This is a genomic window from Mesorhizobium sp. M0894 (genome assembly GCF_040319725.1).
GTDB lineage: Bacteria > Pseudomonadota > Alphaproteobacteria > Rhizobiales > Rhizobiaceae > Mesorhizobium.
Genome location: NZ_JAMYOG010000009.1, coordinates 55,426 through 168,683, shown reverse-complemented (window position 1 = coordinate 168,683; position 113,258 = coordinate 55,426). Strand labels below are relative to the sequence as shown.

At 62.3% G+C, this 113,258-nt stretch carries 107 protein-coding genes and 2 tRNA genes (2 of these 109 only partly in view); 61 read left to right on the top strand and 48 right to left on the bottom strand.

Annotated features, from left to right (window positions below; genetic code table 11):
• The 4 genes from NKH91_RS19195 to NKH91_RS19180 all read left to right on the top strand — a co-directional run.
• Positions 1-7,300, top strand: partial view of a glycoside hydrolase family 94 protein gene (locus NKH91_RS19195; RefSeq protein WP_352884113.1) — the 3' portion only. Its footprint begins 1,277 nt before the window's first position; the window shows 7,300 of its 8,577 coding nt (coding positions 1,278-8,577); its start codon lies beyond the left edge, outside the window; it ends in the stop codon at positions 7,298-7,300.
• 364 nt (positions 7,301-7,664) lie between these two features.
• Positions 7,665-9,434 (top strand): glucan ABC transporter ATP-binding protein/ permease, encoded by a 1,770-nt coding sequence (locus tag NKH91_RS19190; protein WP_023717211.1) that lies wholly within the window; start codon positions 7,665-7,667, stop codon positions 9,432-9,434.
• A 616-nt stretch (positions 9,435-10,050) separates the two neighbouring features.
• A complete protein-coding gene (locus NKH91_RS19185) occupies positions 10,051-10,713 on the top strand; it encodes a glutathione S-transferase family protein (protein WP_352845170.1) in 663 nt (220 codons plus the stop codon).
• 263 nt (positions 10,714-10,976) lie between these two features.
• A complete protein-coding gene (locus tag NKH91_RS19180) occupies positions 10,977-11,741 on the top strand; it encodes a heme ABC transporter permease (RefSeq protein ID WP_352845169.1) in 765 nt (254 codons plus the stop codon).
• Between the two features lie 242 nt (positions 11,742-11,983).
• Here the strand turns inward: NKH91_RS19180 and NKH91_RS19175 are convergent, their stop codons facing one another.
• Positions 11,984-13,042 carry a D-TA family PLP-dependent enzyme gene (locus NKH91_RS19175; RefSeq protein ID WP_352845215.1) on the bottom strand — a complete coding sequence of 353 codons (1,059 nt, stop codon included), beginning with the start codon at positions 13,040-13,042 and terminating at the stop codon, positions 11,984-11,986.
• A 145-nt stretch (positions 13,043-13,187) separates the two neighbouring features.
• On the opposite strand from NKH91_RS19175, the gene NKH91_RS19170 reads away from it, so the two are divergent.
• Positions 13,188-13,874 carry a D-lyxose/D-mannose family sugar isomerase gene (locus NKH91_RS19170; RefSeq protein WP_023674428.1) on the top strand — a complete coding sequence of 229 codons (687 nt, stop codon included), beginning with the start codon at positions 13,188-13,190 and terminating at the stop codon, positions 13,872-13,874.
• Positions 13,875-14,151: 277 nt separating this feature from the next.
• Here NKH91_RS19170 and NKH91_RS19165 read toward each other — a convergent pair whose 3' ends face one another.
• The 7 genes from NKH91_RS19165 to NKH91_RS19135 form a co-directional block, all read right to left on the bottom strand.
• Positions 14,152-14,397, bottom strand: coding sequence for a hypothetical protein (locus NKH91_RS19165; RefSeq protein WP_352845168.1), 246 nt, complete (start codon positions 14,395-14,397; stop codon positions 14,152-14,154).
• 228 nt (positions 14,398-14,625) lie between these two features.
• Positions 14,626-15,492 (bottom strand): RDD family protein, encoded by an 867-nt coding sequence (locus NKH91_RS19160; RefSeq protein ID WP_352845166.1) that lies wholly within the window; start codon positions 15,490-15,492, stop codon positions 14,626-14,628.
• Positions 15,479-16,510, bottom strand: a complete 1,032-nt coding sequence (locus NKH91_RS19155; RefSeq protein WP_352789676.1) for a stage II sporulation protein M — start codon at positions 16,508-16,510, stop codon at positions 15,479-15,481. Before NKH91_RS19155 ends, NKH91_RS19160 begins: the two co-directional genes overlap by 14 nt.
• A complete protein-coding gene (locus NKH91_RS19150) occupies positions 16,507-17,814 on the bottom strand; it encodes a DUF58 domain-containing protein (RefSeq protein ID WP_352845165.1) in 1,308 nt (435 codons plus the stop codon). Before NKH91_RS19150 ends, NKH91_RS19155 begins: the two co-directional genes overlap by 4 nt.
• Positions 17,811-18,767 carry an AAA family ATPase gene (locus NKH91_RS19145; RefSeq protein ID WP_352845164.1) on the bottom strand — a complete coding sequence of 319 codons (957 nt, stop codon included), beginning with the start codon at positions 18,765-18,767 and terminating at the stop codon, positions 17,811-17,813. Before NKH91_RS19145 ends, NKH91_RS19150 begins: the two co-directional genes overlap by 4 nt.
• On the bottom strand, positions 18,754-19,953 hold the full coding sequence (locus NKH91_RS19140; RefSeq protein ID WP_352481257.1) for a DUF4350 domain-containing protein: 1,200 nt from the start codon (positions 19,951-19,953) through the stop codon (positions 18,754-18,756). Before NKH91_RS19140 ends, NKH91_RS19145 begins: the two co-directional genes overlap by 14 nt.
• The gene (locus NKH91_RS19135; RefSeq protein WP_245278514.1) at positions 19,950-20,576 is read right to left on the bottom strand and encodes a DUF4129 domain-containing protein; all 627 of its coding nucleotides are present in this window, start codon (positions 20,574-20,576) and stop codon (positions 19,950-19,952) included. The genes NKH91_RS19140 and NKH91_RS19135 overlap by 4 nt, the downstream gene beginning before the upstream one ends.
• A gap of 218 nt (positions 20,577-20,794) precedes the next feature.
• Here NKH91_RS19135 and NKH91_RS19130 point away from each other — a divergent pair, with 218 nt between their 5' ends.
• Complete coding sequence (locus tag NKH91_RS19130) at positions 20,795-21,508, top strand: hypothetical protein (RefSeq protein ID WP_352884121.1); 714 nt, start codon at positions 20,795-20,797, stop codon at positions 21,506-21,508.
• A 63-nt stretch (positions 21,509-21,571) separates the two neighbouring features.
• On the opposite strand, the gene NKH91_RS19125 is transcribed toward NKH91_RS19130, so the two are convergent.
• Genes NKH91_RS19125 through NKH91_RS19115 form a run of 3 tightly spaced genes read right to left on the bottom strand, consistent with a single transcriptional unit; the run spans position 21,572 to position 24,311 of the window.
• The gene (locus tag NKH91_RS19125) at positions 21,572-22,348 is read right to left on the bottom strand and encodes an N-formylglutamate amidohydrolase (protein WP_352845161.1); all 777 of its coding nucleotides are present in this window, start codon (positions 22,346-22,348) and stop codon (positions 21,572-21,574) included.
• Positions 22,348-23,667, bottom strand: a complete 1,320-nt coding sequence (locus NKH91_RS19120; protein WP_352515775.1) for a type I glutamate--ammonia ligase — start codon at positions 23,665-23,667, stop codon at positions 22,348-22,350. The genes NKH91_RS19125 and NKH91_RS19120 overlap by 1 nt, the downstream gene beginning before the upstream one ends.
• On the bottom strand, positions 23,664-24,311 hold the full coding sequence (locus NKH91_RS19115) for a cysteine hydrolase family protein (RefSeq protein WP_352884125.1): 648 nt from the start codon (positions 24,309-24,311) through the stop codon (positions 23,664-23,666). Before NKH91_RS19115 ends, NKH91_RS19120 begins: the two co-directional genes overlap by 4 nt.
• Positions 24,312-24,462: 151 nt before the next feature.
• Between NKH91_RS19115 and NKH91_RS19110 the strand changes: the two genes are divergently transcribed.
• The 5 genes from NKH91_RS19110 (at position 24,463) to NKH91_RS19090 (ending at position 28,575) form a co-directional block, all read left to right on the top strand.
• Complete coding sequence (locus NKH91_RS19110; RefSeq protein WP_352495285.1) at positions 24,463-25,185, top strand: LuxR family transcriptional regulator; 723 nt, start codon at positions 24,463-24,465, stop codon at positions 25,183-25,185.
• Positions 25,186-25,354: 169 nt separating this feature from the next.
• Positions 25,355-26,011, top strand: a complete 657-nt coding sequence (locus NKH91_RS19105) for an acyl-homoserine-lactone synthase (RefSeq protein ID WP_352495286.1) — start codon at positions 25,355-25,357, stop codon at positions 26,009-26,011.
• Between the two features lie 33 nt (positions 26,012-26,044).
• On the top strand, positions 26,045-26,458 hold the full coding sequence (locus NKH91_RS19100) for a hypothetical protein (RefSeq protein WP_352495287.1): 414 nt from the start codon (positions 26,045-26,047) through the stop codon (positions 26,456-26,458).
• 145 nt (positions 26,459-26,603) lie between these two features.
• The gene (locus NKH91_RS19095) at positions 26,604-27,008 is read left to right on the top strand and encodes a hypothetical protein (RefSeq protein ID WP_352495288.1); all 405 of its coding nucleotides are present in this window, start codon (positions 26,604-26,606) and stop codon (positions 27,006-27,008) included.
• Positions 27,009-27,051: 43 nt separating this feature from the next.
• The gene (locus tag NKH91_RS19090; protein ID WP_352515774.1) at positions 27,052-28,575 is read left to right on the top strand and encodes a tyrosinase family protein; all 1,524 of its coding nucleotides are present in this window, start codon (positions 27,052-27,054) and stop codon (positions 28,573-28,575) included.
• Between the two features lie 90 nt (positions 28,576-28,665).
• Here NKH91_RS19090 and NKH91_RS19085 read toward each other — a convergent pair whose 3' ends face one another.
• From NKH91_RS19085 to NKH91_RS19070, 4 genes are all read right to left on the bottom strand, one after another.
• The gene (locus tag NKH91_RS19085) at positions 28,666-29,313 is read right to left on the bottom strand and encodes a hypothetical protein (RefSeq protein ID WP_352495290.1); all 648 of its coding nucleotides are present in this window, start codon (positions 29,311-29,313) and stop codon (positions 28,666-28,668) included.
• Positions 29,288-31,612 (bottom strand): hypothetical protein, encoded by a 2,325-nt coding sequence (locus NKH91_RS19080; RefSeq protein WP_352495291.1) that lies wholly within the window; start codon positions 31,610-31,612, stop codon positions 29,288-29,290. Before NKH91_RS19080 ends, NKH91_RS19085 begins: the two co-directional genes overlap by 26 nt.
• A 588-nt stretch (positions 31,613-32,200) precedes the next feature.
• Positions 32,201-32,274: transfer RNA gene (locus NKH91_RS19075), tRNA-Gln, on the bottom strand.
• A gap of 104 nt (positions 32,275-32,378) precedes the next feature.
• The gene (locus tag NKH91_RS19070) at positions 32,379-33,311 is read right to left on the bottom strand and encodes a lysylphosphatidylglycerol synthase domain-containing protein (protein ID WP_352495292.1); all 933 of its coding nucleotides are present in this window, start codon (positions 33,309-33,311) and stop codon (positions 32,379-32,381) included.
• Positions 33,312-33,610: 299 nt separating this feature from the next.
• On the opposite strand from NKH91_RS19070, the gene NKH91_RS19065 reads away from it, so the two are divergent.
• Both NKH91_RS19065 and NKH91_RS19060 read left to right on the top strand, forming a co-directional pair.
• Positions 33,611-35,017, top strand: coding sequence for a Ppx/GppA phosphatase family protein (locus tag NKH91_RS19065; RefSeq protein WP_023717235.1), 1,407 nt, complete (start codon positions 33,611-33,613; stop codon positions 35,015-35,017).
• A complete protein-coding gene (locus NKH91_RS19060; protein ID WP_023717236.1) occupies positions 35,014-35,724 on the top strand; it encodes an RlmE family RNA methyltransferase in 711 nt (236 codons plus the stop codon). Before NKH91_RS19065 ends, NKH91_RS19060 begins: the two co-directional genes overlap by 4 nt.
• A gap of 211 nt (positions 35,725-35,935) precedes the next feature.
• Here the strand turns inward: NKH91_RS19060 and NKH91_RS19055 are convergent, their stop codons facing one another.
• Positions 35,936-37,357: an MFS transporter gene (locus NKH91_RS19055; protein WP_352495293.1), complete on the bottom strand. Its 1,422-nt coding sequence runs from the start codon at positions 37,355-37,357 to the stop codon at positions 35,936-35,938.
• Between the two features lie 296 nt (positions 37,358-37,653).
• On the opposite strand from NKH91_RS19055, the gene guaB reads away from it, so the two are divergent.
• From guaB to NKH91_RS19040, 3 genes are read left to right on the top strand one after another with little or no spacing between them, the layout of a single operon-like run.
• Positions 37,654-39,156: an IMP dehydrogenase gene (guaB, locus tag NKH91_RS19050; protein ID WP_352458563.1), complete on the top strand. Its 1,503-nt coding sequence runs from the start codon at positions 37,654-37,656 to the stop codon at positions 39,154-39,156.
• Between the two features lie 31 nt (positions 39,157-39,187).
• Entirely contained in the window at positions 39,188-39,727 is a 540-nt protein-coding gene (locus tag NKH91_RS19045) for a hypothetical protein (RefSeq protein WP_031193481.1), read from the top strand.
• A gap of 28 nt (positions 39,728-39,755) precedes the next feature.
• Positions 39,756-40,175, top strand: coding sequence for an MAPEG family protein (locus NKH91_RS19040; protein WP_023717240.1), 420 nt, complete (start codon positions 39,756-39,758; stop codon positions 40,173-40,175).
• 11 nt (positions 40,176-40,186) lie between these two features.
• On the opposite strand, the gene rnd is transcribed toward NKH91_RS19040, so the two are convergent.
• A complete protein-coding gene (gene rnd, locus NKH91_RS19035; RefSeq protein WP_023717241.1) occupies positions 40,187-41,338 on the bottom strand; it encodes a ribonuclease D in 1,152 nt (383 codons plus the stop codon).
• Between the two features lie 57 nt (positions 41,339-41,395).
• Entirely contained in the window at positions 41,396-42,658 is a 1,263-nt protein-coding gene (locus NKH91_RS19030; RefSeq protein ID WP_352845138.1) for an MFS transporter, read from the bottom strand.
• A gap of 281 nt (positions 42,659-42,939) precedes the next feature.
• Between NKH91_RS19030 and NKH91_RS19025 the strand changes: the two genes are divergently transcribed.
• The 4 genes from NKH91_RS19025 (at position 42,940) to aspS (ending at position 47,996) form a co-directional block, all read left to right on the top strand.
• Entirely contained in the window at positions 42,940-44,208 is a 1,269-nt protein-coding gene (locus tag NKH91_RS19025; protein WP_352845136.1) for an ABC transporter substrate-binding protein, read from the top strand.
• A 68-nt stretch (positions 44,209-44,276) separates the two neighbouring features.
• Positions 44,277-45,149: a carbohydrate ABC transporter permease gene (locus NKH91_RS19020; RefSeq protein ID WP_352845214.1), complete on the top strand. Its 873-nt coding sequence runs from the start codon at positions 44,277-44,279 to the stop codon at positions 45,147-45,149.
• Positions 45,150-45,168: 19 nt separating this feature from the next.
• Positions 45,169-45,993, top strand: a complete 825-nt coding sequence (locus NKH91_RS19015; protein ID WP_352845213.1) for a carbohydrate ABC transporter permease — start codon at positions 45,169-45,171, stop codon at positions 45,991-45,993.
• A 212-nt stretch (positions 45,994-46,205) separates the two neighbouring features.
• Positions 46,206-47,996: an aspartate--tRNA ligase gene (aspS, locus tag NKH91_RS19010; RefSeq protein WP_352845212.1), complete on the top strand. Its 1,791-nt coding sequence runs from the start codon at positions 46,206-46,208 to the stop codon at positions 47,994-47,996.
• An 80-nt stretch (positions 47,997-48,076) separates the two neighbouring features.
• Here the strand turns inward: aspS and NKH91_RS19005 are convergent, their stop codons facing one another.
• Positions 48,077-49,270 carry an aq_1923 C-terminal domain gene (locus NKH91_RS19005; RefSeq protein WP_352587811.1) on the bottom strand — a complete coding sequence of 398 codons (1,194 nt, stop codon included), beginning with the start codon at positions 49,268-49,270 and terminating at the stop codon, positions 48,077-48,079.
• A 367-nt stretch (positions 49,271-49,637) separates the two neighbouring features.
• On the opposite strand from NKH91_RS19005, the gene parC reads away from it, so the two are divergent.
• Both parC and NKH91_RS18995 read left to right on the top strand, forming a co-directional pair.
• The gene (gene parC / locus NKH91_RS19000) at positions 49,638-51,890 is read left to right on the top strand and encodes a DNA topoisomerase IV subunit A (protein ID WP_023717249.1); all 2,253 of its coding nucleotides are present in this window, start codon (positions 49,638-49,640) and stop codon (positions 51,888-51,890) included.
• Positions 51,891-52,193: 303 nt separating this feature from the next.
• The gene (locus NKH91_RS18995; protein WP_352845135.1) at positions 52,194-53,414 is read left to right on the top strand and encodes an AI-2E family transporter; all 1,221 of its coding nucleotides are present in this window, start codon (positions 52,194-52,196) and stop codon (positions 53,412-53,414) included.
• On the opposite strand, the gene NKH91_RS18990 is transcribed toward NKH91_RS18995, so the two are convergent.
• The 3 genes from NKH91_RS18990 to NKH91_RS18980 all read right to left on the bottom strand — a co-directional run bounded on the left by NKH91_RS18990 (position 53,402) and on the right by NKH91_RS18980 (position 55,792).
• On the bottom strand, positions 53,402-54,298 hold the full coding sequence (locus tag NKH91_RS18990) for a DMT family transporter (RefSeq protein WP_352845134.1): 897 nt from the start codon (positions 54,296-54,298) through the stop codon (positions 53,402-53,404). The genes NKH91_RS18995 and NKH91_RS18990 overlap by 13 nt on opposite strands.
• A 122-nt stretch (positions 54,299-54,420) precedes the next feature.
• Entirely contained in the window at positions 54,421-55,185 is a 765-nt protein-coding gene (locus NKH91_RS18985) for an arginyltransferase (RefSeq protein WP_023717252.1), read from the bottom strand.
• 136 nt (positions 55,186-55,321) lie between these two features.
• The gene (locus tag NKH91_RS18980; protein WP_023674465.1) at positions 55,322-55,792 is read right to left on the bottom strand and encodes an RDD family protein; all 471 of its coding nucleotides are present in this window, start codon (positions 55,790-55,792) and stop codon (positions 55,322-55,324) included.
• A gap of 209 nt (positions 55,793-56,001) precedes the next feature.
• Here NKH91_RS18980 and sthA point away from each other — a divergent pair, with 209 nt between their 5' ends.
• Positions 56,002-57,390 (top strand): Si-specific NAD(P)(+) transhydrogenase, encoded by a 1,389-nt coding sequence (gene sthA / locus NKH91_RS18975; protein WP_352845133.1) that lies wholly within the window; start codon positions 56,002-56,004, stop codon positions 57,388-57,390.
• A 9-nt stretch (positions 57,391-57,399) separates the two neighbouring features.
• On the opposite strand, the gene NKH91_RS18970 is transcribed toward sthA, so the two are convergent.
• Complete coding sequence (locus NKH91_RS18970) at positions 57,400-58,251, bottom strand: alpha/beta hydrolase (protein WP_352717557.1); 852 nt, start codon at positions 58,249-58,251, stop codon at positions 57,400-57,402.
• A gap of 28 nt (positions 58,252-58,279) precedes the next feature.
• On the opposite strand from NKH91_RS18970, the gene NKH91_RS18965 reads away from it, so the two are divergent.
• Positions 58,280-59,455 (top strand): OpgC family protein, encoded by a 1,176-nt coding sequence (locus NKH91_RS18965; RefSeq protein WP_352845132.1) that lies wholly within the window; start codon positions 58,280-58,282, stop codon positions 59,453-59,455.
• A gap of 24 nt (positions 59,456-59,479) precedes the next feature.
• Here NKH91_RS18965 and NKH91_RS18960 read toward each other — a convergent pair whose 3' ends face one another.
• Complete coding sequence (locus NKH91_RS18960) at positions 59,480-60,562, bottom strand: LacI family DNA-binding transcriptional regulator (RefSeq protein ID WP_352845131.1); 1,083 nt, start codon at positions 60,560-60,562, stop codon at positions 59,480-59,482.
• Between the two features lie 166 nt (positions 60,563-60,728).
• On the opposite strand from NKH91_RS18960, the gene NKH91_RS18955 reads away from it, so the two are divergent.
• Together NKH91_RS18955 and NKH91_RS18950 are read left to right on the top strand one after the other, a co-directional pair.
• Positions 60,729-60,872: a hypothetical protein gene (locus NKH91_RS18955; RefSeq protein ID WP_352845129.1), complete on the top strand. Its 144-nt coding sequence runs from the start codon at positions 60,729-60,731 to the stop codon at positions 60,870-60,872.
• Positions 60,873-60,935: 63 nt separating this feature from the next.
• Positions 60,936-61,079: a hypothetical protein gene (locus tag NKH91_RS18950; protein WP_352845127.1), complete on the top strand. Its 144-nt coding sequence runs from the start codon at positions 60,936-60,938 to the stop codon at positions 61,077-61,079.
• 51 nt (positions 61,080-61,130) lie between these two features.
• Here NKH91_RS18950 and NKH91_RS18945 read toward each other — a convergent pair whose 3' ends face one another.
• Entirely contained in the window at positions 61,131-61,502 is a 372-nt protein-coding gene (locus NKH91_RS18945; RefSeq protein ID WP_352845125.1) for a DUF423 domain-containing protein, read from the bottom strand.
• A 53-nt stretch (positions 61,503-61,555) separates the two neighbouring features.
• Entirely contained in the window at positions 61,556-62,818 is a 1,263-nt protein-coding gene (locus NKH91_RS18940; protein ID WP_352845124.1) for a multidrug efflux MFS transporter, read from the bottom strand.
• A 180-nt stretch (positions 62,819-62,998) separates the two neighbouring features.
• On the opposite strand from NKH91_RS18940, the gene NKH91_RS18935 reads away from it, so the two are divergent.
• The gene (locus tag NKH91_RS18935; protein ID WP_352845122.1) at positions 62,999-63,661 is read left to right on the top strand and encodes a GntR family transcriptional regulator; all 663 of its coding nucleotides are present in this window, start codon (positions 62,999-63,001) and stop codon (positions 63,659-63,661) included.
• 96 nt (positions 63,662-63,757) lie between these two features.
• Positions 63,758-64,015 carry a DUF982 domain-containing protein gene (locus NKH91_RS18930; RefSeq protein WP_023674477.1) on the top strand — a complete coding sequence of 86 codons (258 nt, stop codon included), beginning with the start codon at positions 63,758-63,760 and terminating at the stop codon, positions 64,013-64,015.
• A gap of 52 nt (positions 64,016-64,067) precedes the next feature.
• On the opposite strand, the gene NKH91_RS18925 is transcribed toward NKH91_RS18930, so the two are convergent.
• Positions 64,068-64,226: a hypothetical protein gene (locus tag NKH91_RS18925; RefSeq protein WP_292656176.1), complete on the bottom strand. Its 159-nt coding sequence runs from the start codon at positions 64,224-64,226 to the stop codon at positions 64,068-64,070.
• A gap of 123 nt (positions 64,227-64,349) precedes the next feature.
• Positions 64,350-65,393 carry an aldo/keto reductase gene (locus tag NKH91_RS18920; RefSeq protein ID WP_023717264.1) on the bottom strand — a complete coding sequence of 348 codons (1,044 nt, stop codon included), beginning with the start codon at positions 65,391-65,393 and terminating at the stop codon, positions 64,350-64,352.
• Between the two features lie 280 nt (positions 65,394-65,673).
• On the opposite strand from NKH91_RS18920, the gene ppk2 reads away from it, so the two are divergent.
• Positions 65,674-66,594: a polyphosphate kinase 2 gene (ppk2, locus tag NKH91_RS18915; RefSeq protein WP_023717265.1), complete on the top strand. Its 921-nt coding sequence runs from the start codon at positions 65,674-65,676 to the stop codon at positions 66,592-66,594.
• A gap of 51 nt (positions 66,595-66,645) precedes the next feature.
• On the opposite strand, the gene NKH91_RS18910 is transcribed toward ppk2, so the two are convergent.
• The 3 genes from NKH91_RS18910 to NKH91_RS18900 form a co-directional block, all read right to left on the bottom strand.
• A complete protein-coding gene (locus NKH91_RS18910) occupies positions 66,646-67,293 on the bottom strand; it encodes a dihydrofolate reductase family protein (protein ID WP_023717266.1) in 648 nt (215 codons plus the stop codon).
• 399 nt (positions 67,294-67,692) lie between these two features.
• Positions 67,693-68,724: a porphobilinogen synthase gene (gene hemB / locus NKH91_RS18905; RefSeq protein WP_023717267.1), complete on the bottom strand. Its 1,032-nt coding sequence runs from the start codon at positions 68,722-68,724 to the stop codon at positions 67,693-67,695.
• An 87-nt stretch (positions 68,725-68,811) separates the two neighbouring features.
• Complete coding sequence (locus tag NKH91_RS18900) at positions 68,812-69,633, bottom strand: DUF2066 domain-containing protein (protein ID WP_023717268.1); 822 nt, start codon at positions 69,631-69,633, stop codon at positions 68,812-68,814.
• A gap of 196 nt (positions 69,634-69,829) precedes the next feature.
• On the opposite strand from NKH91_RS18900, the gene NKH91_RS18895 reads away from it, so the two are divergent.
• The 16 genes from NKH91_RS18895 (at position 69,830) to NKH91_RS18820 (ending at position 84,615) form a co-directional block, all read left to right on the top strand.
• Complete coding sequence (locus NKH91_RS18895; RefSeq protein WP_352717548.1) at positions 69,830-70,873, top strand: enoyl-CoA hydratase/isomerase family protein; 1,044 nt, start codon at positions 69,830-69,832, stop codon at positions 70,871-70,873.
• On the top strand, positions 70,870-71,292 hold the full coding sequence (locus NKH91_RS18890) for a DUF6163 family protein (RefSeq protein ID WP_023717270.1): 423 nt from the start codon (positions 70,870-70,872) through the stop codon (positions 71,290-71,292). The genes NKH91_RS18895 and NKH91_RS18890 overlap by 4 nt, the downstream gene beginning before the upstream one ends.
• Before the next feature lie 202 nt (positions 71,293-71,494).
• The gene (ldtR, locus tag NKH91_RS18885; protein ID WP_023674486.1) at positions 71,495-72,010 is read left to right on the top strand and encodes a transcriptional regulator LdtR; all 516 of its coding nucleotides are present in this window, start codon (positions 71,495-71,497) and stop codon (positions 72,008-72,010) included.
• Between the two features lie 338 nt (positions 72,011-72,348).
• On the top strand, positions 72,349-73,602 hold the full coding sequence (locus NKH91_RS18880) for a L,D-transpeptidase family protein (protein WP_023717271.1): 1,254 nt from the start codon (positions 72,349-72,351) through the stop codon (positions 73,600-73,602).
• Positions 73,603-73,905: 303 nt separating this feature from the next.
• Positions 73,906-75,219, top strand: coding sequence for a serine hydroxymethyltransferase (gene glyA, locus NKH91_RS18875; protein WP_352845118.1), 1,314 nt, complete (start codon positions 73,906-73,908; stop codon positions 75,217-75,219).
• Between the two features lie 68 nt (positions 75,220-75,287).
• On the top strand, positions 75,288-75,866 hold the full coding sequence (locus NKH91_RS18870; protein WP_352481232.1) for an invasion associated locus B family protein: 579 nt from the start codon (positions 75,288-75,290) through the stop codon (positions 75,864-75,866).
• Positions 75,867-76,019: 153 nt separating this feature from the next.
• Positions 76,020-76,529 carry a transcriptional regulator NrdR gene (gene nrdR / locus NKH91_RS18865; protein WP_352481231.1) on the top strand — a complete coding sequence of 170 codons (510 nt, stop codon included), beginning with the start codon at positions 76,020-76,022 and terminating at the stop codon, positions 76,527-76,529.
• Positions 76,530-76,531: 2 nt separating this feature from the next.
• A complete protein-coding gene (gene ribD / locus NKH91_RS18860) occupies positions 76,532-77,662 on the top strand; it encodes a bifunctional diaminohydroxyphosphoribosylaminopyrimidine deaminase/5-amino-6-(5-phosphoribosylamino)uracil reductase RibD (protein ID WP_352845117.1) in 1,131 nt (376 codons plus the stop codon).
• A gap of 30 nt (positions 77,663-77,692) precedes the next feature.
• Positions 77,693-78,310: a riboflavin synthase gene (locus tag NKH91_RS18855; RefSeq protein WP_352845115.1), complete on the top strand. Its 618-nt coding sequence runs from the start codon at positions 77,693-77,695 to the stop codon at positions 78,308-78,310.
• 130 nt (positions 78,311-78,440) lie between these two features.
• The gene (gene ribH, locus NKH91_RS18850) at positions 78,441-78,935 is read left to right on the top strand and encodes a 6,7-dimethyl-8-ribityllumazine synthase (protein WP_023717278.1); all 495 of its coding nucleotides are present in this window, start codon (positions 78,441-78,443) and stop codon (positions 78,933-78,935) included.
• Positions 78,932-79,432: a transcription antitermination factor NusB gene (nusB, locus tag NKH91_RS18845; RefSeq protein ID WP_023717279.1), complete on the top strand. Its 501-nt coding sequence runs from the start codon at positions 78,932-78,934 to the stop codon at positions 79,430-79,432. The genes ribH and nusB overlap by 4 nt, the downstream gene beginning before the upstream one ends.
• Entirely contained in the window at positions 79,429-80,646 is a 1,218-nt protein-coding gene (locus NKH91_RS18840; RefSeq protein WP_352845114.1) for an MFS transporter, read from the top strand. The genes nusB and NKH91_RS18840 overlap by 4 nt, the downstream gene beginning before the upstream one ends.
• Positions 80,647-80,804: 158 nt before the next feature.
• Complete coding sequence (gene osmF, locus NKH91_RS18835) at positions 80,805-81,716, top strand: glycine betaine ABC transporter substrate-binding protein OsmF (RefSeq protein ID WP_352845113.1); 912 nt, start codon at positions 80,805-80,807, stop codon at positions 81,714-81,716.
• A gap of 42 nt (positions 81,717-81,758) precedes the next feature.
• Positions 81,759-82,925 carry an ABC transporter permease gene (locus tag NKH91_RS18830; protein WP_352845112.1) on the top strand — a complete coding sequence of 389 codons (1,167 nt, stop codon included), beginning with the start codon at positions 81,759-81,761 and terminating at the stop codon, positions 82,923-82,925.
• Between the two features lie 5 nt (positions 82,926-82,930).
• Entirely contained in the window at positions 82,931-83,869 is a 939-nt protein-coding gene (locus tag NKH91_RS18825) for an ABC transporter ATP-binding protein (RefSeq protein WP_352481228.1), read from the top strand.
• Positions 83,866-84,615 (top strand): ABC transporter permease, encoded by a 750-nt coding sequence (locus NKH91_RS18820; protein ID WP_023717283.1) that lies wholly within the window; start codon positions 83,866-83,868, stop codon positions 84,613-84,615. Before NKH91_RS18825 ends, NKH91_RS18820 begins: the two co-directional genes overlap by 4 nt.
• A gap of 25 nt (positions 84,616-84,640) precedes the next feature.
• Here the strand turns inward: NKH91_RS18820 and NKH91_RS18815 are convergent, their stop codons facing one another.
• A complete protein-coding gene (locus NKH91_RS18815) occupies positions 84,641-84,874 on the bottom strand; it encodes a hypothetical protein (RefSeq protein WP_023717284.1) in 234 nt (77 codons plus the stop codon).
• A 79-nt stretch (positions 84,875-84,953) separates the two neighbouring features.
• On the opposite strand from NKH91_RS18815, the gene NKH91_RS18810 reads away from it, so the two are divergent.
• Both NKH91_RS18810 and NKH91_RS18805 read left to right on the top strand, forming a co-directional pair.
• On the top strand, positions 84,954-85,454 hold the full coding sequence (locus NKH91_RS18810) for a DUF2165 family protein (protein ID WP_352587782.1): 501 nt from the start codon (positions 84,954-84,956) through the stop codon (positions 85,452-85,454).
• Positions 85,455-85,707: 253 nt separating this feature from the next.
• Positions 85,708-87,849, top strand: a complete 2,142-nt coding sequence (locus NKH91_RS18805; protein WP_352845111.1) for a sodium-translocating pyrophosphatase — start codon at positions 85,708-85,710, stop codon at positions 87,847-87,849.
• 121 nt (positions 87,850-87,970) lie between these two features.
• Here NKH91_RS18805 and NKH91_RS18800 read toward each other — a convergent pair whose 3' ends face one another.
• Positions 87,971-88,504, bottom strand: coding sequence for an outer membrane protein assembly factor BamE (locus NKH91_RS18800; protein ID WP_023717287.1), 534 nt, complete (start codon positions 88,502-88,504; stop codon positions 87,971-87,973).
• Positions 88,505-88,618: 114 nt separating this feature from the next.
• Here NKH91_RS18800 and NKH91_RS18795 point away from each other — a divergent pair, with 114 nt between their 5' ends.
• The 7 genes from NKH91_RS18795 to NKH91_RS18765 all read left to right on the top strand — a co-directional run bounded on the left by NKH91_RS18795 (position 88,619) and on the right by NKH91_RS18765 (position 93,548).
• On the top strand, positions 88,619-89,176 hold the full coding sequence (locus NKH91_RS18795) for a ubiquinol-cytochrome C chaperone family protein (RefSeq protein ID WP_023717288.1): 558 nt from the start codon (positions 88,619-88,621) through the stop codon (positions 89,174-89,176).
• Between the two features lie 22 nt (positions 89,177-89,198).
• Positions 89,199-89,747, top strand: coding sequence for a YceD family protein (locus tag NKH91_RS18790; RefSeq protein WP_023717289.1), 549 nt, complete (start codon positions 89,199-89,201; stop codon positions 89,745-89,747).
• 123 nt (positions 89,748-89,870) lie between these two features.
• Positions 89,871-90,941 carry a phosphate acyltransferase PlsX gene (plsX, locus tag NKH91_RS18785; protein ID WP_352481224.1) on the top strand — a complete coding sequence of 357 codons (1,071 nt, stop codon included), beginning with the start codon at positions 89,871-89,873 and terminating at the stop codon, positions 90,939-90,941.
• Positions 90,942-90,950: 9 nt separating this feature from the next.
• Positions 90,951-91,922: a beta-ketoacyl-ACP synthase III gene (locus NKH91_RS18780; RefSeq protein ID WP_023717291.1), complete on the top strand. Its 972-nt coding sequence runs from the start codon at positions 90,951-90,953 to the stop codon at positions 91,920-91,922.
• 104 nt (positions 91,923-92,026) lie between these two features.
• Positions 92,027-92,350 (top strand): integration host factor subunit alpha, encoded by a 324-nt coding sequence (locus tag NKH91_RS18775; RefSeq protein WP_023717292.1) that lies wholly within the window; start codon positions 92,027-92,029, stop codon positions 92,348-92,350.
• A gap of 247 nt (positions 92,351-92,597) precedes the next feature.
• Entirely contained in the window at positions 92,598-93,140 is a 543-nt protein-coding gene (locus tag NKH91_RS18770; protein ID WP_352481223.1) for a MerR family transcriptional regulator, read from the top strand.
• Positions 93,141-93,215: 75 nt separating this feature from the next.
• On the top strand, positions 93,216-93,548 hold the full coding sequence (locus tag NKH91_RS18765; protein WP_023717294.1) for a hypothetical protein: 333 nt from the start codon (positions 93,216-93,218) through the stop codon (positions 93,546-93,548).
• Positions 93,549-93,670: 122 nt separating this feature from the next.
• On the opposite strand, the gene NKH91_RS18760 is transcribed toward NKH91_RS18765, so the two are convergent.
• Positions 93,671-93,862 (bottom strand): hypothetical protein, encoded by a 192-nt coding sequence (locus NKH91_RS18760; RefSeq protein ID WP_352481222.1) that lies wholly within the window; start codon positions 93,860-93,862, stop codon positions 93,671-93,673.
• A 316-nt stretch (positions 93,863-94,178) separates the two neighbouring features.
• Between NKH91_RS18760 and NKH91_RS18755 the strand changes: the two genes are divergently transcribed.
• Positions 94,179-94,457 (top strand): helix-turn-helix domain-containing protein, encoded by a 279-nt coding sequence (locus NKH91_RS18755; RefSeq protein ID WP_352481221.1) that lies wholly within the window; start codon positions 94,179-94,181, stop codon positions 94,455-94,457.
• Between the two features lie 119 nt (positions 94,458-94,576).
• Positions 94,577-95,035: a YbaK/EbsC family protein gene (locus NKH91_RS18750; protein ID WP_023717299.1), complete on the top strand. Its 459-nt coding sequence runs from the start codon at positions 94,577-94,579 to the stop codon at positions 95,033-95,035.
• A gap of 39 nt (positions 95,036-95,074) precedes the next feature.
• On the opposite strand, the gene NKH91_RS18745 is transcribed toward NKH91_RS18750, so the two are convergent.
• Positions 95,075-95,269, bottom strand: a complete 195-nt coding sequence (locus NKH91_RS18745; RefSeq protein ID WP_352845110.1) for a hypothetical protein — start codon at positions 95,267-95,269, stop codon at positions 95,075-95,077.
• 153 nt (positions 95,270-95,422) lie between these two features.
• The gene (locus NKH91_RS18740; RefSeq protein ID WP_352845109.1) at positions 95,423-95,656 is read right to left on the bottom strand and encodes a hypothetical protein; all 234 of its coding nucleotides are present in this window, start codon (positions 95,654-95,656) and stop codon (positions 95,423-95,425) included.
• A gap of 500 nt (positions 95,657-96,156) precedes the next feature.
• On the opposite strand from NKH91_RS18740, the gene NKH91_RS18735 reads away from it, so the two are divergent.
• Positions 96,157-96,456, top strand: coding sequence for a DUF1236 domain-containing protein (locus NKH91_RS18735; RefSeq protein WP_023717301.1), 300 nt, complete (start codon positions 96,157-96,159; stop codon positions 96,454-96,456).
• Here NKH91_RS18735 and NKH91_RS18730 read toward each other — a convergent pair.
• From NKH91_RS18730 to NKH91_RS18705, 6 genes are all read right to left on the bottom strand, one after another.
• Entirely contained in the window at positions 96,440-96,649 is a 210-nt protein-coding gene (locus tag NKH91_RS18730; RefSeq protein WP_352845107.1) for a hypothetical protein, read from the bottom strand. The two genes, NKH91_RS18735 and NKH91_RS18730, sit on opposite strands and share 17 nt — an antisense overlap.
• A gap of 539 nt (positions 96,650-97,188) precedes the next feature.
• Positions 97,189-97,265 (bottom strand) — tRNA-Pro (locus NKH91_RS18725).
• Positions 97,256-98,590 (bottom strand): O-antigen ligase family protein, encoded by a 1,335-nt coding sequence (locus NKH91_RS18720; RefSeq protein WP_352845106.1) that lies wholly within the window; start codon positions 98,588-98,590, stop codon positions 97,256-97,258. The genes NKH91_RS18725 and NKH91_RS18720 overlap by 10 nt, the downstream gene beginning before the upstream one ends.
• A complete protein-coding gene (locus NKH91_RS18715) occupies positions 98,587-100,122 on the bottom strand; it encodes an undecaprenyl-phosphate glucose phosphotransferase (protein ID WP_352845105.1) in 1,536 nt (511 codons plus the stop codon). Before NKH91_RS18715 ends, NKH91_RS18720 begins: the two co-directional genes overlap by 4 nt.
• 123 nt (positions 100,123-100,245) lie before the next feature.
• Positions 100,246-101,370 (bottom strand): glycosyltransferase family 4 protein, encoded by a 1,125-nt coding sequence (locus tag NKH91_RS18710; protein ID WP_352640066.1) that lies wholly within the window; start codon positions 101,368-101,370, stop codon positions 100,246-100,248.
• A 12-nt stretch (positions 101,371-101,382) separates the two neighbouring features.
• Positions 101,383-101,946 carry a polysaccharide biosynthesis/export family protein gene (locus NKH91_RS18705; protein WP_023717305.1) on the bottom strand — a complete coding sequence of 188 codons (564 nt, stop codon included), beginning with the start codon at positions 101,944-101,946 and terminating at the stop codon, positions 101,383-101,385.
• Positions 101,947-102,201: 255 nt separating this feature from the next.
• Between NKH91_RS18705 and NKH91_RS18700 the strand changes: the two genes are divergently transcribed.
• On the top strand, positions 102,202-104,457 hold the full coding sequence (locus NKH91_RS18700; protein WP_352481217.1) for a GumC family protein: 2,256 nt from the start codon (positions 102,202-102,204) through the stop codon (positions 104,455-104,457).
• A 21-nt stretch (positions 104,458-104,478) separates the two neighbouring features.
• On the opposite strand, the gene NKH91_RS18695 is transcribed toward NKH91_RS18700, so the two are convergent.
• Positions 104,479-105,708, bottom strand: a complete 1,230-nt coding sequence (locus NKH91_RS18695; protein WP_352481216.1) for a GNAT family N-acetyltransferase — start codon at positions 105,706-105,708, stop codon at positions 104,479-104,481.
• A gap of 89 nt (positions 105,709-105,797) precedes the next feature.
• On the opposite strand from NKH91_RS18695, the gene NKH91_RS18690 reads away from it, so the two are divergent.
• Positions 105,798-106,856 (top strand): polysaccharide deacetylase family protein, encoded by a 1,059-nt coding sequence (locus tag NKH91_RS18690; RefSeq protein WP_352845103.1) that lies wholly within the window; start codon positions 105,798-105,800, stop codon positions 106,854-106,856.
• Here NKH91_RS18690 and NKH91_RS18685 read toward each other — a convergent pair.
• On the bottom strand, positions 106,853-107,080 hold the full coding sequence (locus tag NKH91_RS18685; protein WP_352465564.1) for a DUF2842 domain-containing protein: 228 nt from the start codon (positions 107,078-107,080) through the stop codon (positions 106,853-106,855). The two genes, NKH91_RS18690 and NKH91_RS18685, sit on opposite strands and share 4 nt — an antisense overlap.
• 151 nt (positions 107,081-107,231) lie before the next feature.
• Between NKH91_RS18685 and NKH91_RS18680 the strand changes: the two genes are divergently transcribed.
• Entirely contained in the window at positions 107,232-108,326 is a 1,095-nt protein-coding gene (locus tag NKH91_RS18680; RefSeq protein ID WP_352481214.1) for a COX15/CtaA family protein, read from the top strand.
• Here NKH91_RS18680 and NKH91_RS18675 read toward each other — a convergent pair.
• The 3 genes from NKH91_RS18675 to speB are packed head-to-tail and all read right to left on the bottom strand — an operon-like array spanning position 108,316 to position 111,112.
• Entirely contained in the window at positions 108,316-109,155 is an 840-nt protein-coding gene (locus NKH91_RS18675) for an aminoglycoside phosphotransferase family protein (RefSeq protein WP_352845101.1), read from the bottom strand. The genes NKH91_RS18680 and NKH91_RS18675 overlap by 11 nt on opposite strands.
• Entirely contained in the window at positions 109,156-110,082 is a 927-nt protein-coding gene (argC, locus tag NKH91_RS18670; protein ID WP_352845100.1) for an N-acetyl-gamma-glutamyl-phosphate reductase, read from the bottom strand.
• 22 nt (positions 110,083-110,104) lie between these two features.
• On the bottom strand, positions 110,105-111,112 hold the full coding sequence (gene speB / locus NKH91_RS18665; protein WP_352845099.1) for an agmatinase: 1,008 nt from the start codon (positions 111,110-111,112) through the stop codon (positions 110,105-110,107).
• Between the two features lie 303 nt (positions 111,113-111,415).
• Here speB and NKH91_RS18660 point away from each other — a divergent pair, with 303 nt between their 5' ends.
• The gene (locus tag NKH91_RS18660) at positions 111,416-112,465 is read left to right on the top strand and encodes a glycerophosphodiester phosphodiesterase family protein (RefSeq protein ID WP_023717313.1); all 1,050 of its coding nucleotides are present in this window, start codon (positions 111,416-111,418) and stop codon (positions 112,463-112,465) included.
• 108 nt (positions 112,466-112,573) lie between these two features.
• Here NKH91_RS18660 and NKH91_RS18655 read toward each other — a convergent pair whose 3' ends face one another.
• Positions 112,574-113,258: the 3' portion of an aldo/keto reductase family oxidoreductase gene (locus tag NKH91_RS18655; RefSeq protein ID WP_352845098.1), read on the bottom strand. The gene runs 188 nt beyond the window's last position; 685 of the gene's 873 nt are visible here — the last part of the coding sequence; its start codon lies off the right edge, out of view; it ends in the stop codon at positions 112,574-112,576.

Sequence of the window (113,258 nt, the reverse complement as noted above, 5' to 3'; positions counted from 1 at the left end):
TCTGGTCGTCTCCGGCAATGCGCTCGCCAATCTCGGCCTGTCAGTGCCGTCGATCGTCCTGATGCTGGCCCTGTTCGCGGTGCCGGCCAGCGAAGGCGCGCTCGCATTCTTCAACACCGTCGTCTCGCTGTTTTTGAAGCCGACGCGTCTCATCGGCTATGATTTCAGGCATGGTGTACCGCCCGAGGCACGGACGCTGGTGGTGGTGCCGTCGCTGATCGGCTCGCGCGACGACGTCGAGGAGAACATCCGCAACATCGAAGTGCATCACCTCGCCAACACGGCGGGCGAGATCCATTTCGCGCTGCTTTCCGACTGGCCGGACTCGAAGACCGAGATCGATACGGCGGATGTCGAAATCCTCGAATTCGCCCGCGCCGAAATCGCCCGATTGAACGCCCGCTATCCCTCGGATGGCGCGCCGCGCTTTTATCTGCTGCATCGGCGCCGGCTCTACAACGCCTCGCAAGGCGTCTGGATGGGCTGGGAGCGCAAGCGCGGCAAGCTGCACGAATTGAACCTCTTGCTGCGCGGCGACAGCGACACCACCTTCCTGCCGTTGGAAGTGCCCTTGCCGGAGAGCGTCGTCCACGTCATGACGCTGGACGCCGACACCCGCACAACCCGCGACGCCGTCGCCGCGCTGGCCGGCAAGCTTTGCCACCCGCTCAACCGTCCGCATTTCGACGCGGCCCGGCGCGAAGTCACGGCAGGCTATTCTATCCTGCAGCCGCGCATCACCGCGTCGCTGACCAGTGGCGACGAGGCGTCGTTCTTCCAGCGTGTCTTTTCCGCCAATCGCGGGCTCGACCCGTACGTCTTTGCCGTGTCGGACCTCTACCAGGACATCTTCGGCGACGGTTCCTTCACCGGCAAGGGTCTCTACCATGTCGACGCCTTCGAGGCGGCGCTGAAGGGCCGCATCGAGGAAAACACCATCCTCAGCCACGATCTGCTCGAAGGCGCGCTGGCGCGATCGGCCTTGGTCACCGACGTCGAACTGGTCGAGGATTATCCGACCCGCTATTCGGTCGACGCATCGCGCCACCATCGCTGGGCACGCGGCGACTGGCAGCTTCTGGGCTTCATCCTCGGCCCGCGCTCAAACGTGCCGGCGCTGTCGCGTTGGAAGATGGTGGACAATCTGCGCCGCTCGGTGACGCCGATCTTCTGGGTGATGGCCGCGATCGCCGGCTGGACGCTGCTGCCATTCACGCAGGCGGCGCAATGGCAGGCGCTGCTGATCCTCACGCTGTTCATGGCGCCCACTTTCGACATCGTCAACGCCATCCTGCCGAAGAGCGGCGACCAGACGCCGCGCGGCCATTTCTCGGCATTGGCGCGCGACGTTGCCTTCGGTACCGCCTTGGTGGCGCTGAAGATCGTGCTGATGGCGCATCTTGCCTGGATGATGGGCGACGCGATCATCCGCACGCTCTACCGCCTGTTCGTCAGCCGCCAGAACCTGCTCGAATGGCGCACCGCCTCGCAGGCACACAAGGGCGGCGACAACGATCTCGGCTCCTATTACAGCATCATGTACGGTGCGGTGATCATCGGCGTCGTCGGCCTCGCTGTGCCGGTACTGGCCGATTCCACCGGCGCCTTCGTCGCCTTCTTCTTCGCCTTGTTCTGGATCGGCTCGCCCGCCATCGCCTGCTGGATCAGCCGTTCGGCCGAAACCGAGGACCGCCTGCGCATATCGGCCGCCGATATCCACGCGCTGCGCACGGTGGCGCGGCGTACATGGCACTATTTCGAGACCTTCGTGACGGCCGAGCATCACCATCTGCCGCCGGACAATTTCCAGGAAAGCCCGGCCCCCGTGGTGGCGCCCCGCACCTCGCCGACCAATATCGGCGTCTACCTGCTGTCCGTGATTTCGGCACGCGATTTCGGCTGGATCAGCCTCTCCGACGCCGTCAACCGCATCGACGCGACCATGTCGACCATCGAGAGCATGCCGCGCGATCGCGGCCATCTCTTCAACTGGTACGACACCACGACGTTGAAGCCGCTCTATCCGCTGTACATTTCTGCCGTCGACAGCGGCAATCTCGCCGGCCATCTGGTGGCCGTGGCCGCTGCCTGCGCCGAATGGGCGGAAGCGCCGTCGGTGCATGTGCAGGGCGACTTCGAAGGCATCCTCGACACCGTCACCATCCTCGACGAAAGCCTTGAGGAGTTGCCCGACGACCGCCGTCAATTGCGGCCCTTGCGCCAGCGGCTCGCCGACCGTCTCGACGGCATGCGGCGGGCGGTGGAATTGATCAAGGCGCAGCCGGAGATGGCGTCGATCCGCACTATCAACCTGGCCGTCCTGGCCGGCGAGATACGCAAGCTCGCGACAGCCATCCACACCGAGGCCGCATCGACCCAGAGCGACACCATCGCCGATTGGGCGGCCAGGCTCGAAGCCACCTGCGAGGCGCATGTCCACGACGCGCACAGCGACGAAAACGCCGTCGCGGCATTGCGGGCCAAGCTTCTGACCTTGCGCGAGCGCACGCGCCGTTTCGCCTTCGAGATGGATTTCTCGTTCCTGATGCGGCCCGAACGCAAGCTCTTGTCGATCGGTTACCGGGTCGAAGAGCATCAGCTCGACGAAAGCTGCTACGACCTTTTGGCCTCCGAAGCGCGGCTGACCAGCCTGTTCGCCATCGCCAAGGGCGATTTGCCGACCGAGCACTGGTTCCGGCTCGGCCGGCCGATCGTCGAGATCGGCTTCCAGGGCGCGCTGATGTCCTGGTCCGGCTCGATGTTCGAGTATCTGATGCCGCCGCTGGTGATGAAGGAGCCGCAAGGCAGCATTCTCAACCAGACCAGCAAGCTCATCATCAAGCGCCAGATCCAGTATGGCCGGTCGAAGAACGTTCCCTGGGGGATTTCGGAAGCGGCCTATAACGCCCGCGACCGCGAACTGACCTATCAGTACACCAATTTCGGCGTGCCCGGGCTCGGGCTGAAGCGCGGCCTTGGCCAAAACACGGTGATCGCGCCCTACGCGACCGTGCTGGCAGCGCAGTTCACGCCGCATGAATCCGTGCAGAACTTGGCCAGGCTGAGGCGGCTGGGCGCACTGGGCCGGCATGGCTTTTACGACGCGGTGGATTTCACGCCGCAACGCGTCCCCGAGGGTACCGACCACGCCGTCGTGCTGAACTACATGGCCCACCACTCGGGCATGTCGATCGCCGCCGTTGCCGATGCGATCTTCGAAGGGCGCCTGCGCGACCGCTTCCACAGCGATCCGGTGATCGAGTCGGCCGAATTGCTCTTGCAGGAAAGGGCGCCGCGCGACATCCCGACGGCGACCGTCAGGACCGAGGCCGACGAGCGCTCCAAGGACGAGACCGAGCTCGAGAGCCCGGATACACGCATCGTGCTCGATCCGCTCAGGGCGCTGCGCTCGACCAGTGTCATGTCCAACGGCCGCTACTCGGTCATGGCTACCGCCACTGGCTCGGGCTACAGCCGCTGGGGCGAACTTGCCGTCACGCGCTGGCAGCCGGATCCGACCGAGGACCGCCTTGGTTCCTACATTTTCCTGCGCGACGCCAGCAATGGCGACTGGTGGTCGGCCACCGCCGAGCCGAAGCGCGCCACCGACGAGCGTGTGCAGACGCTGTTTTCCGACGACAAGGCGAGCTTCGTCAAATCGATTGGGTCGCTGCGTTCGGAGGTCGAGTGCATCGTCATCTCGGAAGGCAATGGCGAGGGCCGGCGGGTAACGCTCTACAATGACGGCGCCGCCGACCGGCACATCGAAGTGACTTCGTATGCCGAACTGGTGCTGGGCTCCGAGCCCTCGGACAATGCGCATCCGGCCTTTTCGAAGATGTTCGTGGAAACCGAGATTGCACCGAACAACGGCGCGATTTTCGCCACCAGGCGCAAGCGCGAAAAGGACGAACCCGATGTCACCATGGTGCATTTCGTCACCGATCCGTCTGGATCGGCGCGTGATGCCGAGGCGGAAACCGACAGGCGCTCCTTCATCGGCCGCGGCCGCACCATCACGGACGCGGCTGCCTTTGATCCCGGCGCCAAGCTTGGCGGCCATTCCGGCTTCACCCTGGATCCGATCGCCTCGCTTCGCCGGCAGGTGCGCGTGCCGGCCAACAAGAAGATTTCGCTGACGTTCTGGACCGTCGTCGGCGCCGATCGCGCCGAATTGGATGCCGCTATCGCACGGCTCGACCATCCCGAAAGCTTCTCCCGCCAGGCGATGCTCGCCTGGACGCGCTCGCAGGTGCAAACCCGTCACCTCGGCCTCAGCCTGTCCGACGCCGCCAATGTGCAGAAGCTGGCGCGCTACCTGATATATCCCGATCCGTTCCTGCGCCTTCCCGGCGAATCCATCGCCTCCGGGCTCGGCAGGCAGTCCAGCCTGTGGCCGACCAGCATATCTGGCGATTTTCCGATTTTCCTGGTCAGGATCGCCGATGTCGCCGATCTGGAGATCGTCGCCCAGGCGCTTCGCTTCCAGGAATACATGCGCGCCCGCGGCATGATGATCGATTTTGTCGTCGTCAACGAGCAGGCTTCGTCATACGTGCAGGACTTGCAGCGCGCGGTCGAGACGCTGTGCGAAAACAGCCGGTTGCGCGGCAAGGAGCTCGGACCTCGCCAGCACATCTTCGCGGTGCGCCGCGACCTGATGGAGGAAACGACCTACAGGACCTTGCTCGCCGTCGCCCGGGTGGTGCTGCATACGCGTAACGGCACCATCTTCGACCAGATCGAGCGCGCCGAGGCCGCGGCACTGCAGGCGCGAGACGCCGCCCTCCAGCCGGCGGACCTTGCAGCGCTTCGCGAGCCGTCCTTGCCGGTGCCGACGGCGCAAGCGTTTGCCGCCCAGGCACTGATCGAGGCCCGCGTCGACGGCAGCGGGCTCGACCAATGGAACGGTTTCGGCGGCTTCGACGGCGGCGGACGCCACTACGTCGTGCGTCTTGCCGGCCGGCGCACGACGCCGCAACCGTGGATCAACGTCATCTCCAACCCATCGTTCGGTTTCCACATATCGGCTGAAGGCGCTGCCTTCACCTGGAGCCGCAACAGCCGCGACTATCAGTTGACGCCATGGTCGAATGATCCGGTCACCAACCGGCCGGGCGAGGCTATCTATATCTACGATCATGCCAGTGGCAAAGCGTTCTCGCCAATGGCTGCCGTGGTGCGTGACCCGACAATGACCTACGAAACCTGGCACGGGCAGGGTTTTTCGACGTTCCGTTCAAAGCGCGGGCCGCTGTCGATGGACCTGACCCATGTCGTCGATCCCGTCGATCCGGTGAAGATATCGCGGCTGCGCATCCAGAATTCGGGTTCGGCGCCGATGCGGCTACGCGTCTACGCCTATGCCGAATGGGTTCTTGGCGGCCATCGTTCGCGCACCGCGGCAAGCATCGTTCCGTCCCGGGATGCCGCGACCGGCGCTCTGCTGGCGCAAAATCCCTATGGGCTCGATTTTGGCGAACGGATCGCCTTTCTGGCCGCCGACGGTGCCGTGCATTCGGTCACCGCCGACCGCGGCGAGTTCATCGGCAGGCAAGGCACCAGCGAATTTCCGCATGCCGTGCTGAGCGGCGCCGGCCTGTCGGGCCGTGTCGAGGCCGGCGACGATCCCTGCGCGGCCATCGCACGCGACATCGACATCGCTGCCGGCGGCGACGTCACGCTGCTCTGGCTGCTCGGCGACGCGGCCTCGCCGAAGGAGGCCAGCGCGCTGGTGCAGACCCATCGCTCCAGGGACTTCGATCAGCGGCTGGCCGACAACGAGCGCACGTGGCGCGGCTTTCTCGACACCATCCAGGTCGAGACGCCGGACAAGGCACTCGATGCCATGGTCAATCACTGGCTGCCCTATCAAAGCCTGGCCTGCCGCATCCGTGCCCGCTCTGCGTTCTATCAGGCAAGCGGTGCCTTCGGCTTCCGCGATCAGCTGCAGGACACTTTGGCCTTGCTGGCGCATGACCCCAAGCTGGCGCGTGATCAGATCCTCAATGCGGCGCGGCGGCAATTTCCCGAAGGCGACGTGCAGCATTGGTGGCTGCCGCGCACAGAGGCAGGCGTTCGCACCATGATCTCGGACGACGTGGTCTGGCTGGCCCACGCCACGGCGCGCTACCTGCTGGTGACGGGCGATACCGCGATCCTGAAGGAGCAATTGCCCTTCATCGAGGGGCAGGCGCTGGGCGAAGGCGAGCACGATGCTTTCTTCATCCCGGAAATCTCGAAGAAGACAGCCTCGCTCTATGACCATTGCGCGCGGGCGCTCGATCTTGCCGTCAAGCGCAGCAGCCCAGCCGGGCTGCCGCTGATCCTCGGCGGCGACTGGAACGACGGCATGAACCGCGTCGGCGAGCACGGCAAGGGCGAGAGCGTGTGGCTGGGCTGGTTCCTGCTGAAGACGCTGGGCGACTTTGCTGCTGTCGCTAAGGCGGAGCGAGATGCCAAGCGCGCGCAGGCCTGGACAAAGCACGCCGAGGTGCTGAAGCGGGCGCTGGAAAGCACCGCCTGGGATGGCGAGTGGTATCGGCGCGGCAGCTTCGACGACGGCACGCCGCTCGGCTCGCGCAAATCGGACGAGTGCAAGATCGACTCGATCGCCCAGTCCTGGAGCGTGCTTTCGGGCGAGGGCGAGGGCGACCCGGCGCGGTCGACGACGGCAATGGGACAGGCGCTGAAAACGCTCGTCGACGACGAGCTCAAGATCGTCAAGCTGTTCACCCCGCCATTCTCGAGGACGGAGAAGGACCCGGGCTACATCAAGAGTTATCCGCCGGGGGTCCGTGAAAACGGCGGCCAATACACGCACGCGGCGACATGGTTCGTCATTGCGCTCGCCGAGATGGGGCGCACCGACGATGCCTACCGTTGCCTTTCGATGCTCAATCCGGTCAACCATGCGCTCGATGAAGCCGCGGCAGAGCGCTACCGGGTGGAACCTTACGTCGTCGCGGCCGATGTTTATTCCGGGCAGGACAAGGGCGGCCGCGGCGGCTGGACCTGGTATACCGGGTCGGCGGGCTGGCTTTATCGCGCGGCGGTCGAGAGCATTCTCGGCATCGAGCGTCGCGGACAGCGCATTCAATTCACGCCGAGACTTCCCAGCCATTGGGACGGTTATTCGGCGACCCTGAAGATGCTGGGCGCCGAGATCAAGGTACGCGTCGTCCGCGACAAAAAGGCCCGGGCCATCTCACTTGAAGTGAATGGCACGAAGACCAAATCTTCGTCCTTCGAGCCAAAAGCCGGAGACAATGCCGAGGTGATCGTCAGAATACCGGCCTAGATTCAAGGGCTTGGAGCGTCCCTTGCGCTTCCCCAGGGAACGCACGGGCGCTCCAAGTGCCTCTACCGGTTATATTTGCGTTTGACCTTGCTGAATGCCTGCACACGACTTTAGACGTCGTGCCCGGGGTCTTGCTGATTAAAATTGTGGCAGTGCTTTCCAGCTGCCATGATTTTGCCGCAACGCTGACATTTCACCTTTTATCTCAAACTGTTAGACGATCACGGCAAATTTCGAAGCGTCGTCATCTTTTGTTCGCGGAATGGGAACGGAAGAGGTAGACGAGCATTGTTTTGCGACGCGTCAACCGATACGAGTCAAAAAATGACGCACTGCACCATAAATAATTGGCGGAGTAGCTGAAGTGTCACTTCTGCAAATCTACTGGCGAGCCCTTGGTTATCTCGCTGCCGACAGGAAACGCGTTGCGTTTATCTGCGGGGCGAATGTCGCGCTTGCCATTATCGCCATTCTCGAGCCGATCATGTTCGGCCGGGTGATCGATGCCATTTCGGACCGCGGCTCGGTATTTTCGACGCTGGCAATGTGGGCCGGCCTCGGCGCGTTCAACATCATCGCCTTCGTGCTGGTGGCGCGCGGCGCCGACCGCTTTGCCCACCAGCGGCGCAGCGAGGTTCTTTGCCAGTCGTTCGAGCGCGTGATCACCATGCCGCTAGCCTGGCATCATCAGCGCGGCACCTCCAATTCCCTGCACACGCTCCTGCGCGCGGTCGAGACCCTGTTCAGCCTCTGGCTCGAATTCATGCGGCAGCATCTGTCGACCGCGGTCGCGCTGGTTTTGCTGGTGCCGACGGCGCTCAGCATGGATATCCGCATGTCGATGGTGCTGCTGGCGCTTGGCGCACTCTATGTCGGCATCGGACGGCTGGTGATGCGGCGCACCAAGGAAGGCCAGGCGGCCGTAGAGCGGCATTACCACAAGGTGTTTGCGCATGTGACCGACTCGGTCAGCAACGTCGCCGTCCTGCAGAGCTACAACCGCATCGGCCACGAGACCGAGGCGCTCAAGCGCTACGTCAAGAACCTGCTCGACGCGCAGAACCCGGTGCTCGACTGGTGGGCGATGGCCAACGCGCTGCACCGGCTGTCGTCGACGATTTCGATGATGGTGGTGCTCTTGATTGGCGCCTATCTGGTGACGCACGGCCAGTTGCGCATCGGCGACGTCATCGCCTTTACCGGCTTTGCCACGCTGCTGATTGCCCGGCTCGACCAGATGTCGGCTTTCGCCAACCAGATTTCCGAGGCACGCGCCAAGCTCGAGGAATTCTATCATCTCGAGGACTCCGCTTCCGATGCCGCCGAGCCCGACGGGCTGCGCGACCTCGTCAACGTCACGGGTCATGTGCGTTTCGAGAATGTCTGCTTCGAGTTCGGCAATTCCGGGCAGGGCGTCGACGACGCGTCGTTCGAGGTCCAGGCCGGCCAGACCGTCGCCATCGTCGGCCCGACGGGCGCCGGCAAGACGACGCTCATCAACCTCCTGCAGCGCGTCTTCACGCCGTCCGGCGGCCGTATCCTGATCGATGGCATCGACACCCGCACGGTGACCCGCAAGTCGCTGCGCCATTCGATCGCCACCGTGTTCCAGGATGCCGGCCTGCTCAACCGCTCGATCGAGGACAACATCCGCGTCGGCCGTGCGGAGGCGACCTATGACGAGGTCCATGCCGCTGCCAACGCCGCCGCCGCGCAGGATTTCATCCTGTCGAAGAGCGAAGGCTACGACACGGTCGTCGGCGAACGCGGCGGACAGCTGTCCGGTGGCGAGCGCCAGCGCATCGCGATTGCCCGCGCCGTGCTGAAGGACGCGCCCATCCTGGTTCTCGACGAGGCGACCAGCGCGCTCGACGTCGAGACGGAAGACCGCGTCAAGGACGCCATCGACGAATTGCGGCGCGGCCGCACCACCTTCATCATCGCCCACCGCCTGACCACCGTTCGCGATGCCGATCTGGTCGTGTTCATGGACAAGGGCCGGGTGGTCGAGATGGGCGGGTTCACCGAACTGTCGCTGCGCAACGGCCGCTTCGCCAGCCTGCTGCGTGCCGGCGGCCTGCTCAACGACGAGGAGGTTCGCCGCCTCAGCCATCCGGTGAACGAAGCCGCCTGAGTGGCACGGGCCTCCTTCTCCCGTTGTTGTGGGAGAAGGTGTCACCGTAGGCGACGGATGAGGTGCGCTCCAGCTTGGCGCACACCTTCATCCAAAATCCAGACTGCGGCGCACCGAGTAGCGCCTCACTCCGTCCAACACCCCTCATCCGGCTCGGCGCTACGCGCCGATCCACCTTCTCCCCAGGGGAGAAGGGGAGACCGCGTCACCGCCACGGCTGCAAGCTCTCATCGCGGACATAGGCGAATTGTGTCGCAGACGGCGTCCAGATCCCGCATCTCCAGCTTGGCGCAAAATCTTCATCCAAAAATGGAGATGTAAGCGCACTGCAGATCAGGATGTGAACCCGTAAATCGGGATTGACCGGAAGGGCCTCGGTCTGCGTTCAGGGCGCAAGCTCGCAAAAGCGGACAATGTAACAAGGCAGCCCCTACGCGCGGCCTCGCGGAGTTGGCCATCGCGCAGCCTCGCCGAATTGGCCATCGCGCTATCACGACCTCTGATCGGGAGCGGCGCCCAGCAATGAAATAGTTCAAGACCGATGTCGATTCGGGGAGGCTCATTCGTCTCACGATAGGAAGCCGAAGAAATTCGCCCAAGCAAAGAAACGGATGCGATGACAATCACTATTACAGCATTTGAACGATCGCCCGATGGCGGCAAGGGACTGGCGCGCGATACGCGCGTTCGCTGGGCGCTCGAAGAAGTGGGTCAGCCTTATGAGGTTCGTCTTGTTTCCTTCGCAGGGATGAAGGCGCCTGACCATCTGGCAATCCATCCTTTCGGCCAGATCCCCACCTATGAGGAAGGTTCTCTCTCGCTGTTCGAGACCGGCTCGATCGTCTTTCATCTTGCCGAGCAGCATGCGGGCCTGCTGCCGAAGGGTCGCGATGCCCGCGCACGCGCAATCACGTGGATGTTTGCCGCACTTAACACCGTCGAGCCGCCGATCCTGGAATTAACGACGGCAAGAATATTCGAAGGTGACAAGCCTTGGAGCGAGGAGCGCTTGCCGTTGGTGAAGGACCGTGTTCGCGCTCGGCTGGACAAACTCTCGGCTCACTTAGGCGTCGCCGACTGGCTCGATGATGCGTTCAGCGCGGGCGATCTATTGATGGTATCGGTGCTGCTGCGACTAAGAATGTCAGGCATTTTGGACGAATATCAAAACGTGGCTGCCTATGTTGCGCGCGGGGAAGCACGGCCCGCCTATATCCGGGCTTTCGCCTCGCAATTTGCGATCAACGCCCCATCAACCAACAGCCCACAGCAGCTTTGAAGTCTGCCGCCGAGCGTTTGACCAATCCTCGACGCTTCCAGCTTGACCGCTTTTGGCGTCAACTTCGGCGCGATCAAACACCCCGATCGGGTTGTTTACCGACTGGCGGCTTTCATATTGCGATGAGTACTGATTCAGGCTCGACATGAGCCGTCATCCGACTCGGAGCCACGCGCCGATCCACCTTCTCCCACAAAGGGAAGAAGGAGAGACCGCCGGCGCCGTGGTTGCCGCAACTCCGCCGGCGGTCTATGTAAAGCCGCATGAGCGACACGACTTCACGCCTCTCCGGCTGGATGGACCTTGCCAACCCGACGCGGTTCGTCGGGCTGGTCGACAAGGTAGTGCCGTGGTTGGCGAGCGTGGCCGCCATCATCCTCACTGTCGGTCTCTATATGAGCTTCACGGCGCCTGAGGATTTCCAGCAAGGCATCACCGTGCGCATCATGTATATCCACGTGCCTTTCGCCTGGCTTGCCATGATGTGCTACACGCTGATGGCGATCTCGGCGTTGGGCACGCTGGTCTGGCGCCATCCGCTGGCCGACGTGGCGCTGAAATCGGCGGCGCCCATCGGTGCCGTCTTCACCGCCCTTGCGCTGATCACCGGTTCAATCTGGGGCAAGCCGATGTGGGGCACCTGGTGGGTGTGGGACGCGCGGCTGACCTCGGTCTTCATCCTGTTCCTGATGTATCTCGGCATCATCGCGCTGACCCGCGCGCTCGACGATGCCGGGCGCGCCGCCTGGGCCGCGGCCATCATAACGCTGGTAGGCTTCATCAACATCCCGATCATCAAATTCTCGGTCGACTGGTGGAACACGCTGCATCAGCCGGCTTCGGTGTTCCGGCTCGGCGGCCCGACCATCGATCCAAGCCTGTTGTGGCCGTTGCTGGTGATGGCGCTCGGCTTCACAGTGCTGTTCTTCGCGCTGCACCTAACGGCGATGCGCACCGAGATCTGGCGCCGCCGCGTCATTTCGATGCGCCGGGTCGCGGCAAGGCAAGCTGAACGGCAACCCGGCTGATCTTATCCGTCGAGTTTCTTCCCACCCCCCTCTGTCCTGCCGGACATCTCCCCCGCAAGGGGGGAGATCGGATGTTGCTTCTGCTTTCGCCAATTACCAACGTATCAAAGTGGGTGCGGGCGGCGGAGCTGCCAATCTCCCCCCTTGCGGGGGAGATGTCCGGCAGGACAGAGGGGGGTGCTGTCCCTCCGGCGTCCGGAAAATTCTATACATTAAAGCCTCCGCACGCGCTCCGGCCTGGTTCATCCCATCCGTCCTCGCGCCTTGACCGGCAAAGTCTCGATCACCTTGTCGCCTTCGATCAGATGCACCTCGTCGAACAGATTGGTGACGACGCAGCAATGGTCGGGCACGACGCGCACGCGCTCGCCGATGCCAAGCTCGGCGCCGCCCGAAAGCGTGACATTGCCGTGCTCTTCGCTGAGGCTGGTCACCCTTGCGCCTGAAATGCCCAGCAGCTCGCCGAAATCGGCGAGCCCCAGCGTGTCGCTGGACAGCGCCTTGCTGCCGGCGTCGAGGATGGCGCGTGTCGGCGTTGGACGGCTGACCACCGTCGACAGCACCGTCAGCGCGCAATCGTCGAGGCTGCCGACGCCTTTGGCGACTTGGTAGCGGTCGAGATAGATGTAGGTGCCAGGCCGGTATTCGGTAACGACGGAATGCTCGCCCGAGCGCCACATGTCGGGCGTGCCGCCGCTGGAGATACGCTCGCAGGCAAGGCCGGATGCGGCAAGTGCTTGCTGCGCATCGGCGAGCCACGCCTCGGTCTCTGCGGCGCGGCCCGCCCCCGGATAGGTCATCAAGCCGCCGAAGACGAGCCCCCGGACCTTGTCGATCTCTTTGGCCAGCGCGACTGCCTCGCCGGCCGACTGCACACCGCAGCGGCCCATGCCGGTGTCGCATTCGACCAGCACCGGCAGGCAGTGGCCGGGATCGGTAAAGGTGGCGGCAAGTCCCATCAGCGTGTCCATGCTGTCCGTTGTCACCGACAGGGTTACGCGGCCGTGCAGCGCCTTGAGGCGTTCCAGCTTGGCCCGCCCGAGGATATTGTAGGGCAGAAAGATGTCGGTCAGGCCGGCGTCGGCCATGATTTCGGCCTCGCCGATCTTCTGGCAGGTGATGCCGACGGCGCCGGCCGCGATCTGCTTTTTTGCCCAGTAGGGCAGTTTGTGGGTCTTGATGTGCGGCCGGAGTTTCAGCCCGTGCCGGTCGGCATGGGCCTGCGCCCGCGCGATGTTGGCTTCGGCGCGGCCGGCATCGATCAGGATCGCCGGCGTATCGAGGTCGTCTATGCTGCGCATGGTCTCACCATCGGAAAATTGGTTGACCTTATGGCCCTGATCGGACCGCATGTCATGGGGCCAGCGACAGCAGTTTGCATCGACACCGAATTGACGTTCGGCTATTGCGTTAGCGCTCGCAAAGCGACGGGAAGGAACCACGATCATGAAACGCTCCGCCATCAACGACATCATCCGCGACGCCGACGCCTTCATCCGCTCGTTCGGCTACATCATGCCGCCCTTCGCCTACTGGAGCCCCGAAGAGATGAAGGCGCGCCGGCAGGATTCGTCGGCGATCTTCTCCTCCCGGCTCGGCTGGGACATCACCGATTATGGCCAGGAGAAGTTCGACGAGCTCGGCCTGTTCCTGTTCACCGTCCGCAACGGCCGCTACGAGGACATGAAGAAGGGCATGGGCATGCTCTATGCCGAGAAGATCATGATCTCGCGCAAGGACCAGCTGTCGCCGATGCACCGCCACAACATCAAGGCCGAGGACATCATCAACCGTGGTGGCGGCAAGCTGGTGCTAGAGCTGTTCATGCATGATCGCGATGGCGGCATCGATCCGAAGGCCGAAGTATCGGTGCCTGTCGACGGAACCATCCACAGGCTGCCTGCGGGTGGGCTGCTGAAGCTCGACCCAGGCCAGAGCGTGACGCTGCTGCCGGGCGTCTGGCACGCCTTCTGGGCGGAAGGCAAGGACGTGCTGATCGGCGAGGTTTCGACGGTCAACGACGATCTCACCGACAATGTCTTTCGCGAACCAATCGGCCGCTTCGCAGACATCGACGAGGACACAGCACCGCTGCACCTGTTGGTGTCCGACTACGAGAAGTGGGTGGGATAGGGCAGGGTGGCGAGGAACACTTACGCTCGAGAGTGAAGGTCCCCGGCAATCAGCCGCTTCTGTCGCAAGTCGACCCGAGTCGTTGTGCACAGCTGATCCAGCGGCATTTTGACGTGGGCCTCGTCAAGCGGGATTAGCGCGTAGTAATTGCCTTCGCCGGGCTGTGGGATTGGCGCCGGGGCCGACTTGTCATCGTCAGGATCGACTCGTGAGGCGGCAATGATGACGCCTCGGGAATCGTATACCGCGTGAAGCACTGTTGGCATGTCTTGGCTCCTCAGGGAGAACTTATCGCCGCGAATCTTATTTGCATATCGTCTGATACGTTCGTCTGTATCACCTCGGTCTGGCCTGTCTCATCGATGTAGGTATACAGGCTTTCCCAGCGCAAAGTGGCCGTGCGAAGGACGACCGCCGCACGTACCGAGTACCCCCAGTAGGCATCGCCTGTTCCGAGTTTCCAAAACCACACCATTTGGCTGCCAGCTCGTTGGAAAGTGGATTGAGTGACGAAAGTGGTCAAGGAAGTCTCCTTGCAGCTTGATTTCCGTAGAACCTGGAACTCTCGAGGAGTTTTCTTGCAACATCCGCTTGCGACCTCCAGAGGATAGGGAACACGAGCACCCTCGGACGGATAGGCATTTCAACCCCGCGAGACTGAATTTGCGGGAGAAGATGGCACCGGTCAAGCGTCAATCTTCGGTGGCAATGGGCTGCTGCGCACGCTTTTCGTGCATTTCCACTCCTGAGTCTAACGCTGATGCTTGTCGGCCCTGCGGTTGCCCAGCAGCAGCTTGCGTTCGAGATGCGCCCGCAGCTCTCCGTAATACGCCGTCAGGAACGCGCGTGCGTCATGGGCTTGTGGTGCTGCGCCGATCTTGCGTCCGATCGTTTCGGCCACCGTCCGCAACGCGAAATAGTCGTCGCGGCGCAGCACTTCCTCCAGCTTGTGGAGTTCGGCAATTCCGTAGGCGTCGAGCTGGGCGTGGCTGAATCGGAACGCGCCAGTGCCGGCATCCTGCCGGGCCGACAGATCTTCCAGCAAGGCGCGCTTCGGTGCCTCGACCACCCAGGTCCCCGCCAACAGGTCGCCGATCCGCATGCGGTCTCGATTGAAGAGCGGAAACAAGGCAAACAGCAGCGTCCACACCAGTCCGAACACCGTCGTCAGCGTGTCGGCAAGGTCGGTGCCGCTGCGTCCGACGATGATCGACAGCGGCAGGAACACTTCGATCTCGCGCATCAGGTTGCGGGCGATGACCTGGTCGATCGACAGGCCGTCTCCGCTGCGCGATGCGACCCGGATGCCGACGATCCGCTTGCCGGGCGTAGCCGCGCGCCGGCCCGCTTCGAAGACGATGAAGTAGGCGTTGCGCAGAAAGAAGATCAGGATGATCCAGACGACGAAGAGCGGCTGAAACCCCTCGCTGCCAAGGCCTCCCACCCCGAACAGTGCGACGATCGTGATCACGATTGCAGCCACCGCGATGAACACGAAGTCGAGGAGGAAGGCGGCAGCCCGCGTGCCGGCGTCGGCCAGCTTTATCCGAAGATCGACGCTCTCGGGCGTGATCAGCGGCCGTATAGCCGCAAAGGCGGCGCGTCTACCGATCGCCATGCCGCACCATCCGGAACAGGTAGAAGTAACCGATCCACAGCGCCAGCATGCCACCGCCAATGGCGTAGCGCGTGACGTCGCTGGTGATGGTCTGCCTGCCAATGCCCTCGAGCAGCCCGGCAAACAGCAGCATGACCGAGACCCCGACCATAGCATTCGCCGCGATGCGTCCGGCACGAGCCGCTGCCGCCATGCGTGTCAATTCGCCGGGAAAAGCGATGCTGGTGCCGATGCGCATGCCGGCCGCGCCGGCCAAAGCGATTGCGAACAATTCGGTGGTGCCGTGGATGGCCAGCCAGCCGCCGAGCTCCATGCCGAGCCCCTTGGACCAATAGACTTGGAACAACGCGCCGATCATGCAGCCGTTGAACAGCATCAGCAGTACCGTCGGCACGGCGAAGGCAAAGCCGAGGGCGAAGGCCAGGATCGCGACCTGGACGTTGTGCGTGAACAGATAGGCGGCAAAGCCTGAGAGAAAGCCATTGTCGCCATCATAAAGCATGCTGCGCAGCAGTTCGGCCGAAGCATCTGGACCGCGGCCCCCTGCCAGGCTGGACGGGATGATCGCGTCGAACCAGCTCTTGTCGGATGCCACCAGCCAGGCGCCTGCACCAATGCCGATCACCATCAGCGCGACCGAAACCAATGTCTCGCGCCACAGGTCGCGAATGGCTTCGGGCCAGTCGTGCAGGAAGAAATCGGCGAGGCGCTGCCGCAGCCCGCGGCGTGCGCCATAGAGATAGAAATAACCGCGCAGCGACAGCGCTTCGAGATAGGCGACCAGCGCGTTGTCGAGCGAGGTCGCCCGCGCCACCGAAAGGGAAGACAGCGCCGATCGATAGAGTAGGGGCAGCGACAGCAGCTCCTCTTCGGAAAGCGTGCGCGGCGCACGCTTCTCGACACGCGCGAGAAGCGCCTCGAATGCTTTCCAGTCGGCCTCGCGCTCGCGGCGGAAGCTGGCCAGCGACTGGCGTACCGCGTCGCCACGTACCGCACTGCCGGGTACTGGCGCCGTCACAACAGATCCTCCTGCTTGAACTGCAGATAACGCTCGACCAGCGCGGGACCCAGCCGATTGTGGTTGGCTTCGATGACATGCGCCCCGAGCAGCCGCAGCCGGCCGATGACGACCTGCCTTTCGCGCAAGAGCCCGCCGGCAACGACCGCGCGGGCAACGTCCTCGCCGGAGCGTGGCGGCATGTCGGCCAGGCCCTCCAGTTCGGTGTCCTTCATCAGCATGAACAGCACGAGATGCCGTTCGGTGAGCCGGCCCACGGTGCGCAGCATCAATTCGGCACTGATCGGGTCGACGAAATCGGTGAAGATGATGACCAGCGAACGGCGGTCGAGCCGCGCCGCCAGCGTCGTCAGCGCCAAGGTGAAGTTTGTCTCCTCGCTGGAATAGTCGATCTCGGCGGCCCGTTTCTGGATCATCGCAAAGCTGGCGGGGCCGCGTACCGCGCCGCTCGAAACGCGCGGCCTTGCATCGAAGCCGAACAGGCTGACCATGTCGCCGCCCTTCAGCGCGATGAATGCCGACAGCAGGGCGGCCGTCACCGCCCGGTCCACCTTCGGCACCCCGTCGACCGGTTCGCACATCAGGCGTCCGCTGTCGATGGCCAGCACGATGTTGTTGTTTTCCTCGATGCGGAACTCGCGCGCCAACAGCTTGCCGTGGCGGGCGCTGCGCTTCCAGTCGATCATCCGCCGGCCCATGCCCGGCTGGTAGTCCTTGAGCGCGTCGAACTCGCGGCCTTGACCGGCGCGGCGCTGCGCATGGCCTTCGGCAAGCGCCGCATGTTGCAGCAGCGTGATCGCCTCGCCGCGGGCGCTGCTGACGTCGGGCAGCACCGCAACCTTGCTTTCCACCGGCAGCACGACCTGGTTCCAGACCAGCCCGAACGGCCCGCGCCAGCGCACCCAAAGACGGTCGAAGCTGGCGATCCCACGCCGCAGCGCCTGGAAGCGAAGGTCGAGCGACCCGCCTCCGGGGGTTGGCAGCAATGTCCCACCGCTGTCGCTCACCGGCGCCAGACGCGCATCGTGGCCGACGCGAGCCTCCGCGGCGCGCGGCCCCGAGTGACGGGCGGCGATTTGCACGCTGAACTCGCCGCCGACACCGACCTGCTGCGGCGCATCGATGCTGGCATTCAGCGATGCCCGCCCGCGTCCGGCCGCGGCATCCACCGCCAGGAAGGCAAGCAGCAGGCAGCTCCACAGCAATCCCAGATACCAGAACGACGGCAGTGCCAGCGCGACCAGGAAGGCCGGCACCGCGCCGGCCGCTGCTGCCCACACTGCTCGGCCGCTGGGATAGATCAACGTGGTGCTTCCGTCTGGTCGACCAGGTCGGAGACGATCTGCTCGACCAGGCGGCCGTCGATCTGGGCGGCAGGCGAAAGGATGACGCGATGGCGCAGCGCCGGCACTGCCAGCGCCTTGACGTCGTCGGGGATCACATAGGCGCGTCCGTCCAGCGCCGCCCGGGCACGCGCCGCCCGCGCCAGCATGGCGCCCGCGCGTGGACTGGCCCCCACTTCCAGATCGGCATTTTCGCGCGTAGCCCGAACCAGCGCCGCGATGTAGCCGATGACATCGTCGACGAGGGTGACGGAGCCGACGGTTGCAAGTGCCTCCTGCAGCGTCTCGCGGTCCGTCTGCGCCTCGATGCCATATTGCGCGATGTCGTGCGAGGCGGAGCCGCCGCCGTGATGGACGATGATGGCTCGTTCTTCCTCGGGGCCGGGATAGCTGACGCGGTGCTTGAACAGGAAGCGGTCGAGCTGCGCCTCGGGCAGGGGGTAGACGCCCTGGTGCTCGATCGGATTCTGGGTCGCGACGACCATGAAGTTGCGGCCGAGCGAATGCGTGGTGCCGTCGAACGTGACCGCATGTTCCTGCATCGCCTCGAGCAGTGCGGCTTGCGTCTTGGGTGGCGTGCGGTTGATTTCGTCGGCAAGCAGGAGATCGCAGAAGATCGGGCCGCGCGTCAGCGTGAACTGCCCGGTCTGGAAGTTGTAGATGTTCGACCCGACGATGTCGCCGGGCATCAGGTCCGGTGTGAACTGGATCCGCCCGTAGGCGACCCCAAGCGCTTGGGCGAAGCAGCGCGCGGTCATTGTCTTGGCCGTGCCGGGAGGGCCTTCGAGCAGGACATGCCCGCCTGCAAACAAGGCGGTCAGCATCAGGTCGACCGTATCGTGCTGCCCGGTAATCGCCTTGGCCACTTCTTCCCTGATCCGTGTCGCCAGGGCCTTCACATCATCGACGTTCACCGAGCCTCCTTGCTGTCCAGTCGTGCAGCCGCTCAGCTGCCTGTTGCATCTGCGCCAAGTTCTTGGCCTCGCCGGCGGCTTGCGAGCGCATCGTGAAGCCGCCAGCTTGCTCCTTATCGCGAGAGTCGAGCCAGTGGTCGAGCGCTGTGCCTTGCAACCCTTGCGGTGCCCCGAGCAGCGCGCCGGCGCGCACCCGCATCAAGGCCGCATAGCGGCTTCCCAGCTCGTCCAGCCGGCCGGCACGCCGCATGAGCATCGCCGTCGTATCGACCAGCGCACGCTTGCCGAAAGCAATTGCACGCTGGTCGGCACGCGGCGGGCCGAATCGGCCGAGGCCATGCAGGAACGCCAGCGCCGCAGCGACCAGGATCGTCAGTGTCAGCGCCAGGAAGGGCGGCTCGACCAGAAGCTTGGCCAGATCATACTTCCGCCCCGCGCCGTGCAGCGTCAGATCGAACATCACCGGCCCGTCGTCCGGCTGGAGCAAGGCGATCAGCCCGAGCGCGGCTGCCGCCTTGTCGGGATCCTTGAGGGCGGCGTTGTTGATCAGGTCGGGGTCGGTCAGGATATAGAACGGCTTGTTCTCCACTTGCGTCAGGACGGCCTGGCCTTTGCCGGCTGCAATGACCGGGTGTTCGTCCGCTACCCACTGCAATTCGTCCGGGGTGTTGACGAGCTGGCCCTCGATGTCGAGTTGCTTTGGCGTACTCTGGCCAGCACCGATCTTTGCATCGGCGATCCGGCCAAGCCATTCGTTCACCACCGAACCGGGCAATCGCCCGAATTTCATATTCCAGCCTTCGTGCTCCTGCAGCGGCAGGATCTGCCACTTGGGCAGCACGAAGAGCGTGTTCTGGTCCTGACGAAGGTTGAGGATGTGGTCGAGAGCCTCCGGATCGCTGTCGGGCGAGATGGTGACGATCAGCAGCATGTCGGTGCCGAGATCGTCCTCGGTCCGCGCCATGAAGGGCGGTTCGCCGGTCAGCTTCAGCCATTCCGCCAGACCGGCGTAGCCGACGCCGCTTTTCGACAACGGCGTGGCGCCGCCATTGCCGGGTTGCCGGAAATCGGGAGCATAGGTGGACAGCAGGAAGAAACCGGCTGCCGCAAGCAGGCTGGCGAAAATCCCCCAAAACAGTGTCTTTCGATTGAACGGCTCCTGCGCCTCGACCGCCGGTGCGCTCACGTCCAGGCATCCCGGAAGGCGAAACGTTCATAGGCGCCGCGTGCTTGCCGCCAGCCTTCCGCGCCGACCGGCCGGCGCGCGAACAGCGCCGTCTCGACAATGCGGGCGATCTCGGTAAACGCATGGCGTGCCCTTCCCGGCAGGGAAGGAGCATTGGCGATGTCGCGCGCGGTGAGCGACGGGCGCAGGAAGTCCGGCAGCCGGCTGGCAATATCGGCGACGCTGCGCCGAAGCAGCAAGTGAACCGCCTCGTCATAGTCGCCGCGTGCGGCCAGCGCATCCGCTTCCGACAGCAGGATCTGCGCGGCGCCCGCGTCGGGACGCCAGGTCTCTTCGGCCTCGGCCTCGGGCCGCGCGCGCTGCCACGGCAGGTGCCAGGCGATGCCTTTCACCTCGAAGAAGACCAAAAGCAGGATGATTGCGGCGCCCGATATCACCGCCCCCCAGAACAGATAGATCATGTAGGGACCGAGCGATGACAAAAGATCGAGCAGCGGCTTCAGCCAGTCGGGCGGCTGGGGCGGCACATAGGCCGGCAGGTCGAACTGGATCGACTCATCGGCGATCAGCTGCTTGTGCAGATTGGTCAGCCATTCGGCTTCCGCTGTGCCTGGCTGTGCCACCGTCACCCGCTCCCCTGCAACCTGCAGTTCCCAGCCGACACTGACAATGCAGCACAAGAATTGCAAGTGGGCTGGACGCCCACGGTTAATCTTGGCAGAATTGCTATTAGGGCGCCGTGATACTGTTACGGCGAAACACGGGGGGAATCATGGCTTCAACGACACTGGAACGGCCTGAGAAATTCGAGATCGGCAGAGTGTTCAACAACAGCTTCGCCGTGATCGGCCGCAACATCGGCTTATGCCTTGGGCTCGCGCTGCTGTTTTCAGGCTTGCCGGCGATTATTCTTCGGCTGTGGAGCCAACCGCAACTAGATGCGGTTCTGCAGGGCGACCCCGGCGCCGCGGCCGATCCCTCGATGATGTTTCAGAATTCATGGATTACGGTTATTGCGGGATTGCTGTCCTTCGTTTTCGCGCTGCTGCTCCAGTCGGCGCTGGTGCGGGCGACGATCGAGGACTTGAACGGCAAGCGGCCGACCTTTGGCGACTGCATTCAGATAGCCATCCGCAATTTGCTGCCGACCCTTGGTATTGGCCTGCTCGTCGGCCTGGGTGCGGGCCTGGCGTCGATAGCCTTGCTGGTTCCCGGCATCATCTTATGGCTCGGATGGTGCGTGGCGGTGCCGGTTCTGATCCAGGAGCGGCTTGGCGTGTTTGGCTCCATGTCGCGCAGCCGTGTCCTGACCAAGGGCAGCCGCTGGCCGCTATTTGGCCTCTTCCTGATCCTGATGATCATCGCGATGGTCATCCAGTGGGTGATGCTGGCAGTCATCGTCATGTTGGGTGGGATCATTGCCGATGTGGCGGCAGCCTTGGTGTCGACCGTACTGTCGATGGTGCTGTCGGTGGCCACGGCGGTCAGCTATGTCGAGCTGCGTCAGGTCAAGGAAGGCACCAGCGTCGAAGAACTGTCGCAAATCTTCTCCTGAGGACGGGTGGAGGCTTTTCACCGACGGCTCGGCTCTCGCATTGCGCTACTGAGCCGAGCTTGTTCACAAAGCCTTTGTCTGCGCCGGTAACGCTGTGGCCAGCCGCTTCGCCCATTCCTCGATGCCGGAGCGGCCCGCCAGCAAATCCTGCCTGATCTCGATGAGGATTGCGGGAATGCCGCGATCGTCGCCATGGACCGGTATGGCATAGTCGCCGTCGCGGCTGATCACATAGGGCTCGTTTGCCGCGGCGTTGAGCGCACTGTCGGCGCGCAGGCCGGCAAGCACTGCCTGGCCGAAATCGACTGCCCGATCGTAAAGCACGCCGGCGTGCCAGGGCCTTCCAACACTGAGGTAGACCGGCGTGAAGGAGTGAATCGCCGCGATCCGCGTCGCTCTGCCCTGCCTCGCCCGGTCGTCGAGATGGGCGGCCACGCGGTTATGAAACGGCGTGAACATGATTTCGGCACGCCGGCTTCGTTCCTCCGGATCGAGGCCGACATTGCCGGGGATTTCAGTGTCCTCCGATAGCACCGGAATGCTGCCGCTGGAACCAAGCGGCCGGTTGAGATCGATCAAAAGCCGCGAATAGGAGCTGAGGAAGGCCGGAGCATCGAGCAGCTTCGACAGAAGGCGGGTCACTTCGGCGGCGCCGATATCCCAGGCGATATGGCGCTGCAAATGGCTGCTGTCGAGACCAAGCCGCGCATACTCGGCCGGGATGTGATTTGACGCGTGCTCGCATATCAGAACGATATCGGAACGCCCCGTTTCGTTGATTGCGTCGACCGCGGGTGGCCAACCTTCCGGTAGGATGGCGTTGGCAAGCGGCTCAGCCATCAATACAGCGTCCGGTAAAGGTCGCAGACTGCCACTGGATCAAGCCCGGCAAGGCGCTCGGTCTCATGCCGCTTGAGGCCGACAAAGGTCTCGACGAACACCGGCGCGAACCATCCTGTCACGGTCTTGTCGGCAACGAGCGCGTCGAGTGCCGCCGGCAGCGTTTCCGGCAGCCGTACGAGGCCAAGCTTCTTGCGTTCGGCGGCGCTCATCTGCGTCGGGTCGCCGGTGACCAGCGGCGGCGCCGGCAGCTTGGCCTTCAGCCCTTCCAGCCCGGCGCGCACGATCGCCGCCAGCGACAGATAGGGATTGCCGGTGGCGTCGGCTGCCCGGTATTCGATGTTGTACTGCCGCGCCGGATCGCGCCCGCCGATTGTCACCGTCGGGCAGATGCGCAGGCTCGCCTCGCGGTCGCGATCGGCAAGCCAGGTGTAGGACGAACTCCAGCTATGCGGCTTCAGCCGGTAGTAGGACGACACACTTGCCGCCGTCATGGCGGTGATTGCGGGCAGGTGGCGCAGCACGCCGGCGCAGAACGAAGCGGTCCGGCTGGAAAGACCGCCCGGCTGGGCCGGATCGTAGGTCGCCGGCTTGCCGGCCTCGTCGACGAAACTGAAATGGATGTGGACGCCGTTGCCGACGGCATCCGGCGCGATCTTGGGCGCGAAGCTCGCCCGCCAGCCGGCACATCGCGCGACTTCGCGCGTGATCTCACGGATGGCGACCGCGCGATCGGCCGCGGCGAGCGCATCGGCTGGCTCGCATGTCACCTCGAATTGGTCGGTGCCGAATTCGGCGATCACCACTTCGGGCGCGACGCCGGCTTCCGCTAGCGCCGCTATCAGATTGGCGGCAAACGGATCGGCGCGGCGCAATGCGGCCAACGACATCGAATGAGCCGGCCCAAAGTCGCCCTCGATATGGAATTCATGCTCGAACGCGGCGATGACGGAAAGCCCGGTCGCCGCCTTCAACTCCGCCAGCGCATCGCTCAGCATGGTCCGCGTACAGCCGACCCACGGGCTGCCGTCCAGTTCGACGATGTTGCCGGCGACCATGTCGAACGGTGTCGGCGATCCGGTCAGCGCCGTGCGAAACCGCGCGTTGAGATCGGGAATGAGCCGCACATCGCCGGACGAGCCCCAGGGATTGGGGTCGACGATGGAATTGAAGGGCGTCAGCGACAGATTGGCCTGCAGCCAGCCGACGCCGGTCGCGGCGATCTTCTGCAGCTTGCTTTCGACGACGGAGCGGCCGCGCGTGATCGCCGAAAGGTCGGTGGTGACGACGGCAACGAGCGGTTCGACGGTCGATGTCATGTAGCTTTTCCCAAGGCTTCGAAACGGGCAGTAATGATGGCGGTGTCGGCGATCCAGCAATAGCCGCCGAAAGCCTCGAGCGCGCCATCATGGCGCTCCTGCGAGGCAGCGGCGCAAGCGTCTGATACGCAGGTGACGAGGTAGCCGCGATCGGCGGCATCGCGCACCGCCATGTCGACGCACTGGTCGGTCATGATGCCGGCGACGATCAGGTAACGCACGCCGAGGTTTTTCAGGACATAATCGATGTTGGTCGAATTGAAGACTCCCGACGACGTCTTCGGCAGCATGATCTCGTCGCCGACCGGTGCCAGCGACGGCACCGGCAGGCCTTCCGGCCGGCTCGGCGCGATATGAATCGGCGTCAGCTTGTGGTCGAGCGAGCAGTCGCGGCCATCCTCGGTCAGGCTTTGGATGATGGTATGGAGCACCTCGACGCCGTTGGCCCGCGCCGCCGCCAGCAGGCGTTCCTGGTTGGGGATCGTTCGCGACGCCGTCTGCCGGTAGAAATAGTGGTCGGGACCGCGCTCCGGATGCGCCGGATCGGCGCCGGGCTCCAGCCAGACCCGTTGCATGTCGACCAGCAGCAGCGCGGTTTCGCCGGCCCGGAACGGCTCGTTTCGTTTCGGCAATGATGGCGTCATGCTTGGGGGTCCTGCTTCGCTGATCACGTCTGGCTGATTTAGCTGATTTTGGTCCACGCGTCCTGCGTGGCGGACACACTTATTGGGAGTATTCGAAGTTGCTAATTTGAGTTAAAGTTTGTTTTCGGGCGTGGAGACGGGGGTCTCTGTGATGATCGATTCAGACGTGTTCGACTTTGTCGAACGCTGCAGGAAACACACAGCCACCGGGCCGCTGCTGAGCGACCTTCTCGATACCGTGAGGAACCTCGGCTTCGAGCACCTTATCCTGAGCGGAGTGCCGCTCAGCGGTCAGAAGCTTGCGCCGATGGTTGAACTGAATGGCTGGCCGGCCGGCTGGTTCGAACGCTATGTCGAGGCCGAGCATGCCGCGGTGGATGGTGTTTGCATCTACTCGGCAAAGACCCTGAAGCCGTTCCTCTGGTCCGAAGTCCCGGCAAAGTGGTCGGATACGGAAGGTTCACGACGCGTCGCCGGCGAGGCGACGGAGTTCGGCATCTGTAGCGGCTTCGCTGTGCCGATGCTCAGCATTCACCATTGGCAATCCGTGCTGTCGTTTGCCTCTTCCGCGAAGTCCTGCACCCTTTCGCCGCGCCATCAAGTGCAACTGGTGACGATGGCGGTCTATGCCGGCATGTCGATCCAGGCCTTGGCGGATGATAATGATGACGATGAGGGCGTGCTGACCGACCGCGAAAAAGAAGTGCTGCTCTGGGCCGCGGCCGGCAAGACCTCGTCGGAGACATCCCAGATCCTTGGTCTGACCGAGCGCACCGTCAAATGGCACTCAACGCGGGCCCGCGAGGCTTTTGGCGTCGCAACGACCACGCAGGCGGTCGTCGAGGCAGTGCGCCGGCGCCTGATCCACCCCTAGAGCATGATCCCGAAAAGTTGCAGACTTTTCGGATAAGATCATGCGAAGAAACAAAGAGCTAGAGCAGGACGACCGTCCTGCTCTAGCCGCGTCAACTGTCCTATCGGACAGGTGACGTACATTAGCGAGGCTGCAAATATCCCTGCGAGAACGATCGGGGGATCGCGCCATGATAACGGCCCATGTAGTCAACGCGCATAACAAGCATCTCTACGAAAACGAATTCGACGAGTTTCTGCGCCGCCGGCACGATTTCTTCGTGCATCAAAAACGCTGGCGCCCTCCGAGCCCGGATGGTCGCGAGCTGGATCAATTCGATACGGATGCGGCGACATACCTGCTGGGCATTGAAGACGATCGCGTAGTGACTTCGGCTCGATTGATCCCAACGAGCGAGCCGCACATGGTCTCGGAGGTCTTTTCTCACATGTGCGAAAAATCGGGCGTCCCAAGACGTCCCGACTGGGCCGAATGGACCCGCACATTTGTCGTTCCCGACAAGCGAACTGCTGGACTGAGGGGAACGCTGACGCAGCTGTGCTGCGCGGTAATGGAATACTCTCTCGACGAGGGCCTCAGCGCCGTCGGCGGCGTCCAGGAGACGTACTTCATGCCGCACCACGGCGCCCTCAAATGGCGCGCCGAGCCGATGGGCATGGCGAGGGAAGAAAACGGCGAGTGGTACATCGTCGCGTATATCGAGGTGAACGAGGCGGCGCTAGCGAGCGTGCGGAAGATACTTGGGATTGAGCATTCGTTGCTGGTTCGGCGGGGACGACAGGTACCTTTTGTGGACAACAGAAGGACGGAGCTCGTTCTGTACTAAACGCGAACAACCAGGGCTGTAAGGGAGGAAGCTATGCAATCGCGTGTTTATTCTGTCGAGGACGTGCATATTGAGAGCCTGATCGTAATTCCCGAGAATCCGCCAGCCATCGCAGTATCGGCCAAGGGATCGGTTCCAACAACCGGATGGACGCATCCCGATCTTGCGCCATGGATATATATAACTCCCCCGAAGGACGGTATTCTTGATCTCGACTTTGTGGCGACACAGCCAACTGGCTTCGTACTGCAAGTCTTCACGACCATAGGCGTCGTCAAGGCGTTCCCCGTTCCTGCGTGGGTAATTGGTGTCAGGATTCACAGTTCGACGAACAAAATGGAAGCCAAGATCGAAGGCGCCAGTGAGCCGACCAAAGCCTTGATGAGTGGGGAAGGCTTGCCGGTTCCCTGGCCATTCCCTTGGTGGGCACCGAAGAGCATTCGATAATCCGGGCGTTGGCGAACTCCGAACGCGCGGGTTGGACGGGCGATTTCTTATGGCGGACCAGTGCAGCGAAATTGTCTCTGCCCTGAATAACCATTGTTGGCCGGAGTGAAGCTGAGACCATGTTTCTCTAATGAGGAGTACAGAAATGAGATACTCGACGCTGCATATCGTGACTGGGATCGTCGCATCCCTAATGTCGCCGGCTGCTTTGGCCGCAGATGATGTCGGGCTGGTATCGGGATCGTTCTCCGCGACCTATGTGCCTACGGACACGGGCTGTTCGGCGCTCCTGGTAACGGGGCAATTTCTCGCTCCAACTCCAGATTATAAACTGAGCCTTGCGAAAGCGAGCCCTCAGGATAATCCGCTCATCCTCCAACTAGAACTTTCCGCACTTCCACCGGTGGGGCAGGTAACGCAGGTGTTGACCCTGACGCCTGTTGAGTATGCCGATCCCAACTATCAAGATTGTCACTATGGTGTGGCGGTTAGTTACAACAAGCAGAGGGTCGTTGTTGGCCTAATACCTGCGAGCGTCAAAGGTCGATGAAGCAGTTCCATCCAGGACATGATGTCTAGACACCGAACGCAACATGAGGATCAACATGGTTACGCGAAGAGATGTAATTGTTGGAGGCTCTGCATTCGTCGGTCTAGCGGGAACGGTCTTCAAGGCACAAACCGCCACTTCACGCATTCGCTCGGAGGTCAGCACTCCAGAGGGACGAGGGATGCTGTCGCGCTATCGCGAGGCGGTAAAGCTTATGAGAGACGAAACCAAGTTCCCTCGACACGACCCAAGATCATGGAAATTCCAGGCAAATATCCACTGGGTTCATCCAGAAGACAATTCGGAGGAGGCATTTGATGCCATATTCTCAACCAGCGGCATGTCAAATGAACAAGCAGACGCTGTCAAAAGGCATCGTATTCTGGCGATTGGCACCTCTTCTGCAGTGAGAACATGGGCAACCTGCCAGCATACGGACAATGTAGAGTACTTTTTCTTAGGATGGCACCGACTTTATCTGTGGCACTTCGAGAGAATCGTTGCCTCACTTGTAGGGGATGACTTCGCATTGCCGTATTGGGACTACTCCCAGAAAAACTCTTCCTTCGGTCGCGCCCTGCCTCCTGAGTTTCGAGTTGCCATAAACGGATCACAAGCAGGGAACCTGCTATGGTATGAACACAGAGACGCTAAAATGAACAAGGAAAGCAACCCTGCGGAACTTGAAGAGTCGGATGTCACGTCAACGGTCGCATTTAAGGCCGATGGGCTTTACAAACCAGGTGATATGAGTGGTTTTAGTCGAAGTCTTAACAACGCTCCCCACGGCAATGTCCACGGCGCTATTGGAGGTTCCGGAATTGATGCCGGGATGGGTAGCGTCCCTACGGCCGCGCGTGACCCAATATTCTGGATCCACCATTGCAGTATAGATCGCCTATGGGAAATGTGGCGGAGATCGTCCAAAGGCAAGTCAGACGAGGGGTCTTTCCGCAGCGACTGGGAAAACGTGTCGTTTGCTTTCGCTGATCGTAATGGTGAACGTACGGAAATGGCAGTGCTTAAATCTTTAGACCTGCCGTACTTGGAGTATGATTATGATACCGTTCCCCTCGTGGAGGAGGTGATCACTACATTGGATATTCAATCGTCGCGAAAGGTGATGATCGCCGAAATGGGGAAAGGTGAATCAATCACCGTGGTTGGAACAGGGGCTGTAGTTGACCTCGCTACTACGCCCGATCTGATGACAGTAGGTGCTGTGGAGATTTCTGACGCATCAATTGAATTGGAAATTCGTGCTACCGAAGAGCCGAGTACATCGTTCAATGTATTCGTGAAATTTCCTGCCCAAGCTGCGCTCGAACAAAAAGAGGTAGCCGTGGGTCGGTTCAACGTGTTTGGTGCGTCAACAAAAAATCAACCCGGCGGCGCTCAGTTCTTGGTAACCCTTGATGCAGCGAGTGTTTTACCTGAGCTTAAAATTAGAGGCATTGAAAAGCTTGAACTTCGCGTTTCGCCAGTGAAAGGTGAAACGACAATCCCTATCAAGATCGATTCGGTTCGAATTCTTGTGAAGCAGCGACAAAAAGGCGAACTTAAATAGTATCACAAAATCATGGCTGGGGAACCTGGATTCGAACCAGGACTAACGGAGTCAGAGTCCGTGTTGGGATATTGGTTACTGAGGGCGCGATCAATTGTCCGCATTGGCATCGAGCACCATGGCGACGAATGAGGTCCGCTGAAAGAAGCGTAGCACCCAAATGGATTGCGTATAGGACGGTTCCGACAATAGAAGATAGCGATAGTCAAAAATATCTGGCTCCGCCGATTCAAAATGCATCGCGCCAAGAATCTCACCAGGAATCGCAAAACGCATGACATCTGCGAAGACCTGATGATCTTTGATAGGTGAGGGGAGTCCATGGTGCTTGGACAATCCGCGCACGACCTTGCGAACGATTCGTAAGATCCGCTCATCGTCGGCTGGATAAATCCTATATCGGTCGGGACCGGCATCTGGTGCTGGTTTCATCAGGGCAAAAAGGTCTTTGAGGCGGCGCTTGCCATCGACTTCTGCGAAGGCCCGTCGGGCGGCTCCATGCCAGATTTCATTCACAGCGTCGGTTGCGTCGCCGGCCACGAGGATCACGTTTCTAAAATGCGCGTCGTCGTCGGCCGTTCCGTTGTTGCATTCGGAGCAAGCCGCAATGATGATCCGCTGAAATTTGCTGGTGGCCTTCGACGGCGGATAGAGGCACTTGGGTACGACGTGTTCCCGCGTGGTGATTTTGAATTCTCCGCAAAGACCGCAGTTATCCCACCGTTTTCGTTTGCTCACTGTTCCCGTCTTTCATTTGGCTAGGAGCCTCGCCTTTGAGCGCGCTTTTCCTCTTCTGATGCTTACGTTCCCAATGCTTCCGGCGTTCCTCGTCAAATGTTGGTATGTCTAAATAGATCGACTGGGTGGCATTCGCGATGGCGTCAAGGTCATGGGTGTCCTCATAGCTGGCGAACTTGGCGTGCGTACCGCCCAACTTCTTCCAAGCGTCAGTCAAATGAAACTCGAAAAGTAGCTCGTTCCCGGTGAAGAGGATCACGGGATTTGTTGGACGGAAATCGTTATTCAGTCGTCGGCCCCATTTGACCAAACGCGTCAGCAATTGCTTTTCTTTTACCGTGAAGCTGTTTCTCAGCACTGACACAACAAGGTAAGAACCGGGGAGTCGAGAGCCAATATCAATCATCCGGTCGATGTCGGCCTTTTTCAGAAGCTCACCATCACCAAGCGATTTCGCCTCACCGATGATGAGGTCTGGCGGCCGGTTCGTATCCATGTCCGATGCAGCCTTGAAAATCACATAGTCAGCTTCCCGCTCAATACCATCAAATCTTAACTTCAGCGCAGTCGAGAACGTCATTGCATCAGAGCCGCCTCCAGACAGCCTGTCGAAGACACGCGCGACCAATATTGCGCCGTATGCGCCACGGGCATAGTCCGGCACAGCAAACGGTCCTATCGCCCGGAATGCCCAATTACCGTTATTCTTTTTGAGTCCCGACTGGGGAAACGGGTAAACCTTCAGACACCGTTCACATGTTAGTTCGTATTGGGTCTCCGCTAGGCTATGCCAGTTCTCGAATTGACAGTGTGGGCAGCCTGTTTCGATGCCAAGTCGAATGATGTTTCTGCGCGTGAAGTCCTCAAGCTTAACCTTGCTAAACAATCCCTTGCTATTTCGCTTCTCGATATGAGTGTGCCAAACGTTTAGGGATCTGGACTTGCCGCCCAAATGCTCCTCCGCAGCATCATCCCCAAGCTGGCGTTTTCGAAGACTGCCTGCCATGCTGTTCAAAAGCGCCAACGTATCGAGATTGGCGAGGAGGTGCACGCCCCAGAATCCTTCTAGGTGGTTGAGTACCTGCCCTGCGACCAATCCAGCATCGGAAGCTATAGCTTCAATTCCAAACACTTTGAGGGAGCCGATCACCGCATTCTCGTGGCTGATTGCCCTGAAGGACTCGACGGAATCCTTATATTTCTGAACGAATGACCAACCCTCGGCACCAACCAGAACTTCGTTGCCCATAGTGTCGAGGCTCGGCCAGTGTCGGTCGAAGGTGTTGAATGGGAACACTGTCGCCACGGCAATATTGTTGCCGTAAGTTCCGATCCGGGCAGTGTTGACCCAGCGGGCGTTTTGGCCGCCATAGCGCTCTGCAAAATCCGGGGCCAATGCATCGAACTGGATCATGCACTTATCATCCGTTGTCAGCGCAAATCGCTTGTCGCGCGCGGTGATTTCTGCCCTTAAATATCGCGGGTGCAGTGTGTTCTGAGGCACCCATATCTCATTGCGCCATCTCTTCACCGAAGGTGTGAAGTCGCCGGCTGCTGCAATGATTTTTTCCACGGTTGAGTTTTGGACGTCATCAGAGATCGACCGCGCAAACTCAATCGTTGGATGGTGCATGGCCCCGTTCGGATTGCCTTGGAGCGGGCGAGTTTCATCTTGTAGAATGTGTGCAATGTCATCGGCTAGAACATCAGCCCAATCGATTGGCACTGGCAGTACCGGGCTAGGCTCCGAACGCATGTTCCACAGATCGATAACGTCAATCGAGCGGCGAGGGTCGAAAATAAATACCACCAGATCATGTTGCCAGGAACGCTGAACTTCGAGTCCGTACTGGGTAGTGCGTAGCGGAGTCTGTGCTCCATCTAAGAACACGTTTCGCCAAAGCGCGTGGTCAGCTTTCATCACTTCTGGTTTGAAGACATTGGCATAGCTTTTAGCGAAATAGTCAGAGGCCTCATCGGCCGGATAGTCTCCGAAGACAGCTTCAACTAAAGCGCTCGTTGGATCGACTGGTACAGCCACAGCAGGGCGTGCATCGCGAAGCCGAAAGCGCCGCTCGGTTTCGTAAATCTCAGCGAGTGGGTCTACTATGCTCAGTCCCATGCTGAGTTCGGACCAGTTGCGGTCCTCCCGCTTTCTGAGGAGAGCGTCCAATCCAATAACCGACGTCCGGGCGAGGCGATCATTACGCAATGCCGCTAATCCGATGGCTTCGGCAAGTCCTTCTTGAGCTTCGACGAAAACTTCCGGCTCGAAAAACTGAACGTATCCACGGGCCACATTGTAACCCTTAACTCTGTCTCGCGTGCGCGACATCCAAGCCGTAGGCGGCTTCTGAAAGACAGGGATAATAGGATTATAGGCACCTCCCCAAAGGCACGTGCAAACCTGCATGAACCGACGGATCGATCCCATATCGGTTGGCTTTACAAGTAACGCAATCCGGGTTGGGCGAAGCCTCACTGTTGCGGAAATATCGACCATCGTTCAGGCCCCCCGGGCATTTAGTGCGACAATAGACCGGACAAACCAATAGTCCGTGCAAATTTATTGGAAAAAAGAGAGCAGAAGCTGGATAATCTGCATAGGTCATTATATCTGGGATAGGAGTAACACGCTCCTATTTCGTGACCGCGCATTGGGGTTACCCGGCTTACACTGGTCGGCGCAACCGAGGCGGAGATAGCCACATTGACCGGCCATAGCCTTCGTGACGTACGCTCAATTTTGATGTGCACTACCTTGTGCGAGATACGGCGCTGGCGAAAAAGCCATCGCAAAGCTTGAGGGGAAAAAAATTCCCAACCAAGTGCCCAACTGACACTAGCGGGTCGGGTCTGAGCAGCCGGAAATGTGAGTGAAATCAAGTGGCTGGGGAACCTGGATTCGAACCAGGACTAACGGAGTCAGAGTCCGTGGGTCTACCGTTAACCTATTCCCCAGCAGGCGCGGCTGTCGAAAACCGATGTCGCCGCGCGTGCCTTGTAGCCGCCGCCGGAAAATAGTCAACCCTGTGTCTGGGTTCAATCGTCGGCTTCTGGCGCATTCAATTCTCGCTGCGGCTGAATTGCGAGCGCTCGAAATAGAGCACGACGCCGAGTGCGATCAGCAGCGGGATGATCAGGTAGAACAGCCGGAACACCAGCAGCGCCGCCAGCACGCCGACCTGGTCCATATGTGACAAGCCGGCGAGGAACACCACCTCGAAGACGCCGAGCCCGCCCGGCGCATGCGAGATCTGCGCGATCGAGAACGACACCAAGAAGACGCCGAGCACGACGAAATAGCCGGGATTGCCGGCGGCGGGCAGGGCGAAGAAGATGATCGCCGCCGCCGCCAGCAGCTCGATCGGGCCGACCAGCAATTGCCGCGCCACGATCGGCAGCGCCGGGTAGTGCAGCTGAAAGCTGCCGATTCTCAGCGGCCTCAGATGCAGCCAGCTGCCGAAGACATAGGCCGCCACCACGAGCAGCATGGCGAGTCCTGCCGCTTGCGACAGCTTGTGGTGCGGCGTGCCGGAAAACCGGTCGATCACCTCAGGCTCGAGCAGCAGGACGAGGCCTGAGACGAACAGCGTCGACAGCACGAAGGTGATCCAGCAGATCGCCACCAGAACGCCGACATCCTGCCCGGTCAGGCCCCTGGTGCCATAGGCGCGGTAACGGATCACCGCACCGGAAAACACCGAGCCGCCGATATTGTGCGACAGCGCGTAGGTGGTGAACGAGCAGAAGGTGACGAACAGCCACGAGACTTTTTTGCCGATGTGCAGAAGCGCGATGTGGTCGTAACCGGCGAGCGAGGCATAGGCAATGACCGAGCTCAGCGCCGCCAGCACCCAGCCGCGCGCCGGGATGGCGACGATGCCGTCCCAGACATCGTCGAGCGATATGCCGCGCAATTCGTGCAGCAGCAGCCACAGCGAGAACACCACGGCGGCGATGCCGATCACGGGCCAGAAATAGCGCCTCCAGTTCATGGCGTGAGGATCATGCGTTGCAGCCCGTACCCTTTTTCCGGTTCGCAGCAGGAAAACCGCCCGCGGTCCCGAATGGTTTCGCCCTCCATTTCAGAAATGCCTCATTGAAGCCGGCTATTCAACCGGGAAGGCGCGCCATCATCGGGCCGAGGGCACGGGCGAGACAATGCCGCCGGCAAAATTCGCCGCGAGCACTCTTGGTGATCCGGCCCGGCGCTGATAGTCTGGCGGCAACTTGAACATGTAAATGCGCCTGCTGCGTCCGGTCTCCGGTTCGCGCGGCGCCGGAAGGAACCACAGTGGAAGACCACGAAGCCGGCGCTGGTGCGCCGGAAGTGGGCGTGTCCAGGGGTTCGCCGACGCCGTCCGGCCAGGCAAGCCCATCCACCGGACGCTACGGCCGTCAGGTGCAGCCCCGGTCCGGCAACGGACAGACTGGCGACACGTCCCAGCACCAAAAGGGCCAAGACCAAAAAGGCCCGCATCAGAACGGCAAACCCAAGAAGCGGCGCAAGCGCCGGCGCGGGCGCAAGGTTTTCGCGCGCGACGAGGCTCGTCCGCTGGCGGCCGGCGCTTCGGTGCCCGCCGCCAACGAGACCCCGGCCGCGCCTCCGCCCCAGCCAGCGGCTTACGTGCCTCCGCCCTCAGCCCCGGCAACGTCGCCAAGGCCGGGGCAAGGTGCCCGCACGCCGCCACCGCTGCAGGAGTTGCCGGTGTTTGCCGCGCTCGATCTCGGCACCAACAATTGCCGTCTGCTGGTCGCGGTGCCGACGCGTCATGGCCAGTTCCGCGTCATCGATGCCTTCTCGCGCATCGTCAGGCTGGGCGAAGGCCTTACCGCCAACGGCCGGCTCGGCGAGGCTGCAATGGACCGCGCGGTCGAGGCGCTGAAGATCTGCGGTGACAAATTGCGCAACCGCAAGGTCAGGAAGGCCAGGCTGATCGCCACCGAGGCCTGCCGCACCGCCGCCAACGGCGTCGAGTTCCTCGAGCGCGTCGAACGCGAGGCCGGCCTGAAGCTCGAGATCATCGACCGCCAGACCGAGGCGCGGCTGGCGGTGTCGGGCTGCGGCTCGCTGGTCGAGCGCGACACGCAAGGCGTCGTGCTGTTCGATATCGGCGGCGGCTCGTCCGAAATCGCGCTGATCGACCTCACCGGCCATCGCTCGCCAAGGCTTGCCAACCATATCGTCTCGTGGACCTCGCTGCCGGTCGGTGTCGTCTCGCTGGCCGAGCGTTTTGGCGGCCGCACGGTAACGCGCGAGATCTTTGGCGCCATGGTCGAGGATGTTGCAATGCGGCTGCGCGCCTTCGACGGGCGCGACCGGCTGAGCCACCTCCTGTCCAGCCCGAAATTCCATTTGCTAGGCACCTCGGGCACGGTGACGACGCTGGCCGGCGTCCATCTCGATCTCGAACGCTACGATCGCCGCCGCGTCGACGGGCTGTGGATGGATCGCGACAGCGTCGACCGCATGGTCGAAAAGCTGGTCGGCTGGGATTTCCAGCAGCGCGTCGCCAATCCTTGCATCGGCGCCGACCGCGCCGACCTGGTTCTGGCCGGCTGCGCCATATTGGAGGCGATACGTGCCGTCTGGCCGTCGGAGCGGCTGCGTGTCGCCGACCGCGGCCTGCGCGAGGGCATATTGAGCGAATTGATGGCCGATGACGGCGTCTGGCGAAACAGTGGGCGTGGCCGGCAATGACGAAGAAACCGGAAAAGCCGAGTTCGGCCAGCATTCGCGTGCTGAAGACGAAGATCAAGAAGAAAAGCGGCTTGAAGGAATCGTCGCGCCGCTGGTTGCAGCGCCATATCAACGATCCGTATGTCCAGCGCTCGAAGGCCGACGGCTATCGCTCGCGCGCGGCCTACAAGCTGATCGAGATCGACGACAAGCACCATTTGCTCAAGCCAGGCATGAAGGTGATCGACCTTGGTGCGGCACCCGGCGGCTGGTGCCAGGTCGCCGCCGCACGTACGAAATCTACCGCGGAACACCCGAACGTCGTCGGCATCGACTATTTGGAGATGGACGCGGTGCCGGGCGCGCCGGTGCTGCTGATGGATTTCCTCGATCCTCAGGCGCCGCAGAAGCTGGCCGAGGCGCTGGGCGGCCAGCCCGACATCGTGCTCTCCGACATGGCCGCACCCACCACCGGCCACAAGCGGACCGACCACATCCGCACCATGCATCTTTGCGAGGTGGCGGCCGATTTCGCGCTGTCGGTACTGAAGCCGGGCGGCCACTTCCTCGCCAAGACCTTTCAGGGCGGCGCCGAAAACGAATTGCTGGCGAGGCTGAAGCGGAATTTCCGCTCGGTCCATCACGTCAAGCCGCCGGCCTCGCGCGATGAGTCGGTGGAGCTGTATTTGTTGGCGAAGGATTTTAAAGGCGGAAACGGCGCGGCGTGAAAATCGCTCTGTAGCGATCCTTCGCGCCCCCCTCTGTCCTGCCGGACATCTCCCCCACGAGGGGGGAGATTGGCAGCTTCGGCGCGCTGTCTAATCCTGCAACGTTGAATATTGGCGAAAGCCGATGTCACGTCCGATCTCCCCCCACGTGGGGGAGATGTCCGGCAGGACAGAGGGGGGCGCCTCCGGCGTCCGTAAGTACGAGCAAAGGTCAACTCCCCGGCGGGCTCACCGGCTCCAGCGTCTTCGGCGGTGTCAGTCGGCCATGTCCCGACACGGCATTGCCGGCGTCCGGCGCCAGCCGCATGAACGACAGCGAGGCTGCCGCCGACATCGCCGCTACGATGAAGAAGGCGGTGTGGAAGTCGCTCAGCGTCAGTGGGCCGCCATGGATCTTGGTCGACACTTCCAGGATGCCGCCGGCCAGCGCCACACCGAGCGCGATTGCCAACTGCTGGAACACCGCGGTGATCGGCGTCGCCTTGCTGGTGTCGGCGGCTGAAATCTCGGCATAGGCAAGCGCGTTGATGCCGGTGAAGAACATCGAACGGATGAAGCCCCCGGCGAGCAGCATGGCGAGGATCAGCCCATAGGGCGTGTCGGGTGTGAACAGGCCGTTGATGGCAATCGACGCGGCAGCGATGAGCGAGCCTGAAATCAGCACACGGCGGAAGCCCGCGACCCTGAAGATCAGGGCGGTGACGAATTTCATGCCTATGGCGCCGATTGCCGAGACGAAGGTGATCATGCCGGACTGGAACGGCGTCAACCCGAAACCGATCTGGAACATCAGCGGCAAAAGAAAAGGTACGGCACCAATGCCGATGCGGAACAGTCCGCCGCCGAGCACTGACGAGCGGAACACCCGATTGCGAAACAGCTCGAGCGCCAGCAGCGGATTCTTGGCGTGGCGCGCGTGCAGCAGATAAAGCACCGCCGATGCCAGCCCGACGGCAACGGTGATAAAGCCGGCAGCCGGCGGCAGGGCCGGCAGGCTGACCACCGACAGGCCGAACACAATGCCCGATGCCGCCAGCCCGCTCAGCACGAAACCGATGAAATCGAGCGGCGGCGTCTGCGCGGCGTCGGTCTTCGGCAGGAAACGCGTGGCCAGCCAGATCCCGATCAGCCCGATCGGTACATTGATCAGAAAAATCCAGTGCCAGGTGAAATAGGTTGTGATGAAGCCGCCGACCGGTGGACCGACCAGGGGGCCGACCAGAGCCGGGACGGTCAGCCACGACATGGCGGCGACGAGCTCGCTTTTCGGCGTGGCGCGTACCAGCACCAGGCGTCCGACCGGCGTCATCATGGCGCCGCCAATGCCTTGCAGGAAGCGTGAGACCACGAAAGCCGGCAACGAATTGGACATGGCGCAGGCGACCGAACCGATGATGAACACGGCGATCGCGGCGCGGAAGACATTCTTGGCGCCGAAGCGGTCGGCCATCCAGCCGCTGATCGGAATGAAGATCGCCAGGGATACCAGATAGGCGGTCAGCGCCAGCTTGAGCGCGATCGGGCTGGTGTGGATGTCGATGGCGATCGCCGGCAACGATGTCGCAATGACGGTCGAATCCATGTTTTCCATGAATAGAGCGACCGCCAGAATAAGCGGAATGGTGCGGTTCACGATGGATCCGGCCTTGAAATGTGCGTCGCTATTGCTTGCCGGCCTTGGGGCCAAACCGACACGTAGGGCGGTTATCACGCCTTGGCCCGGATGTCGCATTAATTTGCTGTCACGTTTGTGCGACCGCAAGTCGTGCGCAGCACCTGGGGCAAAATGCATCGTCGCCACTATACAACCATCGGCTTTTCAACGGCGACGGGACGTGTTACGAGCCAGCGCCAATCCTGAAAGGGAAGAAGACGAGTCGGCGCTGTCCATCCAGGGCGAGCGCCTTTCCTGCATTCCGAGGGCTGGCCATGGCAAAAATCATCGAGACGTCCACCGGCGCATTGGCGCTGACCTTTGACGACGTGCTGCTGCAGCCCGGTCATTCCGAGGTCATGCCTGGCGAGACCGACATCCGCACCCGCATCGCCGGCGACATCGACCTCAACGTGCCGATCCTGTCGGCCGCCATGGACACGGTCACCGAGGCGCGGCTTGCCATCGCCATGGCCCAGGCCGGCGGCATCGGCGTCATCCACCGCAATTTCTCGCCGGCCGAACAGGCCGAGCAGGTGCGGCAGGTAAAGAAATTCGAATCCGGCATGGTGGTCAACCCCGTCACCATCGGTCCCGAGGCGACGCTGGCCGATGCGCTGGGTCTGATGCGCACCTACAGCATTTCGGGCATTCCGGTGGTCGAGAACGGCGGCACCGGCGGCCACACCGTCGGCCGGCTCGTCGGCATCCTGACCAACCGCGACGTCCGCTTCGCCTCCGACCCGGCGCAGAAGGTCTATGAGCTGATGACCCGCGAGAACCTGATCACCGTCAAGGAGAACGTCGATCAGGACGAGGCCAAGCGGCTGCTCCATCAGCACCGCATCGAGAAGCTGGTTGTGGTCGATCGGGACGGCAATTGCGTCGGGCTGATCACGGTCAAGGACATCGAGAAGTCGCAGCTCAACCCGCACGCCACCAAGGATGCGCAGGGACGCTTGCGCGCCGCCGCCGCCACCAGCGTCGGCGATGACGGTTTCGAGCGGGCCGAGCGCCTCATCGACGCCGGCGTCGACCTTCTGGTGATCGACACCGCGCACGGTCATTCGCAGCGCGTCCTGGATGCGGTGACGCGGGCCAAGAAGCTTTCCAACTCGGTTCGCATCCTGGCCGGCAACGTCGCCACAGCGGAAGGCACGCTGGCGCTGATCGATGCTGGCGCCGACGCGGTCAAGGTCGGCATCGGGCCGGGCTCCATCTGCACCACCCGCATCGTCGCCGGCGTCGGCGTGCCGCAGCTCTCGGCAATCATGTCGGCGGTCGAGACGGCGCAAAAATCGGGTGTCTCGGTCATTGCAGATGGCGGCATCAAATATTCGGGCGATCTGGCCAAGGCGCTGGCCGCCGGCGCCAGCGCGGCGATGATCGGTTCGTTGCTGGCCGGCACCGACGAGAGCCCGGGCGAGGTCTATCTGCACCAGGGCCGCTCCTTCAAAGCCTATCGCGGCATGGGCTCGGTCGGCGCGATGGCGCGCGGCTCCGCCGATCGCTACTTCCAGGCCGAGGTGCGCGACACGCTGAAACTGGTCCCGGAAGGCATCGAAGGGCAGGTGCCGTACAAAGGACCTGTGTCTGGCGTGCTGCACCAGCTTGCGGGCGGCCTGAAAGCCGCTATGGGTTATGTCGGTGGCCGCGACCTTGCCGATTTCCGCGAGCGCGCCACTTTTGTGCGGATATCCAATGCCGGACTTCGTGAAAGCCACGCCCATGACGTCACGATTACCCGCGAAAGCCCGAATTATCCTGGCGGAGCCTGATCGCCATGCGCATTGGCGCAATCTGGCGGCGATGATCCTGCGGCTGTCGCGCCACGCCGCCGCACTCTGTTTCGCCACCGTGGCGATTTTCATCATCATGACGGCGATGGAGTTCCTCTATTTTCGCCAATTGAGCGGCGGTCTGCCCTCGCTCGACATGCGCTATGCCGGTTTCACTCCGGATGAGGGCATGGCCTGGCTGACGGCGCTCGGCCGGCGTGGCAGCGAGATCATTCTCGTCTGGCATTACCTGACCTTCGACCTGCTGTTTCCGGCGCTGCTGTCGCTGACGATGGTCAGCCTGATCCTGGCAACGGGCCGGCGGCTGAAGAATTTCCATTCGCTGCCTGCGCAAACCCAGTCGATATTCGCAGCTGTGCTGGTGCTGCCCTACACGCTCGCCGACTATGCCCAGAACATCGCCGTGGCTCGTCTTTTGTCCGATTTCCTGTCTGCCAATCCGGATTCGCTATCCTTTGCCTCGGCGCTGATCGTCACCAAATTCGCGCTTCTGGCGGTGCCGGTGACCGTCATTGCGGCTTTCACTCTGATGGCTCAGAAACGGCCTTGAAGGCTGGGTGACAACGACAGAGGGCGTCTTGAACCAGACCGCGATCTTCTGGCCGATGCTGGCGCAGGTGCTGCTGGTCTATATCGTCTATGTCGTAATGGGCCGGCGCCGCTATGGTGCGGTCAGGTCGGGCGAAGCCAAGACCGGCCAGTTCAAGACGCGCTCGACGGAGCCTGGTTCCAGCATCACCGTCGCCAACAATCTGAGCAACCAGTTCGAACTGCCGGTGCTTTTCTACGTCTTATGCCTGACGCTGCACGTGACCAATGGCGTCAATTATCTGACCTTGGCGCTGATGTGGATCTTTGTGGTCTCCCGCTATCTTCACGCATCGGTCCACTTGACCAGCAATCGGCTAATCCTGCGCAGCAGGGCATTCTACGTGGGCGCGGTAGTTCTCGCACTTGGCTGGATATGGCTGGCGCTGCATCTGCTCGGCTTGGTCTGAGCAAGCTCAAGCTACAAATCGAACACCGCGATCTTGCGCTTGTCGAACCTGATCGCGAGTTCACCGCGCACCAGCCTGAGCGCGGCCTCGCCAAAGACGGCGCGCCGCCAGCCTTGCAATGCCGGCACATCGGCGTCCTCGCCCTCTGCAGCGATGCGATCGATGTCGTCACTGGAGGCGAGTACCTTCGATGCGACACCTTCCTTTTCGGCAACGATCCGCAGCAGCACCTTCAGCAACTCCGCCGCGGCGCTCGACCCCTCCGGCGGCTGGAAGCTCTTCGGCAGCTTCGGCATCTCTTCCCTGGGCAGCGCCAGGGCAGCGTTGACTGCGCCAAGCAGTGCCGTCGCCGTCGACGAGCGCTCCCAGCCCTTCGGCGTGGTACGCAGCTTGCTCAGCGCCGCCGTATCGCGCGGCGCCTGCTGCGCTACTTCGTAGATCGCATCGTCCTTGAGCACCCGGCCGCGGGGCACGTCGCGCTCGCGCGCTTCGCGTTCGCGCCAGGCGGCCACCGCCTGCACGATCGCCAGTTCCTGTGGCTTGCGCAGCCGCATCTTGAGCCGCTTCCAGGCATCCTCGGGATGCGGATCGTAGGTCTCGCGCGAGGTCAGCACGTCCATCTCCTCGTTCAGCCAGTGGGCGCGGTTTTCCCGCACCAACTCGGCGCTGAGGTGCTTGTAGACTTCGATCAGATGGGTGACGTCGGCGAGCGCGTAGTCGAGCTGCTTTTCGGACAGCGGACGATGGCGCCAGTCGGTGAAACGCGACGACTTGTCGAGCCGCGCGCCGGTGATGCGCTGCACCAGCTGGTCGTAGGAGACGCTGTCGCCGAAGCCGCAGACCATCGCCGCGACCTGGGTGTCGAACACCGGATGCGGCACCAGATCGCCGAGATGCACAATGATTTCAATGTCCTGCCGCGCCGCATGGAAGACTTTGACGATCGCCTCGTTGGCCATCAGCCTGAAGAACGGTTTCAGGTCGATGTCGGGCGACAGCGGATCGATCAGCGCCGTCACCCCGGGCGCTGCCATCTGGATCAGGCACAGGATCGGCCAGAAGGTCGTTTCGCGAATGAATTCGGTATCGACGGTGACGAATTCCGCCTTTTCGAAAGCGGCAATAACGGTCTCGAGTTCGTTCTGGGTGGTGATGACGTGCATCAAATCGCTTTTGGCAAGGGATAGGGTCTCTTTCAATTTCAGCCGCGCGCGCTTTCGTCAAGCGCAAGCACCTTTATCGGGCTTTGCGGGTTCATCGGGATCGGCATTCCGCTTCGCCAACCGGGCAAAAACCGTCGATGTGCGCAACAGCGCCGTAAAACGGCTGCGATGGCTCGCCGGCACAGCAGAGCGCGCCCGCATCCGGAAAAGGATGACCGCCACGAAGATCGCATAGACGGTGGCGCTGAACACGAACAGCGCGCTCGGCCCGAAATATTGCATCACCGTCGAGGCTGCGAAGGGGCCGCCAATGGCGCCGAAGGAATAAAACAGCATCAAGGCTGCGTTGATCAGCACAAACTCGCCCTTGTCGGCGCGGTCGTTGGAATGCGCCGCCGACAACGAATAGAGCGGCATGGCAAAGCAGCCGAAGATAAAGACGAGCAGGAAGTTGAGGAACGGGCTGCCGCCTGCCACGAACGCCAGCGCCAGTGCCGCCACCATCGCACAGCACGTCGTCATCAGCAGCACCGAGCGCCGGTCCCAGCGGTCGGAGAGATAGCCAAGCGGATATTGGATGATGGCGCCGCCGAAAATGCCGACGCTGACGAAGGTGACGACGTCGGCGACCGACATGCCGATCTGCTCGGCATAGACCGGCGACAGGGTGCGGAAGGCGCTGTTGGTCACGCCGACGGCGATGCAGCCGAAGCAGCCAAGCGGCGAGATGCGCCAGACGCGTGCTAAATCGAGTTTGACGTCTTCCGGCGGCGTCGGGTTGGAGCGGTCGCCGAGCGAAACCGGCACCAGCGACACGGTGATCATCATCGACATGATGGCGAAGATGGCAAAGCCGCCAGCGCCGAAGATCGGGATCAGGAATTGGGCGCCCGTCACCGAACCGATGTCGACCATGCGGTAAATGGCAAGCACCCGCGCCCGGTCGGTGTTGGTGACGCCGGAATTCAGCCAGGCTTCCATGATGGTGAACAGGCCGGCAAAGCAGAACCCGCCGGCAAAGCGCACGGCGCACCACATCACCGGATCGATGACCAGCACCAGCAGCAGCGTTCCCGCCGAGGCGATCGCCGCCAGCGCGGAAAAGGCGCGCACATGGCCGACGGACTTCATGATGCGGGTGACGGCAAGGCAGCCGAGCAAAAAGCCGGCGAAATAGAACGTGCCCATCAGGCCGATAAAGGAAGCGGGAAAACCCTCCTGCGCACCACGCAGCGCAATCAAAGTGCTCTGCAGGCCGTTGCCGCCGAGCAGGATGCCGGCGGCGATCAGGAGCGGGATCAGCGGGCGGATGGAGGACATGAAGGAAAGCCTGTCGTTGATCCTTCTTGAACCATCGCCTTCGCCAATGCCAGCGGCAATTCCCGGAGGCGTTGGGGCCAGGCAGGGCCATAGGTTGCCTTGGGAACTTGCGCTACCGCGTCGCGCCGGATGCTCCGTGTTGGGAACCCAAGGCGTATCTTTGTAGTTCAGTGCTGGTGGGCGAATGCGCGTCTTGTGAGCTGCCGGTGTGCTGAGGACGGTGTCGGGCATCGACGTCCGTTTCTGCTGCTGCCTGAAGCTCCAAAGGGAGATCCGTCATCATGAAGTTTCATCCCGCATTTGCTGGATTTGCCGTGGCCGCAGTTCTGGCGGCCGGGCCGGCGCGGGCTGTCGACCTCGCCATGGTGTCGGGCGATACCGGCAACGGCCAGAGAATCCTTCGCGAGATACTCGATCAATACGAGAAGAAGACCGGCAACAAGGTTAGCGTGGTTCCGGTGCCGCCCTCGGGGACCGATCAGTTTAGTCAATACAGGCTCTGGCTTGCGGCTGGAAACAGCGACGTCGACGTCTATCAGACGGACGTCATCTGGGCTCCCCAGCTTGCAAAGCAGCTCGTCGACCTGACCGCGGCGACCAAGGATGTCGTCGGCGCTCATTTCCCATCGATCATCAAATCGCAGACCGTCGACGGCAAGCTCGTCGCCTTGCCGATATTCACCGACGCTCCGGCGCTCTATTACCGCAAGGATCTCCTCGACAAATACGGCGCCAAGGTCCCGACCAGCTGGGCCGAGCTTGCCGATACTGCCAAGCTTGTCATGGACAAGGAACGCGAGGGCGGCAACAAGGACATGTGGGGCTTCGTTTTCCAGGGCAACGCCTATGAGGGACTGACCTGCGATGCACTCGAATGGGTGAAGTCGAACGGCGGTGGTCAGATCATCGAGCCGGACGGCACGATCTCCATCAATAACCCGCAAGCAGCCGCGGCGCTGGAAATGGCGAGGAGCTGGGTGGGAACCATCTCGCCTCCCGGCATTCTGGCCTATCAGGAAGAAGAGTCGCGCGGTGTCTGGCAGACCGGCAACGCCGTCTTCATGCGCAACTGGCCCTACGCCTATGCGCTTGGCAACAGCGAAAGCTCCCCCATCAAGGGCAAGTTCGAGGTGACGACGCTGCCGTCCGGGTCGGGTGAGGGCGCCCGCCCGGCAGCAACGCTTGGCGGCTGGAATCTTGCGGTTTCCAAATATTCGAAGAACCCGGCCGCAGCCGTCGAGCTGGTCAAATGGATCGCTTCGCCTCAGATGCAGAAGTACCGCGCCTTGAAGGGGGCATATCTGCCGACCATTCAGGCGCTCTATGACGATGCCGACATCGCCAGCGCCCAGCCGGTTATCCCGCGCTGGAAGGAAGTCGTCCTCAACGCGGTGCCGCGTCCCTCGGCTCAGGCCAAGACCAGGTACAATGAGGCATCGAGCGAGTTCTGGACCGCCGTCCACAACACCATGTCCGGCGAGGGCACGGCCGCCGACAACCTCGCCGATCTGGAGTTCTCCTTGATCAGGCTCAAGGGCACCGCCTGGTGACCTCGCCGTGCTCAGGCTCGCTGCTGGCGCGTCAGCGTGTGCGCTCGGCATGGCTGCTGCTTGCCCCGATGCTCATCGTGCTCGCCGCCGTTGCCGGCTGGCCGTTGATGCGCACGATCTATTTCGGCTTCACCGATGCCTCGCTCGCCGACCTGGAAGCCCGTCACTGGGTTGGCTTCGCCAATTATTTCTCCGTCCTGCAAATGCCGAGCGGCCGCGTCATCTATGACGGGCTGCTCGCCGATCCGGTCTGGTGGCGCGCCGTCTGGAATACGGTGCGCTTCGCGGTGATTTCGGTAACCTGCGAGACGGTGCTCGGCATGATCGTCGCGCTGGTGCTCAACACCAAGTTTCGCGGCCGCGGCATCGTGCGCGCCGCGATTCTAATCCCTTGGGCCATCCCGACGATAGTCTCGGCGAAAATGTGGCAGTGGATGCTCAACGACCAGTTCGGCATCATCAACGACGTCCTTCTCAAGCTCGGCCTGATCGGCACCAAGATCGCCTGGACGGCTAGCGCCGACACGGCCATGGTCGCCATCCTCATTGTCGACATCTGGAAGGCGACCCCGTTCATGGCGCTTCTCATTCTCGCCGGCCTCCAGATGCTTCCACAAGAAATCTACGAGGTCGCCAAGCTCGACGGCGTCGGCGCGTGGAAAGTTTTCTGGAAGATCACCTTGCCGCTCATCCAGCCGGCGTTGATGGTGGCCATGATCTTCCGCGGTCTCGATGCGCTGCGCATCTTCGACCTGATCTACGTGCTCACGCCAAACAACATCCACACCAAGTCGATGTCGGTGTTTGCCCGCGAGAGCCTGTTTGAGTTCGACAAGTTTGCCTACGGCTCCGCCGCCTCGACGCTGCTCTTCCTCATCCTCGCTCTGCTGACCATGCTCGTTCTGTGGCTCGGCCGGATAAGACTGGACAAGGACTATTGATCATGTGGGGCTGCTGACCATGTGGATCGTCAAGCGCACGGCTTTCTACCTCCTCGTCGCCGTTATTGTCGTCGTCGCGGTATTCCCGTTTTACTACGCCATCGTCACCAGCCTGAAATCAGCGACGGCGCTCTTCCAGATCGACTATTGGCCGAAGACGATCACCTTCAGCAATTACCAGACCGTTTTCACCGAGGGGACCTTCCTGCGTAACCTCGTGAACTCGCTGGTCATCTCGATCGCCGTTGTCGTCATTTCGCTGTTCCTCGGCGTCACCGCCGCCTATGCCCTGGCGCGCATCCGCTTCCGCGGCCGCTCGGTTCTGCTCCTCATTATCCTGTCCGTCTCTATGTTCCCGCAATTGGCGGTGCTTGCCGGGCTTTTCGAGCTGATCCGGGCCTTCGGCCTCTACAATTCGCCGTTCGCGCTGATCTTGTCCTACATGATCTTCACCTTGCCGTTCACCGTCTGGGTGCTCACCGCCTTCGTTCGCGACCTGCCGATCGAGCTGGAGGAAGCGGCGATCCTCGACGGCGCCACGCCCTGGATCATCATCAGCCGCGTTTTCCTGCCGCTGATGTGGCCGGCGCTGGCGACCACCGGGCTTCTCGCCTTCATCGGTGCGTGGAACGAATTTCTGTTCGCGCTTACGTTTACCTCCAATAACGAGCAGCGAACCGTGCCGGTCGCCATCGCGCTGCTCTCCGGCAGCTCGCAGTTCGAGATCCCGTGGGGCAACATCATGGCCGCATCGGTGATCGTCACCGTGCCGCTCGTCATCCTCGTCCTGATCTTCCAGCGCAAGATCATCTCCGGCCTCACCGCAGGCGGGGTCAAGGGATGAGGTGCATAATTGAACTGCTGGACAGAGCAGCGAACTCGGATTAACGCCTCTGGCATAAATTGATGCCGGTGGGACAGGGGCGGGAAGAACGCGAACTCGTCCCGGGCGCCGCTTGCCTTGACAAATGCACACTCTCATGTGCTTTTCGCGCAAATTTTCAGGCCGGGCCATCGTGCTTTGGCCGCAACCAACATCCGGACCTAGCAATGACAATGCATCGTTACCGCAGCCATACCTGTGCCCAGTTGAGAAAGAGCGACGTCGGCTCCGCCGTTCGCCTGTCGGGCTGGGTGCATCGCGTGCGCGACCATGGCGGCCTGCTGTTCATCGATTTGCGCGACCATTACGGCCTGACCCAGATCGTCGCCGATCCGGATTCGCCGGCCTTCAAGATCGCCGAGACCCTGCGCGGCGAATGGGTCGTCCGCGTCGATGGCGAGGTCAAGGCGCGCCTCGCCGACACCGTGAACCCTAATTTGCCGACCGGCGAGATCGAGATTTTCGCGCGCGAGATCGAGGTGCTGTCGGCGGCCAGGGAATTGCCGCTGCCGGTCTTCGGCGAGCCGGATTATCCGGAGGACATCCGCCTCAAATACCGCTTCCTCGACCTGCGCCGCGACACGCTGCACAAGAATATCGTCGCGCGGACGAAAATCATCGCCGAGATGCGCAAGCTGATGGGCGAGGTCGGCTTCACCGAATTCTCGACGCCGATCCTGACCGCCTCGTCGCCGGAAGGGGCGCGCGACTTTCTGGTGCCGTCGCGCATCCACCCCGGCACTTTCTACGCGCTGCCGCAGGCACCGCAGCAGTATAAGCAGCTGATCATGGTGTCCGGATTCGACCGCTACTTCCAGATTGCGCCGTGCTTCCGCGACGAGGACCCGCGCGCCGACCGTCTGCCGGGTGAATTCTACCAGCTCGACGTTGAGATGAGCTTCGTCGAGCAGGAGGACGTGTTCACCGCCATGGAGCCGGTGATGCGGGGCGTGTTCGAGACCTTTGCCGCCGGCAAGCCGGTGACGCAGAAGTTTCCGCGCATCGCCTATGATGTCGCGATGCGCAAATACGGCACCGACAAGCCGGACCTGCGCAACCCGATCGAGATGCAAGCCGTCTCCGATCATTTTCGCGATTCCGGCTTCAAGGTATTTGCCAACATCCTTGCCGACGATCCGAAGGCCGAGGTCTGGGCCATTCCGGCCAAGACCGGCGGTTCGCGCGCCTTCTGCGACCGCATGAACTCATGGGCGCAAGGCGAGGGCCAGCCCGGCCTCGGCTACATCTTCTGGCGCAAGGAGGGCGAGAAGCTTGAAGGCGCCGGGCCGCTGGCCAAGAACATCGGCGAGGAGCGCACCGAGGCGATTCGCCTCCAGCTCGGCCTTGCCGATGGCGATGCCGCTTTCTTCGTCGCCGGCGACCCGAAGAAATTCGTCTCCTTCGCGGGTGCGGCGCGCACCCGCGCCGGCGAGGAGCTCAACCTTGTCGACCGTGATCGCTTCGAATTGTGCTGGATTGTCGACTTCCCGTTCTTCGAATGGAACGAGGAGGAGAAGAAGATCGACTTCGCGCACAATCCGTTCTCGATGCCGCAAGGTGGCATCGATGCGCTTAACGGCGAAGATCTGCTCGGCATCAAGGCGTTCCAGTACGACATGGTCTGCAACGGTTTCGAGATCGCCTCAGGCGGCATTCGCAATCATCTGCCCGAAACCATGGTCAAGGCGTTCGAAACGGTCGGGCTGGACCGCGCAACCGTCGAGGAACGCTTCGGCGGCCTTTACCGTGCCTTCCAGTATGGCGCGCCGCCGCATGGCGGCATGGCGGCCGGCATCGACCGCGTCGTCATGCTTCTGGTCGGTGCCAGGAACCTGCGCGAAGTGACCATGTTCCCGATGAACCAGCAGGCCTATGACCTGTTGATGAACGCCCCGTCGGAAGCCAGTCCGCAGCAGCTTCGCGAATTGTCGCTGCGCGTCGTGGCAACGAAGAAAGAGGTTTAGGAAACGCTCCGAACCGGTCCTGTGGATTCATAAAAAAGCCCGGCATCGCTGCCGGGCTTTTTGCTTGAAGGCTGTCTCGGTCAGTCTTCGTTCGCCGTAACCGTCACGCCAAGCGTTTTCGGCAGGTCGAGCGGGTTGGACATGGCGCCCGCCATGATCAGCGCGAACGGCACCGCTGCCGGCGGCTCGGCCGAGACCTCGATGCTCTGCGGATCGTCGAGGAACTTGTTGACCGCGGCCGAAACCTGCGCCGTCAGTTCCGGATTGTTGAGCTGCGCCATGCCGAAGGGCACGATCGCCTTGGCCTGGTTGGCGATGTCCTTGCCGGACATGCCTTGCTGCTTGCCGGCATAATCGAGCACCTTCTTGGTCAGCGAATCGTCGTCGAAGCGGATCGAGGCGCTGTTGAACGATAGCTGCTGCAGCAGCCCGAGCATGGCCATGCCTTGCGCCGAATTGTCGGCGCCTTCGGGCTGCGCTGCCATCTTCTTCTGCATGTCCTGCATCGATTTGATGACATCCAGCGTGTAGCCGCCGAGATTGAAGGTCATGCCGAGCGTGCCGGCATTGTCGACCGAAATTTCGTATTTCGACAAATCCATCTTGCCGTCGGTAGGCTGCCAGGTGCCTTCCATCTCAAGATTGCCCGATATGTTTTGGTAGCCGAGCGCGTTGATGACTTCCTTGGACTTCGGATCTTCGACCAGCGTCAGGTCGGCAGTGAACTTTTCCGTGGTGCCGGAGAACGCCATGGCCTTGCCGTCGGCCGGCGGCGTGATTGCGATGGCAAGCCCGTCCATCGAGAAGGCAGTCTTGTCGGCGACCTTGACGGTCATGTTGTCGAGCTCGGCCGATTTGTAGATCATCAGCGAGCCCAGCGGGCCGCTTGCGCCTTCGGCCGGAACCGTCATGTCGTGGATGACGAAGGGGCTGAGATTGAGCGTGACGCCATCTTCGCTGTGTTCGAACGGCGAAGTCGATACGGTCGCGATTTGATAGCCGCCATTGGCTTCGGTCACGCCTTCGAGCTTGACGTCGCCGATCTTGAGCGCCTCCTTTTCGGCCGCCGGTTTGACCGCTACGCCTTGCAGAACCATGCTGGAGGTGTCGCCGGTTACTCCGGTCCAGGAGAGGTCGACGCCCTGGGCGGCGAGGGCAGCCTTCAGCCGGTCGGCAACCGCGGTATCCTGCGCGAACGCCGCATTCAGCGGCAGCGTCAGCAAAAAGGTCGAAAAAGCCAGTCTTTTAATAAGTGTCGAGTGTCTGATCGTCATCGAGAGCTCCCCTGAGAGTGTCCTGAAATTCTTTTCAAATCGTCGCGTCGTCACCATTCAGCGACGAACTGGACCGGAAAAAGGCGGGCCTCGGCACAATGGTCGAAAATCGCGGCCAAAGGCAAACCCGATCCATCAGGCTTGCGATAGAAGCCGGATGTAACGGATTGATGTTGGCCGGCGTCGCGACGCTTCCAATTCCTGTTGCACAATGCAGGTCGCGCAAAAGTGTGCAGCGGTTTTGCGCGACATGGATCAAAACAAGGACCTAAAGCGCGCGCATAAGGCCGGTCGAACGCGACGCGCTTTAGGAGGACGTATGCCGGCGCCTCTTGCCGCGAATCACCCGCTCGGCTAGTGCCAGCCCATGGGAAAAAGGCTTTTGCCGCCTGAAACTGGCGGCGGCGACAATATCGAGCCGGTCGATCTGAAGAAGGCGCTGGAAGAGCGCTATCTCGCCTACGCGCTGTCGACCATCATGCACCGGGCGCTGCCGGACGTGCGCGACGGGTTGAAGCCGGTGCATCGCCGCATAATGCATGCCATGCGCTTGTTGCGGCTCAACCCCGACCAGGGCTTTGCCAAATGCGCCCGCATCGTCGGCGAGGTGATGGGCAAGTTCCATCCACATGGCGACCAGTCGATCTACGACGCATTGGTGCGGTTGGCGCAGGATTTTTCGATGCGCTACCCGCTGGTCGACGGGCAGGGCAATTTCGGCAATATCGACGGCGATAACGCCGCCGCCATGCGCTACACCGAAGCGCGCATGACCGACGTGTCGACGCTGCTGCTGGAAGGCATCACCGAGGACGCGGTCGATTTCCGCCCGACCTACAACGAGGAAGACGAGGAGCCGGCCGTGCTGCCCGGCGCCTTCCCGAACCTGCTTGCCAACGGCTCGTCCGGCATCGCCGTCGGCATGGCGACCTCGATCCCGCCGCACAATGCGGCCGAGCTTTGCGACGCCGCGCTTCACCTGATCGATCATCCGGATGCGCCCGTCACCAAGCTGATGGACTTCGTGCAAGGTCCGGATTTCCCGACCGGCGGCATCATCGTCGACAGCCGAGCCTCGATCCTCGAAGCCTACGAAACGGGTCGCGGCGGCTTTCGCGTCAGGGCGAAATGGAGCCAGGAGGACCAGGGCAGGGGCACCTGGAACATAGTCGTCACCGAGATCCCCTACGGCGTCCAGAAGGCCAGGCTGATCGAAAAGATCGCCGAGCTCTTGATTGCGCGCAAGCTTCCGTTGCTCGAGGATATCCGCGACGAGAGCGCCGAGGACATCCGCGTCGTGCTGGTGCCGAAGAGCCGCTCGGTCGATCCCGGCATCATGATGGAATCGCTGTTCAAGCTGACCGAGCTCGAAAGCCGCTTTCCGCTCAACATGAACGTGTTGTCGCGCGGCAAGGTGCCGAACGTGCTGTCGCTGAAAGGCGTGCTCAAGGAGTGGCTTGAGCACCGCCGCGACGTCTTGATCCGCCGCTCCAAGCACCGTCTCGGCGAGATCGAGAGGCGGCTGGAGATCCTCGCCGGCTATCTGATCGCCTACCTCAACATCGACGAGGTGATCAGGATCATCCGCGAGGAGGACGAGCCCAAGCAGGTGATGATGGCCCGCTGGTCACTCACCGACACCCAGGCCGAAGCCATCCTCAACATGCGGCTGAGGGCGCTGCGCAAGCTCGAGGAATTCGAGATTCGTGAGGAATTCAACGGCCTGACCGGCGAGAAGAAGCAGATCGAGGCGCTACTTGCGTCCGACGCCAAGCAGTGGGCGACGATCAAGTGGGAAGTCGCCAATGTTCGCCAGAAATATGGGCCCGAGACCGAGATCGGCAAGCGCCGGACCGAGTTCGCAGATGCACCCGAACATGACCTGACCGATATCGCCCACGCCATGATCGAGCGCGAGCCGGTCACCGTCGTCGTATCGGAAAAGGGCTGGCTGAGGGCCATGAAAGGTCATCTGACCGATCACTCGGCCCTGACCTTCAAGGAAGGCGACAGCCTCAAGCTCGCCTTCCATGCCCAGACGACCGACAAGGTGCTGGTCTTCACCACCGGCGGCAAGTTCTACACGATCGGCGCCGACCGGCTGCCGGGTGGGCGTGGCCATGGTGAGCCGATCCGCATCATCGTCGACATGGACAACGACCAGGATATCGTCACCGCCTTCGTCCATGATCCCAAGCGCAAGCTGCTGCTGGTTTCGCATGACGGCAACGGTTTCATCGTGCAGGAAGAGGAGGTCGTCGCCAACACCCGCAAGGGCAAGCAGGTGATGAATGTCAAGGCGCCCGACGAGGCCCAGCGCTGCGTGACTGTCGCCGGCGACCATCTCGCCATTGTCGGCGAGAACCGCAAGATGCTGGTGTTCCCGTTGGCCGAGATCCCGGAGATGGGACGCGGCAAGGGCGTGCGCCTGCAGAAATACAAGGATGGCGGTGTCCTCGACCTCAAGACCTTCACGCTCGCAAGCGGCCTGTCCTGGCAGGATTCGGCAGATCGCACCTTCACCAAATCGCGTGACGAGCTTGCCGAATGGATCGGCGCCCGCGCCTCGGCCGGCCGCATGGTGCCAAAGGGCTTTCCGCGCACGGGCAAGTTCGGGTAGGCGCGCGAAGGAGCATGACCTTTCGGGGGGCGGTCAGGCGAGGTGGTGAAAGGGAATTCGTGTTTTCCTGCCCGGCGGCGCATTTTGTTCTTGCTTTGTGCCGGCAGCTATGCCACTAATTTCGCTATGGTGCTGATTCGCACCGACGACCCGCCTGCCAAGGCGGGTTTTTTGTTTCGGGCTCCTTTCGACCAAATTGGAATGCCGTCACGATTGCTGCACTATATCAGTGCATAAGCTTCGCCATGGGAAATCGCGGGGATAACGCATCTGGACGACACGGGGCGTTGGGGAGGTAGTCGCTTGAAGGAAGTCAGGATACAGAAGCCGGAGCGGCAGCAGCGCCTGTTTGGCCTGTCGACGCCGCTCAGGGCCGCTGTCATTCCGCCGCTGTCGGCGGCGCGCTGGCTCCTGGTGCTGATCGTCGCCGCCGGCGTTTATTTCTTCCACGGCTTCCTGTTCCCGGTCCTTGCCGCCCTGGTGATCGCTTTCGCCAGCTGGCCGCTCTATCGGCGGCTGCTCGCCGGCGTCGGCGGCAACCGCACGATCGCCGCGACGCTTGCGATCCTGTTCATCCTGACCTTCCTGGTGGTGCCGATCGCGCTTGCCGGCACCTACGCCATCAACGAGGTGCGCGAATGGGTCGGCTGGGCGATCGAGACCAACCGCTATGGCGCGCCGACGCCGCACTGGATCGCCACGCTGCCTGTGGTAGGCGAATGGTTCAATGAACAATGGACGGTCAACGTTGGCCATCCAGGCGGTATCGGCGAACTGATCCAACTGATCAGCGGCGCCAATATCGGCAGCATCTATCGCGGCGTGCTTGCCGCCGGCGGCAGCGCCTTCGGCCTTTTGCTGACGCTGCTGTTCATGATGATCGCGCTGTTCTTCGCCTATCGCGACGGCGAGCATTTCGCCGGGCAGGTCGATCGCCTCGGCGAACGCATCCTGCCGGCCAGATGGGAACGGATCTCACGCGTGGTGCCGGCGACGATCTCCTCGACCGTCACCGGCATGACGGTTATCGCCATCGGCGAAGGGCTGGTGCTGGGCATCGCTTACTGGTTGGCCGGCGTGCCGTCGCCGGTGACGCTCGGCGCACTGACCGGCATCATGGCGCTGATCCCCGGCGGCGCGCCGCTGTCGTTCACGCTGGTCTCGATTTATCTCGCCGCCAGCGGCTCGCCGATGGCCGGCCTGGCGCTGTTCATCTGGGGCGCCGTCGAACTCTTCGTCGTCGACAAGACATTGCGCCCGAAGCTGGTTGGCGGGCCGATAAAGCTGCCCTTCCTGCCGACTTTCTTCGGCCTGATCGGCGGTGTCAAGACAATGGGCTTTCTCGGCCTGTTCATCGGCCCGGTGCTGATGGCCCTGCTGGTCGCGATCTGGCGCGAATGGCTGCGCGAGGTGGAGCTGACCGATGAACTCGCTGCCGCCGAACCGGCGGAGCAGGAAGATGCACCGCCGCAGATCGAAATTGTCGCCGAACGCGCCGCCGCGAAAAAGAATCAGGCCGGGTGACTGACGGCGAGCGTGGCGCGGCGCTTACGCCCCTCGTGCAACTGCCAGAGCGAATGGCCGATCAAGGTGACGATGAGGATCGTGCCGCCGATCAGGCTGTTGCGCGACGGGGTCTCGGCGAAGATCATCCACACCCAGACCGGCGCCAGCACGGTTTCTAACAGGTAGAACATCGCCACTTCCGGCCCGGAAATGTATTTCGGACCGTTGGCGAGGCAGAAGAACGAGATCGGCATGATGACGGCGCCGTTGAAGACGATCCACCACGGTGCGTTGACGTGAAAACCCACCTTGGAAACCATCAGGGCGGCGATGGCCAGTGGCAGCACGACTCCGATCAGCGCGGTGAAGCCCATATCCTTGCCGCTGGCGCGCGAGATGGTGATGGCCGCGGCGATCATGAAGGCGGAGCATAGTGCCATCAGGTCGCCGAAGAGATGCCCGGTTCCGACGGAATCACCGACAATCATCACGACGCCGGCGATCATCAATGCCAGCGCTGCGACCGTCAGGGGCTGTGGCCTCTCCTTCAGGAATAGCCACGACAAAAGGGCCGCGAACATGGTGGTGAAGGCCAGGATGAAAACGAGGTTGGCGGTCGAGGTGTTGTAGACGCCAGTGATGAAGGCGATCGAGCCGAGTCCGTAGAGGGCGGCAACGATGAGCCCTGACCAGCCCGGGATAAGCTGCGGTGCCTTTGCGCTCAGCGAGCGCCAAATGGCCCAGATGACGAGCGTGGCGACGAAGGTCGTGCCGGTGCGCAAGAGCAGGATCGTCCATGCCTCGCCGTCGGCGAGCCGGATCAGCGGAATGTCGACGGTCAGCGTCAACCCGCCGATGGTGGTGATCAGAAGGCCTCTCTGGTGGTCGTTGTGGGAAGACATGCAGCAATTCTCGCGATAGGCTTGGAGGCGCAAAATTGACCCGCCCGGTCTTCCGCCGATCGGCCGGAAGCCCAGCGGCATCCTCCTCGAAACAATTTAAGGGTGAATACCGAAAGCGGAAATCAGCGCGAAACCGCTTCGTGATTGTAGCGTTCCCAGCCTTTCGGGCCGAGATGCTCCTGCGGCTGGAAGCGCATCTTATAATTCATCTTGCGCGAGCCGTTGACCCAGTAGCCCAGGTAGACATGGGGCAGCCCCATCGCCCTGGCGCGGGCGATGTGGTCGAGGATCATGAAGGTGCCGAGGGAACGGTCCTCGAAGTCCGGGTTGAAGTAGGAATAGACCATCGACAGGCCATCGGCCATCTTGTCGGTGAGGGCCACGGCGATCAGTTCGCCCTGGCCCTTGCCGGTGATGAAGCTATCAGGTCCGCGGCGACGGTATTCGATGACCTTGGTGTCGACATGGGTATCCTCGACCATCATGGCGTAGTCGAGCACGGTCATGTCGGACATGCCGCCACGGCGGTGGCGGGCGTCGAGATAGCTGCGGAACAGCGAATACTGCTCGGTGGAGGGTTCGGCGTCGTGCATGGCGCCGACCAGATCCGAATTATGCTGTATGACGCGTTTCATGTTGCGGCTGGCGGTGAATTCCTGCGCCAGGATGCGCACCGACACGCAGGCGCGGCAGGTCTCGCAGGCCGGCCTGTAGGCGATGTTCTGCGACCGCCTGAAACCGCCCTGCGTCAACAGATCGTTCATCTCGGGGGCCTTGTCGCCGACCAGGTGAGTGAACACCTTGCGCTCGAACTGCCCCTCGAGATAGGGACACGGCGAGGGCGCGGTCAGAAAGAACTGTGGCGACTGGGTCGGGTGCTGCGTCATCGAGCCTTGGAAACACTCCTGCGAATCGCTCTACCTTTGGCGCGGACGCCGAAAAATTCAACAGGATTGTGAAAGCCTGGGTGATTGGACGTCTTCACTTTTGCGCGCAAAGGCCGCGGCTGCGCTTCAAAGCCGCTCAGCGGCCGCTGCGGCTGACGACCGTGCCGAGCAGCAGGTCGTGCAGCGTGCGCTTGCGGTCGGAAAACAGGCTCACCAGCAGGACCAGCGGCGAGAGGATGACATTGCCGGCCCAAAACAACACCGAATGGACGACGGCGGTCAGCCCGTCGATGCGGCTGCCGTCGAGCCGGTCGAGCCGGATGCCCATCATCTTCATGCCGGTGGTGGCCTGATCTTTACTGCCGAGCGTGTTCCAGATGTAGAGGATGGCGACGGCCGGCACGAGAATGGAAAACAGCATCCATCCGAGGCCGAGCGTCAACAGCCCAAACAAGAACACCAGGATCGCGAAAGGAATGGTGAGCAGCGCGACGATGAAATAATCGATGACGAAGGCGAGAATGCGCCGCGTGCGCACGCCCTCATAGGCGCGGACGTCTTCGAGCCTGCTGGTGATGATTTCGCCGTCGAGAACGCGAGCGTTCATGTCATTTCCTCGTAATCGAACCCGGGTTAATGCACGGGCCGCGTATTGATGAAATGGTGAAGGTTCGCGGTGGAATCAAGATCGAACCATTCGCCACCGTAGATGGTGACGGAGTGCCCGGCGCCGTCTGACTTGTTGAATTCATGGCGCGGATAGCGTTAGCTTGCTGCGGCGCAACAAAAGGTGCCGAGCCGAGGGAACGGGGCGACATGGACTACGACATGCTGGTCATCGGCAGCGGCCCATCCGGGCGCCGCGCCGCGGTGCAGTCGGCCAAGCTCGGCAAGTCGGTGCTGGTGGTCGACAGAGGTCGTCGTCTTGGCGGCGTGTCGGTACACACTGGCACCATACCGTCGAAGACGTTGCGCGAGACGGTGCTCAACCTCTCGGGCTGGCGTGAGCGCGGCTTTTATGGACGCGGCTACCGGGTCAAGCAGGACATTTCGGTCGGCGATCTGGTCGAGCGCCTGCACAAGACGCTCGACCACGAGGTCGAGGTGCTGCAGCACCAGTTCATGCGCAACACGGTCAAGAGCGCTCGCGCCGCGGTAAAATTCCTTGGCCCCAACAAGGTCAGCCTGACCACCGACACCGGCGACTACAGCGAGGTTGGCTTCGCCCATGCGCTGATCGCGGTCGGCACACGGCCGCACCGGCCGCGCGACGTGCCGTTCGACAAGACACGGATATTCGACAGTGACGAGATGCTGGAGCTCGACCGGCTGCCGCGCACGCTGACGGTGATCGGCGCCGGCGTCATCGGCGTCGAATATGCGACGATCTTTTCGGCGCTCGACGTTCCGGTGACGCTGGTCGAGCCGCGCAATACCATATTGGATTTCGTCGACCGCGAGATCGTCGACGACTTCATCCATCAGATGCGCGACCGCGGCATGACCATCCGCTTAGGCAGCGCCGTCAAGGAGATCGCCTCCAAACCCGATTATGCCGAGGTGATGCTGGCAGACGGCCGCACCATACGTTCCGAGATGGTGCTTTATGCTGCCGGGCGTACCGGCAATGTCGGCAGCCTGGGCTTGGAAGCGGTCGGCATCGAGTCCGATTCCAGAGGCCGCATCAAGGTCGATCCGCAGACCTTCCAGACCAGCGCGTCCAACATCTATGCCGCCGGCGACGTCATCGGTTTTCCGAGCCTGGCCTCGACCTCGATGGAGCAGGGCAGGGTGGCCGCTTGCCACGCGTTTGGCGTGCCGTTGCCGCCGCCGCCCGAAACCTTTCCCTACGGCATCTACGCCGTGCCGGAAATCTCCACCGTCGGCCAGTCGGAGGAGCAGGTGCGCGAGAGTGGTGCTGCCTACGAGGTCGGCGTGGCGCGGTTTCGCGAGACATCGCGCGGCCACATCATGGGCGTCAATACCGGCTTCCTGAAGCTTCTGTTCTCGATCGAAACACGCCGTCTGCTCGGCGCCCATATCGTCGGCGAGGGCGCGACCGAACTCATCCACATTGGCCAGGCGGTCATCAATCTCGGCGGCACCGTCGACTTCTTCGTCAACAACACCTTCAACTATCCGACGCTGGCCGAAGCCTACAAGATCGCCGGGCTGGACGCCTGGAACCGCATGGGGCGAGGATAGCTTCGAGGCTCATCGATCTGACGTTGCAACGGCGACCGCAGGATCCGCCAGCCATTGCCTGACGATCTCGGCGTCCGGATCGCCGATTTCATGGCCGGAGGCAATGGTGTGGGTCTCGACCTTGGCGCCATGCGAACTCAGCAGGGCGGCCAACACCGGCGCGAATGGCGCATAGGTCAGGTCGGCGGCGCCGGCGATGATCAACGCCCGCGCCTTCGACAGGTCGGCCGGCGGCACCTCGTCAAGCACCGGCATCGGACGCAGCAATGCGGCGCGCTCGATCAGGCCCGGATGCAGCAGCATGACGCTTGAGACCAGATTCGCGCCGTTCGAATAACCGACAAAGGTCGCGCGGCTGAGATCGAAGCGGTGGCGCTTCGCGATGCCGTCGACGAAGCCCGCGAATGCGTCCGCCTCCGCACGGATGCTCGTCTGTTCGAAACGCGTCGGGGTGATTCGTGTGAACCAGCGGAACCCGCCCTCCTGAGGGATGCGGCCACGGACCGCAACCAGCGCCGCATGCGGCGCGATTTGCCGACCAAGCGGCAGCAAGGTCGTCTCATCGACTCCCGATCCATGCTGCAGGAACAGCCAGTCACCGGGTAAATTGGCGGGTCGATGGAGCCGGTAGAAAAAGCCTGAATTTTCCTGCAAAATACCGTCTTCGAGGCTCTCCTCGGCCATAGTCACATCCTTTTGATTTCGCGTTACTTTCGTTAATTTGCCGGCTTCAAAACGAAATATTTTCAAGCTCCGCGAAAGTTGATTGAACCGGGCGCATTTCAGTCCGTTTCTTTGCCGATATAATCCCCCCGCGGGAGGGATCGAAGCAGTGTGCGCCGGGTGGTCGCATGCCGGCATGAACAACCAGCTTTAAGGCCTTTTATCGATGACCATGCCAGTTTCGCCGGAACGCGATACGCGTATTGACGTGTTCCGGGCTCTCGCCCTCCTGACCATATTCATCGACCATGTGCCGGGCACCGTTTTCGAAACCCTGACCTACAAGAATTTCGGGTTTTCGGATGCGGCCGAGGCCTTCGTGCTGATCTCCGGCATGTCCGTCGCTCTCGCCTACGGCACCAAATTCCAGCCGGGAAACCGGCTGATTGCAACGCTGAAAATGTGGCGCCGCGCCGGCGTGCTCTATATCACCCACATCGTCACGACGATGGTGGTCATGGCTATCTTCTGCGCGGCGGCGGTGTTTGCGAAACGGCCGGACCTTCTGACGCTGATCAACATCGAGCCGCTCGTCAGAAACCCGCCACAAGTCCTGGTCGGCATCGTCACGCTCGGCCATCAGCTCGGTTACAACAACATACTGCCGGTCTATGCAGCGCTGCTGTTGATGGCGCCGGCCTTCCTGCTGTTCATCAGCTATCGGCCACTGGCGGCGCTTGCCGTATCCGCAGCCCTTTGGCTGCTTGCCGGAATCTACCAGATCGCGCCACCGAACTACCCGGAGCCCGGGTTCTGGTTCCTCAATCCGCTGTCATGGCAATTGCTGTTCAATATCGGCATGGCCAGCGTGTTGCATGTGCGGCGCGGCGGCACCATCCCGGTCAATCGCTGGCTGGTCGGCGCCGCCGCCGCCTATGTGCTCACGGCGCTCGTCTGGGTGCACAGCCCGCTGTGGGGGCATGTGTCATGGCTCGACCTGCCGGTGGTGCTGACCGGTTTCGACAAGACATTCCTGTCGTTGCCGCGACTGCTGCACATCCTGGCGATGAGCTACCTGGTCGTCGCCTTGCCTTCCGTCTCGAACCTGTTCCGCACCGGTCGTGACAATCCGCTCGCCATATTGGGCAAACGCTCGTTGCCGGTTTTCATTGCCGGAACGGTGATTGCCATGGCGGCGCAAGTGATGAAGCTGATCAACCCGGGCGGCATTGCCTATGACAGTCTGCTGCTCGCCGCCGGCATCGCCATGCAGTTCGCGCTCGCCTTCTATCTGGAGTGGCTGTCTGCCATCGGCTGGTCCGGAAAGGGCAAGCCGGTCCGCAACGAGGCGGCCCGCTCGTCCTTTGAAATTGGGCCGATGGCCGCGCAAGCGAACCGATAAACCTGGACGCTCGATCTGCCGGCCTCAAGCTATGCTCGGCGGCGGTCCGGACGATGCCCTGACGACAAGTTCGACGTCGAGCGTTTCTCGCCGCACCGTGCCGTCGAAGTCGAGGATTCTTCGCGCTGCCCGGCGGCCGATCTCGGCGATCGGCTGGGCGATGGTGGTGAGCGGAGGCTCGCAAATTGCGGCTTCAGGCACGCCGTCGAAGCCGACGACGGAAACATCGCGGGGAACCGTGATACCCCGTGCGCTGAGCCATTCCAATGCCACCATTGCGATCCGGTCCGACATCGCCAGGATGGCGGTCGGCGGTTCCGCCGAGGCGAAGATGGTTTCGAGACCAGCCCTTGTGCTCGCCTTGTCGTTTTCGGTCTCGTAGACCGGCACCTTGGCGGTGTCGACACCAAATTGGGAAAGCTCTTCGAAATAGCCGAGGAGGCGGTCACGGGTTCCGGTATACGACGCTGTCCGGACCTGCTCGGGCGAGACAAGACCGGTGCTGTCGTCGGCGAAGGCCAGCGACAACACGGCGAAGCGGCGATGTCCAAGTACCGCCAGATGGTGCGCCGCGAGCCGGCCGCCGGCAACATTGTCGATACTGATCGCCGAGACCGTGTCGTCCTGCGAGCTGAACTCGAGCGCAACGAAGGGCAGCTTTCGTTCGCGCGTCAGCTCGACGAGACGCGGACCGCCCTCGATGCAGAACAGGATGAAGCCGTCGACCAAGGCGCTCTGGATGTTCCAGGCAAGTTTTTCCTCGTTGCCAGCCGACACCAGAGCAATTCCCGCGCCGGTGGCGTCGCAGGCCTCCGAAATGCCGGCCATCATCACGCGGGCAAAGGGGTCGTCAAAGAAATAGGACAGCGGCTCGGTGGTGGCGACGCCGATCGCATTGACCTTGCCGGCACGCAGCAGGCGGCCCTTGGGATCGGGGCCGGCATAGCCCAGCGCCTCGGCCGCCGCCTTGACCCGCTCGCGGACTTCCTCGCGCACGATTTCGGGACGGCTGAAGACATTGGAGGCAGTGCCGTGTGATACGCCCGCGGCTTTGGCGATGTCGGCCAGCCGGATGGGCCTCCTGCTGCCTTCGGTGAGTGATGCCATGTGTTTGTCTCCGGGATTCCGGTCCAACAGTATCGCCGATTACCTAACACCTTCCTTGGATCGATTCAAATTTTTGCTTGACATTTATGGTGCGGCGCGTATTCTTTGAATCGATCCAAGAGCGTTTTTCGTTCTACCGATTGGATCGATACAAGAGGAGAGTGCCATGCACCCCGTCAATTATCTGTTCGAGGACATTTACCGGAACGACTGGAGCATCCGCGCGAGCGCGGAGGCCCGGAAGCGGCGCGACAGGACCGGTCCGTGGATTCGCGACCTGCGTTTCCTGAAGCGACGCGAGTGGAGCTGATTGGCAGCGCATTTTTTCGCCTGCTGATTGGATCGATTCAAATAAGCTAGAGGAGATTAAGCCATGCACCCGGTCAAGCATCTGTTCGAAGACATCTATCGCAATTATTGGGGCATCTCGCCGGCAACCGAACGGCCGGAGCGACGGCGTGTGGTCAAGACGACCAGGCGCGACGGGCAAGTCCGGCTCGAACGTCCGCGAGACTGAGCTGGCAAGACAGAGCTCGTGGATCGAGGGCGGCCGCCATTGGTTGCCGCATCAATGGCGGCGCGGACGCACCAGCGCCGAGGCGGCCATCACCAGCCAGCCGCCGATCAGCAAGGTGCCGCCGATCGGCGCCGACATCGGGAACAGCCGCGAGCCAAGGAAGTCGCGAGCGAGGAGATCTCCCGAGAACAGCAGAAGCCCGACGAGGAGGATGAGGCTTCCGCTTCGCAGGATGATATTTCCTCCGAGCAGCCCGACGACAAGGAAGACCGGCGCATGCATGAGCAGGAAGGACGCGGCCGTGCCGACGAAAGCGCCGCCGAGATGTGCCGACGCCGCCGAAAGCACCACGCCGGTTGCGCCGCATAGGCCGCCGGCAAATATCAGAATGCGGCCGCCTGCCGCGTGTTCATCCGTGCTCATTTCCACGCCTCCGTAATTGCTGGCGACCGCCTGAGATAGCGCTGCGAACCGTGTCAGGATTTGCCGGCTTCCGCCAGCATGTCGCGTTCGCGGCGCGACTGGACCAGCCAGTTATAGGCTGCTCCGCCTGCCATCAGCACGGATGTGCCGAGAAACACCGCGCGCATGCCGAAATGGCCACCAACGAAGCCGCCGAGCAGCGGTCCGGCGACCTGACCGACATATTGCGCCGAGATCGACAAGCCCAGCACATTACCGCCGACGCCGTCGGGCACATTGTGGCGGATGACGCTGGTGATGCAGGGCAAAAGACCGCCAAGCGCCACGCCCATCAGGAAACGCAGGCCGACGAGCTGCCAGCCTTGCGTGACGAAGGCCTGCGGGATCAGGAGCAGCGCCGAGACTGCGAGCGCGGCAACGATGACGTTCCAGTGGTGGCCGATACGGTCGGCGAGCTTGCCGAGCCGCGACGCCGACAGGATGGCGCCGAGCGCTGCCGCCGACATGACGATGCCGGAGACCAGCGTGACCTGGCTCTGATCTTGGATGAGCTGCTGGACATAGACGGTGATGATCGGCTCGATCGACATGGTGGCGAAACTCAACAGCATGCCGGTCGCCAGCATGGCGACGACGGGGCGCTTGTCGGGAATTTGCGACCAGCCGCCTTTCGCCTTTTCTTCTGACGCGGCCTTGGCGGCAACCGGGCGAGGGGCCTCCTTGATCAGCAAGGTGGTTGCCAGAAAGGCCAGGAAAATGACGCCGCCGGCGAGCAGGAATGTGGCGCGGATGCCAATCAGCGGCGGCAGCGCGCCGCCGAGCAGCGGACCGACCAGGGCACCGGCCGTGATTCCGGCCGACAGCACGCCCAGCGCCCAGCCGGAGCGATCCTTCGGCGTCTGCATGGCAACCAGGATGGTCGAGCCCGAAGAATAGCCGCCGGCAAAGCCGATCAGCAGGCGCAAGAACACCAATTGCCAGACAGTCTGCACCATGCCGGTCAGCGACATGCACAGCGCCATGCCGAAACTGGCGCGCACCAGCATCAGTTTGCGGCCGTAGCGGTCGCCTAACCGCCCCCACAGGGGTGCGACCAGCGCGGCAGCAAGGAAGGTGGCGCCGTAGGCGATGCCCGACCACTGCACGATCGCCGCATGGCCCTCGGCGCCCAGCTGCTCGACGTAGAGCGGCAGGAAGGGCAACAGCAGCGTCATCGCCGCGAGCGTGCTGAACGAGCCGGCAAAACACACGGCGAGATTGCGACGCCAGTGGACGTTGTGCGTGCCTTGCACGGCGAGGGTGGCGTCTTGCGGCATGTCCTGTCCTGTCCGGCCAGCTCGTATGGGACCTTGCTGTGGATACCATTTTGGGATACCAAACTGGTATCCGTCCTGGACGCAAGGCTGGTCGCTGTCAATGCGGTCCCTGCAAAGTGATCGCCAGTAATGGCCGGTGAGCAGAGGGCCAATGAACCGGCTCCAACAAACGGAACGCCAATGTCGCAGATGCAGAACGTCGAAAAGCAGGTTCGCGAGATGATCCTCGGGCTCGAGATCGGTCCCGGCGAGCGGCTGACGGAGCGCTGGGTCGAAAGCCGCTTCGGCGCCTCGCGCACGCCGGTCAGGGCGGCGTTACTGCGGCTCGAGACCGAAGGCCTGATCTGCCGCGACGGCCGCGGCTGGACGGTCTCGCCCATCAATCTTGCCGAGCTGGAGCAGATCGCCGTCTATCGCGAGGCGGTCGAGGTCGCGGCAGTCAGGCTGACTTGTGCCTTGCAGGACAGGGGTGCCGTCGAAATCATCGAGGCGATGCTCGATTCCTGCGACGACCAGACGCCGCGCGAGGAATGGCATCGCGTCGGCATGGATTTTCATATCGAGCTGGCACGCCTGTCAGGCAACGGGTTCCTGTTCAGAGCGGTTCGCGACGCGATGACGCGCCTGTCGCGCGCCCGATGGCTCGAGGTTCGCGACGAGGCGGCACTTGGCCGTGCCTGGGCCGAACACCATGCCATTCTGTCGGCGGTGCGGGCCGGCGATGCCGATGGGGCCGCCTGCCTGCTTTCATCTCATATCGACGGTAGCCGCGACCGGCTGGTGACGTCGTTGCGCAACGACCGGCGCGGCCTGCGCGCCAGGGGATTTGCCGTCGTCGCTTGAGTGAGGATCGGCGGCCATTGATCACGAAAAAGGCAGATGAGCGAAGAAAGCTACTTTCGGTCTCGCTTCGCAAATGCCGATGGCGTAAGAGCGGCGATGGAAAACAACCGATTTGACACACCCGTGACCGTCAAGGGCGCGGCGGGAAGCAATCAGCTCTTGCGTACGGCCCGCGAGGCTTCCGACTACCTCCTCAACAATTGGCCCGGCAAGCGCAGCCCCAAGCACCGCGAAGCGCTGCAAGCCTGTCATGATGCGCTGGCCGGCGACAAGCCGGCCATGAACGCAAGACGGGCCTTCATTGCCGCCGCCCGCGAAGTGAACGTCTTCGTCAGCGACAAGGCGCCGGCCTGAGGCATAGCGGGGACTTGATCGAGACCCGGGCCGCCTGACAGGCCTGATATCATCACTCGGCCGTTTCGGTGTTGGTTTGGGACTCGCTTTCGCCCTCGGGCTTCGAGCGCTCCTTGGCCGCGACCTTGGCAGCCTGCTTTTCCGCCTTCTTGGCAGCCTTCTGCCGGTCGCGTTCCTTGCGTTCCTGACCGTAGTTCGGTGCTCGTGCCATATCGTTTCCTTTCATTGTGCTTGGCCTTTGCCTAGGAGCATTGGGCCACAAACACAACACCGCAAGGCACGATCGGCTCCATATCTCGTCGCAGTCCGGGGAGCCCCGCTTCAGGGCGTTTTTTCAGGCGCCGTCCCGGTCGAGGACGAGATCGGCGGGCCCGAACCGGTCCTTTGCCGTGAATTGCTGGTGCCAGTAGGGATAGAGCACGGGCGGCCTGCTGACCACGTCGAGGCGTGTGCGCTCCTCATCGCCGAGCACCAGGCTTGCAGCAGCGATATTGTCCTTGAAATGCGCTTCGGTTCGTCCGCCGATCACCAGCGAACTGACGGCGGGCCGGCCAAGCAACCAGGCAAGCGCCACCTGCGCTGCCGACACGCCGTGGTTCTTGCCGATATCGATCAGCACGTCGACGATCCGCCACAGCCGGTCCTCGTCGCGGATCGGCGGTTCCGACCAGCCGCTGAGCTGGCGGGCGGTCGGCTGGTCACGGTGATATTTGCCGGACAGCAATCCGCCGGCGAGCGGGCTCCAGACCAGCACGCCGAGCCCCTGGTCGACCGAGATCGGCAACAATTCATACTCGGCCTCGCGGGCTTCCAGAGTGTAGTGGATCTGCTGGGTGACGAAGCGCGGCTGGTGATGACGGTCACTGATACCGAGCCCCTTCATCACCTGCCAGCCGGAATAATTGGAACAGCCGACATAGCGGACCTTGCCCTGCGCGACCAGCGTGTCGAGCGCGGCGATGGTTTCCTCGAGCGGTGTCAGGCCATCCCACTCGTGCAGGAAATAGATGTCGATGACATCGGTCCTGAGGCGCTTCAGGCTCCTCTCGCATTCGCGGATCAGATGATAGCGCGACAGGCCTTCATCATTGGGGCCTTTGCCGATCCGCATGCGCGCCTTGGAGGCGATCAACACGTCGCCCTTGCGCTTGCCGCCGAGCGCCTCGCCGATGATCTCCTCTGACACCCCGTTCGAATAAACGTTGGCGGTGTCGATGACGTTGATGCCGGCATCGATGCAAAGGTCGATCATCCGGCGCGCCTCGTCGAGATCGGTCTTGCCGACCGCCGAAAACGCGCCGCCGCCGCCGAACGTCATGGTGCCCATGGTCAGCGTCGAAACCTTCAGCCCGGAACGGCCGAGAGTGCGGTATTCCATGTCGTATCCTCATGATTTTATCGGGAAAGGGCGTTTCAAACGACAGCCCTGAATGAACCGGGCATTTGTAGGATAATTCGTTCCGCTTGTCGCCCGTGTTGCAGGGCAACATCGATCACATCTTACGGATTGGACGCGCAGCCAGCGCAACAGCGGCTGCAATAAAACCGTCATTGCTGGCCTATACTAACATCGGTTCAGCGCTTCGATTTCCGGCCGCCGGGCCGGGCGGCAGAGCGCCTGACAGCGGCCGACACGGCCTGTAAGCGGAGCAGCGCAAATGACCGAGATAAAACAGAATTCCCCGGCCAGGGACTGGCTGGAAGCGGAACTCGCCGACACGCTCGACGAAGATTATGAGCTGGAAATCTCTGAGCCGGCGCTGTCGATGGAGATCGCCAAGATCTATAAGAATGCGCATCCGCCATCGATCGACCGCCTGCAATATTTTCGGGATCTAATCACGCTGCAATCCGAATTGATCAAGCTGCAGTCCTGGGTCGCCTATCACAAGAAGAAGCTCGTCGTGGTATTCGAGGGCCGCGACTCGGCGGGCAAGGGTGGCGTCATAAAGCGCATCACCCAGCGGCTCAATCCGCGCATCTGCCGCGTCGTAGCACTACCGGCGCCGACCGAGCGGGAGAAGTCGCAATGGTATTTCCAGCGCTACGTTCCGCATCTGCCGGCCGGCGGTGAGATCGTGCTGTTCGACCGCTCCTGGTACAACCGCTCCGGCGTCGAGCGGGTGATGGGCTTTGCCCAGCCGGATCAGGTCGAGGAGTTCTTTCGCGACGTGCCGGATTTCGAACGCATGCTCCTCCGCTCAGGCATTACGCTTGTCAAATACTGGTTTTCGATCACCGATGAGGAGCAGCAGATGCGCTTTTTGATGCGCATCCACGACCCGATGAAGCAATGGAAATTGTCGCCGATGGACCTCCAGTCGCGCGTGCGCTGGGAGCAGTACACCAAGGCCAAGGAAGAAACCTTCGCCCGCACCAACATCCCGGAAGCTCCCTGGTTCATCGTCGAGGGCAACGACAAGAAGCGGGCGCGGCTGAATTGCATCGACCATCTCCTCAAGCAAATGCCCTATGAGGAGGTGCCGCACGAGGAGATCACACTACCGGAGCGCGTCTTCAATCCCGAATACGAACGTCAGGTGCTGCCGCGCGAACTGTATGTGCCGGAGAAATACTGACTAAAGCAGCGAGGAGGGGCGCTGCCTCCGTGGGCAGCGCCCTGCAACAAGCTAGGCGCGCTCGATGATGACATGCGTGGCCTTCGGCGTCGCGACCTGCTCGCTGCAGCGGTAGCCGAGCTTGGGCATGTCGATGCCGGCAAAAAGGCTCTCGCCTGCGCCGAGCAGGACAGGTGAGATCGCCAGATGCATCTCGTCGATGAGCTTTTCTTTGAGATACTGCCGGATCGTAGAAACGCCACCGCCCAGCCGTACATCCTTGCCGTCAGCCGCTGCTTTCGCCTTCTCCAGCGCTGAGTGGATGCCGTCGGTCACGAAATAGAAGGTCGTGCCGCCCTCCATGACAATGGGATCCCGCTGATGGTGCGTCAGCACGAAGACCGGCACGTGGTATGGCGGATTGTCTCCCCACCAGCCTTTCCAGCTCTCGTCAGGCCACTCGCCGCGGATCGGCCCGAACATGTTGCGGCCGAGGATCCAGGCGCCGACATTCTCGAAGCTGCGCGCGGCGAACGCCTCGTCAGTGTCCGTGGTCCCGCCATCCTTGCCGAGAACCATCTTGCGGAAGGTGCGGGTGCCGAACATCCATTCGTGCAGGGCTTCCCCGCCAACACCCAGCGGGTTCTTCAGGTCTTGGTCGGGACCGGCGCCGAAGCCGTCGATCGACAAGGTGAAAGCGCTGACGCGAAGTTTGGACATGAGAGCCTCCTTGATAACCAATTGTGAGATGCAAGCAGTTATCGGGTAGCTTAACTGATTGCATTTTGCAAGCGGTTTTTTGAATCGCCGGGGCCAATCGCTTCCAAATCATGTTGGAATGACCAATCTCAATGTTGGCGCCGCCCCTCATCCGCCTGCCGGCACCTTCTCCCCGTATAGTGACGGGGCGAAGGGGCTGGCCGCAACCTCGGCGATGTTTTTGCAACGCTGGAGATTGGCGAAATCTTTTGCGAACGCGTCTTTCTCCCCGTCACTATACGGGGAGAAATGCCCGGCAGGGCAATGAGGGGCAGCGCAAACCTGAAGCGATTGCCTGCGGTGGCCATGTCGCGCTTTGGACGAAGGAACGTTACTCGATGTGGGCGCTACGGAGGCGCATCACCCCTTCAGCATCTCAGCCACTTCCGGCGCGAAATAGGTCAGGATGCCGTCGCAGCCGGCGCGCTTGAAGGCCAGCAGCGATTCAAGCATCGCCTTTTCCCCGTCGATCCAGCCATTGGCGGCGGCGGCCTTGATCATCGAATATTCGCCCGACACTTGATAGGCGAAGGTCGGCATCTGCAACTCGTCCTTCAGCCGGCGGATGATGTCGAGATAGGGCAGGCCGGGCTTGACCATCAGCATGTCGGCGCCCTCGGCGAGATCCTGCTCGGCCTCGCGCACCGCTTCGTCGGAATTGGCGTGATCGATGTAATAGGTCTTCTTGTCGCCCTTGAGCAGGCCGGCGGTGCCGACCGCCTCGCGGTAGGGGCCGTAAAAGGCGGATGCGAACTTGGTCGCATAGGACATGATCGCTACATCCTGAAACCCATTGGCGTCCAGCGCATCGCGGATGGCACCGATCCGGCCGTCCATCATGTCCGAGGGGGCGATGATGTCGGCCCCTGCCGCCGCCTGGATGACGGCTGCTGCCGTCACCTGCTCCACCGTTTCATCATTGACGATAATGCCGTCGCGCAAGATGCCGTCATGGCCATGCGAGGTGAACGGGTCCAGCGCCGCGTCGGTGATGATGCCGATCTCCGGCACCGCGCGCTTGATGGCGCGGGTGGCGCGGTTGATGATGTTTTCCGGATCGAGGATGTGCGAACCGGTCTGATCGCGCAGGCCGAGCTCGACATTGGGGAAAGTGGCGATCGCCGGAATGCCAAGCTTAGCCGCGCGCTCAGCCTCCTTGACGGCGAGGTCGAGCGACAGGCGGAAGACGCCGGGCATGGCGGCGATCGGTTCGCGCACTTGTCTGCCGTCGACGACAAAGATCGGCCAGATCAGATCGTCGACCGAGAGCCGGTTCTCCTGGACAAGGCGGCGCGACCAATCGGCCTTGCGCATGCGCCGCAGCCGCCGGCTGCCGGTGATCTCGTCGACGCTGCGCGCGCCGGCAGGCTTTGCAGGGGTGAATTTGTTCATCGCCAAAACTCCGGATCGGGCGACTTTTACCACGAGCCTCCGCTGCTGACCAATGCGACACGATTGTGCCAGCGGTCCTGTCGGGCGCTATTCTGGTTGGCCATTGCCTGACAGGATCTGCGCAGCACCCCGCATGGCGACGCGGAATGCCTCGTCGAAGTTGACGCCGCGCACTTGCCACTTGTAGGTCTTGCCGGCCATGGCAAGCCGCCAATCGGCGATCCAGCCCAACTCCTTGTCGCTCCAGACCAGGCTGCCGGCCAAGAGCTCTTGGTTGCCGACAGTTCTCGCCAGCAATTCGGGTGAGAGCGCACGCACCTGTTCGAAAATCGCCCCGGCTTTTACGAGAGCGGCCTTGCTTGGAATGACGATCTTCATCGCCAACGGTCCGGCTGCCGATTGAAAGGACTCTGCCATATAGGGGCTTTCGTCTCCGTCGCTCGCCAAGACAAAATGCTGGCGTGCATCTTGCACAGCCAGCAGTACCGAGATGATCGGCCGCTCGCCGAGCCACGGCTTGCTGCCGAGCTCAGCAAGCACTTTATCGATCACCGGCGGCGTGTACTGGCAAGTGAGATCGTGCGGCCGGTCGTACGTGCCTTGATCATCATGATTGGGGATACCTTCCATGCGATCGCGATAGCGGAAGCTGCTGACGAAGCTGCCGGCCTTGTCGCGCAGTGCTGTCATCTGAGGTTTCGCCGGCAGGCGCTGGTCGCCGGATACCCGCACCAGCACTTTGTCGAGGCAGACCTTGAAGCCGGCCTGACGATGTTCTTCTCCCTGGCCATTGACGATGGTTTGCGACTGGTAGAGTTCTGCGAGGCTTGTCGCCAAGGCTGGATGGCCAGCCAGGCAGGTGCAGACTAACCCGATTGCCACCAGTGCAAGGCGCGAAAATCGAATCATAGACGACGTCCCCGTCGGTGCCGCGTTGCAACGCGCCTGCCATGACTTTTTCGTCATTACTGCCTGTAGCCGTCGATTGTTAGCACCGGCTTCCGGTCCGGGCCAGAGGCTGCGCTGGCGTGCCCGCCATTGACGCGGCCATGCGCCACGCTTTAGCACTTCCCTCCCGGCGGGCGCGGGGAGGGATTCTCTGGCGATGGATTTTGGCGGAGGCGACGAGATTCGCTTCGAAAGATTGGGCAGGGCCGGCGTCGTCACGCTGACGCGGCCGCAGGCGCTCAATGCCGTGACCCACCGCATGGTCAAAGCGCTGGACAAGGCGCTGCGCAGCTGGGAGCGTGACGACGGCGTTGACGTCGTTGTCGTCAAGGCCGAGGGCAGGGCGTTTTCGGCAGGCGGCGACATCCTTCATATCTACGAGGCCGGCCGGGCAGGAAAGCCTCCGGTCGATTTCTTCGCCGACGAATACCGGCTGAACGCCCGTATCGCCCGTTTCAAAAAACCCTATGTCGCGCTGATCGACGGCATCGTCATGGGCGGCGGCGTCGGCATCTCCTTCCATGGCTCGCAGCGGGTGCTGACCGAGAACGCCCAGTTCGCCATGCCCGAGGTCGGCATTGGCTTTTTCCCGGATGTCGGCGCCAGCCATCTGTTGCCGGATCTCGGCGGCAGCTTCGGCATGTATCTGGCGCTGACCGGCAACCGCATCCGCCATGGCGATGCTTTGTGGTCGGGCCTGGCCACGCATACGATCAGGGCGGAGGATCAAGCTGGCTTTCTCGACCGGCTGGCGGCAAGCGGCGACCCGGAATCGGTGCTGCGCGGCTGCTTCGTCCCGGCCAAACGCGAGACCGACAGGCCGACGCTCGAAGTCATCGCCAGGCATTTCGCGCAGCCGTCGCTGGCCGATATCGTCGCCAGCCTGGAGCGGGCAGCCACTGCCGACGAGTTCGCGGCAAAGACGCTGGCCACCATCCGCACCCGGTCGCCGACCAGCCTGCATGTCGCCTGGCGCCAGATCAGAGCCGGGCAGACGTTGTCGATGGACGAGTGCATGAAAATGGAGTTCCGTATCCTCAACCGCATGCTTGCCGGGCACGACTTCTATGAAGGCATCCGTGCTGCCATCATCGACAAGGGCTCGACGCCGCAATGGCGGCCGACAGGCATCGATAAGGTCAGCGCCGTCGACGTCGATGCCTATTTCGCACCGCTCGGCGAACGGGAACTGAAGTTGTGAGCGAGGCCGCCTCGAGACGCGTGGTGCTGCAGCCCTCGACGGTCGAGGTCATCTTCGCCTGGTTCCAGCGCGTCATCGCCGGCTACTGCCTGCTGTTCGGCATCTTGTACTGGATTCGGCTGATCGGCTTTTACCCCGGCCCCTTATGGCGCTTCGACCTGATGCCGGTGCACTGGCAGGTGGCGGCGGTGGTGCTGGCGGTGTTTTTTCCATTCGCCGCCGCCGGCCTGTGGATGCTGGCGTCCTGGGGGCCGGTGATCTGGTTCATCTGCGCGGTGACCGAGACGGTCATGTATGCCGGCTTCCCAGAGCTGTTCGGCCACCGGCTGCTGATCGTCGCCTCGCACCTTGCGGTGGCGCTGCTCTACATCGTGTTCCGCGTGGTGATCTGGATCCAGAAGCGGCAGGCCCGGCGATAGCAATTCCGGCCAGGACCGGTGGCTAAATCTTTAGGTTAATTATCCTTGCTCGGGTGACCGTCCGTTAAGCCTCTTTCGAAACCCCTTACCGGTAAGCTCTTGTTAGCCTTGGCGTTTAAGTCGAATTTTATGAGTATTCGATAGTGTCGCGATCAAGGTGAAGAACAAAAAATCACCGGGCGACAAACGAGAGGCAAAGACAATGATCAATTCGCGTCCGGCGGCGAAGACCGCCAACGTATCCGATGACCGCCGCGAGGCGATCCGTTCGCTGTACATGGAATCGCTGCAGCTGGTCGAGCGGCTACACCGCCGTCTGCTTGACGTGATCAAGGACGAATTCGACCGCAACGGCCGCTCCGATATCAACGCCATCCAGGCGCTGCTCCTGTTCAACATCGGCAATTCGGAGTTGACGGCCGGCGAGCTGCGCTCGCGCGGCTATTATCTCGGCTCGAATGTCTCCTACAATCTGAAGAAGCTGGTCGATCTCGGCTTCATCAACCACCAGCGCTCGCGCATCGACCGCCGTTCGGTGCGGGTTTCGCTGACGCCGAAGGGCAATGAGGTGGCGGAGGTCGTCGCCGGCCTATATGAGCGCCATGTCGGCTCGATCGAGCAGGTCGGCGGCATCAACACCGAAGAGTTCAAGCAGATGAATCGCGCCCTCCAGCGGCTGGACCGGTTCTGGAACGATACCATCGCTTACCGGATGTAGTCGCACCCGCCGCATAAAAATCCGAAGCTGGACCACGGGAGCGCTGCCGCGGAGCGGACCAAAGGCCGGTGCCGAAAAGCACCGGTCTTTCCGTTTCGTCAGGCCGGCCGATCCAAATTCGAGCAACAGCCACGTTGCCGCCATATTCCAGTGGAACCGAAGATGCGGGTGATGCTGGGGCCAAAGCCGTGCATTTGTCCTGTGCTCAAATCACTTCCCATGTGTTTTTACACCGAAGTGATGCGGGCCATGGTTGGCTAATTGTTAAGAAGCCAACTCTAGAGTGCGGGCGAGACCGCCCGGTAGGTTGAGTTGTAGCAAGAATGTCTGGACCGTCCATGAGAACCAGCCGCCGTTTCTTCCTTTCAGGAGCCTCCGCGCTCGCAGCCGCTATGGTCGCCGGCCGTGCCAGTGCGCAGGATGTGATCGGAGATATCCTGAAATCCTCGGCCCGCGGCAATTGGGACGACCAGTTCGACGCCCGCCCCAGCCAGGGCGGCAAGGTGGCCTCGACGCTGCCGATCTTCAGCCTGCAGACCGTTTCGTTTACCGAGCAGGCGGTCGCGCAATACCAGAACATTGTCGCCCAGGGCGGCTGGGAGCCGGTTCCCGACACCAAGAAATTGCAGCTCGGCGTCGACGATCCCGACGTGGTCCCGCTGCGCAAGCGTCTGATGATTGCGGGCGATCTGGCGCAGAGCGCCGGCATTTCGACAGCCTTCGATTCCTACGTCGACTCCGCGGTCAAGCGCTTCCAGGCGCGCCATGGCCTGCCTGCCGACGGGACGCTGGGCCAATATTCTTATGCCGCGATGAATGTTTCGGCGCCAATTCGGCTCGGCCAGTTGCAGACCAATCTGCAGCGGCTGCGCGAGCGCGCCGGCACGCTGGGCAACCGTTACGTGCTGGTCGACATCCCGGGCGCCCAGATCGAAGCCGTTGAGAACGATCGCGTCGTGCTGCGCCATACCGCAATCGTCGGCAAAATCGACCGGCAGACGCCGATCGTCAATTCCAAGATCAACGAGATCATCGTCAATCCCTACTGGAACGCGCCGGTCTCGATCGTGCGCAAGGACATCATTCCGCTGATGCGGAAGGACCCCAACTATCTCAAGGACAGCCACATCCGTCTGTTCGCGCCGGATGGCAGCGAGGTTGATCCGCTGACCGTCGACTGGTCGACCGACGACGCCGAGAAGTACCGCTTCCGCCAGGATCCGGGCGCTGGCAACGCCATGGCCTCGGTCAAGATCAATTTCCCCAGCCCGGACGGCGTCTACATGCACGACACGCCGCAGCAGAGCCTGTTTGGCAAGATGATGCGCTTCGATTCCTCGGGCTGCGTGCGCGTCCAGAACGTGCGCGACCTCGTCACCTGGATTCTGCGCGATACGCCGGGCTGGAATCGCCAGCACTTCGAGGCGGCGATCAAGAGCGGCGAGAACGTCCCGGTGCAGGTCACCAATCCGGTGGCGGTCTATTTCCTCTACATCTCGGCCTGGTCGACGGGGCCGGGCGTGGTGCAGTTCCGCGACGACATTTACGGCCTCGACGGGGCCAACGAGCTGCAGATCACATCCGCGCTCTAAGCAGCTGAGTTCATTTGCAAAAGGCCGCCGGAAGGGGCGGCCTTTTTTGTTGTCGCCGTCGCGCTCTGAGCTTTGCGCATGATTCCGAAAATCGGTTCGCCACGGACCATATGCAAACCACGCGGCGCTGTTCACCGAGATCACGCTCACCGAGGCCCTGCTGAAGGGTCGGCAGGCAAGGAAATAGAGGCCGCCAGTCTCTCTGGCGCAATCCGGCCAGCAAATTTCGCGCAGCAAACGTGGCGGGCCGAAAGCAACTGTGTTAATGGCGCGACAGACCCCGAACCTTGAGGATTTCAGCCCATGGCAACAGCAGCGGCAGTGTCGAACAAATTCGAATCCTTTTTCGAAACCACGCTTGCCGATGCCGACCCCGAGATTTTCGGGGCCATCCGCAACGAACTCGGCCGCCAGCGCCATGAGATCGAGCTGATTGCCTCGGAAAACATCGTCTCGCGCGCCGTGCTCGAGGCGCAAGGGTCGATCATGACCAACAAATATGCCGAGGGCTATCCGGGCAAGCGCTACTATGGCGGCTGCCAATTCGTCGATGTCGCCGAGGAACTGGCCATCGAACGCGCGAAAAAGCTGTTCGGCTGCAACTTCGCCAACGTCCAGCCGAATTCCGGCAGCCAGATGAACCAGGCGGTGTTCCTGGCGTTGCTGCAGCCCGGCGACACCTTCATGGGCCTCGACCTCAATTCCGGCGGCCACCTGACGCATGGCTCGCCTGTCAATATGAGCGGCAAATGGTTCAAGGTTGTCTCCTATGGCGTGCGCAGGGAAGATCATCTGCTCGACATGGATGCGATCGAGAAGACCGCCCATGAGACCAAGCCGAAATTGATCCTGGCCGGCGGCACCGCCTATTCACGCGTCTGGGACTGGGAGCGTTTTCGCGAGATCGCCGACTCAATCGGTGCCTATCTGATGGTCGACATGGCCCACATCGCCGGCCTGGTCGCCGGCGGCATGCATCCGTCGCCGCTGCCGCACGCCCACGTGGTCACCACCACGACGCACAAATCGCTGCGCGGCCCGCGCGGCGGCATGATCCTTTGCAATGACGAGGACATTGCCAAGAAGATGAACTCGGCCGTCTTCCCCGGCCTGCAGGGCGGACCGCTGATGCATGTCATCGCCGCCAAGGCGGTGGCTCTGGGCGAAGCGCTGAAGCCGAGCTTCAAGATCTACGCGGAGAGCGTCGTTGCCAATGCCAAGGCGCTGGCCTCCAGCCTGCAGGAAACCGGTCTCGACATTGTCTCCGGCGGCACCGACAATCATCTGATGCTGGTCGATCTGCGTCCCAAGAACGCCACCGGCAAGCGCGCCGAAGCTGCCCTTGGCCGCGCCAACATCACCTGCAACAAGAACGGCATCCCCTTCGATCCGGAAAAGCCTTTCGTCACCTCGGGCGTTCGGCTCGGCACGCCGGCCGGCACCACACGCGGCTTCGGCCAGGCCGAGTTCCGTGAGATCGGCAAGCTGATCACCGAAGTGCTGGATGGACTGAAGGTCGCCAATTCCGATGAGGGCAATGCGGCCGTCGAGGCAGCCGTGAAGGCCAAGGTGGCGGCATTGACGGATCGTTTTCCGCTTTATCCGTATCTTGGTTGACCGACGCTAGTGACCTCCATGTGCGGGACAATCCCGGTGCGACAGCAAGGCACCTGCGGAGAAGCTCAATGATGCCAACTTTCCGTTTCGCCGGCTTTGGTGCCTTGCTGGCATCGGCTATCTTGCAGCTGTCCGGCCTCGCCTTGGCACAGACCGAGCCGACCCCGGCAGCACCCAAGACAGAGACCTTCGGCAGGTGGTCCACCACGGTGGACGAGGTCAACACCGGTGAGGATGTGCGCAAGACCTGCGCCGCCTCGACGGTCTTTTTCGACGCAAACGGCACCAGCGGCACTCTTACGCTAGCCATCTCGAATGGCGACGTACTGCCGCCCGAGGGCTATCCGAGCCTCATCATCGCCGTGAGAAACGGTGACTTGCCTAAGGGCGACAACATCCCGGCGGTGTTCCGCGACGTCAACGACAAGATCAAGGCTGGTTTTCATCTTATCGCCGACGGCCAGTGGATAGTGAACAACAAGCCCGAGACAACCCTCGCCATACTGCGTGCCATGCGCCGTACCAGCGCCCTCGATGTCAGCTTCGCCGACAAGCCGGTCGCGACCATATCGATGGACGGCTTCACCAAGGCCTATCGCTATCTCGGCACGTCCTGCGGCTTCCCGACCGGCGACGTCGCTCCCTGATTGGCGGATTGCCGTCCAACTGATTGCCGCTCTCGCAATTTTCCTCGTGCCTCGCTATCTCTGAGACGCGATCGGTCATCGGCCATACTTTGCCATCGTGGCAAAAACCTCTAAGCCTTTCGCTCCACGAGAATCGCGAACCGAAGGCTCTCCATGCGCTGTCCCTACTGCCAGTCCGAAGATACGCAGGTGAAGGATTCGCGCCCCGCCGAAGACGGCGCGGCGATCCGCAGGCGGCGCGTCTGCCCGGATTGCGGCGGCCGCTTCACCACTTTCGAGCGCGTCCAATTGCGCGATCTCGTCGTGGTGAAGAAGTCGGGACGCAAGGTGCCGTTCGACCGCGACAAGCTGCTGCGCTCGGTCGAGATTGCGGTACGCAAGCGTAACGTCGACCCGGAGCGCATCGACCGCGCGGTGACCGGCATAGTGCGCCAGCTGGAAAGCTCGGGCGAGACCGAGGTCGCCTCCGGCGAAGTCGGCCGGCTGGTCATGGAGGCGCTTAAGTCGCTCGACGATGTCGCCTATGTGCGCTTTGCCTCCGTCTACCGCAATTTCCGCGAGGCCAAGGATTTCCACGACGTGTTGGGCGAGCTCAAAGGCGACGAGCTCAAAAGTGACGAGCCCAGGGGCGGAGAGCTGAAGAGCGAAGAGGACGCCGGCTGAGCATGGCAGGGTCCGAGCGCAGCACGGCGAAGCAAGAGGTCCTCGATCGCCGCTATATGGCGGCAGCCCTCAGGCTGTCGCGCAAAAATGCCGGCCGGACGTCGACCAATCCTTCCGTCGGCACGCTCATCGTACGCGATGACGGCGACGGGCCAATGATCGTCGGCAGCGGCGTCACGGCCGTCGGCGGCCGGCCGCATGCCGAAACCGAGGCGCTGGCCGAGGCCGGTGAGCTGGCGCAAGGCGCCACCGCCTATGTAACGCTGGAGCCTTGCGCCCATCACGGCCGCACGCCGCCTTGCGCCAATGCGCTGGTCAGCGCCGGCGTGGCGCGGGTGGTTGGCGCTGCCAGCGATCCGGACCCGCGTGTTTCCGGCAAGGGCTACGCCATCTTGCGTGCCGCGGGCGTCGAGGTGATGGGAAAAGTGCTGGCGGCCAAGGCCGCGGAGCAGATGGCCGGCTATTTGATTCGATCTCTGAAAAAACGCCCGGAAGTGATTCTGAAGCTTGCGCTTTCGAGCGACAATAAGATCGGCGTGAAAGGCGAGGGGCAGGTCTCCATTACCGGCGATATCGCGCGGCGCGAAGTCTATCTGATGCGCGCCGAAGCGGACGGCATATTGATCGGCATCGGCACCGCGCTGGAGGACGATCCGGCGCTGACGGTGCGGCTGCCGGGACTTGAGAACCGTTCGCCGGCGCGCATCGTGCTCGACCGCCAGATCAGGCTGCCGGAGACCTCGAAGCTGGTTTCCGGCGTCGACCGGGTCCCGCTCTATGTCGCCGCGTGTGCCGAGGCCGATCCACGTCGGCGGGCCGCGCTCGAACGCACCGGAGTGCGCTTCATCGGCACTGAGACGTATGAAGGCGATATTGCGCTGCCGGAACTGCTCGAGGATCTGGCGGCGCTGGGCATGGCGAGCGTGCTGGTCGAGGGCGGCGCCAAGGTGGCCAAGGCGTTCCTCGACGAACAACTCGTCGATCGCATCGTGCTGTTTCAGGGGCCGGATGCGATCGGCGGGGACGGCATTGCATCGCCGATAGATGCCAACCATATCCCGCCGGGATTTCGCAAATTGCGCGACATGCGTTTCGGCGAAGACACATACGCCGAATGGACAAGAGACATTTAGGACCGAACTGATGTTCACTGGGCCAAAGTAATGTTCACTGGAATCGTCACCGATGTCGGCACCGTCGCCGCCGTGAAGCCGCTCAGGGAAGGCGTCGGTTTGCGCATCGACACCGCCTACGATCCGCAGACCATTGCCATTGGCGCTTCAATTTCGTGCGGCGGCGTCTGCCTGACGGTAACGGGATTGCCGGAAGACGGCGCGAACGCAAGCTGGTTCGAAGTCGAGGCCTGGGAAGAAGCACTCAGGCTGACGACCGCGATGGGCTGGAAATCCGGCACGCGCATCAACCTGGAGCGGGCGCTGAAGATCGGCGACGAGCTTGGCGGCCATATCGTGTCAGGCCATGTCGACGGAATGGCCGAGATCGTGGCCCGCAAGGAAGAGGGTGACGCCGTTCGCTTTACTCTGGAAGCACCGCGCGAGCTTGCCAAATTCATCGCCCCCAAGGGTTCCGTCGCGCTCGACGGCACTTCGCTCACCGTCAACAAGGTCGAAGGCACCCGCTTCGACGTGCTATTGATCCACCACTCGCTGACGGTCACCACCTGGGGCGAACGCCAGGTCGGCGACCGCGTCAACCTCGAGATCGACACCATGGCCCGCTACGCGGCGCGACTGGTGGAGGCGGCCAAAGAGGGACTTTGAGGCGATCGCCCATAAAGTCCATTCCCTGATGCGGCCGCCACCGGGTTGGCCTTGAACGTTCCTTCAGCAATCTTCCGCTTGCGATCAAACCGGCTTCGGCCTAAGTCACCGGCGATCCCCGGAGACATCTATGGCTGGCACATCCCAACACGGCAAAGCGTTCATCCGTCCGAAGAAGAAGGCCCACCTTCTTGTCATCGAGGCGCGCTTTCACGACGACCTTGCGGACGCGTTGCTCGAAGGCGCGACCAGCGCGCTCGACGAAGCGGGCGCGACATACGATGTCGTCACCGTTCCGGGCTCGCTCGAAATCCCGGCGGTGATTTCCTTCGCGCTCGACGGTGCTTCCGAAGGCGGGACGAGCTATGACGGTTTCGTCGCCCTCGGCACGGTGGTCCGCGGCGACACCTATCATTTCGATATCGTCGCCAATGAATCCAGCCGTGCCCTGATGGACCTGTCCGTGCAGGATTCAGTCTGCATCGGCAATGGCATCCTGACCACCGAAAACGACGAACAGGCCTGGACACGGGCCAGGCGCTCCGAAGGCGACAAGGGCGGCTTTGCGGCGCGTGCGGCGCTGACCATGATCGCCCTAAAGGAACAACTGGGAGAGCGAACGTGAGCGAACCCGCTTCGCCCGGCCAGCCTGCGGTTCGCCATGCCAACAAGCGCGGTGCTGCCCGCCTGGCGGCTGTGCAGGCGCTCTACCAGATGGATGTCGCCGGCAGCGGCGTGTTTGAGATCACCGCCGAATACGAGGCGTTCAGGCTCGGCAAGGAAGTCGACGGCGCGCTCTATCGCGAGGCCGATGCGCAATGGTTTCGCGCCATTCTTGCCGGCGTTGTCGAGCACCAGAAGACCATCGATCCGATTATCCGCCAGGCGCTGACCGAGGACTGGCCGCTGTCGAGGCTCGATTCGACGTTGCGCGCCATATTGCGTGCCGGCGTCTACGAATTGATGAAACGCGAGGACGTGCCGGTGGCGGTCATCGTCTCCGAATATGTCGACATCGCCAAGGCATTTTACGAAGAAGACGAGCCGAAACTGGTCAATGCGGTGCTTGATCGCGTGTCGCGCCGCGTGCGTGGCGAGGGCCGCGGCAAGGACGCCTCATGACTGCTATCGGCGTCGTTGAGGCCGGCAAGGAAGCGCGTCGCACCGCTTTCATCCTCGCAGCCTCGCAGGCGATCATCGGTTCGGCGGCACCCATCGCCATTTCCATGGGCGGACTGGCCGGGCAGTACCTCCTCGAAGCCGACAAGTCGCTGGCAACCGCGCCGATCACCGGCTTCAATGTCGGCGTGGCGCTCGGTTCCCTGCCGGCCGCGGCGATCATCCGCCGGCTCGGCCAGCGCGACGGCTTCATGACCGGCACTGCGGTCACAGCGCTTGGCGGGCTGGTCGCTACGTTGGCGCTGTTTCATGCCAGCTTCTGGCTGTTCGCTTTCGGCCTTGCCGTGATCGGGATCGGCGGTGCCTTTGTCCAGCAATTCCGCTTTGCCGCCGCCGACAATGCTCCGCCTGAATTCAAGGCGCGCGCCATCTCCTTCGTGCTGGCCGGCGGCATCGTCACCGCCATACTTGGGCCGCAGATCGTCATTTTCACCGGCGACCTGTTCTCGCCGGTGAAGTTTGCCGGCTCGTTTGCGTCCATCCTGGTGCTGGCGGCGGTTGGCGCCGCCATCCTCTCTTTATTGCGCATCCCAGCCAAGGCCACCGAGAAGGTGGAAATCGCCGACAGCGACGCCCGGCCGCTCTTAGAAATCGTCACCAGGCCGCGCTTCGTCGCGGCGCTGTTTTGCGCCATCGGCAGCTACGCGCTGATGAGCTTCGTCATGACCGGCGCGCCGCTGGCCATGGTCGGCTGCGGCCTTTCGACCGACGACGCCACGCTCGGCATTTCCTGGCATGTGATGGCGATGTTCGCGCCGAGCTTCTTCACGGGGTCGCTGATTTATCGTTTTGGCGCGGAGCGGATCGTGGCCATCGGCCTGGTGCTGCTCATTGGCTGCGGTATAGTCGCGCTGTCGGGGTTGGCAGTGTGGCAGTTCTGGACAACGCTGATCCTGCTCGGCCTCGGCTGGAACTTCAGCTTCATCGGCGCCACCGCCATGGTGGCTGACAGCTACCAGCCATCCGAAAAAGGCAAGGTCCAGGGGTTCCACGATTTCGTCCTGTTCGGCTCCGTCGCCTTCGCCTCGCTGATGTCGGGCGCGGTCTACAATGCCTGGGGCTGGGAGATGCTGAACTGGATGATTTTTCCGGTCGTCGCGCTGTGCTTCGTGGCACTGGGCGTGTTGAAGATGACGGGCTTGCGTGCGGCCAGCTGACGCCACGCTGTCGGACGAGACAACAGCGGATTCACCCAAATCCGAACAAAATTATTGCGTCCATCACCCTTCTTATGAAACCGTGTACCCCGACGGGGCATCGAAGCCATGCTCATATGCGGCAGCCATATTCCGGTTCACAGCAAGGGATTTGTGAGATGTTTTCAATCAAGGTTCTGGCCGGCACCGTGCTGGCGCTCGGCATCACGGTGGCCTCGGCGAGTGCCCAGGTGGTGGTGTCGTCGAAGATCGACACCGAGGGCGGCGTGCTCGGCAACATCATCCAGCTGGTGCTGAACGCCAATAATATCCAGACCACCGACCGCATCCAACTCGGCGGCACGCCTGTGGTACGCAAGGCAATTACGGCCGGCGAGATCGACATCTATCCGGAATACACCGGCAACGCCGCATTCTTCTTCGAGAAGGCCGACGATCCGGTGTGGAAGGATGCCGCTAAGGCCTACGAGACTGCCAAGAAGCTCGATTACGACGCCAACAAGATCGTCTGGCTGTCCCCGTCACCGGCTAACAACACCTGGGCGATCGCCCTGGGTAAGGAGGTCGCCGATACCAACAAGCTCGTCACCCTTTCCGACTTCGGCAAATATGTCTCGGGCGGCGGCAAGGTGGTGCTGGCGGCGTCCGCCGAGTTCGTCAATTCGGCGGCCGCGCTGCCCGCTTTCCAGAAGACCTATGGCTTTACGCTGAAGCCGGACCAGTTGATCACGCTGTCGGGCGGCGATACGGCGGCGACCATTGCCGCTGCGGCCAACCAGACCAACGGCGCCAACGCGGCCATGGTCTACGGCACCGACGGCGGCATCGCGCCCTCCGGCCTCGTCGTGCTTGAGGACGACAAGGGTGTGCAGCCGGTCTACCAGCCGGCGCCGATCATCCGTGAGGCGGTGCTGAAGGAGCACCCGGAAATCGAGACGCTGCTGAAGCCGGTCTTCGCCAAGCTCGATCTCGTCACGCTGCAGGAGTTGAATGGCCGCGTCCAGGTTGGCGGCGAACCGGTCAAGGGCGTCGCCGAAGACTTTTTGAAAAAGAACGGCTTCCTCAAGTAAGGCGATTCCGGCGCGCCGCTTTCGAGGTGCGCGGATCGGCCGATGGGGGAGGGCGTGCGCATCCGGTTTGACAAGCTCGGCGTGGTTATCGCGGCGATATCGGCCTATGCGGCTTTTGCGGCACCATTCGCCACGTTCCGCGCCAATCGCATCGTACCCGGCGAGGCGCGCTCGATCCTCGAATCTTTGCCTGCGGCGGTCGGTCCGCTATTGATGGCGATTGTTGTCGCAGCGGCGCTCATTGCATTGCTGAAAACGCCGCTTGCTCTGCGCCTCGCCGCCAGTGTGGTTGCACTTGCGGCGCTGGCGCTGCTGATCGGCGTTGCCGGCAGCTTCCTGACGCCCGCCGGCAACACCTTCGCCCGTATCTCGCCGGCTTCGGGCTTCTGGCTGTTTATCTTCGCCTTCACGCTTCTGCTCGCCGACGTGCTTACAAGGCTGAACCTGTCGCCGCAGGCACGGGTCGGCGTGCTTGTTGTCGCCGCAGCGGCGATCGGCCTGCTGCTGGTCTCGGGGAGCTGGAACAGCCTGTCGATCCTCAAGGAATATTTCAATCGCGCCGATAGTTTTTGGGCGGAAGGCTCCAAGCACGTGACGCTGGCGCTGGGTTCGCTGGCGGCAGCAGTGATTATCGGCCTGCCGCTCGGCATCCTCTGCCACCGCGTCGAGAAATTGCGGGCCGGCGTGCTCAACGTGCTGAACATCATTCAGACCATTCCTTCGATCGCGCTGTTCGGCCTCTTGATAGCACCGCTCGGCTGGGTCGCTTCGCATGTGCCGGGTGCTGCCGCGCTCGGCATTCGCGGCATCGGCACGGCGCCGGCTTTCGTCGCCCTGTTCCTCTATTCACTGCTGCCGGTGGTGGCCAACACCGTGGTCGGCCTTGCCGGTGTGCCGCGTGCCGCCAACGACGCAGCGCGCGGCATGGGCATGACCGACCGCCAGCGGCTGTTCGGCGTCGAGTTTCCGCTGGCTTTCCCGGTGATCCTCACCGGCATTCGCATCGTGCTGGTGCAGAATATCGGCCTCGCCACCATTGCCGCGCTGATCGGCGGCGGCGGCTTTGGCGTATTCGTATTCCAGGGAGTCGGCCAGACGGCGATGGACCTGGTGCTGCTCGGTGCCGTGCCGACGGTGGCGCTGGCCTTCGCCGCCGCCATCATCCTCGATGCAGTGATCGAAATGAGCGCCAGCAAGCGCAGGATTTAAACGGCATGATCGAGATCGAAGGCATCACCAAGCGCTACGGCGAGACGACAGTGGTCGACGACGTGTCGATAGTAATCGAGCCGCGCAGCATCGCCGTCATCGTCGGCACCTCCGGCTCCGGCAAGACGACGCTGCTTCGCATGATCAACCGGCTGGTCGAGCCGACATCGGGCGTGATCAAGCTCGACGGCGTCGACAACCGCTCGGTGCCTGATTATGAGCTGCGTCGCAGCATCGGCTATGCCATCCAGGGCCACGGTCTGTTTCCGCATCGCACGGTGGCACAGAACATCGCCACTGTGCCGGTATTGCTCGGCTGGGACGCCAACCGCATCAAAGCCCGCGTCGACGAGCTGATGACGCTATATCAGCTCGACCCGCAAGCCTACGGGCCACGCTATCCGCATGAGCTTTCCGGCGGCCAGCAGCAGCGCGTCGGCGTCGCCCGGGCGCTTGCCGCGGAACCCAACGTGCTGTTGATGGATGAGCCGTTCGGCGCGCTCGATCCAATCATCCGCAACAAGGCGCAGGAGGATCTGCTGGCGATCCAGAAGCGCTTCGGCACCACCATCATCCTAGTCACCCATGACATGGAAGAGGCCGTTCACATGGGCGACAAGATCGCGGTGATGGACGGCGGCAAAGTAGTGCAATATGCCGCGCCGGCCGAGATACTGGCGAAACCGGCCAGCGCGTTTGTCGAGACCCTGGTTGGCGCCAGCGAAAAACCGTTCCGGCTGTTATCGCTTGGCCGGGTGCGCGACGCGGTGGAAAAAGGCACGGCCGAAGGCGAGGCGATCCCCGGTGATGCCAGCCAACGCGACGCGTTGGCCGAACTCCTGTGGTCGGGCCGCCCGGCACTGCCGGTGAAAGATACTGATGGCAAATCGCTTGGCCGCGTCACTGTGGATGGACTGGTTAAACGCGCGGCGAGGCCGGCATGAAAGCCTGGCTTCCATCACTGCTCAGGCTTGCCCTGGTGGTGCTGCTTATTGCCTTCGTCACCAATCCCGGCTGGTTCGAACCGCTGCTGAAGCCGCTGACAGAGAACAACGCGCCGGTAATCTACAATCAGGGCAGCCTTTTGACGTTGACGCTGCTGCATCTGCGGACCGTCCTGATCGCAACGGTTGCCGCGACGATCGTTGCGGTCGCGCTCGCCATTCTGGTCACCAGGCCAGCCGGCGCCGAATTCCTGCCGCTGTCGCGCAGCCTGGTCAATATCGGCCAGACCTTTCCGCCGGTGGCGGTGCTGGCGCTTGCCGTGCCGGCCGTCGGCTTCGGCGAAAAGCCGACGCTGATTGCGTTGTTTCTCTATGGCCTGCTGCCGATCTTCGAGAACGCGCTGACCGGCCTGACGACGCTGCCGGCCAATGTCGTCGAGGCGGCGCGTGGCGCCGGCATGACCGGCTGGCAAAGGCTGGTCAAGGTCGAACTGCCGCTCAGCGCGCCGATCATCCTCGGCGGTATCCGGCTGTCGGTGGTGATCAGCCTCGCCACCGCGACCATCGGCTCGACAGTGGCGGCGAGGACATTGGGCGAGGTGATCATCGCCGGCCTGCTGTCGAACAACCTCGCCTTCATCCTGCAGGGCGGCCTGATCGTCGCCGCCCTTGCCGTGCTGATCTATGACGGGCTGTCGGCGATCGAGCGCTACACGGGCCGGCGCATGGGGCGCGAGGTGGAGTAGCCCCTCGGGGCAAAGTTCGCTTCTTTCAACGGCCACTCGAACGCGCCGGATGATCGAGCGTCAGTTCGAGCGTGGTGCCCGTCTCGCTGGCGATCCAGCGGCGGCGGATGATTGCGAAATCGTGCTGTGTGCCGGCTCTAACCACAGAGACTAAGTCGCCCACCGCGCAATAGCTGTCGAGATCGAGGGTTTCGAGAATCGCGGCAATGTCTTGCTTCCCGGCATAATGTCTCGCGACAGTCGTGAGCACTATGATCACTGGTCCCCCCGTTGCGCGATCTTCGGGACTCGGCGATTGATGAGTGCGATGCCCCAATCTTTCAGCAGGAGTTCTTGCCATGACCGCGCGTTTCTCCAAGATCGTCATGTGTTTGTGTCTGGCGGCTTTCGCCTTCCTTGTCGCCTTCGGCAACATCACCGATTACGGCTCAAACTTCGCCTTTGTCCAGCATGTGCTGAGCATGGACACGACCTTTCCCGGCAACGCCCTGATGTACCGCTCGATCACCAACCCGTCGCTGTGGACGGCGGGCTACTGGCTGATCATCATTGGCGAGGCGCTGACCTGCCTGCTCTACCTAGTCGCCGCCTGGCGACTCTGGCAAGCGCGCAACGCCAGCGGACAGGCATTCAACGATGCCAAGAAGTTCGCCATCATAGCCGCCACCATGGGTTTCCTCGTTTGGTATTTCGGCTTCATGGTCGTTGGCGGCGAGTGGTTTGCCATGTGGCAGTCTTCGACATGGAATGGTCAGGAGGCGGCGTTCAAATTCTACATGACAATGCTGGTGGTGCTGATCTTCGTCGTCCAGCCGGACGGCGACCCGCGCAAAGTTTGACGGCCGTTCGCCGATTTCAATCGATCTAATCGGATGGCAGTGTCGACAGGCGCGCTGCCGTCCAGCCTTTTGGATGAAACCCGGGATCTTTTGAGCGAAAACCGGACAAAAACCGAACAATATCTTGACGTTCCGAGCCCTGTTTCGCATAAGCCGCTGCGAAGGGACGGATTCCGGTTGCGGAAAATTCGTCCCCTGTCTCAACGGCCCGGGGAGTGGTTCTTTTGGGCCACCAATCGAGGAAAATTCGGCAATGACCATACTTTCAGCTGTCATCGCCTGCGGTCTGCTTTCAGTCCTTTACGCCATCTGGGCGACACGTTCGGTCCTCGCGGCCGATCAGGGCAATGCACGCATGCAGGAAATTTCCGCGGCCATCCGCGAAGGCGCGCAAGCCTATCTGGCGCGCCAGTACACCACCATCGCCATCGTCGGCGTCGTGGTCCTGCTGCTCGCCTGGTGGCTGCTTTCGATCACCGCCGCCATCGGCTTCCTGATCGGCGCCGTTCTATCGGGCGCCGCTGGCTTCATCGGTATGCACGTCTCGGTGCGCGCCAATGTGCGCACCGCGCAGGCGGCGTCCAACAGCCTCGCTGCCGGCCTCGAGATCGCCTTCAAGTCGGGCGCCATCACTGGCATGCTGGTTGCTGGCCTGGCCCTGCTTGGCGTATCGATCTATTACCTGATCCTCACCCAGTTCATGGGCCTTCAGCCCGATGACCGTGTCGTCATCGACTCGTTGGTTTCGCTTGGCTTCGGCGCCTCGCTGATTTCGATCTTCGCTCGTCTCGGCGGCGGCATCTTCACCAAGGGCGCCGACGTCGGCGGCGATCTCGTCGGCAAGGTTGAAGCCGGCATTCCCGAAGACGATCCACGCAATCCGGCCACCATCGCCGACAATGTCGGCGACAATGTCGGCGATTGCGCCGGCATGGCCGCCGATCTGTTCGAGACCTATGCGGTGACCGTGGTCGCCACCATGGTCCTTGCCGCCATCTTTTTCGGTGGCACCGCCGTTCTCGGCGCGACCATGCTCTATCCGCTGGCCATCTGCGGCGCCTGCATTCTCACCTCGATCGCCGGCACCTTCTTCGTCAAGCTCGGTTCCAGCGGCTCGATCATGGGCGCTCTCTACAAGGGCCTGATCGTCACCGGCCTGCTGTCAATTGTCGGCCTTGCCGTCGCCACTTCGGCATGCATCGGCTGGGGTGAGATCGGCACCGTCGCCGGCATGGCCATCACCGGCACGAACCTGTTCATCTGCGGCCTGGTCGGCCTTGTGGTGACAGGCCTCATCGTGGTGATCACCGAATATTATACCGGCACCAACAAGCGTCCGGTGAACTCCATCGCCCAGGCCTCGGTCACCGGTCACGGCACCAACGTCATCCAGGGCCTGGCGGTCTCGCTCGAAGCGACGGCGTTGCCGGCGATCGTCATCGTCGGCGGCATCATCTCGACGTACCAGCTCGCCGGCCTCTACGGCACGGCGATCGCGGTGACGACGATGCTTGGCCTCGCCGGCATGATCGTCGCGCTCGATGCCTTCGGCCCAGTCACCGACAATGCCGGCGGCATTGCCGAAATGGCCGGCCTGCCCAAGGAAGTGCGCCAGTCCACCGACGCGCTCGACGCTGTCGGCAACACCACCAAAGCGGTAACCAAGGGCTACGCCATCGGGTCGGCCGGCCTCGGGGCGCTGGTGCTGTTTGCGGCCTACTCTAACGACCTGAAGTTCTTTGCCGCCAATAGCGACAAATACCCCTACTTCCAGGGCATGGGCGACGTCTCCTTCGACCTCTCCAATCCTTATGTCGTCGCCGGCCTGATCTTCGGCGGCCTGATCCCGTATCTGTTCGGCGGCATCGCCATGACCGCCGTCGGCCGCGCCGCCGGTGCTATCGTCGAGGAGGTGCGCAAGCAGTTCCGCGAGGATCCGGGCATCATGGCCGGCACCTCGAAGCCGAACTATGCGCGCGCCGTCGACCTTCTGACCAAGGCAGCGATCCGGGAGATGATCGTTCCATCACTGCTGCCGGTGCTGGCGCCGCTGGTGGTCTATTTCGGTGTCCTCCTGATCTCCGGTTCGAAGGCATCCGCCTTTGCCGCGCTCGGCGCCTCGCTGCTCGGCGTCATCGTCAACGGCCTTTTCGTTGCCATCTCGATGACCTCCGGCGGCGGTGCCTGGGACAACGCCAAGAAGTCGTTCGAAGATGGTTTCGTCGACAAGGACGGCCTCAAGCACCTCAAGGGCTCCGAAGCACACAAGGCCTCTGTGACCGGCGACACGGTCGGCGATCCCTATAAGGATACTGCTGGGCCGGCGGTCAACCCGGCGATCAAGATCACGAACATCGTCGCGCTGCTGCTATTGGCCGTGCTCGCGCAAGGCTAAGCTCGGTCGCCACGGCTCAAGACAAAAACCCGCGGGATCGCTCCCGCGGGTTTTCATTGCCTGAGATGTGCCGCCGCTTACAGGGAAGCGAAAAGAAAAGAAGCCGACACCGTCGAGTGGATCAGGTGCCGCCGAGCGTACTGCCGCCGCTGGCGCCCGGAACACCAGGCGTCAGCTTGCTGGCGCCACTGATGATCTGGCTGAGGAAGTTCTGGTCCTTGCCGCCGGTCGGCGTGGTGCGCGAGATGAAGTCGAACACCTTGCCGTCCTTCAGGCCGTAATTGGCGATCTGGGTGACGCGCCCGTCATCGCCAAAATAGACCGCCAGCACATGCTGGTCGACTAGCCGCGGCTTGTCGAAGGCGACATAGCGCTTGCGCGTCTGCGAAATGTAATAAAAGGCCTCGTTGTCGAAGGTCGCCTTCGTCGAGGGAGTGCCGAGCGCCAGCAGCACCTGTTCGCGGCTCGAGCCGACCGGCACCAGGTCGATCGCCTGCTGGTCGATGACGTAGCCCTGCGTCAGCGTCTCGCTCGGATTGAGATCGCCGATCATCTTGGACGAATTGCAGGCGGAAAGCGCCGCAGCGATCACCAGCAGCGAAACCGCACCGGCGGGCCTAGGCAGGAAAGTCGACTTGAATTTCAGCGCGCGCAACTACAACTCCATAAGCTGGCCGCAACTTGCGCTGGGCCGCAAAACCGGTAAACCAGCTTGCTTGCCGATGCAACAAGGCCACTTCAACAAACGGTCCCGGGAGACCACCCTCAAATGTTCCAGCGCCTCTTTGGCCGCGAACGTCACGCCAACCGCGCCATCACCGAGGCGCTTTACGCACAAATCGTGGCGGCGGCGCGGCAACCGGTGTTTTATTCCGCCTGGAACGTGCCGGACACGCCGCTCGGCCGCTTCGAGATGCTGTCGTTGCACATGTTCCTGTTCCAGCACCGGTTGCGCGGCGAGGGCGGTGCTGCGGCAGAGGTTGCGCAGGTGCTGATCGACGAGTTCTTCATGGATGTCGAACATTCGTTGCGGGAATTGGGCATTGGCGACGTCGGCGTGCCGAAGCGAATGCGGAAACTGGCGAAGATGTTCTATGGCCGTACCGCCGCCTATGACGATGCGCTGAAACGAAATGACCATGATGCGCTTGCCGCCGCCCTTTCCCGCAATGTCAGGCCGGATGCCGGCGCCTGGCCGCAAGCGTCGCAACTGGCACTCTATGCCGCCGATGCATCAAGGCAACTCACGCAACAGCCGACCGAATCGATCGTTTCCGGCACGGTGGCATTTCCAGTGGCCAACTCTGAGCGAAGGCAGGCCGAATGAAGGCGGCGAAGTGGAGGCGAAGATGAAACATCCTGATACCCACAGCCCAGTGTCATTCCTGGCAAATGTCGCCCGGATGCCGCAAAAAGGGCTGCCGGTGGTGATCGATGCCGACGCCGGGCAGCGCGCCATACTGGCCGTCGAGCATGAGCTGCTTTCGGTCGAGAACTATCGCGCCGAACTTCTGATCGAGCCGTGGAAGCGCAATGGGGTGAAAGTCAGCGGCCATGTCGAGGCCGATATAACGCAGGCCTGCATCGTCACTCTCGACCCGGTCGAGGCGCATATCGACGAGCCGGTCGAGGCGCTGTTCCTGCCGGAACAATCCAAGCTCGGGCGGCAAGGTTTCGACGGTGGCGGTGAGATCCTGCTCGACGCCGAAGGGCCGGACAGCCCGGAAACCTTTTCCGGCGACGCGATCGACGTCGGGGCGCTTGCCGAACAGTTCTTTGGCTTGGCGATCGATCCCTATCCGCGCAAGCCGGGTGTGTCGCTGGAGGCCGCCGGCGATGCCGAGCCTGTGGAGAATGAATTCCAGCAAAAGCTCAGATCACTGCTGGGAAAATCCTGATGGCTGACCCAATTTGAGAAAAGTTGGTTGTGCGGCAGCCCAAAACCGTTATTTTCGCCGAACCTTCGCGAGCCCCGTACCTTGGCAAGCCCGCTGGCCAAGCAACCGTGAGATGAACACCGCGTGATCAGGATTTCCATCGATGCCATGGGCGGCGATCACGGGCCAAGCGTGGTCATCCCGGCGCTCATGACTGTCGCCACCCGTCGTCCGGACATACGCTTCGTCATCTATGGGCGCGAAGAAGCGGTAAGGCCTGAACTCGCCAAATTCCCCAAGCTAGCGGAGGTGAGCGAGTTCATCCACTGCGAGATCGCAGTCCGGATGGACGACAAGCCGAGCCAGGCACTGCGCCATGGCCGCTGGAAGTCATCGATGTGGAAAGCCGTCGAAGCGGTCAAGGCAGGCACGGCGGACGCCTGCATCTCGGCTGGCAATACCGGCGCACTGATGGCGATGTCCAGATTCTGCCTTCGCACCATGGCGACCATCGACCGCCCGGCGATTGCGGCGCTCTGGCCGACATTGCGCGGCGAAAGCGTGGTGCTGGACGTCGGCGCAACCATCGGTGCGGATGCGCATCAACTGGTTGATTTTGCCATTCTGGGTACCGGCATGGCGCGCTCGGTTTTCGGCATCGAACGGCCGAGCGTCGGCCTGCTCAATGTCGGCGTCGAGGAGATCAAGGGTCAGGAGGAGGTCAAGGAAGCAGGCCGTATGCTGCGCGAGGCCAACATGGCCTCGATGAACTACCATGGCTTTGTCGAGGGTGACGACATCGGCAAGGGCAGTGTCGACGTCGTCGTTACCGAAGGATTTGCCGGCAATATCGCGCTCAAGACGGCGGAAGGCACGGTCAGGCAGATCGCCGGCTACCTGCGCGCCGCGATGAACCGGACACTGATGGCCAGGATCGGCTATATCTTCGCCAAGACCGCCTTCGATCGCCTGCGCGAGAAGATGGATGTCGGCCGCTCCAATGGCGGCGTCTTCCTGGGATTGAACGGCATCGTGGTGAAAAGCCATGGCGGGGCTGATTCGGATGGCTTCGCTGCGGCGATCGAGCTCGGCTACGACATGGTGCGCAACAATCTGCTTGACCGCATCGAGGCCGATCTCGACCTGTTCCATGCCCGCAATCCGAATGCCCAGACAATCCGGAAATCCGACGTCGTCATCGACGCAAAGGAATAGGAAAGAGCATTGATCAGATCAGTCGTGCGCGGCACGGGCGCCGCGCTGCCCCGCCGCATTATGAAGAATGCCGATTTTGAAGGCATGGTCGAGACCTCGGACGAATGGATCGTCCAGCGTACCGGTATTCGCCAGCGCCACATTGCGGCCGACGACGAGACGACGGCCTCTCTGGGTGAGGCGGCAGCGCGCGCAGCCCTCGACAGCGCCGGCCTGACGGCTGACGACATCGACCTGATCGTGCTGGCGACCTCGACGCCCAACAACACCTTTCCCGCGACCGCAGTCGAGATCCAGAACCGGCTCGGCATGCACCACGGTTTTGCCTTCGACCTGCAGGCGGTCTGCTCGGGTTTTGTCTATGCGGTGACGACCGCCGACCTCTATATCCGCGGCGGCTTGGCCAGACGGGTGCTGGTGATCGGCTCGGAAACGTTTTCGCGCATTCTCGACTGGAACGACCGCTCGACCTGCGTTTTGTTCGGCGACGGCGCCGGCGCGATAGTGCTGGAAGCAGGCACGGGGGCAGGCGGCATCGCCGACCGAGGCGTTCTGGCGGCCAGCCTGCGCTCCGACGGCATCCACAAGGACAAGCTTTTTGTCGACGGTGGGCCGTCGACTACCGGAACGGTCGGGCACCTCAGGATGGAAGGCCGCGAAGTGTTCAAGCATGCGGTCGGCATGATCACCGACGTCATCGAGGCGACGTTCGCACAGGCCGGCATCAGCGCCGCTGATCTCGACTGGTTCGTGCCGCATCAAGCCAATAAACGAATTATTGATGCTTCGGCCAAAAAGCTCGGGATAGAGGAGCGGAAGGTGGTGGTGACCGTCGATTTGCACGGTAACACATCGGCTGCTTCCGTGCCGCTGGCACTATCCGCGGCCGTCGCCGACGGCCGCATCAAAAAGGGTGACCTGGTGCTGCTTGAGGCGATGGGCGGCGGCTTCACCTGGGGCGCCGTCCTGCTGCGTTGGTAAGTGCCGAACTAACGGGTTCGGGTCCTTGACCTTGACGGATCAATTACTTAGGTTCTGCCGTTGCTTGTATCGATTTTATTTTTTGAGCTGATGGGACGGTTCGTATGGGGGGAAAGACACTTACGCGCGCCGACCTCGCCGAAGCCGTTTACCGCAAGGTTGGGCTGTCGCGTACTGAATCGGCCGAGCTTGTCGAGGCGGTGCTGAATGAGATCTGCGAGGCGATCGTTCGCGGTGAGACGGTGAAACTGTCGTCCTTCGCGACCTTCCATGTCCGTTCCAAGAACGAACGCATCGGGCGCAATCCCAAGACCGGTGAGGAAGTGCCGATCCTGCCGCGCCGGGTGATGACCTTCAAGTCATCGAACGTGCTGAAGAACCGCATCCTGCGCTCCCATCAAAACAGCAAGGCCAAGGGCAGCAAGTAGATTCCCGATCTCCCTTGCCGAGAATCCATGCTTCAGGCTTCGGTTGAAAAACGAAGCCTGCTTTTACGCCGGGCTTGAATATTGTTTCATAAACCGCTGAAATAAGATGCGATTCGGCAGGCCGGATCGGTATTTGGGTGTGATCCGCCCCGGTGGACGGAAAAGCTGCTCTCTTTGTTTTACCGTGATGTTGCCCAAAAACCGGTCCCCGCCTTTCGCGATCATGCTCTAGCGTGAGGATTCGCCCATGGACAAGAGCCCCGATGCTTTCCGCACCATCAGCGAGGTCGCGGAGGATCTGGATTTGCCGCAGCACGTGCTGCGCTTCTGGGAGACGCGTTTCAACCAGATCAAGCCGATGAAGCGCGGCGGCGGCCGCCGCTACTACCGGCCGCAGGACGTCGAGCTGATCAAGGGCATTCGCCACATGCTCTACGATCAGGGCTATACGATCAAGGGCGTACAAAAGCTGTTGCGCGAGAACGGCAACCAGTTTTTGATCGCCGTCGGCAATGGCGACATGGCGGCGGTCGAGGCGATCTCGCAGCGCCGGCAGGCTGACGCGGTACCGCTGACGCCAGCGGCGCAGCCGCGCGGCCCCGACGACGAGATGCTGGTCGGCCAACCGAGGGTGAAACCCAGCCGTCGTTTTTTCGGCATCGGCAAGAGCGACGAGGAAGGCCCGGTTCCGCCGGACACGTCAAAACTTTCCCGTGATAATCGCGCATTGCTGCAGGAGGCGCTGTTCGACCTGCTCGAATGCAAGCGCCTGCTCGATCAGGTTCGCTAAAGCCCGCCGGGGCTGACCGGAACGGTCTTCGGGGTCATGCGTTAGGCTTCCTTCTGCAGATGAAGGAACCACGTCATGGCATCGCTTTCGAGCATCTCCGACACCGATCTGAACAAGCAGGTCGCGGCCCTGACCAGGGAACTGGCCACTTTGAAGAAAGCCGTGTTGAAGCGGGGCGGCGCCTATTACGAAGACGGTCGCGATACCGCGTCGGACTATTATTCGGATATCGCCGAGCGTCTCGGCGACACCTTGCCGGCAATCAGAAGGCAAGGCCGGGCGATCGAGAAGACTGCCCGTGATCACCCGGCGACGGCGGCCGCTGTCGGGCTGGTTCTGGTCGGGCTGGTCGCCAGTCTGTTTCTCGGTGGCCGGCAGCAAAAAGCGCCGCGAGCGCGTTCAAGGTAGGGGAAATGCGGTGGTCAGCGGGACCGCCGCCATTTCGTCGACGCGGCAAACCCCGGCAAGCTGGCCGCTCTTGATCAGAGGCCAAGAACGCCTGCTTGCCGGTTGTCTGTCCCAGGGTGTTTTCAGTACGTCTTCGCCACAACCTTCTTGTGATGATGGCGATGGTGGTGGACGCGGTGATGGTAGTGATGACGGTGATGCTTCTTGACGGTGGTGTGCATCGTCGCTGCATTCGCGCTGCTCGCGCCGATGATCGGCATCGAGAGGGCAAGTGCGATTGCAAGTCCAAGGGCGGAGAGAAGAGACTTCTTCATGACATCGTTTCCTTTTTGCGCAGGGCGAATTTGAGCGTCACCGATTCAGGTCGGTGACTCGAGCACTGCGGTCGGGACTATCGCCTTGGAGTTTTTCGGCAGTTTTTCCGGCCTGTAGAATTTTGTTTCCGAAGTATGTCCGCCGACGATCCGGCCAGATGTGAGCGCCCCGGCATCCACATTCATTCCGGCGTCGGTTCACGATGCCGTGACGCTGTCTTTGATGCTTGGCAAATCACCGGGGAGCGGGCATTCTCCCGATCGTCTCAGGCAACAACATGATTTGATCTAACTCTTTCATCCCACGGAGTTGCCAATGCCCCAAATAGCAAAACGCGAACCTTACTCCGAACTGGCGGCGAGCGCGGTTACGCCTGAACGCAGTGCCGTCCGAACCGCCCGGGAAGCCCGTGGATACAGTATCGAAGAGCTGTCCCTGGCGTGCGGGCTGGCAGCCTATGAGATTGCCGACATCGAAAGCGGCAACGATGCCGATCCTTCGAAACGTCGGCGTATTGCCTCCGCGCTTCAACTTCCGGAAAGCGCTCTGTTCGACGAAGCCGTGTTGCCTGCGAAAAGGCGGTCCGTGTCGTAGCGGCGTGCCATGCGTTTATTCGACGAGCTCGCCATGGGTTGCCCTGGCGGGCTTCGTTTTTCCGGCCACGTAGCGGACTTGCCGGCCGCCACGGCGACGCGAGACGGAAATCGCCGGAGATGAGCCTCGAATCCGTTCGCGCTTTCTTCGTCGCCCACGCGCCCGAAATCGACGTCATCGTTACGCAAGCCAGCTCGGCGACGGTGCCTCTGGCTGCCGAAGCGCATGGCGTAGCGCCGGCGCAGATTGCCAAGACGATCTGCCTGCGCGCCGGCGACCAGACGATGCTGATCGTGGCCAGCGGCATCTCCAGGCTGGACAATCGCAAATTCAAGGACCGGTTCGGCGGCAAGGCGCGAATGCTGGATGCCGAGCAGGTGCTCGCCGCGACCGGTCATCCCGTCGGTGGGGTGTGCCCGTTTGGCCTACCGGCACCGCTCCCGGTGTACTGCGACGTCTCGCTGCGCGCCTTTGACGAGGTCGTCCCCGCCGCAGGCGCGACGAACGCCGCCGTCCGGCTCAGCCCGCAACGCATGGCCGAACTCGTCGACGCCGAGTGGGTGGATGTCTGCCAGTAGCCCCTTTATCCAGGTCGTGGGATCCGGTGAGCGTTACCGCTATTCGGTCTTCTGTGGCTCTTCTTTCTTGATCGTCTGAGCGTCCGCGGCTGTCGACATATCGGCCTTCTCGACGCTCGCTGTCCTCGTCTGCGTGTCGACCGATGCCTGGACCTTTGAATGCGCGGGGCAATCCGCAGAGGCAGCTGATATGGACAGGGTCAGTGCGGCGGCTATTGCGAGGAATGTCTTCATGATCATTCTCCTCTTTCATTGGATATTCGTTGGGAAGATTAGCCCGTCTGGGACCGACCGCAAAATCACATTTGGCCACGCGCGCCCTTGCGTGCACGGAAGCCTACGCTGGACCAATAATTCAAATGGTTGCGCGGATAGCCGCTTGCCGTATCAAAACCCACTGCCTCCGGCCGGAGGATTTTTGGCGTCAAAAACCTCGCCGCTCAGAGCCAGTCTCAAATCTTCGGCGCTTAGCTGACCACTTTCGAACAAATCCATCACCCTGCGGCCGAGCACCTCTCTGCCTGGATCGCCGTCAGCGAGGCCTAATTCACGGCATCGGGCATCAAGTGCTTTGGTCAACATGGTCAGCTCGGCAGGACAGGTAGCTCCTTGAAGCGACATTGCATCTCTCCCGAAAGGGCGAAAAGGGGCGTGTCATCTTCCAAGCGTCCGCTCGCCCTTACAACTGCGGACGACGGCAATTCACCTAGAGCCAACCTTTTTCGAACTCAACATTCGAACGTATTAAAAACGCCGCCCGCGCTCCAATGGGAGGATCCTGCTACAATCCGGTATGGCCGTCCGTATAGCGGTTGTCCTAATGCTTCTTTTCGCCTTCGCCTACGGTTTCGCAAAACTCGTGGAACATTATGGCAGCGTTGGCGACAGGCCCTCTCCGTGTGAAGAATTGCCCTATCCTGATTGTCCTGATCCAAAAGCTCCTCCCCGGGAAGAAACTAAGCCTTGAGCAGGTGCTTGTTCGTAGGCGGCCTCATGGCCATGGCACCGGAGTTCGCCGACCGCCAGCGGAACAACAAGTCCTTCGGCCCGTTTAGGTAAGTAGCCCCGCACGGAAGCATCAAGCACCGTGGCGGAAAGTTGGCTCGCTGGAGGATTGCTATATGGGAAAGCAACTTTTATCTGCTGCGACAGGAATCTTTCTTTTCGTAGGTATCGGAACCGCCGCTGCTCAGGACGTCATCATTCAGCCTGAGCAAGACACGGTGATCCGGGAGTATGTAAAGAAGAAGCCGGTAGCATCCCTGAGCCTTCCCGGTGTTGAGCTCAACATTGGCACCGCTCTGCCCGACACAGTCGAGCTTTACGAAGTGCCGGACGTTCAGTACCGCTATGTAGTCGTCGAGGGACGAACCGTCCTGGTTGATCCAGGTACCCGCAAAATTGTTAAGATCTACGATTGATTTTCTGCCTGAAGCCCGCCGTGCCGAAAAGGTGCGGCGGGCTTTTTGCGTTCAGCCGCCAATCGCGGTAGCGGACGATGCGCTCGTCGCCGTCTTGGCGGCAGGCGTCCTCACGGAAACCGGCGGAGTGAGCTGCCACGTTTCGTTCCCACGCCGCCAGCATCCAGGTTGGGTTCTTCATGCTTGCTGCCATTGATCCTTCCGGCATTCCCGCAAGCAACGAGGGCCGGGCACGTTGCGCTTGCTCGACTTTCCTAACCCCGTCGCTGCCGCCCTGAAAAGTTTCAGGCCAAGCCGGCCGCCGGCGTTGAACCAGTTCGTTCCAACCGCCGGTTGGTGGACGCGCTACCGCTCATGCGCCTAATGTCGACTTGATCCGCGCGCACCTGGCAAGCCCGCCCACCCGAGTCCCCCGCCTGGTGCAACAGCGCTTGATCGGCCCCGCCGTACTTCATGTGCGGCGGGTTTTTATTTGCTCGATGGAACAACCCGGCTGGCGCGACGGTTCATCTCAACGCAGCAAGTCCCTCCTCATAAGAATTGCTGCCAGATCGGGTTGCACCGATCTGCTCGCGTCCTTCTCCCGGAAGGCGCGAGCTTTTTGCATGCTGGTTTGGGCTATTCCACATTGACCTGGCGAGCGAAGCCCTTGGTCGAAATCGTGTTGCGCTGGCTGCAATGCGGCTATTCTGTATGGCCAGTTGGGGGAACTGGCTAAGCCTTTGGATTTAATGGTCGGAGTGGCCGGATTCGAACCGACGACCCCTTGACCCCCAGTCAAGTGCGCTACCGGGCTGCGCTACACTCCGGACCGGTCGCGATGTATCGTGATAGACTGGGTCCGGTCAACCGAATTCGGCTGCTGTCCGGCCTGAAGCAACAGCAACGGAGGTTGCGGGCGCCGCGCCGCCCGAAACTGCCACTGATGGCGGTATTCGAGCGCGATGGCGCCCCAGATCAGGCCGAGCAGCAGGTAGACATGGCGCCAGTGGTCGATGTCGATGAAGGTGCCGAGCCCGATATTGCCGATGAAGGCGACATAGGCGCATAGTAGATAAGGCTGCCAGGGCCGGTCGCGCAGCAGAATGCGGAAGCCGGCGGCGATCGTCCAGCACGTCAGCGTCAGGAACGACACGAAGCCGAGCCAGCCGTAATCCATCAGCATCTTCAACCAGATGTCGTGTGTGTCCTCGCCGAACATCTTGCCGAAGACGAGCGGGCCGATGCCGAACGGATGCTCCAGCGCCATCTGAAAGCCGATCGTGTAGCGGGCGAAGCGGCCGAGGCGGGCGGTGTCGTAGCTTTGTTCGAGTTGCGCGCGATTCGAGAACATCTCCGCCACGCCAGGCAGTTGCAGGATGACGATCATCGCAATGACCAGCAGTCCGACGGCGGCGATGGTCATGACGACGACGCGCAGCCGGAATTTGCCGCTGGCGCTCTGCAGGAACAAGGCCCCGGTCAGCAGGATCGCCGAAACGGCGAACATGCCCCAGGCGCCGCGCGAAAAAGAAAAGAAGATGCCGGCGGTGATGATCAGCAGCGGCACCGCCACTAGAGGCATGCGCGCGATCGAGCCGGTAAGCAGGAGATAGAGCAGGTAGATGCCCGGCAGCACCAGGAACGGCCCGAACACGTTCGGGTCCTGGAAGGCGCCGGCGGCACGGTCGTATTTGGTGAAGATCTCCGCTCCTGGAAAGGCATGGAAATAGCCGGCTATGCCGACCAGCGAAGTCAGCACTGCCGACACGACATAAGCGACGAAGATCACGCGGTAGAGACTGGGCTGGACGGCCGTTACGGAAGCGAAGAAAACCGCGGTGAGGGTCAGGAACAGCGAGACGGCGAGATAGAGCGGCGTGGCGGCGAGGTCCGACATCTGCGTCATCGAGATCATTCCGCCGATGTTCATGATTACCAGCAGCACCAGAAGTGGCACCGCCGCGCGCTGGATGCGCATGCCGAACAAGGGCCACACCACGATCAGCCCGATCATAAAGAGGTCGTATGGCGCCGGCTCGGCAATAACGAAACCGGACAGGAAGACGCCGAGGAAAACTGCCCCCGACGCAATCAGCGCAATGAGCTTGGCGTTGACCGCCGCCGCCGGCAATTCGTAGGCCGTCGCGCTCAATACGCATTTTCCGTGTTGAGCAGGCGGATCGGCGTCAGGAACAGGATTCTCAGGTCGAACAACAGCGACCAGTTCTCGATGTAATAGAGGTCGTATTCCGTGCGCATGCGGATCTTCTCGTTGGTGTCCATCTCGCCGCGCCAGCCATTGATCTGAGCCCAGCCGGTCACGCCGGGCTTGACCTTGTGGCGGGCGAAATAGCCGTCGACCACCTCATTGTAGAGAAGGTTGTGCGACTGCGCGGCAATGGCGTGCGGGCGCGGCCCGACCAGCGACAGCGAACCGAACAGCGAATTGAAGAACTGCGGCAATTCGTCGATCGAGGTCTTGCGGATGAAGCGGCCGACGCGGGTGACGCGCGGATCGTTCTTGGTCACGGTCTGCTTCGCCGTCGGGTCCGCCTTCTCGGTGTACATCGACCGGAACTTATAGACGTCGATGATTTCGTTGTTGAAGCCGTGCCGCTTCTGGTGGAACAGCACCGGGCCCTTGCTGTCGAGTTTGATCGCGATCGCGGTCGCCAGCATCACCGGCGAGAACACGATGATGCCGATGATCGAAAAGACGATGTCAAAGGCGCGTTTCGCGACCGAATCCCAGTCGTTGATAGGCTTGTCGAAGATATCGAGCATCGGCACCGAGCCGATGTAGGAATAGGCGCGCGGCCTGAACTGCAGCGCATTCGAATGCGCCGACAGCCGGATGTCGACCGGCAGCACCCACAGCTTCTTCAACAGTTGCAGCACGCGCGATTCGGCGGTCAGCGGCAGCGAAACGATCAGCATGTCGATGCGTGCGATGCGGGCAAATTCAATGAGCTCGGAAATCGTGCCGAGCTTGGGATAGCCGGCGACAACCGGCGGCGAACGCTTGTCACCACGATCGTCGAAGATGCCGCAGATGCGGATGTCGTTGTAGGGCTGCTTTTCGACCGAGCGGATCAGCACCTCCGCCGCCTTGCCGCCGCCGACGATGACGGCGCGGCGCTCCATCCGCCCGTCGCGCGCCCAGCGCCGGATCAGCTTCGACATCACCAGCCGGAGACCCAGGATCAGCACGAAGCCAATAACGAACCACGTGCCGAAGAGCAGGCGCGAATAGTCTTCCGACATTTTCATGGTGAAGGCGGTGAGCGCCATCAAGGCGAAGGTTCCGGCCCAGACCAGCAGGAGGCGGCCGAAATTGGCGATCGGCCGCATCAGCGCGACAATCTGGTAGCAGTCGGTGACGTCGAGCAGAACGACCGCGAGGAACGAGGTGGCGGCGATCGTCAGCGAGTATTGCCAGGCAAGATAGTTGAAAAAGCCGACATAGTAGAAATAGACGGCAAGACCCGACACCAACAGCAGCGCGAATTCCACCATGCGCAGGACGCCGCTGACCATGATCGGCGACATCGTATCGCGCCGGTATTGCGAGGCGACCTGACGGGCAACGTCGTTCATGCCACCGGCCGTGTTGTTCTCGGCAGGGGCGTCGAATTTGCGCACCGCGTCTAGCGAAAAACGGCGCGCGGGGTCGATTTCGTTCATGGGGCGTCCGTAGGTTTCCCTCAGGTGAATAGCAAAAGAGAGCTAAGAAACCCTTGAAACAACAGATGGCTTTGGAGACGCTTTCACCGGGGACCTTTTGCAGCCGAGTGGATATCAGTTGCCCTATTGTTTGAGCGCGGCGAAATAGGCCTTTTCGATTTCGGCGGCCATTACATCCGCGCCGAACCGTGCCTTGAGGTCGGCGGCACCGGGCATCAGGCCTTTGTAGGCGTCGAGATCGGCCAGAGCGGCGCTTATCTTGTCGCCAAGTTCGCGCGGGTCGGGCCGGATCAGGGCAGGGGAGCCGGTGTCGAAGATTTCCGGTATGCCCCCGACCGACGTCGCGATTAGCGGCTTGCCGGCGGCAAGCGTTTCCAGAACGATATAAGGCATGGCTTCCGCGCGCGAGGGAACGACGACCAGCTTGGCCAGCGTGAAGGCGAGCCTGGCTGGCATCGGCGGCAGGAAGCTGACCTCGAGGCCGAGCTGATCTACCTTGGCGCGATAGCGCGGCAGGTCGTCGCCGTCGCCGACCATCAGCGCTTTCAATGGGCGACCGAGCCGTGTTGCGGCTCGCCCCAGCGCATCGATGAAGATGTCCGGGCCCTTGAGGTCGCGCATCATGCCGATATAGAGGAGGTCGACGGCATTGTGCTCGGTCTGCACCGGCTCGAACTCGGCGGCGCGCAGGCCGTTGTGTACGAGAGCGTTCGGAATGGGCGGCTCGCCGACCTTCCTGCGATAAGTCCGCCGCTCATAATCGGAAACAAATAGCAGGCAATCGGTGAAGCGAGCCATGAAGCGTTCGAGCGCGAAGAACAGCTTCCCCATCGCCGTGGTTTCGTCATAGTGCAGTGAGCCGCCATGCGGCGAATAAAGGCGGGCTACGCGAGACCTGGATACCCGCAACAATGAGCCGAACAGACGGGCATAGGCGCCACCTTTGGCGCCATGCCCGTGCAGCACGTCCGGCCGCAATTCTTTTATGATCCTATAGGTGCGTCGGGCCGAAGCGAGATCGCCTGGCCCGACATGCCGCTGCATCGGTGTGCGATGAATGCCGAGCGCCAGGCTGCCTTTCATCTGTTCGAACAGCCGTTCCTCGAAATCGCCGCCAGTCGTCGAATCGCAGACGATGCCGACGGCATGGCCGGCGGCGACCTGAGCCTCGGTCAGGTCGCGCACATGCCGGAAGATGCCTCCGACGGGTGAGCGAAAGCAGTGGACGATCCTGAGTGTGTCCGCCACTTGGTCAGCACATCAAAACAGGCGTTCGCGAACATAGACTGTGTCGCCGGGCAACAGCGGGTCGGAGGTCACCACGCGTCCGGTTATAACCTTGCCGTTGATGTCGCGGGTAATGTCGACGCTTTCCTGGTTGGCGCGTGGCGTGAAGCCGCCGGCGATGGCGATGGCTTTCTGCACGGTCAGGCCCGGAACGTAGGAATATTGGCCCGCCGCGCCCACTTCACCCATGACGAAGATCGGCCGGTAGCGATCGATTTCGACCGAAACGTCAGGATCGCGCAAATAGCCCTGGCGCAGTTTCTCGGCGATCTCGCCCTCGAGTTGCTGGGCGGTGTGGCCGCGCGCCGGCACGTTGCCGACGAGCGGCAGCGAGAGATAGCCGGATTGGTCGACGCTGTAGGTGTTGGTCAATCCTTCCTGCTCGAACACGGTGACGCGGACGCGGTCGCCGGCACCGAGGCGGTAGGGCTGGTCGAGCACTTCATGGAAGGCGGCCGGCGTCGGCCGGTAGCTTGAGCAGCCCGAAAGCATCGATACGGCAAGCAGCGCGCGGAAAAGGGGAGCAGTGCTTTTCATGAGCGGACACGTACCTTTGAATAGCCGGCGACTCTGCGGCAAACCTTAACGATCGAGCTCGGTTATCATCCTGTTAGGGTTAATGGCCGGTAAAGGCGCGCGGCCGATGCGGGCCCGATCGACAAATGCAGATGGTTTTCAGCCTCTTGTTTGCGGCTTGTTAGCAGAGCCTAACAGGTGCTTACCGCGTTATTAACGGCTGAGTTACCATAGTTGTTTACGGTGCATGCTGACTCAGTACCGGAGCAGGGATGCATGTCCGTTCAATCCGCGGCCGCAGATGTCGACGTCGATCTCAGGCAGCTTTTCGCCAGCCTGGCGCGAAACTGGCTGCGCATCCTTGTCGTCGCGCTGGCTGTAACCGGCCTGGCCTTTGCGCTCGCCTGGCTTGCAACGCCCGAATACAAGGCGGCAGCCAAGCTGGAGATCGGGCCTCGAGAATCGGAGTTCACGCGGCCAGCCGGTGCCAACGGCAACGAGCGGTCGATTCCCGACGAAGAGGCTGTGGCCACCGAGGTCCAGATCATTTCGTCCCCTGACATCCTCAAACAGGTGGCGGCGAAGCTCAACCTCGCGAAATTGCCCGAATTCGACGAGGCGCTGAAGATGTCGGCGCTGAGCCGCACCCTTGTCCTCGTTGGCTTGAAAAGCGATCCCTTCGAGATTCCGCTGGAAGAGCGCGTGCTGGACGCAATGCATGACAAGCTCAACGTCTATGGCGTTGAAAAAACCCGCGCGATCGCTATCGAGTTCTCGTCAGAGGATCCACAGCTTGCCGCCGCAATCCCGAACGCCATCGCAAACGCCTATATCGCCTCCAAGGGCAACGCCAAGCTCGAATCGAATTCCGCCGCCACCGACTTTCTGGCGCCGGAAATCGCGGACCTGCAGAACCGGGTGAAGGAGGCGGAGGCCAAGGTTGCCGCATTCCGTGCGCAGTCCGATCTTTTGATGGGCGGCAACAATTCGGTGCTTGCCACCCAGCAGCTGTCCGAATTGTCGAGCGAACTGTCACGGGTACGCGCCAACCGCGCTTCGGCGGAAGCGACCGCCGACAGTGTGCGCAGGGCGTTGCGCAATGGCGGCTCGCTGGATGCCGTTCCAGAGGTGTTGTCTTCCGACCTGATCCAGCGCCTGCGCGAGCGGCAAGTCGAACTCAAGAACAACATCGCCGACCTTTCCACCACCTTGCTCGACAATCATCCGCGCATCCGTGCGCTGAAGTCGCAGCTCGCCGATCTCGACCGCCAGATCCGCAACGAAGCGGAAAAGATCATGAAGGGTCTGATGGCGCAGGCCGAGACGGCGAAGGCACGAGAGGCTCAACTCGTGGCCGACGTCAACACCCTGAAGGCGGCGTCCGCCCGCGCCGGCGAAGAGCAGGTGGAACTCGATGCCCTGCAGCGCGATGCCGCGACCAAGCGCCAGCAACTCGATCTCTACTCGTCCAGCTATCTCCAGGCGGCCGCACGCAAGGATCGTAACTACCTGCCTGTCGACGCTCGCCTATTTTCGGAGGCCCGGGCGCCGACCGAACCCTATTTCCCCAAGATTGGTCCGATTGTCGGTGCGGCCTTTGTCGGCTCGTTGCTCCTCATGGCGATCGTCACGTTGCTGCAGGAACTGTTTTCCGGCCGCGCCATGCGTCCGGCCGCCGGTGCCCATTTCGAACGCATCGAGCAGGTTGCGATGCCGGCTGTCCAGGCCGAACGCGTAGTGGCCGAGCCCGGCCCGCCGGTTGCCCGGCCCGAACCGGCAGTCGCCGTGATCGACCAGCTCGGTGAGTCCGACAACAGTGTCACTGAAACCAAACTGGAGCCGGAACCCGTCGCGGTGGCGGAAGCGGCTGCCGAGAAAATCGAACCGGAGTACTCTGAGATGGCTGCTGCAGACATTGAACCGGCACGTTCCACCCTCGGTGAGGTCGACATCGACAAGGCCGCGGAAAAACTGATCGCCACCGGTGCCGCCCGCGCCATATTCGTGTCGCCGGAAGGCGACGAGGCGGCTGCCTCGGCGGTGCTGGTGGCGCGCGCAGTCTCTGACGCCGGGCTACGCGTGCTGCTGCTTGATCTCACCGCTTCGGGTGCTGCCTCGCGGCCGATGCTGGACAGCGGGCTGTTTCCGGGCATCACCGATCTGCTCGCCTCGCAAGCGCAGTTCAGCGATGTGATCCACCCCGATCTCTATTCGGACTGCCACGTGATTCCCGTCGGCACAGCCGATCCGGTCCGTGCCATGCGCGCCGCCGACCGGCTGCCGATCATCATGCAGTCGCTGACCACCGCCTATGACCTGGTCGTTGTCGAATGCGGGCCAGCGGACGCGCAAGGCATCAGCCGCCTAGTGGGCGAGGGCACCGAGGTGCTGCTCTCCATGCTGGAGCCGGACGACGAGGTGACGCAAGCCGCAGTCGCGCTCATCGAGAGCGGCTATCCCGACCTGACGCTGGTCACGCCAATCGGCCATGTGGCGCCGGGGCCAATGCCGGGGCGGCGCTCGGCCGCCTGAGGCAGTTTTCTCAAATCGAAATCAGCTGTCGTCTTCGCCTGCGGCCGGTGCTGTCTGTCCCACAGCCTTGCGGCGCAGCAGCTTGGTCAGCTTCCAGACCATTGGGCTGTGCTTGATGAATGCTTTCAGGCTTGCGCCGTGCCTGAGCGCAAGCGCCAGCGCGCGGCCCTTCAGCGTCAGCGGAACCAGCACCTCGAAATGCTGCGTTTCGACATCGCACCACAATCGCTTATAGGGTTCGTCGCCGACTGAGAAATCATAGATTTCAAAACCCGTCTCGCAGGCTTCCTGGATGTTCTCGAAGAACAGGAAGTCGCCGGGGCTGGTGTGTGCGAGGTCGTCCTCGGCGATCGCCCCGAATTCGCAGATCAGCCGCTTGCCCGAGCGGCTCGACCCGGTGACCGCACGAAGCTTGCCGGCGACTTCCAGCCCATGCAGCACGAAGCACGGGTTTTCCTCTTGAAGCGCTTCGGCAAACAGCGAGCGGAAAAAAGCGCGCACCTCCGCTTCACCGAAAACATTGACGATGCCCATCTTGCGGAAGCGGAATTCCTTCATCTCGAAAAAGGCGTCGAGCAGCCTGTTCACCTCGTCCGCAGTCCTCGCCTCGATGCGACGATAGCTGCCGACGGCCTCGAACTTGCGCGCCTGCGAGCGATGCTTCTTGCGCCTGCGCTTGCCGCTCACGCGGGTGAGCAGTGCATCAAACCCTCCGACAAGACCGGCGGCCAGCGACAGATTGGGGCTCGAAAAATGCGGCAAGGCGGAGAGCGGGTTGGCAACGCCGTCGAGATCAGGCAGCAGCCGCTCTAGCGCGACAAGATCGATGTCGCGCCGCGCCTTGGCAATCGCGGCCAGCATCGAACGGATCGCCGCGATATCGGCATTCGCCAGCCATTGCAGGTCGGCAGCGGCAAAATTGCCGTTGGCATGGCGCCCGCCCATGAAGCGCGCAACGCGGAATGCTCCGCTGCGGGTGACCTCCAGCGCCAGCGAGAAAACCGGCCTGTCGTCGGCGCGCAGCGTCGCAACGACAACGTCGGCGCCGGTATGTGCGGCCCAGTTCAGGATCCAGCCTGCGCTCTGCGCCGGGGCAAAAAGCGCCGAACGGCAGAATTCGGCGTACGCCGCCAGCGCCGCACTATCGGCAACCGAGGTCGACAGGCCGGCTTTGCCGGCCGGCAAGGCACACGGCGACGCCTCGCTGCTTGCCAGCCGATTGCCGTCAAATGACGCGGTGGCGTCAACCATACCTCAATCCTTAGGGCGTATTCGTCGCGATTGGGGGTCCGCGCAGGCGCATTCCATGCTTGATGAGCTTAGGCGCAAAAGGTGAATGAATGATCGACGGGGGCGAGGCAATCCGCAAACTGGCGCTCAATCTCGCCCGCTATTCCGGTCTTGCGCCGCTGGCCAAGCCGTTCATCGGCGGCCTTGGCGCCATCCTGATGCTGCATCGGGTCACCGGGACGCCGGAAAAGCCGAACGGCGTCAACCGCCACTTGAACATCGCGCCTGGGTTCCTCGACATCGTGATCGCCGACATGAAGGCGAACGGCTACACGTTCGTTACTCTGGACGAGGCAATCGAGCGCATCAAGGCTGGCGACAAGGACGGCCAGTTCGCGACGATCACCGCCGACGACGCCTATCGAGACAACATGACCGAGGCGCTGCCCGTGCTGGAGAAGCACGGCGCGCCGATCACCATCTACGTCGCGCCGGGACTGATCGATGGCGCTGCCGATTTGTGGTGGGACGTGGTCGAGGACATCGTCAATGCGCGCGATCGCCTGACGCTGACGACGCCGGACGGCCCGGTGACGATCGATTGCTCGAACCCAGGAAAAAAGGTCCAGGCCAATGCGCGTCTGCACGCTCATCTGACGCTGAAGGTGCGCGAGCAGGACCAGCGTGCGGTATTGCGCGATCTGGCGCGTTCGAACGGCATCGAGTTGGGCGGTTCGCGCCCGAACACGCTGATGAACTGGGACGAGCTCCGCACCATGGCCGCGCACCCGCTGGTGACGATCGGAGCGCATAGCGTCAATCATTGCAATCTGAAGCGGCTTTCCGAGAGCGACGCGCGGCATGAGATCGGCGACGTCAAGCGCATATTGCAGGCCAAACTCGGCGAGGAGCCGCGCCATTTCGCCTATCCCTACGGTTATGTCAGCGCCGTCGGCCGTCGCGAAGTGGGCCTTGTCCGCGATGCCGGCTATGCCTCGGCGGTGACGACCCGCCACGGCATACTCCGCGCCGAGCATGCCGGGTTCCTGCATGCCCTGCCTCGTATTTCGGTCAATGGCCGCTATCAGAGCGTCGCCCACATCCGAACAATGTTGTCGGGCGTGACGACGCCGCTGGCCAATGCCGGCAAGACGGTGGTGACGATCTAACTGTTGCCTCGGCTCTTCGGCCGCGGCTCCAGGATCAGCCATTTGATGATGCCCATCGCCGGCAGCACCCACAAAAGCCCGCTCAGCAGGAAGAAGATGAAATGCGCCAGTGGCCCGGACTGTGACAATTGGGCGACCGCCACGATCGAGGCGACCAGCGCATAGACGACGACCAGCACTACCAGCAGGAAGCTTCCGATCAGCTTTTTCAGGCGAATGGGCACGGCGCGATCTCGTTGATCGCTATCGCTTAGGCCGAACAGCCGATGCGCGCAAGCCGCCAGAAACGGCGCGACGGCGTGCCGCGCTGTCCGGTCTTGCAAGCCGGGTTGCGATGGTTCACCAATCCGCGACTTCAACTGCCGGGACAAAGCCATGGCTGCTGCCATATCCGATGCCGCGCCTTTCGCAGCCCGCGATCGCGACCTTCGCAACCGCGCGCTGGTACGTGGTTGGCTCTATGTCGTGCTCCTCGTGCTGTTTGCGCTGGTGGTGGTCGGCGGCGCTACGAGGCTCACCGATTCCGGCCTGTCGATCACCGAATGGCAGCCGATTCACGGCGTCATCCCGCCGCTCAATGATGCCGAGTGGCAGGAGGAGTTCCTGCGCTACCAGCAGATCCCGCAATATGCCGAACTCAACAAGGGCATGAGCATCGAGGCGTTCAAGTCGATCTTCTGGTGGGAGTGGGTGCACCGCGTCCTGGCGCGTAGTGTCGGCGTGGTCTTCGCCCTGCCGTTGCTGTTCTTCTGGGCGACGCGCCGCATCGAGCGCGGCCTCGGCACGAAATTGTCGGGCATCCTCCTTCTCGGCGCCCTGCAGGGCGCGATAGGCTGGTGGATGGTGGCGTCCGGGTTGGCCGACCGGGTTTCGGTCAGCCAATACCGGCTGGCGACGCATCTGACGCTGGCGGCGCTGATCTTCACGGCGACCATGGTGGTCGCACGCGGATTGGCCCCACACTCCGAACCGGCCGCCGACCGATCGACGCAACGTCTGGCCGGCTTTCTGGTGCTGCTGGCGCTGGTCCAGATCTATCTCGGCGGGCTGGTCGCAGGGCTCGACGCCGGCTTGAGCTACAACACCTGGCCGCTGATGGACGGCAAACTGGTCCCCGGCGACCTGCTGCTGCTCGAGCCGGCATGGCGCAATTTCTTCGAAAACCCGAAGACGGTGCAGTTCATCCACCGGGTCGGCGCCTACACGATCTTCGCAGTCGCGCTCTGGCACATGATTGCGACACGCCGGCGTCTGCCGGACACGACGCATGCCCGACGCGCGACGCTGCTGTTCCTGATTGTCGTGGTGCAGGCGTCGATCGGCATCGGCACCCTATTGATGCATGTGCCGCTGCACATGGCCCTGACGCATCAGGCATTCGCGCTGTTCCTGCTGGGTTTTGCCGCCGCGCACTGGCGCGGCACCAAGGGCGCTTATCCGCTGCCCCACGAGATTGCTCTCAGAGGCTGAGCCGCTCCGTCCGGATCGCCATGGCGATCGCCACCTCGCGGTCCTCGTCGACCGCATTGCGATCTTCATGGTGCCATGCAGCCGACAGGCAGCCATAGGCGATGGCGTGGTCCAGTATCGCGGGCGGCGACTGGCCGAGCGTTGCGGCAAAGACTTGCGCCATATGGCGGATCCGCCGCGGATCGAGGCAAAGATCGTCTCGGTCAAGTGGGTTGTAGAACATGTTGGCCGCGTCGAAGCCGGGGTCGCCGAGAACGCCCTTCGGGTCGATCGCCAGCCAGCCGCGCGGACCGTGCATGACGTTGTCGTGGTGCAGGTCGCCATGCAGCGGCCGCACGTCATGCGGATTGGACAGCAGCCGTTCCGCGATTTCGGCTGCTTCGACGTACAGGCTCTTTTCGCCGGCGGCGCGATCGGCCTTGGCCTTTTTGAACAGGCTGGAGAACCGGGTCCGCAACGGCTGGAGATCCGGCGGGGCAGGGTGCTTCGACGGCGAGACCAGTCTTGCCATTACCTCGGCCGCGATCGCGGTGGCGGCATTGTCGCCTTGTTCGGCAAGATGGTGTGACAGCATCCTGTCGCCGGCGTATTCGAGCAGCATGCGGTGGCCGTCGCGGCCGAGCAGCCGCACCGCGCCTTCGCCGCGTCGCCAGGCGAGGAAATGCTCGCCACGCAACTCGTCCTCGACATCGTCGAAAGGCTTTAGATCCTTGACGATTGCCGGTGAGTCGTCCTCGCGAGCAACCTTCCAGATGCGGCTGCTGAAGGTTTCGGCCATGAGTTCGGGCGCGCCGACCTTCCAGCGCTTCGGAAATGCCGGCGCATCCATTCAGAGGCCGAGCATCAGATCCATGTTCTGCACGGCTGCACCCGACGCGCCCTTGCCGAGATTGTCGTAGACGGCAAGCAGCAGTGCCTGCGCCCTGTCGTCATTGGCAAAGACATAGACCTTCATCCGGTTGGTGCCGTTGTAGATCTCCGGATCGATCTCAGGCATGCGTTCCTGATGCAGATACGGCGCCACCTCGACCACGCCACGATCAATGGAAGCAAAATGGTCGGCGATCGCTGCATGAAGTTCGGCGCCGGTCGGTACATGGTCGAGACCGCCGAGTTGCAGCGGCACTACCGTGATCATGCCTTGCGCGAAATTGCCGACTGCCGGCTGCATGATCGGATCGTGCGAAAGCCTGGCATAGGTCCTGAGCTCCGGCACGTGCTTGTGCTGCAGCGTCAGCCCGTAGGGCAGGAATTCCGACGCATCCTCGCCCTTGGCGACATAATCCTCGATCATCGGCCGGCCGCCGCCGGAATAGCCAGAAATGCCGTTGACGGTGACCGGAAAATCGGCTGGCAACAGCCCCGCCGCAACCAGCGGCCGCAGCGTCGCGATCGGTCCTTGCGGCCAGCAGCCCGGATTGGCGACGCGCTTCGCCGAAGCGATCTTCTTCGCCTGGTCCTTGTCCATTTCGGCGAAACCATATTCCCAGCCCTCGGCGACGCGATGTGCCGTCGAGGCGTCGATCACCTTGGTGGCGTCATTGGCGATCAGCGAAACGCTTTCCTTGGCTGCCGCGTCCGGTAGGCAGAGGATCGCGACATCGGCGGCATTGAGGAACTCGGCGCGCGCTGCCGTTTCCTTGCGGCGCTCAGTCGGGATGGAGATGATTTCCAGGTCGCCGCGCTCGGCAAGCAGCGCCCTGATCTGCAGACCGGTGGTGCCGTGCTCGCCGTCGATGAAGATTTTCGGTTTCATTGCCTGCCAAAATTCCTGTTAGCTATATGCCGCTTGCCTGATTCAATCCGGCAACGCTGTGATTGCCCTGGTTCATTTCCTCGAGCCGGGCCTTTCGTTCCGCCAGCAGCCCGAGATAGTGCATGGCCACCATCGAGCCGGCAATTGCCGTTATATCGGCGTGATCATAGGCTGGCGCAACCTCGACGACGTCGGCGCCGACGATATCGACCTGGTTGATCTGGCGCAGCACCGACAGGATCTTTGCCGAAGACGGGCCTCCCGCTACCGGCGTTCCGGTGCCGGGCGCAAAAGCCGGATCCAGGCAATCGATGTCGAAAGTGACGTAGGTCTTCTTGCCGCCCGTACGGTCGACGATAGCATAGGCGATGTCGGACGCCCGCATTTCCTCCACTTCATGGCCATACAGGATCTTGATGCCGAACGTATCGGGCGCGTGGGTGCGGATGCCGATCTGGATCGACCGGTCGGGGTCGATGATGCCCTCCTTGACCGCACGGCCGACGAAGGAGCCGTGATCGATGCGCTTGCCGTCGTCGGGCCAGGTGTCCTGATGAGCGTCGAACTGCACCAGGGCCAGCGGGCCGTAGATGGCGGCATGCGCCTTGAGCAGCGGCCAGGTGACGAAATGGTCACCGCCGAGCGATAGCAGAAAGGCGCCGGATTTCAGGATCCTCGCCGCTTCGCGTTCGATCGTGGAAGGGGTCTTCTGGTGATTGCCGCTGTCGAGCAGGCAATCGCCAAAATCGACCACGGCAAGCTGTTCGAACAGGTCGCGCGAAAACGGATATTGCGGATCGTTGTCGAGGATGGCCGACGCGCGGCGAATCGCCTGCGGTCCGAAACGCGCGCCCGGCCGATTGGTGACCGCCGCGTCGAAGGGAATGCCCCACACCACCGCATCGGCGCCCTTCACGTCCTTCGAATATTTGCGCCGCATGAACGACAGCGCGCCGGCATAGGTCGGCTCGAACGACGCGCCCGTCCTGGAGCGGGTGGTGAAGGCGTGATCGATGGTCCTTGGCGGCATGAAGCGATCTCCTGTGCGTCGACGCGCAACCTTATTGGCCATAATTCTCAGAATTGCGACCCCTTCGGAAGAACATGGCTATTCGGCCCGGTCACAAATCCTTGCTTGCCAGGAGAGCCCCGCATGGCTGGCCCGGAGATTGCCTAGTTAGCAACCGAAAGTAGCCGCTACGGCCGTTTCGGCCGGCATTAACCTGATTTTCCAGCGTTTGCGAAGCCGGCTTCGTTCACTAGGCTGTCACGAGCGTCGCTTAACCGGGTGTCGATCCGGTACGGAGCGATTCTCATGCGAACGACCTGTCTCATGCGAACGACTTGGCTGAGCCTTCTGCTTTCCGCGGCGCTGGCGGCCTCCCTTGGCCATGCATCGGCAGGCGAAACGCGCGCCAGGCAGATTCTCGACCGGTTCGAGCACGCCAACCAATGGCGCGACCATGTGATGGTGGCCGCGCACCGCGCCGGCGGCATGCAGGCCGGCAAGACGCTCTATCCCGAAAATTCGATCGCCGCCGTCGAGGCGTCGATTGCAATGGGCGCCGAAATCGTCGAGGTCGATATCAGGCGCTCGAAGGACGGACAGTTCGTCGTCATGCATGACAGCTGGCTCGACCGCACCACGAACTGCAAGGGCGAGGTGGTCAAGCGCACGCTGGCCGAACTCAAGACGTGCCGGTTGGTGATCGAAGGCACCGGCGCCTTTACGGGCGAGACAGTCTCGACGTTGCGCGAAATGTTGATGGCGACCAGGGACAGGATCCTCATCAATCTCGACAATAAGCTCGATACCGAAAGCCTCGCCGGCATGGTCGCGGTCGCGCGCGACCTCGGCATGGCCGAACAGGTGATCGTCAAGGAGAATCTGTGGGATGCGGAGAGGATCGCCACGGTTGCGGCCGCCATGGACGCGATCGACGGCGGCTTCCAGTTCATGCCGATCATTGCCGACGATGCGGTTCACGACGCCATGTTTGCCGAAAAAGTCAGCCGGGCGTTCCCGGTGCGGGCGATCGAACTGATCAATTGGCGGGCTGGCGCCGAGACACTGACCGAGACCGGCGGCCCGCTGTTCAGCCCGCGCATGCGCGCGCTGGCGGTGAGGGGTGACTGGCACATCTGGGCCGACACCTATGCCATCGTCAACAAGCCGGGTGGCTTCCTCGCCGGTGGCCGCGGCGACGAGCTGGCGGTCGCGGCCAGCCTGCCGCGCGAGACTTATGGCTTCTGGGTCGAGCGCGGCGCCACCATCATCCAGACCGACGAACCGAAGGCCGCCATCGATTGGCTGGCGGCGAACGGTTTTCGCGTGCCCTATGCCGGCCCGGCCGAGCCGGCGAATACGGCCAGCATTAACTAGGAGCGGCGGTCGCGCTGCCAATCTCCCCCCTTGTGGGGGAGATTGGCTCATCACCGCCTTCGCTAGTCTCCAACACCGGCTGGCGGCACCTCGCGCCTCGTGCGCAGGTCAAGCCGCCATCGACACGCCCTCCAGCGCCTCGAGCGCATCTTCCGGCAGCGCGAGATCGCCTGCGGCGAGGTTCTCCCTGAGATGCGCAACTGAAGACGTGCCGGGGATCAGAAGAATGTTGGGCGCGCGGCGAAGCAGCCAGGCGAGCGCGACCTGCATGGGCGTGGCGCCGAGGCGTGAGGCGACCTTGGACAAGGCCGACGACTGCAGCGGGTTGAAGCCGCCAAGCGGGAAGAACGGCACATAGGCGATGCTGTCGCGGGCCAGGTCGTCGATCAACGCATCGTCGCCCCGATGCGCCAGATTGTACTGGTTCTGCACGCAGACGATCTTGCAAACCCTGCGGCCTTCGGCGATTTGTGCAGCGGTGACGTTGCTCAGCCCGATGTTACGCACGAGGCCCTGTCGCTGAAGCTCGGTGAGCGTTGCAAGCGGCGCCTCGATCGACCCTTCGGCGGGGCCATGCGCGTCGAACATGACCCGAAGGTCGACCACCTCCAGCACGTCGAGCCCGAGATTGCGCAGATTGTCGTGCACCGCCTTGGTCAGCTCTTCGGCCGAGAAGGCCGGCAGCCATGCTCCGTCCCGGCCGCGCCGGGCGCCGATCTTGGTGACGATAACGAGGTCGTCGCGATAGGGTGCGAGCGCTTCGCGGATCAACAAATTGGTGACGTGCGGGCCG

What these genes read in the sequence shown, in the direction of transcription:
- osmF (WP_352845113.1), top strand. Translation starts at nt 80,805, where the DNA reads ATGTTTTCAATCAAGGTTCTGGCCGGCACCGTGCTGGCGCTCGGCATC.
- NKH91_RS18855 (WP_352845115.1), top strand. Translation starts at nt 77,693, where the DNA reads ATGTTCACTGGAATCGTCACCGATGTCGGCACCGTCGCCGCCGTGAAG.
- ppk2 (WP_023717265.1), top strand. Translation starts at nt 65,674, where the DNA reads ATGACCGAGATAAAACAGAATTCCCCGGCCAGGGACTGGCTGGAAGCG.
- NKH91_RS18985 (WP_023717252.1), bottom strand. Translation starts at nt 55,185, where the DNA reads ATGACGCAGCACCCGACCCAGTCGCCACAGTTCTTTCTGACCGCGCCC.
- NKH91_RS19070 (WP_352495292.1), bottom strand. Translation starts at nt 33,311, where the DNA reads ATGAACTGGAGGCGCTATTTCTGGCCCGTGATCGGCATCGCCGCCGTG.
- NKH91_RS19160 (WP_352845166.1), bottom strand. Translation starts at nt 15,492, where the DNA reads ATGGCGATCGGTAGACGCGCCGCCTTTGCGGCTATACGGCCGCTGATC.
- NKH91_RS19175 (WP_352845215.1), bottom strand. Translation starts at nt 13,042, where the DNA reads ATGCGCAGCATAGACGACCTCGATACGCCGGCGATCCTGATCGATGCC.
- NKH91_RS18760 (WP_352481222.1), bottom strand. Translation starts at nt 93,862, where the DNA reads ATGAAGAAGTCTCTTCTCTCCGCCCTTGGACTTGCAATCGCACTTGCC.
- NKH91_RS18700 (WP_352481217.1), top strand. Translation starts at nt 102,202, where the DNA reads ATGTCCGTTCAATCCGCGGCCGCAGATGTCGACGTCGATCTCAGGCAG.
- NKH91_RS19100 (WP_352495287.1), top strand. Translation starts at nt 26,045, where the DNA reads ATGCAATCGCGTGTTTATTCTGTCGAGGACGTGCATATTGAGAGCCTG.
- aspS (WP_352845212.1), top strand. Translation starts at nt 46,206, where the DNA reads ATGCATCGTTACCGCAGCCATACCTGTGCCCAGTTGAGAAAGAGCGAC.
- NKH91_RS18755 (WP_352481221.1), top strand. Translation starts at nt 94,179, where the DNA reads ATGCCCCAAATAGCAAAACGCGAACCTTACTCCGAACTGGCGGCGAGC.
- NKH91_RS18795 (WP_023717288.1), top strand. Translation starts at nt 88,619, where the DNA reads ATGTTCCAGCGCCTCTTTGGCCGCGAACGTCACGCCAACCGCGCCATC.
- NKH91_RS19025 (WP_352845136.1), top strand. Translation starts at nt 42,940, where the DNA reads ATGAAGTTTCATCCCGCATTTGCTGGATTTGCCGTGGCCGCAGTTCTG.
- NKH91_RS18950 (WP_352845127.1), top strand. Translation starts at nt 60,936, where the DNA reads ATGCACCCGGTCAAGCATCTGTTCGAAGACATCTATCGCAATTATTGG.
- NKH91_RS18730 (WP_352845107.1), bottom strand. Translation starts at nt 96,649, where the DNA reads ATGGCAGCAAGCATGAAGAACCCAACCTGGATGCTGGCGGCGTGGGAA.
- NKH91_RS18955 (WP_352845129.1), top strand. Translation starts at nt 60,729, where the DNA reads ATGCACCCCGTCAATTATCTGTTCGAGGACATTTACCGGAACGACTGG.
- NKH91_RS18770 (WP_352481223.1), top strand. Translation starts at nt 92,598, where the DNA reads ATGGACAAGAGCCCCGATGCTTTCCGCACCATCAGCGAGGTCGCGGAG.
- NKH91_RS18825 (WP_352481228.1), top strand. Translation starts at nt 82,931, where the DNA reads ATGATCGAGATCGAAGGCATCACCAAGCGCTACGGCGAGACGACAGTG.
- NKH91_RS18870 (WP_352481232.1), top strand. Translation starts at nt 75,288, where the DNA reads ATGATGCCAACTTTCCGTTTCGCCGGCTTTGGTGCCTTGCTGGCATCG.
- NKH91_RS18765 (WP_023717294.1), top strand. Translation starts at nt 93,216, where the DNA reads ATGGCATCGCTTTCGAGCATCTCCGACACCGATCTGAACAAGCAGGTC.
- NKH91_RS18740 (WP_352845109.1), bottom strand. Translation starts at nt 95,656, where the DNA reads ATGTCGCTTCAAGGAGCTACCTGTCCTGCCGAGCTGACCATGTTGACC.
- NKH91_RS18680 (WP_352481214.1), top strand. Translation starts at nt 107,232, where the DNA reads ATGGCTGCTGCCATATCCGATGCCGCGCCTTTCGCAGCCCGCGATCGC.
- argC (WP_352845100.1), bottom strand. Translation starts at nt 110,082, where the DNA reads ATGAAACCGAAAATCTTCATCGACGGCGAGCACGGCACCACCGGTCTG.
- NKH91_RS18880 (WP_023717271.1), top strand. Translation starts at nt 72,349, where the DNA reads ATGAGAACCAGCCGCCGTTTCTTCCTTTCAGGAGCCTCCGCGCTCGCA.
- NKH91_RS18910 (WP_023717266.1), bottom strand. Translation starts at nt 67,293, where the DNA reads ATGTCCAAACTTCGCGTCAGCGCTTTCACCTTGTCGATCGACGGCTTC.
- NKH91_RS19015 (WP_352845213.1), top strand. Translation starts at nt 45,169, where the DNA reads ATGTGGATCGTCAAGCGCACGGCTTTCTACCTCCTCGTCGCCGTTATT.
- NKH91_RS18840 (WP_352845114.1), top strand. Translation starts at nt 79,429, where the DNA reads ATGACTGCTATCGGCGTCGTTGAGGCCGGCAAGGAAGCGCGTCGCACC.
- NKH91_RS18790 (WP_023717289.1), top strand. Translation starts at nt 89,199, where the DNA reads ATGAAACATCCTGATACCCACAGCCCAGTGTCATTCCTGGCAAATGTC.
- NKH91_RS18900 (WP_023717268.1), bottom strand. Translation starts at nt 69,633, where the DNA reads ATGATTCGATTTTCGCGCCTTGCACTGGTGGCAATCGGGTTAGTCTGC.
- NKH91_RS19060 (WP_023717236.1), top strand. Translation starts at nt 35,014, where the DNA reads ATGACGAAGAAACCGGAAAAGCCGAGTTCGGCCAGCATTCGCGTGCTG.
- NKH91_RS18820 (WP_023717283.1), top strand. Translation starts at nt 83,866, where the DNA reads ATGAAAGCCTGGCTTCCATCACTGCTCAGGCTTGCCCTGGTGGTGCTG.
- hemB (WP_023717267.1), bottom strand. Translation starts at nt 68,724, where the DNA reads ATGAACAAATTCACCCCTGCAAAGCCTGCCGGCGCGCGCAGCGTCGAC.
- NKH91_RS19180 (WP_352845169.1), top strand. Translation starts at nt 10,977, where the DNA reads ATGAGCGACACGACTTCACGCCTCTCCGGCTGGATGGACCTTGCCAAC.
- NKH91_RS18745 (WP_352845110.1), bottom strand. Translation starts at nt 95,269, where the DNA reads ATGAAGACATTCCTCGCAATAGCCGCCGCACTGACCCTGTCCATATCA.
- NKH91_RS18960 (WP_352845131.1), bottom strand. Translation starts at nt 60,562, where the DNA reads ATGGCATCACTCACCGAAGGCAGCAGGAGGCCCATCCGGCTGGCCGAC.
- NKH91_RS18775 (WP_023717292.1), top strand. Translation starts at nt 92,027, where the DNA reads ATGGGGGGAAAGACACTTACGCGCGCCGACCTCGCCGAAGCCGTTTAC.
- NKH91_RS18675 (WP_352845101.1), bottom strand. Translation starts at nt 109,155, where the DNA reads ATGGATGCGCCGGCATTTCCGAAGCGCTGGAAGGTCGGCGCGCCCGAA.
- NKH91_RS18695 (WP_352481216.1), bottom strand. Translation starts at nt 105,708, where the DNA reads ATGGTTGACGCCACCGCGTCATTTGACGGCAATCGGCTGGCAAGCAGC.
- NKH91_RS18935 (WP_352845122.1), top strand. Translation starts at nt 62,999, where the DNA reads ATGTCGCAGATGCAGAACGTCGAAAAGCAGGTTCGCGAGATGATCCTC.
- NKH91_RS19090 (WP_352515774.1), top strand. Translation starts at nt 27,052, where the DNA reads ATGAGGATCAACATGGTTACGCGAAGAGATGTAATTGTTGGAGGCTCT.
- NKH91_RS19045 (WP_031193481.1), top strand. Translation starts at nt 39,188, where the DNA reads ATGATCCTGCGGCTGTCGCGCCACGCCGCCGCACTCTGTTTCGCCACC.
- rnd (WP_023717241.1), bottom strand. Translation starts at nt 41,338, where the DNA reads ATGCACGTCATCACCACCCAGAACGAACTCGAGACCGTTATTGCCGCT.
- NKH91_RS18690 (WP_352845103.1), top strand. Translation starts at nt 105,798, where the DNA reads ATGATCGACGGGGGCGAGGCAATCCGCAAACTGGCGCTCAATCTCGCC.
- guaB (WP_352458563.1), top strand. Translation starts at nt 37,654, where the DNA reads ATGGCAAAAATCATCGAGACGTCCACCGGCGCATTGGCGCTGACCTTT.
- ldtR (WP_023674486.1), top strand. Translation starts at nt 71,495, where the DNA reads ATGATCAATTCGCGTCCGGCGGCGAAGACCGCCAACGTATCCGATGAC.
- NKH91_RS18930 (WP_023674477.1), top strand. Translation starts at nt 63,758, where the DNA reads ATGGAAAACAACCGATTTGACACACCCGTGACCGTCAAGGGCGCGGCG.
- NKH91_RS18735 (WP_023717301.1), top strand. Translation starts at nt 96,157, where the DNA reads ATGGGAAAGCAACTTTTATCTGCTGCGACAGGAATCTTTCTTTTCGTA.
- NKH91_RS18830 (WP_352845112.1), top strand. Translation starts at nt 81,759, where the DNA reads ATGGGGGAGGGCGTGCGCATCCGGTTTGACAAGCTCGGCGTGGTTATC.
- NKH91_RS18965 (WP_352845132.1), top strand. Translation starts at nt 58,280, where the DNA reads ATGACCATGCCAGTTTCGCCGGAACGCGATACGCGTATTGACGTGTTC.
- NKH91_RS19095 (WP_352495288.1), top strand. Translation starts at nt 26,604, where the DNA reads ATGAGATACTCGACGCTGCATATCGTGACTGGGATCGTCGCATCCCTA.
- NKH91_RS18980 (WP_023674465.1), bottom strand. Translation starts at nt 55,792, where the DNA reads ATGAACGCTCGCGTTCTCGACGGCGAAATCATCACCAGCAGGCTCGAA.
- speB (WP_352845099.1), bottom strand. Translation starts at nt 111,112, where the DNA reads ATGCCGCCAAGGACCATCGATCACGCCTTCACCACCCGCTCCAGGACG.
- NKH91_RS19105 (WP_352495286.1), top strand. Translation starts at nt 25,355, where the DNA reads ATGATAACGGCCCATGTAGTCAACGCGCATAACAAGCATCTCTACGAA.
- NKH91_RS18750 (WP_023717299.1), top strand. Translation starts at nt 94,577, where the DNA reads ATGAGCCTCGAATCCGTTCGCGCTTTCTTCGTCGCCCACGCGCCCGAA.
- NKH91_RS18990 (WP_352845134.1), bottom strand. Translation starts at nt 54,298, where the DNA reads ATGTCTTCCCACAACGACCACCAGAGAGGCCTTCTGATCACCACCATC.
- ribD (WP_352845117.1), top strand. Translation starts at nt 76,532, where the DNA reads ATGGCAGGGTCCGAGCGCAGCACGGCGAAGCAAGAGGTCCTCGATCGC.
- NKH91_RS19185 (WP_352845170.1), top strand. Translation starts at nt 10,051, where the DNA reads ATGACAATCACTATTACAGCATTTGAACGATCGCCCGATGGCGGCAAG.
- NKH91_RS18945 (WP_352845125.1), bottom strand. Translation starts at nt 61,502, where the DNA reads ATGAGCACGGATGAACACGCGGCAGGCGGCCGCATTCTGATATTTGCC.
- NKH91_RS19110 (WP_352495285.1), top strand. Translation starts at nt 24,463, where the DNA reads ATGATCGATTCAGACGTGTTCGACTTTGTCGAACGCTGCAGGAAACAC.
- NKH91_RS18810 (WP_352587782.1), top strand. Translation starts at nt 84,954, where the DNA reads ATGACCGCGCGTTTCTCCAAGATCGTCATGTGTTTGTGTCTGGCGGCT.
- NKH91_RS18805 (WP_352845111.1), top strand. Translation starts at nt 85,708, where the DNA reads ATGACCATACTTTCAGCTGTCATCGCCTGCGGTCTGCTTTCAGTCCTT.
- NKH91_RS19030 (WP_352845138.1), bottom strand. Translation starts at nt 42,658, where the DNA reads ATGTCCTCCATCCGCCCGCTGATCCCGCTCCTGATCGCCGCCGGCATC.
- NKH91_RS18895 (WP_352717548.1), top strand. Translation starts at nt 69,830, where the DNA reads ATGGATTTTGGCGGAGGCGACGAGATTCGCTTCGAAAGATTGGGCAGG.
- NKH91_RS18660 (WP_023717313.1), top strand. Translation starts at nt 111,416, where the DNA reads ATGCGAACGACTTGGCTGAGCCTTCTGCTTTCCGCGGCGCTGGCGGCC.
- NKH91_RS18715 (WP_352845105.1), bottom strand. Translation starts at nt 100,122, where the DNA reads ATGAACGAAATCGACCCCGCGCGCCGTTTTTCGCTAGACGCGGTGCGC.
- NKH91_RS18970 (WP_352717557.1), bottom strand. Translation starts at nt 58,251, where the DNA reads ATGCCGGCATGCGACCACCCGGCGCACACTGCTTCGATCCCTCCCGCG.
- parC (WP_023717249.1), top strand. Translation starts at nt 49,638, where the DNA reads ATGGGAAAAAGGCTTTTGCCGCCTGAAACTGGCGGCGGCGACAATATC.
- NKH91_RS19115 (WP_352884125.1), bottom strand. Translation starts at nt 24,311, where the DNA reads ATGACGCCATCATTGCCGAAACGAAACGAGCCGTTCCGGGCCGGCGAA.
- nrdR (WP_352481231.1), top strand. Translation starts at nt 76,020, where the DNA reads ATGCGCTGTCCCTACTGCCAGTCCGAAGATACGCAGGTGAAGGATTCG.
- NKH91_RS18920 (WP_023717264.1), bottom strand. Translation starts at nt 65,393, where the DNA reads ATGGAATACCGCACTCTCGGCCGTTCCGGGCTGAAGGTTTCGACGCTG.
- NKH91_RS19005 (WP_352587811.1), bottom strand. Translation starts at nt 49,270, where the DNA reads ATGACGATCAGACACTCGACACTTATTAAAAGACTGGCTTTTTCGACC.
- NKH91_RS19170 (WP_023674428.1), top strand. Translation starts at nt 13,188, where the DNA reads ATGAAACGCTCCGCCATCAACGACATCATCCGCGACGCCGACGCCTTC.
- NKH91_RS18705 (WP_023717305.1), bottom strand. Translation starts at nt 101,946, where the DNA reads ATGAAAAGCACTGCTCCCCTTTTCCGCGCGCTGCTTGCCGTATCGATG.
- NKH91_RS19020 (WP_352845214.1), top strand. Translation starts at nt 44,277, where the DNA reads ATGCTCATCGTGCTCGCCGCCGTTGCCGGCTGGCCGTTGATGCGCACG.
- ribH (WP_023717278.1), top strand. Translation starts at nt 78,441, where the DNA reads ATGGCTGGCACATCCCAACACGGCAAAGCGTTCATCCGTCCGAAGAAG.
- glyA (WP_352845118.1), top strand. Translation starts at nt 73,906, where the DNA reads ATGGCAACAGCAGCGGCAGTGTCGAACAAATTCGAATCCTTTTTCGAA.
- sthA (WP_352845133.1), top strand. Translation starts at nt 56,002, where the DNA reads ATGGACTACGACATGCTGGTCATCGGCAGCGGCCCATCCGGGCGCCGC.
- NKH91_RS19120 (WP_352515775.1), bottom strand. Translation starts at nt 23,667, where the DNA reads ATGACATCGACCGTCGAACCGCTCGTTGCCGTCGTCACCACCGACCTT.
- NKH91_RS18940 (WP_352845124.1), bottom strand. Translation starts at nt 62,818, where the DNA reads ATGCCGCAAGACGCCACCCTCGCCGTGCAAGGCACGCACAACGTCCAC.
- NKH91_RS19125 (WP_352845161.1), bottom strand. Translation starts at nt 22,348, where the DNA reads ATGGCTGAGCCGCTTGCCAACGCCATCCTACCGGAAGGTTGGCCACCC.
- NKH91_RS18925 (WP_292656176.1), bottom strand. Translation starts at nt 64,226, where the DNA reads ATGGCACGAGCACCGAACTACGGTCAGGAACGCAAGGAACGCGACCGG.